Here is a 102,291-nt window from a genome sequence, read left to right on the forward strand (position 1 = left end):
TGCCGACTGGACAACTCCATCGGCTGGGACCGGTCGGTGCTGTTGCCGACGATCGAGGACACCTTCGGCAAGATGGCGGTGATCATGGTGCTGGCCCATGAATACGGGCACGCCATCCAAACGCTGGCCAAAATCGTGCAGACGAAGGATCCGGTGATCGTCAAGGAACAGCAGGCGGACTGTTTCTCGGGTGCGTTCATTCGTCATGTGGCCGAAGGCAAATCGAAACACTTCACCATCAACACCTCCGACGGCCTGAACTCGGTGCTGGCCGCGACGGTCGCGATTCGGGATTCCAATCCCGATGATCCCGAGAGTGTGCACGGTTCGGCATTCGAGCGCGTCACGGCCGTGCAGATCGGCTTCACCGACGGGCCGAAGGCCTGCAAGGCCATTGATATGAACGAGATCTCGCGCCGCCGCGGCAATTTGCCGCAGAGCTTCAGGGACGATCCCGGCCACGGTGAGAATCCGATCGATAAGGACAGCCTGATCGAGCTCAGCAAGGCCCTCGCCGCGATCCTGCCGCTTAAACAAGAGCCGACCTACGACTACTCCGGCGCGAAGATCGACTGCAAGAACGGCATCGCCACCCCGCCGGTTTCCTATTGTCCCGCCAAGAACACCATCGCGACCGATGTGCCCGCACTCGCCCAGCGCGGCACCTCCAATGCCGACGACAAAGATCCGTTGCCGCTCAAGGTAACCGGCGACTACAACGGGTACGTCGTGTTCATCTCGCGCTACACCCTTGCCGTGCAGCAGAGCAACGGCCAGAAGCTCATCGGCGCGAAGACCGGACTGCGCGCGGCCTGTCTGTCGGGTGTGGTCACCGGCAAGCTCGCGCAACCAGGTCGGACCCAGTCGCAGGGCGATATCGTCTTGGCCGCAGGCGATCTCGACGAGGCGGTCTCCGGACTGTTGGCCGACGGGCTCGCGGCCAGCGATGCCGAGGGCAAGACCGTGCCGAGCGGGTTCTCCCGGGTCGACGCGTTCCGCGCCGGGGTGCTCAATGGCGAGCACACCTGCACCTCGCGGTATTCCTAACCGAACGGCGGCGGGGCGGCGGGCTCGTACCGCAGCACCCGGTTGCCGATCATGACCTCGGTGCCCGGCATCAGCACCATCGGCTGGTGGGGTGTCAGGCGGATCCAATCGCGGTAACCGGGCAGTCGGGTGCGGGTGCCGTTGGTGGAACCCCGATCCACCAGGGACACATCCCAATTCACCAGCAGGACCTCGGCGTGCGCGCGGGACATGCCGCCGGAGGAGTCCTCGACCTTCAGCGGCACCATGCCGCGGCGCGCCTGTTCGGAATGCTCCGGATCGCGACCGAGGACCGCATCCGCGGCCAGCATGTAGGTCATGCCGTCATCGAGGACCAGCATGCCGAGCGGCGGGCGAACCACCTCGATCAACTGCTGCGTCTGATCCACCGGCATCCCGCACACCGTGCAGAAGGCCGAGCGCGGATCGCTGGGATGTGCTCGCGCGCACTTGAATCCCATCACCTTGACCGTCAGCGCGGTGGCCTTGGCCGTGGCCTCGAGCCGACGCTGCAGATCCGGATCGGGACGCGGGGCCGGGTTGGTGCCGCCCATCTGGGTCGGCGCCTGATGCGGGTCGACCGATTGCTGGTCCTGGACCGAATCGAGCATCGCGGTCGAGGCCCGGGTCTCGGTCAGCTGCAGTTCGGGTTCCGGGCGCTGGGTCGGGCCGGAATCGATGCGGGCGGTCCGCGGCGGCGGTCGATGCGCGGCCTCGGATGGCGCCGATGCGAACCTGCCGCGCACCGCGTCGGACCAGACGATCGCGCCGCCCGCCTGCGCTATCCCCTCCACCAGCCAGCCGATCCCCCGCTCGGCGGGCAGCTCTGGAATGCGGCCGTTGGGGTCGTCGACGTATAACGCGACCGCCCGCGCGGGCACCGTCGCCACCCGATCCACCGTGAAGGCGGCATCGCTGCCCCGGTAGCGCTCGAGCGCCGAGTCACCGGCCAGCACCGCGGTGATCGCGCCGTGCAGGAAGATCGCCACCCCGCCGGTCTCGGCCGCGGACAGGATGCCGAGATCGATCGGCTCGCCGGGACTGATCTGCTCGGCATGTTTCATGAGCCAGCGGGTTGCAGCGCGCGCGACCAGCGCGCCAGGGCCGTCGGGCTGCTGTTCGGCGGCCTCGCGGACGAGTTCGGCCAGTGATTCCAGTGCGACGACGGCGGGTGAATCCGGAGTCAGTCGCGCCCGCCCGCGATGCGCGACGAGCACCACCGCGCCCGCGACCCGGGCGACGGCGTGATTTCCGGCGACAACCTCAACCTGCCGATCCTTCAACGCTATCGGCCTCCTATGGATAGGCATCGCAGGGTTGTCGTCACACACCCAAGGGTATTGCAATCCACACCTCATAGGCCCCCCTGCCCGGCGTCCGTCCGGTAACTTCAGATGCACAACGGGAGGACAAGGGGTCTGTCATGGTCAGGACTTCGCGTATCGCGTTTGCCGTGGCTTGCATCGCCTTGGCAGGGGTGCTGGCCGGATGCAGCGGCGTCCAGGGCACGCCGCTGGCGGCGGAACAGGACGTGCGCAAACTGGAGGTCGGCACCTATCCGGTCGATCGGCACACCTACGACCAGTCCGCGGGCTCGAACGGGGCACTGCTCGAGGGCATGCGCATGTCCGAGGCCGTGGTCGGGACCACGAAGATCGACCCGTCGCTCAATTACGGACGCGAAGGCAAGGTTCTCAGCAGCATCGACGATGCCGTCGAGCATGTCGCATCCGCGTCCAGGCCGGTGCTGGTGAACCGCAACTTCCTCACCGGATATGCCAGCAGCGGATCGGATAAGCCCGATCCGGCCGGTCAAACCCGGCCGTCGGCCGACACCACCGCGATCACCAATGTCGTATTCCGGTTCCCGGACGAGGCCACCGCGAAAATCGCCGCCCGCGAACTCGAAGATGCCGATATCAACATCTCCCCCGACAACCGCAAATTGCCGTCGAACAAATACCCGGATGCCTATATCCATTGGCGCCCCGGCATCGCCAATATCGGAACCTTCATGGCGCACAAGGAGTTCGTCATCTCGCTGTTCGTCGGACGCCCGCGCGCGGACGGTCCGGACCTGCTGAACTGGGTCGAGAAGACGCTCGACGCCCAGGTGCCCGCGCTGGACAAATTCCAGGCCACACCGAAGGACCAGTTGAACAACCTGAAGGTCGATCCGGAGGGCATGCTCGCGCGCGTGGTGGTCGCCGATCGTCGCGGTCACAGCCCGAATGCCGATAACTTCGCGGTCTACGGACCCAGTTATTTCGTCCAATCGGCCGAGGACCAGACCAAGACCCAGAAGCTGGTGGACGAGGTCGGGGTGGAGCGATTCGCCGTCGTCGACAACGGTTCGGTCACCCGGGTCCGCGACTATCCGGCCGCGCAGAAGTTCATCGAGGGACTGATGGCCGAGGTGCGCGACACCTTCGACCCGCTCGACGCCCCCAAGGATGTGCCGGGCGCGAAATGCTTGCAGCTCAATAGCAAAGGCGATCCGGACCGGCAGTACAAATACCGCTGCTACGTGGCGTACAAGCGGTATGTCGGTGTGGTCACCAGTGATAGGGAGCCGGATGTGCGGCAGAAGGTGAGCGCGCAGTACGCGCTGTTGGCCAACAGCTTCTGACACAGCGCGTCCAACTCGGTCTCGACTTCACCGCGACCGTCATCGACGACCTCAAACCGTTCGTGCCGTTCGCAACTAATTCGCAGGTTCGGAAGCAGTGCTTCTGGAAAAGCTGATACCGGTGCGCGAGGCCAGGTGAAGTAGGATCCGCCCGGAGGAACGCGAACGGACGGGTGGGACGCGTGAGAGCCGACGGGAAATCGAAACTTCGAACAGCATCGATCGCCACGACATTGGCGATGCTCGTTGGGGGCTGCGCCACCGAGGTTTCCGGTCACGCCGGACCCGGCATGACCACGGTGGATCCGAAGAGTCTCAATATCGGGCCGTATCCGTCCGCGCCGCAGGACTACACCATCGACGGCTTCGAAAAGGACGATGTCTTCCGCATCGAATCCCGGCGCATGCTGAGTTATTTGGTGCTGCCCTACGACGTCGACAGCGACGTCGGCCATCTCGTCGACACCCGTCTGGTCGAGGCGACCACCTCGATCTTCGACGACGGGTTGATCGGCGTGCTGCCCGGGCAGTACCTGCCGGTCGTCGAGCGCAACCATTTGATCGCCGGGGTGTACACCCAGCGGTCCAACGACAGTCTGCGCAGCATCAAGAATCTGGCCATCTCGATACTTCGCTTCCCGTCGGATGCCGCGGCACGAACGGCGGCAATGGAACTCGATCAGACAACCGATCAGTTCAAGCCGGGGCGGCACCCGGTATCGATCGACGGCTATCCAGATATCCGGGCCTCGTCGGACAACGATAAGAAGGGCTACGTCTTCCTCGCGCACGGTCCGTTCGTTCTGCTCAGCATGGTCACCATGCCGGAATCGGACCCGAAAGCACTTGGGACGCAATTCAAGAAGATGCTGGACCTGCAGCTCCCCAAGCTGGACAGCCTGGTTCCGACACCGGTGGACGACATCCTCGACCTGCCGCTGAACCCCGACGGGATCATGCGGCGCACGCTGCCGCCGACGCAGGAGACGCGGGAGTACGCGCGGGACAAATACGTCGGCGTCTATGAGGGCATCGGGCAGCTGCACTTCGAGCGCAACGGCCCCGATCTGAAGCGGACGCTGCAGGAAGCCGGTACCGACCTCGTCGCACAGAATCAGTCGATTCTCTATCGCACCCGTGACCTCGCGGCCGCGTTCCGGCTGCAGAACGCGTTGGCGAAGCTGGGCAAGGATGACGAGACGATCAGCAGCCCAACGGGTCTCGCGGACGCGCGCTGCCTGAAGCTGGACGAATCGGAACCGATCTTTCACAGCCGATATCTGTGCATCCTCGTGCACGAACGCTACGTCGCGGTGCTCGGTTCCGGCGGGCAGGGCATCGGGCAATTCGACCCGGCGCTGTACCAGGCAACCGCCGCACAGTATTCGATCCTGGCCGAGACCCAGTGAGCGCACCGATGAACCTTCGATACCGAAACGGCTTGTTCTGCCTCGGAATAGTCGCCGCACTCGCGATGACCGCGGCCTGCGGCGGATCCGACGACCCCGCCCCCACGGTGGATGTGTCGAAGCTGGAGGCCGGAAACTACCCGACCACGCCGCGCGATATCGATAAGCAGCGGAGCACCGAAACCGGTGCGGTACAGGAGTCCATCCGGCTGGCCGAATTCGTGCCGCTGATGATGGACCTGGACAATCGCCTGATCTACAACCACCGCCCCTTCTACTTACATCCGTTCACTCCGCAGAATCCGCCGCGAAACGGCTGGCTCGGCGGATCCGTCGACAACTTCTCCCAGGCGGCACCCGGCCTGGTCGCGGGTTGGACCACGTCCGGACATCGGCGGAAGGACAATTCGCTCGGGCTGAATATCGACCTCACGCTCCTGCGGTTCTCGAACCACGCGCAGGCGAAGACCGCCATGGACGTGTTCTCCAACGAGAAGAACGACAAATACTCCAGAAAAGGGCAATTGGCGATTCCCGGCTACCCGAACGCCAAATCCGCACTGAGCCAATACGATGCCGTCCAAACCTGGCTCGCACAGGACGACTACCTGCTCTACACCTACGTCGGCAACGGTCTCGCGACCCCACCGGATCCGGCCCCGCTGATCGACTTCACCAAGAAGCTCTTCGACAAACAATTCGAACTGCTGAAGGGCTACACCCCGACACCCTCCGACAAGGTCGCACAGGAACCCGCCGACATCGACGGCCTCGTCTCCCGCACCCTGCCGAACCAACCGTCGGCGGGGTACGCCGACATCACCGGCGCCTACACCCCACACGCCGCCCTGCACCTCGAGGAACGTCCCGACATCACCAAGCGCGCATTCGACGACGCCGAGGTCGACCTGATCGCCCACAGCGACTCCTCGATCTACCGCACCGCCGACCCCGCCGCCGCAAGCAGACTCACCGCCAGCTTCCTCGACCAACTCACCGGCCTCTTCGAAACCGCCGACAGCCCACCCGGCCTACCCACCGCCAAATGCTCGAAGAAGCTCGACAACGACGCGACCAAGTCCCGCAGCCTCGTCGAATTCATCTGCTACCTCCCGTATGACCGCTACGTAGCCACCATCACCGCCAACCAGCGCCAAGACCTCGACCAGAAGCTCGCGGCACAGTACAAGCTGCTGGCCTACGGCAGTTAGCCTTCGACCGGCAAACTTGCCCCCGGTGCTGACGGCTTGCGTCGAGTAGGATCCCGCGGGAAGTATGCGAATGGGGAGAGGGAACGGGGGAAGTATGAGGTTCAGAGGCGGATTCGTGGCGCTGCTCGCCACGATGAGCGTGGCGAGCGCGAGTTGTGCTGGGAGTGTGACGGGGCATCCGGGTCCGGGCCTGACGCCTGTGAATCTGGCGACTTTGAAGACCGGGGTATACCCGACCGAACCGACCGAATACGCCCCGGACGTCAGCAGCGCCAGTGATATCCGCGCGCTCGAGGCCCAACGGATGCTCAACTATCTTGTCCATCCGTTCGAGATCGATGGCGATATCACCGATGTCGGCAATCTGAAGTTCATGTATGACGCCGATTCAATGGTCGGCCAGAGCTACATCCCGGAGAAGTACCGTCCCGTCGCGGTCGATAACAACCTCATTGCGGGTGTGTACATTTCGGCGATCAACTCCGATCTCCGAAGCCGGAAGAAGCTGATCGTTTCGGTGCTCCGTTTCCCCACCGACGCGGCGGCTCGACAGGCCGCCGACCAGTTCGATCAGATCACCAATAGCCAACCGGATCGCCATCCCGTTCCGATCGCCGGACACGCAGATGCCCGCGCGTCCTCGGCCGACGATCTGGCCGCCGTCTCGTTCCTGCCCCACGGTCCGTATGTGATTCTGACGAATGCCGGTGTGCCGCAACCGAATCAAGGAACGCTATCCACGGTGCTCGGCAAGACCATCGATCGGCAGATCGAGCAGTTGGACAAACAGCAGCCGACGCCGCTCGATGATGTGCTGGATGTTCCGCTCGACCCGGACGGCATCATGCGACTGGCGATCCCGAAGGCGCCGGATTTCACCGATCCGTTCTACACCGACGACGATTTCGGCGCGTTGCAGCCGGCGGGCGAGTTGCATTTCGAGCGGAATCCGAGCGAGGTCGCGAAGGCGTTCCAAGAAAGCGGAGTCGACTTGGTCGGACGCCGGGGTGGAATCGTCTACCGCGCACGCGATCTGGCCGCCGCATTCCACCTCCAATCGGTGCTGACCAAGACCGGAAAGAACGATGAGGTGCTCGATCCGCCACCCGGCCTTTCCGATGTCCAGTGCATCAAGCTCGACAGCACCGATGACCTCAGGAAGTTCGACCAATTGTGCGCAGTGGTTTACGGACGGTATGTCGCAGTTGTGGTCTCGAAGGCGCCGCTGTCGGCACGTGTCGACAAGTCGCTGTACATACGCGCCGCGGCGCAGTATGCGGTGCTGGCGAAGGGAGCGTGAGCCGACTATGCGAACTCGCTACCTGTGCATAGTGCTCGCCGCAACCATCGGCGCATTGGCCGCGTGCGGCAGCGATGATCACGACGCAAACCCCTCCATCGATGTCGCCACCCTCGATGCCGGCAATTACTCGACTGTGCCACGGGACCTCGAAGCATCTCGGACGAATCTGTCCGGACCGAGGCTCGAAGCCGCCCGACTCGGCAATGTGCTGCCGCTTGCCGCGGACGTCGACGGAAGACTGGCGTTCAAGCCGACCATTTACTGGGAACGACGTTTGACTCCTGCCGATCCGGCAGAGCTGCCCTCGGTGGACAAGAAGGACTTCAACGACCTGACCCCCGGACTTGTCGCGGGCTGGTACACCCGCGGGCAGCGTCGCGATTCCTGGGGTCTCGGTAGCGCTTTGGGTATGTACGCGCTGCGCTTCCAGGACACCGCACAGGCCACCGCGGCAGCCACCCGAATCGCCGACCGACAGCAAGAGAAGGTGCCCGGCGAACCCATCGCGATTCCCGGTTTCCCTGCGGCCCGGGCCAAGTGGGCATCGAGCAGGCGGTATCTCGACGCGCAACTGATCCAGGACTCGATCTTGTTACTCGTTCGCATCGAGGACCCGGTGACCGAACCCGCCGACACCGCAAAGCTCACCGACTTGGCACAGCGGGCCTTCAGTAAGCAGATCGAAGGGCTGAAGGGCTACACCCCGACGCCGATCGACCAACTCCAGTCGCTCCCCCTCGACGTCGACGGCCTACTCAGCAGGACATTGCTGATGGAGAACCCGGACCGCAATGACGGTGATCTGTCGATGGCGCTGTCGAAGCACGCCGCGTTGCACACCGAGTACTACCCGAATCTCGCCAAAGCCGCATTCGAGGACGCCGGTGTCGATCTGGTCACCTTCTCCGACGACCGGGTGTATCGCACCCGCGATAGCAACAGCGCGGAGCGCTTGATCGCGGCCTTCATCGATCAGGAATCCAAGGCATACAAGGCAATCGATCCGCCCCCGCACATGCCCGGCGTGAAATGCTTCGACATCAAAGACCCGAAGGGGAATACCGGCCGCTATCCGCCGGTCTGCTACCTCGCATACGACCGCTACGTGGCGCGGATCGAGAACAAGAATGTGCAGCAGCTCTATCAGGAAGCTGCCGCGCAATACAAGCTGCTGGCGCACGGACGATAGCTAGAGGGTCGGACATGGGTGCAGTACGATCCGCCGCGAGAACCACGCGAACAAAGGGGAGGATATGAAGCTCGCGGTGAAATCTGCGCCTGGTCGAATTGCATGGGTGCTGCTCAGCGCCGCAGCGCTGACGATCGGCGGTTCCGCCTGCGGCACAGAGGTGTCCGGAACACCGGTTCGCGTCGAGTCCGACCTGTCGAAGCTCGATGTCGGCAACTACCAGGCAAAACCGCGCGTGATCGGTAATGCCAAGAGCGACAAGCAAGCTCGCGCGCGCGAGGCGCAGCGGCTGGCGGATTTCGTGGCATTGCCCTACGAGGCCGACCCCACCTACGTCGAGGACGCGTGGACGCTGCGCTCGCATATCGTGCTCAACCGAAAGACTTTGGGAAATCTCGTCATCAACGACACGTTCGATGATGTGGCCAAGGACCTGACCGCAGGTTGGGTGAACGCCTGGTCGACCGGCGGCGGGCAGGAAGACAAGCGGCGGACCATGAATATCGCGGTTCTGTTGTTTCCCGACGCCCAGACCGCAAAAACCGTGGGCCCGACGCTAGAGCACGACGACTTCACCTACAACCGAGACAATCAGCCGGTTCCGATCACCAAGCATCCGAACACAACCGCGCACTGGCGACCGGATATCTCCTCGATCGGCTCGTGGACGGTGCACGACCGGTATGTCATCTTCATCAAGGTCGTCGACGACACTTCGGCGCCCGATCTTCCTGCGTTGACCTCACAGGTAGAGCGGATGCTCGACGCGCAGATCCCCTTGCTCGACAAATTCCACCCGACACCGGCGGGCGAACTCCAGCACATTCCGTTGGATCCTCCTGGGCTCCTGGGGCGGACCCTGCCGAGCAATCCCGAGTCGCCGCTGCGAGGCGAGCCGGACGGCCTCTATGAGGGCCGGGGAGCAGTAAGCCTATTGAAGGCAGCGCCGACTTCGATGACAACACTCGAGAAGGGTGGGGTCGATCTGGTCTCGTTCGGCGACGCGGTGGTATTTCAGAGTAGGTCCGGCAAGGACGCGGACGTCCTGTGGCAGGAGTGGCAGCCGTCCAAGCATCTGGATCCGAACGAGAAAATAGTGAACGCCCCGTCCGGACTGGGTGACCGCATCGAGTGCTACGCGGATACGGCCGGGTCCGGCGAGAATCAGACCGTAGTCATGAATATCTGCGTCTTTCAGGTCGACCGATACGTGGTGCAGGCCTTCGCGAAGCAACTCCAGGACCTCCATCAGAAGGTCTCCGCGCAGTACGCACTACTCACGAGCAGATGAGATGTGAGTCGAATACCCAGTGGCGACTTGCTAGATTTTCCCCGGAGGCTCGCATGTCCGGGCGTTCGACATCGTTGAGGAGGACCGAATGGCGTTGCGGCCCGGCGCAATCGTTGGCGGCTACCGGGTGCTGCAGATTCTCGGCAGCGGCGGCATGGGCACTGTGTACCTGGCGCAGAATCCCATCCTTCCCCGCCGTGACGCCCTGAAGGTCCTCAGCGCCGATCTGTCCACCGACGACGAATTCCGTGCGCGGTTCGAGCGCGAGGCGAATCTCGCTGCCGGACTCGATCATCCGAATATCGTCGCGGTCTACAACCGTGGCGAGGAGGCCGGTCAGCTCTGGATTGCCATGCAGTACGTCGATGGCGTCGATGCCGCAGACGAGGCCAAGAAGGGCCCGACGGTGATGACCCCGCAACGAGCGCTGCGGATCGTCTCCGAGGTCGGCAAGGGCCTCGATTACGCCCATCGGCGCGGGCTGCTGCACCGCGATGTGAAGCCAGCCAACTTCTTGCTCTCCGCTGCCGAAGAGGGTGACGAGGAGCGCGTACTGCTGACCGACTTCGGCGTCGCGAAGTCCGCCGAGGACGGCCAAGACCTCACGGCGACCGGCAATTTCATGGCCACGGTCGCCTATGCACCGCCTGAGCAACTGGTCGGCACCAGCCTGGACAACCGTGCCGACATCTATAGCCTCGGCTGCTCGTTCTTCAAGCTGTTGACCGGGCAGAACCCGTATCCGTCGACCATGCCTGCCGTGGTCATGATGGGGCACCTGCATGAGCCACCGCCGAAGCTGAGCGCGGTCCGGCCCGGTCTGCCCGCCGCACTCGACGCGGTGATCGAGAAGGTGATGGCCAAGGACCCGGCACAGCGCTACAGCACCTGCCGCGAGTTCACCCAGGCGGCAGAGGCCGCACTGTACGGGACCCAGTTCCGGGCTCCCGACACCGGGTATGTGACCGACGCTCGCATGCCCATCTCCGGGTACAGCACAAATCCCAGCACCCCAATCCCCACGCATGGCACGGATCCCCGCACGCCGGTCGCCGCATACAACGCGCATCCGAACACCGGATACTCACAGGGGTACGGGGAAAACACTGATCAGAGCCTGGTGGCAACCATGCGAAATGGCGGCGCGGAGAAACGATCCGGCGCCCGCAGGTTTCTCATTCCCGCGATCATCGCCCTGGTGGTCGCCACCGCTGTCGCCGCAGGCACATTTTTCCTCACCAATCGGGATAGCGGCAGCGGCGCCGGCGACAATCGGGACAAACTGGCCGACGTACGCAGCAGCCATCCGCAATTCGACGGTAAGACCGTCACCGCGTTCAACTTCGGCAATGCGACCCTCTCGGTCGCACTGAATCCCAGCGCCCAGTCAAAGTTCCTGCAGGACATCGGGTTCAGGTACAGCACGAAATACAAGGCCGTCGGGGAGGAGAAGTCCCCACGGCCGCTCTCGGTCAATACCTACTCGACCGACATCGATACCGAGGTCGTCATCATCCTGCGGTCCGACAGCGAGGCAGGCAACGGCGGCCTGCGTGGATTGCCGTACGGCATCTTGAACAGCTCCGCCAAGCTGGTGGTCGTCGATGACCCGGCGACCGTCCAAGCCTTCCAGGTCTGGACAGACCAGTCCACGAATGTGTTGATCGACAAGATGGTCCCAACCATCGCCAAGGTCGTCACGAAGTAGCCCAGTTCGTCTCGCCCACTTCCGATCCGCTGGTAGACGCGACGCAGCGCGGTTCGGTAGGGTGTTCGCAGCCAGCCCACTCGCCAGTTCAGGTGGTAGCGAGCAAAGGGGGAAGGAGGGGACCGCTGGCACAGCGACCGACGCGGCGGCACCGCGGTACGAGACGTCCGGGGGGATCTCATCCAGGCTTCCGTCCACGGTGTAGCCATTCGAGACCGCGCTGGCGACGAGACGCTATGAAGCCCACCAGGTTTTCCCGAACTGGATGGAACCGAACGAGCCCATGACGCGTCCAACCATATGAACAGGTCAGCTGGCACCTGCAACGTTGACCATCAGTAGAAACAGGAGGAGCCGCAATGGCTACAGCAGGGCATCTTGAAGCTAGTCCCGAGTTGATCGCCCAGAAGGCGAAGGAGTTCAAGGAGCAGCACAACAGCCTGATGCAGGCCATTCGTACGCTGAAGGCCGATGAGGACAATGTTACGAATGGTGCCAACTGGCAGGGTCAGGCCCGCGACGCCTTCAACTCGTTCATGGAGCGCTACTACTACCAGGCCGACAAGCTCAACGACAAGCTGATGGAGACCTCGGAGAAGCTGATCAAGGCCGGGTCCTCGTTCGAGAGCCAAGACACCGACTTCGCCCAGCAGGTTCAGGCCCAGGTTTCCAGCCTCGACCTGCCCGCGGTTTAGACCCAGATACGCGCAACTTAAGGAGCCTGAACAATGGCTGGATCGCAGAATATCTCCGCTAACTTCGAAGGTGTAGCGGATGGAGCCCGGCAGATCATCAAGCGTGCCGAAGGCATTCGCGATGAGCTCGAGGCCTTCCACAAGAAGGTCGAGGAGTTCGTCGCCACCAGTTGGAAGGGTGCGACGAACGACTCGTTCGCCGAATTCCAGCGTAGTTGGAATCAGCACGTCACCCAGCTGAACACGACGCTGCACGGCGCGGCTCAGCTTGTCGACAAGGGCAACTCCGAGCTTCAGGGCACGGATACCGCTCTCGCCGGGCTCTTCTGAGAGACCTCAGACCATTCGTGCCCCCGGCAGCTTGTCGGGGGCACGAATGTTTGTGCGGGACAACCGAACAGGTAACGCGTCGCGCGAAACGGCTCGATGTCTTACTGAGAGAACGGTTTACGGCGCGACCTGGATGGACCCCGCGAAGTGTTCGCAGGTCTGGGCGATCGACTGCCAGTCTCCGATGTACTGGCACCCGGTGCTGATCTGAAGTCCGTGCTCCACCAGCACGTGCCAGCGCACGGTTGAACCGTCGCCGGGCTGCTCGGTGTATGCCAGTCCGGACTTTCCGCCGAATACTACGTCGCGCTTCAGATCGCTCAGTGTGCCGTTCGGCCGCTGCTTGATCTGTGTCTCGAGATTCGCGGCGACCTGCTCGTAGCCGGTACCCGATGCGACGGATGTCTGAATCACCGTGATGCGCATCCGGCTTCCATCCTCGGGAACCAGATCAACCCTCGGCTTGTTCGGATCGGGCGTCTGCGAAAAGCGCCATCCGGCTGGTATCTGAAAGCGCAGGCGCCCAACACTTTCCAATGTGCTCTTGGGCGCTGCCGTCACCGACGGCTGCGCATCGGGCGACTTCGGGGCGCTGGTCAGCCGCGTGGATGTGCTCGCGGGCGAAGCGTTGGGGCTGTCATCTGAGCCGCCGAAAGCGAATACTGCCCCGACGACTGCTGCCGCGACTACTGCGACCGCGGCGACAGCACCGAACACATACGCCTTGGTATTGCGGCCGGGCGGCTGCATGGCCGCGGCCCGCTGCCGCAGCGGCTGCATCCATTCCGTCGTCGGCAATGGCGTGATCTCTGGTTGGTATTCCGGCTCCGGTCGCGGTCCACGTACCAGATCAGCTCCGGCGATCGCACGCAGTTCTACGCTCGGTCCGCAGAACTGCTGCACCACCGACCTGATGAGGTCTAGTTTCGTCGGATCCGAAACACCCACCGCCTGAACCATATCGGCGGGCTGACCAGCGAGCAGACGCTCGAAAAGTGCGGACAGCTCGTCGAACCCGTCAGTTTCCTGCTCGATATCGGATATCGCGAGATTCGGTTCATATTCACATGATTCGATATGAATGCCCTGCTGGCTCCGCACGACGGCGGTCGCGGTAGTCGAGAGCGGCCCGAACTCCAACACGACCGTGCGCCTGCTGCGCGCGGCGCCCGCATCCGCGACTACGGCACGTATTGCCATGTCCTCGAACACGATATCGGTGGCGAAGCGACGCACGGCATCGTCGATGACCGCGCGTCGTCGCCCGCCCCATTCGGTCGGGCACACGACGGTGACCTGTTCGCACGGAATCGCGACACCGAGGTTCCGTAGCACCGTGTCGATCACCGCGGTCATCGCCTCGCCGATGGCCGGAACACGCGGCAGCAAGGCAATCCGGTCCGCGCCGACGTACTGGACCGCGGAACTCACCTGCGTCGGTGGTGTAAGGGGCTCGCCGACAACAAGATTCCCGTTGCTGCCAAGTACTACCGAAGGCGGCGCATCCCAATGCGTGGCCGGGCCACGCGCCCAGATGCGGGTATCCGTAACAACCAGATCGACGCTTGGCATCACTCCGCCGGAGGCATCCACGCCAGTTGGATAAGCCCTTCGGTGTTGCGAGTGACATAGGTGCCACGCCCGGGCGGCTTCGGGCCTGGACGGGTACTACCCATCAACACACCTTCATCCTTATTGCAGCTCATGATCAAACCTGCCGACCCGAGGTCCTTCATGCGCGCGAGCGTCGCCTCGTACATCGCGCGGCTCGCACCGCCGGACCGTCGAGCGATGATCACGTGGAAGCCCAGATCCCGAGCGTGTGGCAGGTGGTCGACCAGAGCCGACACCGGATTGCCCGAAGACGACGCGACCAAGTCGTAGTCGTCGACGATGACATACAGCTCCGGGCCGCGCCACCATGAGCGGTCCCGCAATTGCTGCGGAGTCACGTCCGAGCCCGGCGTCCGCTGGGTGACATAAGCCGCAAGATCGTTCATGTTCTGGGTGAACTGCGGTGCGGTCGAACCATATCCGGCGAGGTATCCGTCGGGCACCAGTCCCAGCATCGAGCGCCGGTAGTCACCAAGGATGAAGCGAGCTTCGTTCGGAGAATTCGAGGCCGCGATGCCCTCGATGATCGAACGCAGCAGCGTGGTCTTACCGCTCTCGGTGTCGCCGATGACGATGAAGTGCGGACTCTCGTTGAAGTCGAGGTACACGGGAGCCAGCTCGGCTTCGTTGATACCGAGCGGAATTCGCATGCATTTGGTACCGGGCGTGACCTGCGAAGGCCAATTTCCGGCCAGTTGCAGCAGCTGCTCGCGCGGCAGCATCTCGGGCAGCATCCTGGCCGCGGGCGCGGGGCGGCCCGGTGTCAGGCGGGCAATGGTCGAGACCGCGTCCGCGACGGCTTGGCCGAGGTTTTCCTGGGCGGAGCTGCCGTCGATGCGTGGGAGGCCGGTGAGCATGTGCAGGCATTCCGGCGTCATGCCGCGGCCCGGGCGACCCTGGGGTACCAGGGCGGCGAACTTGCGGCCGAGGTCGGAGTCCATCGGGTCGCCGAGGCGCAGCTCGATGCGGGTACCGATCTGGTCCTTGAGGGCCGGTCGCGCCTCGGCCCACCGGTTGAGCGCGATGACGACGTGCACGCCGTAGGAAAGGCCTTGCACCGCAAGGTTCATGATCGGTTGCTCGAGCGGGTCGAAGTCCTGGCGGATCGAGCTGAAACCGTCGATCACGAGGAACACATCACCGAACGGATCCTCGTGCGCCCCAGCGGCGCCGGGGCTGCTGGCCGGGTCCATGGCGCGCAGGCGGCGGAATTCGGTCATCGACTCGATGCCCAGCTGACGGAATCGTGCCTCGCGCTGACGGACGACGGTGGTCATTTCGGCGATGGTGCGACGGACCTTGTCCTCGTCCAGTCGGCTGGCCACCGAACCCACGTGCGGCAGGCCTTCGAGGCTGGACAGGGTGCCACCACCGAAGTCGAGGCAGTAGAACTGCACCTGTTCGGCGGTGTGGGTGAGCGACAGCGCCATGATCATGGTGCGCAGCGCGGTCGATTTGCCGGACTGCGGGCCGCCGACGATCGCGACGTTGCCGCGCGAGCCGGACAGGTCCACGACGAAGGGGTCGCGCCGCTGGTCGTACGGGCGGTCGACGATTCCCATCGGCGCGCGCAATGTCGCCACCGCGGAGTATTCGCCGGTGAGCACGCTGCGCGGGATGAGCTGGTCGAGGGTGGGGGCCTCGTCCAGGGGCGGGAGCCAGATCTCGTGGGCCGGGCGGCCGTGGCCGCGGATGCGGGAGGCCAGCATGTTGAGGTTGGAGATCTGTTCGCCGTCTTCGGATTGCGGTTCGGGATCGTGCGTCGGTTCCGATGGCAGCGGGACCCGGTCGATGGCGCGGAAGTCGACGTGAGTGGCGGTGAAAGGCCGTGCCTTGACGTCGATTTCGCCGCCCGCGACTCCGGCCTGGGTTACCTCGCGCTGCGAGCCGCCGCCGACATAGGGACCGGAGACATAGGCGGCCTGGAAGCGCTGGATCTCGCCGGAGTCGGATTTGAGGTAACCGCCGCCGGGGATGCCGGGCAGGTTGTAGGCGTCGGGGACACCGAGGACCTGGCGGGATTCGTTGGCGGAGAAGGTCTTCAGGCCGATGCGGTAGGAGAGGTGGCTCTCCAGGCCCTTCAGCTTGCCTTCTTCGAGGCGCTGCGAGGCGAGCAGCAGGTGCACGTGCAGCGAGCGGCCGAGGCGGCCGATCATTACGAACAGTTCGGCGAAATCCGGATGCTGGGTGAGCAATTCGGAGAACTCGTCGAGCACCACGAACAGCGCGGGCAGCGGGTCCAGGTCGGCGCCTGCGGCACGGGCCTTCTCGTATTCGGAGACGTTGGCGAAGTTGCCCGCCTGGCGCAGCACTTCCTGGCGGCGGTTCATTTCACCGGCCAGCGCGTCGCGCATACGGTCGACGAGGTCGGCTTCCTCTTCGAGGTTGGTGATGACGGCCGCGACGTGCGGCACGCCATCCAGACCGAGGAAGGTCGCACCACCCTTGAAGTCGACGAGCACCAGGTTCAGCTGATCCGGAGAGTGCGTGGCCAAGAGGCTGAGCACCAGCGTCCGCAGGAACTCGGACTTACCGGAACCGGTTGCGCCGATGCACAATCCGTGCGGGCCCATGCCGCTCTCGGCGGCTTCCTTGATGTCGAGTTCGATGGGCGCGCCGTCGGCGCCGACGCCGAAGGGGACGCGCAGCCGCTCGCGGCCGTAACGCGGACGCCAGGCGTGTTCGGGGTTGAACGCGCCGATGTCGCCGAGCTTCATCAGCTGGGTCCAGGTCGAGATCACTTCGGCGTCATCGTGTTCGACGTCGCTGCTGCGCTGGGTCGCCGCACGGTACGGGGCCAGGCGGCGCGCGACCTGCTGGGCCTGCTGCGGGCTGATCCGGTCGATGAGTGCGAAACGCTCCTGGTTTCCGGTGGCGCCACGGCCGACGCATTCACCGTTCTCGACAACCATCTTGATGCCACGCGAGACGGCCAAACGCGGTGCGTAACCGCACAAGTCGATAATGGTGACGCCCTCGTAGCCGGATTCACGAAGTTGGTCTTCTTCGGCCTCCAGCAGGCCGCCATCGACGACAATGACGATATGCACCAGGTTGGCGTTGGCGGGCTGGTTACGCGAGTAGCGAACGCGGTTGGCCAGCAACGGATGCAGGCCGGCGGTGGCCTCCCGGATCGAGCCGTAGAACATGCGCTGGGTGCCGATGCCGTCCTGCGCGTCCGGATGCTGGGTGTGCGGCAGCCACTTGGTCCACTCCCATTCGCGGGCGGTGTCCGGGCCGCAGACGATGGCGATGAGCACCTGGTCCGGCGCCTGGAACATGCACAGCTGCAACAGCATTGCGCGGGTCATATCGCGGGCCTCGACGCGATCGCCGTCGAGTGCGATGGTCGCGAAGCCCTTGACCGCGATCGCGGTCGGCAGATCGGGAACCGTCGAATGCGCGCGCACGAAGCGGCGCAGCGAAACCGCCGCGATCGGCTCCAATTCCTCGACCGGGCCGGTCTCCGGCGCGACCAGACGGGTGGCCAGCCGCTGCCCGCCGATGCCGATGCGGGCGTGGCAGAAATCCTTGTCGCCGGCGCGACGTTCCCACATGCGGGAAGTTCCGGCCAGCATCCAGATCAGGGCCGGCTCCGGATGACTCCATTCGACGGAAGCGCGCTGCTGCGTGGCGGTCTGGTCGACATCCTTGCGGACCTGATCGAGATAGCGCAGGTAGTCCTTGCGGTCCTCGTTCGCCTCGGCCGCCTTCTGCCCCTTGCCGCCGCCCTGACCGGTGAACATGCCGACCATGGAGACGACCATCATCATCGGGAACATCATGCTCATCGGGTTCGACGTGATGCTGCTGCTGCCCTGGGTGAACAGCAGCGCCATCATGCCGACCATGCCGACGACCATCACGACCGGCATCAGCTTCGATACCAGGCTGCCCGGTGTCACCCTTGGGATTTCGGGCGGCGGCTGCAGTGTGACCTCGCCCCCGGGCGAGCGCGGCATCTCGCGACGCGCACGCCGCTGGAACCGGACGGTACTCATCGAACGAGATCCCCCTCTTCGCAAGCTGCACTTTTTCGGCCTCAGTGTAGAGGGCACAGCTGACATGTCGTACAGTTCGACCAGCATTCTGCTGCCCGAACGGTGGGTTCGCAAGCTCGGCCCCCTAGCTCCCGGGACGTGGAAATACGAGGTAGAGACCGAGTTGGGGGAAGCTTGACGCACGCGCGACTTGACCACATCGACGAAGAATCCTCGCGCGGGATCGTCCGTGCGCCCGACCTTGCCAGGGTCACGATTCTCGCGAAGCACACCCAGGTGGACATGGCGATTCCGGTCGATGTGCCGGTCGCGCTGGTGATCCCGAGTGTCGTCGATATGGTCGCTCAACACAGCCGTACCAACGACTTCGACAATGAGGGCGAGCGTTTCGAGCCCGCGGAATGGGTGCTGGCCCGGATCGGCCATCCCCCGTTCTCCAATTCGCTGAGTCTCGGCGAGCACGGCGTGCGCGACGGCGAGCTGCTGATGCTGGAGAGCGCCTCGCACACCGCGCCGACGCCGCTGTTCGACGACATCATGTACAACGTCGCGATCGCCGACGCCGACCATTACCGCAGCTGGACACCGAAAGTCGCGCGGATCACCGGTTCGGTGCTCGCCGCGCTCACCATGATCGTCGGCTGCCTCGGCCTGCTGCTGTCCAAGAACGCGCTGCCGGGCTGGGTGAGCGGTTCTCTCGCGCTGACCGTGGGAATTCTGCTCGTGATCGCGGGCATGGTGCTGAGCCGGATGTACGGCGATACCTCGACCGCGCTGGTGCTGGGCGGCTGTGCGCTGCCCGCCGCGTTCACCGCCGGAATGCTGTTCGTGCCAGACGATTACGGCTGGGCGCATCTGCTGCTCGGTTCGGTATTGCTCGGTGCGACAGCGATTCTCGCGTGGCGCGTCACCGGGGTCGGGCTGGCACTGTTCATCGGCGCGGCCACGCTGGCGGTGTATGCCGTTCCGTCCGGGCTGGTCGGCGTGCTCACCGATCAAGAGGAGAAGGCCATCGGCGCGGTCGTCGCGGCGCTCGGACTCGCGGGTCTTTCGCTCGCGCCACGGGTTTCGATGCTGCTGGCGAGCCTGCCGCTGCCGCCGGTGCCCTCCCCCGGCACCCCGATCGACCCGACCGAGGACGATCCGGACGATCACCGGGCGCTGCCGACCATGGATGCGCTGCGGGTGAAGTCGGAGCGGGCCCGGATGTACCTGGCCGGATTGGTTTCGGCGACAACGCTGGTCTCGGTGGCCGGTGCGTTGGCGGCCACCGATCCCGGTGCGGGGGATCCGTACTGGCCGGGTATCGCGCTGGCGCTGGTGACCGCGGTGGTGCTGATGTTCCGCAGCCGCACCTACGCCGGCGCGGAACAGGCCGTCGTGCTGATCGCGGGCGGCGCGGCGATCGTGCTGATCATGATGGTCGGCGTGGCCATCGGCATGGAGCAGCCGCTGGCCGTCTTCGGGGCGGCGATGGTCGTGCTGGTCGCCGCGCTGATTCTCGGCATCATCATTCCGAACCAGTCCGCCACACCGCCGATGCGCCGCGGCGTCGAACTGCTGGAGTACGCGTTCGTGGCCGCCGTGCTGCCGCTGGTGTTCTGGGTGGCCTCGCTCTACTCGCTCGTTCGCGGGCTGTGAGTAGGCATTTGCGCGTCGCGGCCGCGGTCGTGGCGTTGGGCATGAGCGCGTCATTGGGTGTCGGCGTCGCGTCCGCGGATCACCCGCCTACGGTGAACCCGGGTCTGTTGCCTGCTGGTGATCCCGCGGCGCCGCCCGAAAAGACCGAGCGGCCAGCGAATTCCGATTGCTCGAATACCGTTTCCGGCGGTGAGGGCGCGACGATCCCCACGGCACAGCGCTCACTCGATCTGGACAGTGCGTGGCGGTTCTCCAAGGGCGAGGGCCAGACCATCGCGGTCATCGACACCGGTGTCGCTCGGCATCCCCGGTTGCCCGGACTGATCGCCGGTGGCGACTTCGTGGCGAACTCGGGTGACGGCACCGAGGATTGCGACGGGCACGGCACTTTCGTCGCGGGACTGATCGCCGCGTCGAAGGTGGACGGTCAGGGGTTCTCCGGTGTCGCGCCGGAAGCGCGCATCATGACGATCCGCCAGACCAGCAAGATGTATCAGAAGGAGGGCCGGTCCAGGGAGCGCAATCCCGACGACCTGCCCGAGGGCTACGGCAATCTGGCCACCATGGCCTCGGCGATCCGGCGCGCTGCCGACGCGAACGTCAGCGTCATCAATATCTCCGAGGTGTGGTGCGGTTCGTCCAATGACGTCGACGGATCCATCGGCGCCGCAGTGCGATACGCGACGCTGGAGAAGAACGTGGTCGTGGTCGTCGCCGCGGGCAACCAGGACGGCTCCTGCAAGACCGAGCAGCAGATCATCGATCCGCTCAATCCGTCCGCGGATCCGTGGAGCAACGTCAGGGTCAATGTGAGCCCGGCCCGCTGGGACGATTACGTGCTCTCGGTCGGCTCGATCGATTCGAACGGCGCACCGTCGAAGTTCACCGTGCCCGGCCCGTGGGTGAGCGTGGCCGCGCCTGGCGAGAATATGGTCTCGCTGGATCCGCGCGGGACCGGAACCGCCACCGGCACCGTGAATCAGCAAGGGCAGCAACAGGCGATGAGCGGGACCAGCTTCGCGACGCCACTGGTATCCGGTGTCGTCGCGCTCGTGCGTGCTCGTTTTCCGGAGTTGAGCGCGCTGGAAGTGGTGAAGCGGATGCAGGCCACCGCGCATGCGCCCGCCGAGGGGTGGAGTCCGTATATCGGTTACGGCGCGGTCGATCCGGTCGCGGCGCTGACCGATGAGGTGAGCAGCGCACCGCTGCCGCCCAAACGGCCGAGTCCGGCCAAGAGCACCCAGCTCGCGGTGCCCGCACCGGCGCCGCCCGCGGACCATCGGGCCCGCGATATCGCGCTGATCGGAACCGGGGTCATCGGCACCGCACTGGTTCTCGGCTACCTGGCCTCGTTCCCGATCCGGCGCCGGTTCGGCGTCAACTCGGAGGAGTTGTAGCGTCGTCGTGGCAAACGGCGGTACATAGGTGTCGCGCCCGATCGATCCAGGTAGTTCCCATGCACGCAACACAACACGACGGAGGACGACCGAGTCGTAGACAAACCTGGGAACGCACGACCGGTATCCCCATGCTGGTGCTGGCCGTGCTCTTCATCTGCGTCTACGCATGGCATGTGCTGGACACCGGTGCGTCGCCGCGACTCGATGCCTGGCTCGAACGGGTCGACATCCTGATCTGGGCGGTATTCGCCGCGGACTTCGGCGTCCGGACGTGGTTGTCCACCGATCGCTGGCGGTTCGTGCGCACGCACCCGCTGGAATTGCTGATCGTGCTGTTGCCGCCGTTTCGGCCGGTGCGGCTGTTGCGGGCGGCGCTGCTGGTGCTCGACCAACTCAACCGCAATCGGGTCACCCGCGCCCGTCTCGCGATATTCGTCGGCACCAGTTCGGCACTGACGCTGGTGCTGTGCAGTCTGGCGTTCTTCGACGCCGAATACGGTGCGCCCGATAGCAAGATCCACAATTTCGGCGACGCGCTGTGGTGGTCGATGGTGTCGGTCACCACGGTCGGCTACGGCGATGTGTATCCGGTGACGGTGCACGGCCGCCTGATCGCACTGATCCTGATGACCCTCGGCATCGGCCTGATCAGTTTCGCCATCGGCACCACGACCAGCTGGGTGATGGACCAGCTAAAGGCCGTCGAGGTGACCACCGACCGCACCGAAGGCGAGATCACCGTGCTGATCGACGAAATCCGCTCGCTACGAACCGAAGTCGCCGCATTGCGGGCCGCCGCGACTCCGGCCGTCGAGGACTAGACGAGGACTCCTCCGCCCACGTCCGGGCATCACCGAGACCTCGGACTCACTCGTCTGGTCGGGCCATCACGCCGAACGGGTTGTCGATGATGGACCGAATCCGGCCGGACCCAGCGCCCGGACACCGCCTGCCCGGTCGAGGTGGCGCTGTCGGCATCTCCGGCCGCTGGACAACCCTGGTGCTGCGGGAACTCATGCACGGTCCGAGCTCGTTCAGTGAGCTGGCCGAGCGGCTGCCGGAGATCAGCCCGAAGGTACTCACCGACCGCCTGCACGGCCTGCGCGACGACGGGCTGGTCAGCCAGGAAAGGCTGGCCGGATTCCCGATCCGCACCCGGTACGTTCTTACACCTGCCGGGGAAGCTTTGCGGCCCTTGCTGATCGAACTCTATCGGACCGGCGACCGGCTACTGCGTCTCCGATAAGCCACCAACACTGGGCACCGCACTACACAGCCCCTGCCCGACTTGCTCGTCTAGTCGCTCAGTTCGCCGATGCGACAGGCGATTTCGACGGTGACGGGTCCGCGGCGACGCCGTCGTGGGCGACCATGGCATCCGCGCGGGCCAGGCTCGGACCGGAGGCGAGCAGGCCGACGATCGGCCACGGCGCCGGTTCGGCCTTCGTACCCGAATCCGAATCCATGCCCAGCGCCTTCTCCGCATCGGCGTCCTTGACGCCGTAGCGGACACCGGTGTCGGCGATGTAGAACTTGCTGTCCTTGCGGCGGCTGTCCGGCTCGATGCCGGTGGTCTGGACGAATGCGCCCGTGCCCGGCGGAATGTAGACCGAATCGGCATTCGGACCGGAACCGTCCGCCTGGGCCAGCGGCACCAGTTTGGCCTTATCCGGAATCGGCAGTGCCACACCGGTCAGCACCGACAGCTCGGCGCGATTGCCGCCGTCCTTATTGTCCGCGGCGGCCGCCAGTGGCTTCCAGGACAGGCAGCTGATCGGCTGGTTCTTGTAGTCGATGATCGAGGGTGCGTGCTGCGGGTAGTCGTCGACTTTCAGTGTCTTGGAGACCCATGCGTTGGTTCGGTCTGCCTCGTCGATGCGGGTGTTGTCCGATGGGGAGCGGTTTGCGTTGCGGATGATGTCGGCCGTCAACTTCGAAATTTGCTGCAGACCATCCTGCAGCACGACGTAGTAGACGTCAGGCTGTGACGGCACCTGAACCACTTCCGCGATCCGGTGGTTGTTGGCCGGGTAGCTCACCGAACCACCCGGATTGTTGATCGGGGGCGGGACGATCGGCAGCACCTCGGGGATCGCATTGAGCAGACCCTCTCCGACCGGCCGGGGTATAGCGCCGGTGATACCGAGGGCGTCGGTGACGGCACGGTCGTTCATGTTGACCCGAGCGCGCTTGTTGTCATAGACCAGATACACGCTGTCTTTGCCCTTGACCAGCAGCGCCTTATCCCTGCCCATGACCGATGCCTTCTCGCCGAGCGAGAGCTCACCGGCCAGCACCGAGGTGGTGAGATCCTTACTGCCGTCGACCTTCAGCTGATCACAGACGGTCCAGATCCGCCCCTTGCCGTCCTTGTCGAAGCGCAGCGAGGAGGGCGCACCCGGGATGCCGATCAGCTGGCCGCGGGCCTTCTTGCCGATCTCGGATTCCTTGACGATGACGGCCTTGTCCGGCGAACCGGCGGCCAGCCGGGCCGATGCGAGGTTCAGCGTCGGGTGCACCACATCGTTGATCACCACGTAGACGCCGCCGGATTCCTTGCCGATCAGGATCTTATTGCTGCCGATCTTGTCCTGTGGGCGCAGCAGTGCGAGCACGCCGCAACCGGCCAGCACCACGATGGCCATGATCAGTCCGGCCGCGTACGCGCGGGACTGAGAGCGCATCGGATCGTGCAACATTCGCACGTCCCGGCGGACCAGGGCGTGCTCCATCCGGCGGACCAGGAAGCGGTAACCGCTCACCTGCCAACGTGTAGTGGGTTTTGAAGGCATGTTTCCCTCCCCGAACAATGCTCGCGTTCGCGGAACACAGTACAGTTCCCGAGGACTATTGTTCAGCTCGGCCGATGCGAAACGGCCGATACCGGGTACTTGGGGGATGACGATGGCCGAACAAGCCGGGGCGGGACCACGTCCGCTGCTCGGGCGCATCTCGCTGCGAAACCTGTTGATCGCGCAGGTGATCGGACTCGCGGCCGGATTGCTCGCCTTGTTCGCCGGACTGGGCGCGTGGCCCGCGTTGGGCGTCGCGGTGGTCGCGGGACTATTGCCGCTGATCCCGATCGCCAAGCGCACCATCCTGGACTGGATCGCCACCTGGTGGCGCTATCTGACCCGCAGCGATTACGAGATCGGCGACACCGTCGACTTCCGCGGCTCCGACGGGCGCTCACTCGGGCTGTACTGGGACGGCAGCCGGGTCGTCGCGGTCGTCGAGGTGCTGGCGCCCAAGGGCGGGCTGACTAGGATCGCCCGCACCACCGTGCACGCCTCGCACCTGCTGCCGCTGCCGGAACTGGCCAAATGCTTGAACCAGCACGACATTCTGCTCAGCGGCATCGACGTCATCAGCCACGGTCACCGCAGCCGCTCCGGCACGCCCGCGGGCAAGATCTACGAATCGCTGCTCGGGCCGCTGCCCGCCACCGCGCACCGCAATGTCTGGCTCGCCATCAGCTTCGACGCGATCGCCTGCCCGGAGGCCGCGGCCCGGCGCGGCGGCGGTAGTGAGGGCGCGTCGCGCGCGGTAACCATTGCGACGCAACGCATTATGCGCACCCTCGAGGACGCCGACTGCAGCGCCCGGATTCTCACCGCACCGGAGATCCGCAAGGCGGTCCTGCAGATCACCCAGGGCTTCGACCCGCGCACGCTGACCCACCGCTGGCGCTACGCCGAGATCGGCAACAGCGTGAACATCGGCAGCGCAGTGGATCCCAAGCGGCTCGGCTCGGATCTGCTCTCGCAGCTGTGGGTCGCGCCGTCGCGCGGTACCACGGTCGCGGTGCGGCTGCGTCCCGGTAGTTCGGCCGAATCGGTGAGCATCGGCGCGGCCTGGCGATTGACCGCACGGGAGCTGCCGGAACGCGGCAATCTCAAGGGTTTGATCTCGATGAACGGACGGCACCGCGACGGGCTGCTCGCGCATCTGCCGCTGGCCGTTCCGCATCTCGACGACGCCGTCCCGGTGACCGAGTACCCGATCGACGTGATCGGCGCACTCCACCTGCCGTCCTCGGGCTGCGGTCAGCTCATCGGCTCGGACGACGAGGGGCAGGGTGTCGCGGTCCGCATCGTCGGTACCGGCATCTCGACGGTTTATCTGGCCGGTGAGTTGTATCTGGCCCAGCAGTTGGTGTTTCGCGCGCTCGCGGTCGGTGAACGCATTCTCATCCGCACCGACCGGGCGCATGCCTGGGAGAACCTGGTGACCACGATCGGGAATCCGGAGCGGCTACAGATCGCAGTGGAGACGCATCAATCCGATGCCGGCTTCACGGCGACCGTGGTCGATGGTGTGCTCGCTCCCGCACCGCACGCCGGTGTCACGACAATCTACGTGACTGGAGATCCGATGGGCTGGCCCGCAACTCGACCAGATCTGTCGATCCACCAGCCGGGTGCCATCGGCAACCACGTGGTGCTGCGTACGGGGACTGCTCAAGTCGACCTGACGCTGGTGTCGATTCCGCGCGAGGCGACGTACATTGGGCACCCGAGGGGTCGGCGGGCGATGGCTGGGAGTCCGCAGTAACGCGCTTCGTTGCGCGGGATCAGGGCTTAGCGGGCGATTCGAGGGATGCAGAGCTGAGACGGCCGCTCTGAGCCGCGACCTACATCGGACACCGAGGGGTCGGCGGGCGATGGCTGCGAGTCCGCAACAACGCCCTTCGCTGCGCGGGATCAGGGCTTAGCAGGCGGTCCGAGGGATACAGAGCTGAGACGGCCGCTCCGAGCCGCGACCTACATCCGACACCCGAGAGGTCGGCGCGCGATGGCTGCGAGTCCGCAACAACGCCCTTCGTCGCGCGAGATCAGGGCTGAGCAGGCGGCCCGAGGATACAGAGCTGACAGGGCCGCTCTATATCGGACACCCGAGGGGTCGGCGGGCGATGGCCGGGAGTCCGCAACAACGCCCTTCGTTGCGCGCGATCGAGGCTGAGCAGATCCGAGGGATGCAGAGCTGAGAGGGCCGCTCTGAGCGGGCACACGAGGTGAGCGGGTTGGTTGGTCGGGCTGCGGTAGGTCCTGTGGTCGGGCACCGACAGCCCAGGTCCGGGCGGCCCAGGATTGCGGCTGGCCCGTGGTTTTCCCGAAGCCGTGCTGGGCGCGTCGTGTGCCGTACCCGGCTTACCTCCCGCAGTCGCATAGGCAGGCAACAGCTTCCAGCGTGGTCATCTGGCTGTGGTTGCGTTCTAGAGCAATTCATTGTCGAGGGTAGTCAAACGGCGGTTGCGGGTCGGCGGCCCAACCACCGTTTGACTCCCCTCGAAACGCTCGAGAACGCAACCACAGCCAGTCGACCGAGCTGGAAGCCGCGGGCCTGCCAACCCGGCTGCGGGAGGTAAGTCGGGTACGGCACACGACGCGCCCAGCACTGCACCGGCAAAACCACGGAACGCCAAACCATCCGGGTCCAGCACCCCCGAGAAGTCGGTGCAGAACAACAGGACCCACCGCAGCCCACCCAACCCGAACGCCACCACCCACCCCCCTCAGTTGGACATGTGATCACGTGGAATCTGTGGCGGCATCGCCCGAGAAGCCCCCGCCACCAGTGCCACCTGATCTTGATCGGCGGGGGTCAGCCTGGGTAGGGGTCTGTGGTGCGGGCGGTGCGGAGGGTTCTTGCCCACCAGGCTAGTTGGCGGATGAGGCGGTCCGCGGCGTCGATGGCGGCGCCGTCTTGGGTGTTGCCCGATTCGTCGAATTGCTTCTTCGCCTGGTGGAAGCTGACGGTTTCGCGGATCGAGACCATGTGGATTTCGGCGACCACCTGACGCAGTTGTTCAACGGCGCGCAGGCCGCCGGAGAGGCCGCCGTAGGAGACGAATCCTATCGGCTTGGCGCGCCATTCGTGTTTCGCGTTGTCGAAGGCGGTTTTCAGGGAGGCGGGGTAGCCGTGGTTGTACTCGGAGGTGATCGCGACGAAGGCGTCGGCGGCGGCAAGACGCTCGCGGTAGGCCGCTACCTCGGCGGTAGGGACGAGGTCCGTCGGGAGCGGGGTGGTCATGAGATCGATGACGCCGGTATCGAATTCGGGGCTGGCGCGGACCGTACGCAGAAACCAGTCGGCGACCACCGGAGCGAATCGCTCCGGGCGCGTACTGGCCACGATGACCTCTAGCCGTAGCGGAGTTTCCACTGCGCGAGCCTAACTCCGCTCGCCGCATGTACGGTCGAAGCGGGTGCGGCGATCTCGATTCGGTCGACACGGGCCGTTCCGGCAGGTTTACGGCGATTTCGCATCATGTGATGAGCAATTCGTCGACCGAACTCAGTGCGACACTGAAGGAGCGAACATGATCCTGGTAACCGGCGCGACAGGCAACATCGGCACGGAACTGGTTGCGGCGCTGAGCAATTCCGGTACTGCCGTGCGTGCGCTGGTCCGCGATCCCGCTCGCGCGCGGCTACCCGCCGGTGTCGATGCGGTGACGGGCGATCTGAATCGGCCGGAGAGCATGGCCGAGGCCCTGGACGGGGTCACCGGGATGTTCCTGCTGCCGGGCTACGCGGACACCCCCGACCTGCTCGCCCGCGCGAAAAAGGCAGGCGTGCAGCATGTCGTCCTGCTCTCGGGTGGTTCGGCGGCGCTCGAGGATATGAACAACGCGGTCTCCGCCTATATGACGCAAGCCGAGCGGGATGTGCGCGAATCCGGACTGGCATGGACCTTCCTGCGCCCGCGCTCGTTCATGTCGAATGCGCTGCGCTGGTTGCCCCAGCTCGCGCAGGGCGACGTGATCCGCGCCCAGTTCCCCGACGTGCCCGTCGCCGCCATCGACCCCGCCGATATCGCGGCCGTCGCGGCGGTCGCCCTGACCGGCGGCGAACTGGCGGGCCGAATCCTCGAACTGACCGGCGCACGGGCACTGCTGCCCGCCGACCAGATCGCGGTGCTCGCCGATGTGCTCGATCGACCGTTGGTATGTCACGGACTGACCAACGCGCAGACGCGGGCCGAACTCGAAGCCACCATGCCGCAAAAGTACGTCGAGGCCTTCTGGAGCTTCTTCGTCGACGGCACACTGGACGAATCCCAGGTGTACCCCACCGTCCAGGAGGTAACCGGCCGAGAACCGCGCAGCTTCGAACAGTGGGCGCACGCACACGCCGACGCCTTCGCGACCCCGGCGCAGTAGCCCGAACGAGGTCGATGCCCGAAAGTGGCGCGACGCCACGAGCCAGCCGACCATTGCACTAACCAGACGCGTCGAGCCAGCACCTGACCGACCTCGGTACCAACCGGCTACATTCGACGAACGGCACGACACAAGCCGACCAGGCACGGCACTAGCCGGACGCGTCGAGCCAACGCTCAACCGGCCCATGTGCCAATCGGATACGTTGGGCAACGGCACGACACGAACCGACCAAGCACGGCACTGAGCAGACGCGTCGAGCCAACGTCCGACCGGCCTCGGTGCCAAGCGCAATAGACCGAAAGCGGTCGCCGAACGTGGCACCACGCCACGAGCGCACCGACCACTGGGCTGACCAGACGCGTCGAGCCAACGCACGACCCGCCTCGGTACCAACCGGATACGTTGGGCAAACGGCACGACGCGAACCGACCAGGCACGGCACTAACCAGACGCGTCGAGCCAACACCCGACCGACCTCGGCACCAACCGGACCTTGGGCAACAGCACGACACAAGCCGACCAGGCACNGACCGGCCTCGGCGCCAACCGGATACCTTGGGCAACAGCACGACACAAGCCGACCAGGCACGGCACTAACCAGACGCGTCGAGCCAACACCCGACCGACCTCGGCGCCAACCGGATACCTTGGGCAACAGCACGACACGAACCGACCAGGCACGGCACTAACCAGACGCGTCGAGCCAACGCTCGACCAGCCCATGTGCCAACTGGATACGTTGGACTAACCGCACGACGCGAATCGGCCGGGCGCGGCATACGCTGGAGATGTCGGTTTCGATCGAACACGGGGGGACGGCTTACGCGCTGACTGCTGTCGGGTCGTGCACTATATGCACTGGCTATCAGCGGTGACGGTGTCGTAGGTTCGAGGGTGGGAGGGGGACGAAGTGATCGTTGAGCGCTGGATGCTGGTTGAAACGTTGGGGGGCGCCGACAGTTGGTCGGTGCTGGCGGTCGGAACGGCGCCGCGCGAATGGAAGTCGTTTCAGCGGGCCGTGCCCATTCGGCTGCAGTCGCTGGTTGCCGCCGCGCATGCGAGTGGGTCGGTGGTGGATCAGGTGCTGCCGCTGTCTCGGCAGGCATGGTCGGGGCGGCATTTGCGGGCCGTGCCGATAATCGGTCAGGACAAGCAGGTGTACGGAATCCATCTGTGGGTCGGGACCGGTGATCCGCCGCCGCGGCCCGGGGTCGCGCCGTTCCTGGTCGATGCGCGCACCCGTCGCATGGATGCGCTGATGAGTGGCCTCGGGCCGCATTTCGATGTCGACCGCACCCACTGGGTCGGCGCCGAATCCTTCGAGATGGTCGAACGATTCGACGGCGCACTGGATCTCGTCGCCACCCTCACCCGCTCCGAACCCGCCTCCCGCTGGCTCGGCACGGCCACCGTGCATTCGAAGGTTGGCCCGCGTTCGCTGCTGGTGGCAACCCGTAATTCCGACAATGTCGCGGATCGACACCGCTGGCTCGGCCTGGCCGTCGACGTCACCGACAGCGTCGCACCGCAACGAAAGACCTTCGAGGCGACCGCCCTCGATATGCTGCGCCGCGCCCAACCCAACCTCTACCTCGCGATCGTGGACACCGCCCAGATCCGATTGATCCGCTGGGTCACCGAACCCGTCCCCGCGATGCGCTGGGCCAGCATCGACGAACGCACTGTCCCGCATCCGGAAGACCGATCCCGAATCATCGCCGCACGCAACACAATGCTCTCCGGCGCGGCCCGCGAACAACTCCGCGGCGTCCGCCTGGCATCGGAAAACGACGGCTGGATCATCGCCGACCTGGAGATCTCCCCCCTCCCCGCCGGCACCCCCGACTCCCCCTCCCCCGAATTCGTCCTGGTGCAACTCGAAATCGTGGAAAACCCCGGACACCCCTGACCGCTCACACCCGCGGAGCGAACAAGGGCACCAGACCGCGCGGCAGCTTGCCACCGGACATACACCCGCCGGATACCAACGGGCGCAAGGCGGACGAGAATTTCGCGCGCAGTTCATCAGGAACGGTGTGACCGACGAGGTGTCGGCGCAGGCCGCCCACGCCCAAGGGCTACTCGGCACACCGGCGTGATGACCACCGCGACAAGGGATCCGGTGCCATTCAGGCGATCCGCCCCGAAGTACCAAGCCCCTCCGATCCGATCAGTCGCCGAACATCTGCCTCCCATGCACTGGATTTCCGGGCGGCAACGCGGACTAGGGCGGCGCCGCAGCTCCCGGGCTCGACGCAGAGGGTTCCAGCTTGGAGCGCCGATCTCACTCAACTGGCGGCGTCACCCACCGCTGGACTTCAGGCCTCGACGCAGGCACTTCCACCCAGGAGAGCCCTCTTACTCCGCTGGCGGCATCACCGACCACTCGACGACGGCTCCCCACCTCGACACAGCCGCACCACCCAGCAGACCCCCCACTCCGCTGGCGGCATCACCAACCACTCGATGACGGCTCCCGGGCTCGACGCAGAGGGTTCCAGCTTGGAGCGCGACTCACTCAACTGGCGGCGTCGCCGACCTCTGGATGGCGGCTTCCGCCCTCGGCGCAGACGCTCCACCCGGGAGCGCCGACTCGCTCGGCTTTGGTGTCGACGGCCTCGGCATGGCGATCTCCGCTCTCAGGGCAGCCAAATCGGGCGATGGGGCGGCAACGTTCACGTTCGGTGTCGCCGATTCCGGGTTGGGCGCGGCGGTTTTCATGTTCGCTGCTGCAGCGTTCGGTTGCGGGTCTGCAGCCTTCGCGATCGGTGTAGCGGGACGCGACTGACGTTCGGGGGCGGGCGGGTGCGGGTCCGCGGCCTTTGCGATCGACGCGGCGGGATGCGGCTCGGGACGTTGTGGCGCGGGGGCGTTCGGAGCGACCCGTACGTGCAGCGGAGCGGACTCCGGGCGGGGTGTGGTCGTTTCCACTGCGGGTGCCGCGAGTTCGGCCAGGCCTTGGGCGGGTGGGATTCGGGCGGTGAAACCCAGGGCGCGCCTGGCTCGTTCCGGGTCGGCGACGATGTGGCGGACGTCGCCGAGACGGTAGCGGCCGGTCACCATCGGGGCCGGGCCGCCGCGGGCCCTGGACATGATCGAGGCGACCTCCCACATGGTTATCGGGTGGCCGGAGGCGATATTCAGGGGTACGAAGCCGGGCAGGCGGCGGTCTACCGCGGCGACCGTGGCGGCCACGATGTCGTCCACGTGCACGACATCCCTGACCTGACCTCCGTCCTCATCGACCAGTGGCGGCTGTCCGAGATCCAGTGCGTCGAGGAACTTTCCGATGAATCCGGAGCGCGCGCCGCCCTCGCCGTAGCCATTGTGATACCGCAGGGCCGTGACGCCCGCACCGGTGGCCAAACCCCAAGCGAGGGTATAGTTTTCCTGGGCCAGCTTGCTGGCCGCGTAGCTGCCGCGCGGACGCAGCGGGGCATCCTCGGTGACCGGCTCCCAGGTGAGCAGTTCCCCGGTGCGCGGGGCGAGGTGGTCGAACATGCCTCGATCCAGATCAGTGCGCCGCCGCAGACCGGGAAAGAACGGCCCACTGTTCATTCCGCGATAGCGCCCCTCCCCGTACACCACGATGGACGAGGCGAGCACCAGATGACGAACCTTTGCCCGCCCCATCACATCGAGCAATACCGCGGTGCCGAGATCGTTGTGCGCGGCGAACACCGCCGATTCGGGCGCGGAGGTGACGGCCGCGAGATGGCATACGGTGTCGACACCGCGCAGCAATGGCTCGAGCGCATCGGCATCGCGCACATCTACCCGTGAAACCCCGTCCGGCACCCTCGCATCCGGCCCGTGCGCCCCTTCGAAGAGCACATCGACACCTACCACCTCGTGTCCGGCCGCGGCCAACGCTGTCCGCAACCGCGACCCGATGAACCCGACTGCCCCGGTGACCAGCACTTTCATCGCATCCACACCCCGCGTTCGGCTCCGAACCCAATCTGAGTCAGGGTAGTTCGTACATGTCGGTGATCAATGCAGCTGGCTGCACCGAGTCACGGTAGTTCGAACGGGAGCGACACTCCCGCATGGACACGGCAGCGATCGCAGGTGTCGGTTCCGGTGACCGCGGAGACCGACCGCCGGATCAACTCCTTGAACGGACCGAGGTTCTTCTTGAATTCGGCGAAGACATCGACCGCGTGCACGCCGTCGCCCTCCTCCAGGCCCGCATCCAGGTCGGTCACCAAAGCGACTGCGGCATAGCACATTTCGAGCTCACGGGCGAGCACCGCCTCGGGGTGTCCGGTCATATTGACCAGCTCCCAGCCCTGCGCGGCGAACCAGCGGCTCTCGGCCCGGGTCGAGAAGCGCGGACCCTGCACCACGACCATGGTGCCCGAGGCCTTCATCGGCAACGCGTCGGTCGCGGATTTCGTTGCCGCGGAGCGCAGTTCGTCGCAGTACGGGTCGGCGAAGGAGACGTGCACGCCGCCGCCGTCGAAGTAGGTCTGCGCACGGCCGGAGGTCCGGTCGACCAGCTGATCCGGCACCGCGACGGTACCCGGCCCCCAGTCCGCGCGCAGGCTGCCGACCGCGCACGGCGCGAAGATCCGCCGCACCCCGATCGAGCGCAGCGCCCACATATTGGCCCGGTACGGCACCGTATGCGGCGCGAATTCGTGCTGCTTGCCGTGCCGGGGCAGGAAGGCCACCGGGCGACCCTCCACCTCACCGACCGCGATCGGCGCGCTCGGCTTGCCGTAGGGCGTCTCGACCTCGACGGTGGTCGCCTCGTTATCGAAGAAATCGTAGAAGCCACTACCGCCGATCACGGCGAGCGCGGGCCGAACATCCAAACTCATGCACCGATTCTCTCGCCCGGCCCCGTTCCCCGACCACACGGGTCCACATCCGGCCAACTGGACCTTCGTTCATCATGACCTGACTTGGTTGGGTGATGGAGGTGCTGTGAGTTCGTCGCGTGCGCGCGCCGGGGTGTGGCTGACCGTGGGCAGCGGGCTGGCCTTCGCCAGTTCCGGTCCGCTGGCGAAATCGGTGCTTGCGGTCGGCTGGTCCCCGGGGGCCGTATTGGCGATCCGGCTGAGCGGCGCGGCCGCGGTCATGCTCATGGTCGCGGCGCTCAGCGATCCGAGCGGACTGCGCGGCAGCCTGCGCCACCTGCGCACCGTCGGCGCGTTCGGGGTGATAGCGGTGGCCGGGGTGCAGGCCAGCTTCTTCTTGTCACTGCCCTATCTGCAGGTCGGCGTGACGCTGATGATCCAATTCCTGGCGCCGATCGCGGTGATCGCCTGGAACTGGGCCGCGCGCGGGCGACGGCCGTCCGGAGCGACCGTCCTCGGCGCGGCGGTTGCGCTCGGCGGCGCCGCGCTGGTCATCGACATCTTCGGCGCGGACGGGATCAGTCTGATCGGACTGGGCTGGGCCGCGGTATCGATGCTGTGCAACGCGGTGTTCTTCCTGCTGTCCGAGCGCACCTCGGATTCGCTCAGCCCCGTCGTACTGCTCGGCTCCGGCCTGTCGGTAGCCGCCGCGACCGCGTGGACGCTCGGCCTGACCGGGCTGCTGCCGGTGCTGTTCGGCGATGCCGATACCGCGCTCGCCGAACAGCACATTCCGGTCTGGCTGTCGCTGACGCTGCTGGTCACCATCAGCACGGTGGTGGCGTATGCGTGCGGCGTCGCGGGCGCGGCGCGGATCGGTTCCACGCTGATGTCGCTGATACTGCTGAGCGAGGTGCTGTTCGCGGTGGTGTTGTCGTGGCTGCTGCTCGACGAATCGGTCTCGCCGGTGCAGATGATCGGCGGGGTGCTGGTGGTCGGCGGCATCGCGCTGGCCCGCAGCGGCGCCGAACATCGAACCCGCACGCCAGCGCCCGACGCGGCGGAGCACACGCCGACCTGACAATTCCCCGTCGACACTGTACCCTAGGGGGGTATTAAATCCAGGTCCGGCCGGAGATCCGGCAAGCAGCGAGGAGACAGTCGGTGACACCCACTCCGCACAATGACACCGCGGCCGAGGGCGCAACCACCCACGACCATTCCTCCCACGGCTACATCACCGCCAAGGACGACTACCTCAAGCGCCTGCGCCGAATCGAGGGCCAGGCCCGCGGCCTGCAGCGCATGGTCGAGGAAGAGAAATACTGCATCGACATCCTCACCCAGGTCTCCGCGATGACGAAGGCACTGCAAGCCGTGGCGATGGGTCTGCTGGAGGACCACATCAGCCACTGTGTGGTGGACGCGGCGGTCGCCGGTGGTCCGGAGGCCGACGCCAAGATCAAAGAGGCCACCGACGCCATCGCGCGCCTGGTTCGTTCCTGACCGGCGCTCAGCCGTGCCGTCGTCGGTAGACCGCCGCCGCGCCCGGATGCAAAGGGACGGAATCGGTCCCGATGAGTGAGCGAGTATCCAGGAACTGAGTGCCCGCCGCCTCGGCCGGTACCAGTGCGTCCGCGCGGGAGACCAGCAGATCGACGATCGCTCCGGCCGTGGCGTCCGACATGGCCGGAGCGGCGAGCAGCAGGTTCGCCACGCCGATCGTGCGGATCGCGCCGCCGCCGTCATAGGCGTCGGCGGGAATCTCGACCAGGTCGTAGAGATGTCCGAACCGTTCTCGCATCGGCGCGGCCAGCTCACCGAGTTCGACGAGCCGCAGACGCTGCGGCACGTCGAGCACGTCGGTGGGCACGCCACCGGCCCACAGCAATGCGTCCAGCTCACCGGATTCCACGCCCGCCACCGCATCGCGTAGCGGTCGATGCGAGATGTCCACGTCCGCACCGGGATTCATGCCAGCGGCCCACAGCAGCCGCTCCCCGGTCACCGCAGCGCCGGATCCCGCGGCGCCGAGGTTGACTCGGGCTCCCCGCAGATCGGTGACCCGCTGGATCGGACCGTACGCCCGCACCGCCAGCTGCAGATAGTTCTCGTACACCCGGCCGAGCGCCAGGATCGGCTCCCGCTCCCCCTGCACCGAATCCGCGAGCGCCAGTGCGGCATCCACCCGTCCGCTCGTCAGCATCGCCAGATTTTCCTGTGATCCGGTTGTCGTCACCGGTTCGATCCGCACCGTTCCCTCGTCCGCGGCGACGGCCGCGAGCAGACGCGCGAACGCGTGGTAGAAGCCGCCGACCTCACCGGAGGCCAGCCGCACCTTGGCCACGTCTCGACCACATCCGGACGCACCGGCCGCGATACCGAGACCGGTGAGCGCCAAGAACTTCCGCCGCGTGATCACGTCCGCACCGCCTGCGGCAGGCGGATCTCGATGGCGAGTCCGTGCGGTTCGACGGGCAGCACCGTCAGGGTGCCGCCGCGCGCCTGGGCCAGCGCCGCGGCAATCGGGAGGCCGAGACCGGAACCGCCGGAGGAGGCCCCGGAGCCGCGGAAGAAGCGGGTGGTCAGCTTGTCGATCTCCGCGGGTTCGACACCGGCTCCATTGTCGCGGACGGTCACCGTCACCCAACCCGGCTCGGTATCGACCACCATGACGGTCTGCGCGCCGGATCCGGCGTAACTGCACGAATTGCTCAGTGGCACATCGAGAATCTGTGCGAGCACGTCGGCGGAGACCGCGGTGTCGGCCGCGTGCGCGACGGGTGCCGCACGCAATTCCTGCCCGGCGTTCTCGTAGGCGGAGTACCAGGCGTCGACCCGGTCGGCGACCACTTGTACCGCGTCGCAATGGTTTTCGGCATCGGTGGGGGTGCGCGCGGCCTCGAAGGCGGCGGGCGTCTCGGCGACCGCCAAACTCAGCAGGCCATCGAGCAGTGCGGTCAGACGGTCGACCTCGGCACCGGCACTGCGGAAGGTGGCGACCGCGCTATCCGGGATCGAGCCCTCCAGGGAGTCGAGACGAATCGTCAAGGCGGCGAGCGGATTTCGCATGGCATGCGCGGTATCGGCGACCAGCTGACGTTGCGCGTCCGCCGAATCGGCCACGGCCAGCGCCATGGCGTCGAAGGATTCCGCGACCGCCCGCATCTCCGGCGGACCGCCGTGATGTCGGGCGATCGAGACGTGCGCGGCGGCCTCGGCGCGCGGCTTCGGCAGGGTCGCGGTCAGTTCGGCGACCGCCTGTGACAGCGCCGCCAGCGGACGCAGCACCCAGCGGCTCAGGCTCAGCGCCAGCATGGTGAACACGACCATCGCCAGCACCGCTCCGACCGCTATCACCGCCCACCCGCGGGCGATATCGCGGCGAGCGCGCGCGGTGGAGGCCTCGATCACCACCGCGCCGTTGACCTGCACCCCGGTGCCGACGGGCCGGGCGATCAGCACCGTGGGCCCGCTCCACGGGGTCAGCCGATACACCGGCTGGGGCCGCTGGTTGCGGCGGGCGGCGGCGACCGCGGCCTCGACCGGCGCCGAGGCCACATCCACCCCGGCGTTCACCGTTCTGGTGCCGCGGGCATCGACAACCAGCACATTCTCCGCGTACAGATCGTGGTAGCGGCCGACCTCGTCGGCCAGCGCCCGGCTGTCGCCCTCGACGACCGCGACATCGGCGAGGCTGGCGAAGCGGTCGGCGTCGCCGGAGCGATCGGCCACGAATTCCTGGGTCCGGCTGGTCGCGAAGGTCAGCGACAGCGGTACCGCGAAGGCGAAGACCGCGATCGCCGCGAATACCGTCAGCGCGACGAGTAGCCGTCTGCGCATGCTGGCTCCGCTCCTACTAGGTCTCCCGGGCCAGCACGATCACTGACCCCAGCGGTAACCGTAGCCGCGAATCGTGGTGATCAGCCCAGGTCGGTCCAATTTCGCGCGCAGCCCGGTCATGTGTACGTCCAGCGAACGCGATACCGCGACGAACGCGTCGCCCCAGATTCGGTCCATCAGCTGCTGGCGGCTGACCGCGGCGCCCGGCCGCTCCACCAACGCCTCCACCAACTCGAATTCCTTCTGGGTCAACGCGATCGGCCGCCCGGCGACCTCGACCACTCGGGCCGCGAGATCGACCCGCACATCTCCGGTGACCACCTCGGCCCGCTCCGGTTGCGATCCGGCGGCCGCGCGCCGCACGACATTTTCCAGCCGCGCCATCAATTCCGCGATCCGCGGCGGTTTCACCAGATAGTCGTCGGCGCCGCCGCGCAGCCCGCGCACGATCGAGCGTTCGTCGCTGCGCGCGGTCAGGATCAGCACCGGCACCGAACTCACCTCACGCAACTGGCGCAGCACGTGCAGACCATCGCCGTCGGGCAGTCCGAGGTCCAGGATGACCGCGTCGTAACCGCGGTGCGCGGTGAGCAGATCGGCGCCGCGGCGTTTGCGTTCGGCCTGATAACCGCGGGCGTTGAGCGCTTCCACCAGCGCGTCGCCTACCCCGTCATCGTCTTCGACCACCGCCAGCCGCACACGCCGATCCTCCCACAGCGCAGGATCGGCGCGTGCGCTCGGGCGTTCAGGATCGGACCGCTGCGAGATCACGGTCCGGCTCAGCGGCTGGCGCATCTGCCTTGGTGAGCGAAATATCGGCATCGGCGTCGATGGCCGACCCGCTCGAGGTCTCCCGCATGAACCAGTAGGTGATCAGCGAGACTCCGATGCATCCGGCGACGTACCAGAAGTACAGCGATTCGTGATGGGCCTGCTTCAGCGATAGCGCGATGGTCTCGGCGGTGCCGCCGAAGATCGCGACGGTCAGCGCGTAGGGCAGGCCGACGCCCAGTGCGCGGATCCTGGTCGGGAACAGCTCGGCCTTCACGATGGCATTGATCGAGGTGTAGCCGGAGATGATGACGAGCGCACCCATCATCAGTGCCCACGCGGCGATCGGGTTCTTGGTATGCGCGAGCACGGTCATGATCGGCACGGTCAGCAGGCTGCCCGCGACGCCGAAGAAGATCAACAGTTTGCGCCGTCCGACGCGGTCGGAGAGCGCTCCGGCCAGCGGCTGCAGCACGACGAAAACCAACAGCGCGATGAAGTTGATCCACGAGACGGTCGACTTGGAGATGCCCGAGGTATTGATCATGAACTTCTGCATGTAGGTCGTGTAGGTGTAGAACGCGACCGTGCCGCCCAGCGTCAGGCCGATCACCAGCAGGCATTCCCGGGGGTACTGCAACAGCATTCGCAGCGAACCGCGCGCGGGCTGCCGGGCGCCGACCGCTTCCGGAACCCGCTCGGCCTCGACTTCGGCCTGGAAGTGTTCGGATTCGTCCATGCTGCGCCGCAGCCACATCACGATGAGCGCGGCCGCCGCACCGATCACGAACGGAATGCGCCAGCCCCAGTTGGTCATCTGGGCGTTGTTCAAGAACTGCTGCAGGATGATCTGCACGCCGAGCGCGACCAACTGGCCCGCGACCAGCGTGACGTATTGGAAGCTCGAATAGAATCCGCGCTTACCTGTCGAGGCCACTTCGGACAGATACGTTGCGCTGGTGGCGTATTCGCCGCCCACCGAAAGCCCCTGCAACAAGCGGGCCAGCAACAGCAGCACCGGCGCGGCGATCCCGATCGTCTGGTAGCCCGGCGTCACCGCGATCAGCAGCGAACCCGCGGCCATCACCGTCACCGAGAGGGTGAGCGCCGAGCGACGTCCGAACCTGTCCGCATAGCGCCCCAGCGCCCAGCCGCCGAGCGGCCGCATCAGGAACCCGACCGCGAAAACCGCTGCGGTGGAGAGCAATTGCGCGGTGGAATCGCCCTTCGGGAAGAATGATTTCGCGAAGTACACGCTGAACGCGGCGTAGACATACCAGTCGTACCACTCGACAAGATTGCCGATGGAACCACGCAATACGTTCGCGACCACCCGGCGCTCGCCCACGGGCTGTGTCGTAGTCACAGGATCTCCTTCTTCGACGCGGCCTTGCGTCGTTCGGAGACCAGTGTGTTGGCAGTCACAGCGCCGATGGAAGCGCACAGCGACTTTTCTAACGCTTACTTAGGAATGTCGGTGGGCCGTGGCAGACTCCCCGCTAATGGCGCCCTACACCTCGGACCGATCGGCCACCTAGGCCGATCGGCCCGCGGTCTCAGGAATGTTTCGCCAGGAATGGGGCCAGCGTGCGTAGGGTGGCAGGCTCGTCATCGAGGGCCTGGAGCACGACGTGGTCGGCGCCTGCGGTCAGGTGGGCGGTGAGTTGGTCGACGACCGACTCGGGGGTGCCGTGTGCGACGAGGGCGTCGTAGAGGCGGTCGCTGCCGGGCTTGGTCACATCGTCTTCGGTGAAGCCGAGTCTGCGCAGGTTCGCGACGTAGTTCTGCAGGTCGAGGTAGAACTCGACGCGCGGGCGGGCGGTGGCACGGGCCCGGGCCGGATCCTCGTCCAGGACCACCTTGTGTTCGGTCGCGAGCAACGCGCCTTCGCCGAGCACCGCGCGGGCGCGTGCGGTGTGCTCCGGGGTGACGAGGTAGGGCAGCGCGCCCGCGGAACGCTCCGCCGCCAGCTTCAGCACGCGCGGCCCCAGCGCCGCGAGGGCGCGCCGCTCCTTGGGCACCCCAGCGGCGTCCAACTCGTCGAAGTATTCGACCAGCGCGTCATAGGGCTTGCGATATTCGCCCTGGTGTTCGGGATGGCCAGCGCCGAGGCCGAGCAGGAACCGACCCGGGAAGCGCGCGTCGATCCGGTGGAACGACTCCGCGACCTGCTTCGCGGGCGCCGTCCAGATGTTCACGATGCTGGTCGCCACGGTGATCGACTCGGTCGCGTCGAGCAGCGATTCGATCACGGGCAGTTCGGCGGGCGGGGATGAGCCGAGCCACAGCGTGCCGTAGCCGAGCTGCTCCAGTTCCTGCGCGTCCGCCGGGGTGAACCCCAGGTAACCGCGCCATACACCGAACCGTCCGAGATCTTTGATCGCCATGCCCGGAGCCAACGGCCGTGCCGCCGTTACTATTCCGACCGCCCGACCGAAAATCTCGATGATCTGTTAGCACTCTCGGCTTGCGAGTGCTAACTTGGATAGTGCACAGCTATCGGCGCCTGCCGCCGTGGCAGGCGTCACCGCTAGTGAAATGGAGGTGATTGCTGTGCTCCGGTTCGATCCATTCCATGACATCGACACCGTTGCCCGCCAACTGCTCGGCGAATCCGTCGGGTCGTCTCGCGTGCCGCGATTCATGCCGATGGATCTGTTCAAGGCAGGCGACCATTACGTACTCAACGCCGACCTGCCCGGTGTGGACCCCGGCTCGGTGGATGTGAGCGTCGACAACGGCACACTCACCCTGCGCGCGCAGCGCAGCCTGCCGAGCGATGAAGGCGTCCAATGGATTGCGTCCGAGCGCTTCGCCGGCACGTATATGCGGCAACTCAGCCTCGGCGACAATGTCGATGCCGAAAAGATCAGCGCAACCTACAACAACGGCGTGCTCTCGGTGACGATCCCGATCGCCGAAAAGGCCAAGCCGCGCCGTATCGAAATCTCCGGCTCCAACCAGCCACGGACAATCGAGGCGGGTTCGTCCGGCTGATCGGTGCTCATGCTCCCGCACCGCAGTGCGCCCGCCGATACGCGGTGCGGGAGCGCCGGAGTTCAGTCGCCGCAGCAGCCTTCGGTTGGGACAGTACGCATTTCGCGGGTCTCCGCATTGCGGGCGGCGAGGTCGGCGTCGTCCGGATAGTCGACGGCGATGAGACTCAGGCCGTGCGCCGGCGCCACGGTCACCGAGCTGGAGCGCTCGGTTTCGTTCAGTAGGGCGGCTACCCACTCAGCGGTGCGGCGCCCCTCTCCCACCGCGAGTATCGCGCCGACCAGGCTGCGCACCATGGACCAGCAGAAGGCATCCGCGCTGACGTAGGCGGTGAGCAGGTCGCCATCGCGCTCCCAGTCGAAGCGCTGGAGTTCGCGGACGGTGGTCGCACCGTCGCGGCGGCGGCAGAAGGCGGCGAAGTTGTGCAGGCCCAATAACTTTCGCGATGCCGCGCGCATGGCGTCGATATCGACATCGTGGCGACAGGCGACGACGCTGCGGGCCTGCAGCGGCTCGGCGCCATAGGGCGCGGTGGTCAGCCGGTACACGTAGTGACGGCGGATCGCCGAGAAGCGTGCGTCGAATTCGGGCGGTGCGACGCGAATGTCGGTGATCCGCACGTCTTTCGGAAGGAACCGCGCCATGCGGTGGATCAGCTTGGCCGCGTCCGGTTCGGAACCGATATCGAAATGCGCGACCTGTCCCTCGGCGTGCACACCGGCGTCGGTGCGGCCCGCGACGGTCAGCTGGATCGGCTCGCGGAACACCTTGCTCAGCGAGTCCTCCAGCACTCCCTGCACAGTGCGCAGGCCCGGCTGCCGCGCCCAGCCGGTGAAATCGGTGCCGTCGTAACTGATATCGAGCCGCACTCGAACCGAATCCACATCAGACTCCGGCCACACATCAGACTCCGACCGCACATTGGATTCCGACCCCAAATCAGCCCCCAGCCGCGCATCGGCCGCTGCGGCCTGCACAACCCCAGGCGAATCCACCGGCGCAGGCTCGCTCAACGCGCTCGACCGCGCGGTCGAACCCACCGAATCATTCTCGGTCACAGGCGATCTCCTAGTCGATACGAACGCCGGTGGCGCTCCGACCGAAACCACTCACCACGCGAAACCCGATGCCGGCGCGGTTATCTCGGTCGGATGCGGATGAGCCCGCCGGCCCACAGGGGCGGCGGGCTCATCCCGGACTTCCGACGCGAGCGTCAGGCGTCCTTCTTGTCCTCAGCGGCCTCGTCGGCAGCCGGGGCCTCGGCCTCGACAGCCTCGGCGGTCTCGGCGACGGCCTCTTCGGCCTTCTCCTCGACGACGGTCTCGGCGACGGGCGCCTCGGCCTTCTTGGACGCGGCAACGCGGCGGGCGCGGTCGGCCTCGTTGGTCACGGTCTTCTCCCGGACCAGCTCGATGACCGCCATCGGCGCGTTGTCACCCTTGCGGGGCAGCGTCTTGGTGATGCGGGTGTAGCCACCCTCGCGGCCCTCGAACGACGGCCCGATCGAGGCGAAGAGCTCGTGGACGACGTCCTTGTTCCGGATCACCTTGAGCACCTCGCGACGGTCGGCGAGGGTGCCGCCCTTCGCCTTGGTGACCAGCTTCTCGGCGTAGGGGCGCAGCGCCTTGGCCTTGGCCTCGGTGGTCGTGATACGACCGTGCTCGAAGAGCGCCGTGGCCAGATTGGCGAAGATCGCCTTCTGGTGTGACGCCGACCCGCCGAAGCGGGCACCCTTCTTGGGCTTGGGCATTGTTGTTCTCCTTGTGTGAGGCCGAGCCGGGGTGCCTACCCCGGCGGCCTAGAGCTGTTCGGTCTCGGCGTAGTCCTGCTCGCCGCCATCGGTGTCACTGAACGTGCCGCTGTCGCTCCACGTTCCGGTGCTCGCGTCATAACCCACCACGGACGAAGGATCGAACGACGCCGGGCTGTCCTTCAGCGAGAGGCCGAGCGCGTGCAGCTTGACCTTGACCTCGTCGATGGACTTCTGGCCGAAGTTGCGGATGTCCAGCAGGTCCGACTCGGTGCGGGCGACGAGCTCGCCCACCGTGTGCACACCCTCGCGCTTGAGGCAGTTGTAGGACCGGACGGTGAGGTCCAGATCCTCGATCGGCAGACCGAACGAGGCGATGTGATCCGCCTCGGCCGGAGACGGGCCGATCTCGATGCCTTCGGCTTCGACGTTGAGCTCACGGGCCAGGCCGAAGAGCTCGACCAGCGTCTTGCCCGCCGAGGCGAGCGCGTCCCGGGCGCTGATGGAGTTCTTGGTCTCCACGTCCAGGATCAGACGGTCGAAGTCGGTGCGCTGCTCGACACGGGTGGCCTCGACCTTGTAGGTCACCTTGAGCACCGGCGAGTAGATCGAATCCACCGGGATCCGGCCGATTTCCGCGCCGGACGCCTTGTTCTGCACCGCCGGGACGTAACCGCGACCGCGCTCGACGACGAGCTCGATCTCCAGCTTGCCCTTGTCGTTCAGGGTGGCGATGTGCATGTCCGGGTTGTGCACGACAACACCGGCAGGCGGCACGATGTCACCGGCGGTGACGGTGCCCGGGCCCTGCTTGCGCACGTACATCGTGACCGGCTCGTCCTCTTCCGAGGACACGACCAGACCCTTGAGGTTCAGGATGATGTCGGTGACATCCTCCTTCACACCGGGAACGGTGGTGAACTCGTGCAGGACGCCGTCGATGCGGATGCTCGTGACCGCGGCCCCCGGGATCGAGGACAGCAGGGTACGCCGCAGCGAGTTGCCGAGGGTGTAACCGAAGCCCGGCTCGAGCGGCTCGATGGTGAACTTCGAGCGGTTTTCGGCGACGACCTCTTCGGTCAGCGTCGGACGCTGTGAAATCAGCATTTGGATCATCCTCCTGTACGGGCGCCCACTATTTGACGCCCACGTTTTAGGGGTTGTGTGTGATCGCTTCCTTCGAAGCGATCACACACCAGCAGCGTTAGCCGCGCGTGCATGCCGCCCACGGTATCCGGGGACGGCTCGTCGAAGGACTACTTGGAGTAGTACTCGACGATCAGCTGTTCCTGCAGCGGCACATCGATCTGGGCGCGCTCGGGGAGCTGGTGCACCAGGATCCGCAGACGGCCCGGGAGCACCTGCAGCCAGCCCGGAACCGGGCGGTCGCCGACGGTCTCGCGCGCGACCTGGAACGGCAGCGTGCCGAGCGACTTCTCCTTGACATCGATGATGTCGTACTGGGTCACCTGGAAGCTGGGAACGTTCACGGCCCGGTTGTTCACCAGGAAGTGACCGTGGCTGACCAGCTGACGAGCCTGGCGACGGGTGCGCGCCAGACCGGCGCGGTACACGACGTTGTCCAGCCGGGTCTCGAGCAGACGGAGCAGGTTGTCACCGGTCTTGCCCTTGAGACGGTTGGCCTCTTCGTAGTACCGGCGGAACTGCTTCTCCATGACGCCGTAGGAGAAGCGCGCCTTCTGCTTCTCCTGCAGCTGGAGCAGGTACTCGCTCTCCTTGATCCGCGCGCGGCCGTGCTGGCCGGGCGGGTACGGACGACGCTCGAACGCCTGGTCGCCTCCGACGAGGTCGACACGCAGACGACGCGACTTGCGGGTGATGGGGCCTGTGTAACGAGCCATTTTTCGTTATTCCTTTCCCGCTAGACGCGACGCCGCTTGGGCGGACGGCAGCCGTTGTGCGGCTGCGGGGTGACATCGGAGATCGTGCCCACTTCCAGGCCAGCGGCCTGCAGCGAACGGATCGCGGTCTCGCGGCCCGAACCCGGGCCCTTGACGAACACGTCGACCTTCTTGACGCCGTTCTCCTGCGCCTTGCGGGCAGCGTTCTCGGCGGCGAGCTGCGCGGCGAACGGAGTCGACTTGCGCGAACCCTTGAAGCCGACGTGGCCCGAGGACGCCCACGAGATGACGTTGCCGGACGGGTCGGTGATCGACACGATGGTGTTGTTGAACGTGCTCTTGATGTGCGCGTGGCCGTGCGGGACGTTCTTCTTTTCCCGGCGGCGCGACTTCTGGGTCTTCTTGGGGCCGGAGGCCCGACTCTTCGGAGGCATCCTTTATCCCCTACTTCTTCTTGCCGGCGACGGTGCGCTTCGGGCCCTTGCGGGTGCGCGCGTTGGTCTTGGTGCGCTGGCCACGCACGGGCAGGCCACGACGGTGGCGCAGACCCTGGTAGCAGCCGATCTCGATCTTGCGCCGAATGTCGGCCTGCACCTCGCGGCGCAGGTCACCTTCGACCTTGAGGGACGAACCCTCGATGTAGTCACGCAGCTGCGTGACCTGCTCGTCGCTGAGGTCCTTCGAGCGCAGGTCCGGGCTGACGCCCGTCGCGTCGAGGATCTCCTTGGCGCGGGTACGGCCGATGCCGTAGATGTAGGTCAGCGCGATCTCCATGCGCTTTTCACGCGGGAGATCAACGCCCATGAGACGTGCCATGTGGCAGGTTCCTTAATCGTTGCGGAGGTCTGCTCCCTGTCCGTCCCCTCGTCTTGGTGGGGCCCCGGCCTCCGGTCCGGGGGTAGGCGGGCACGGTATGTGCCCGCTGGCGCTGGGAGGTCTTCTTTAGTTGGCCAAGCCGATCAGTGATCGGTGCCCGGCTGGTGCTGCGAACTCAGCCCTGGCGCTGCTTGTGGCGCAGGTTCTCGCAGATCACCATGACCCGACCGTGACGGCGGATCACCTTGCACTTCTCGCAGATCTTCTTGACGCTCGGCTGAACCTTCACGTCCGTCCAATCTTGTTCGGTTCACACGGGTGTGAACACAGTTTTTCCCCAGCCGACGGCTGGGGAAGTCTCTGTGGTGAGCCTTGCGGCTCAATGGTCACGCCTTGCGGGCGCGATCACTTATAGCGGTAAACGATGCGGCCGCGTGAGAGGTCGTAGGGCGAAAGCTCGACGACCACCCGGTCTTCGGGAAGGATGCGAATGTAGTGCTGCCGCATCTTCCCGCTGATGTGCGCGAGAACCTTGTGTCCGTTCTCGAGCTCGATCCGGAACATCGCATTGGGCAGCGGCTCGACAACTCGACCCTCGACCTCGATGGCCCCGTCCTTCTTCGCCATGTCCTCCGCGATCCCGGTTTACGCACAAACCTGGTTTGATTGCCTTGTATCTGGTTGCATGTAACCGGTCAATCGACCGGACCGGCGGCATGCAGACAGTCGGCGCGTAGGTGCACCGCCGACCAAGCTTACCGGTTTATTTGCGGGCAGACCAATTCGCCCTGGTCATTGCAGTCACGACCGCTTATTATCCCGCGTTCGGCGTGCATCGCGCGGTGCGTGGCCTCTGCCAGCGTAATCATAGTTAACAGCGTCGCGGCGATTCACGTCGCAGACCGCGCCGGAGCCGTGATCGTCCATCAGCAGGACGAACTGTGGTGCTCACCTCCGACAGGAGTAGGTCGCGTCCGACGCGGTGCTGCACCCAGAAGGCGGTGCTCGCGAGAGTGATCAAGATCAGGTGGACATGGCGGCGGGGGCTTCACGGGCGATGCCGCCACAGTTTCCACCTGATCTTGATTTCGCGAGGGGGAGGCGGCCGGGGTCAGGATGGGCGGGGTGGCCGAAGGTCGGGCCGACGACGGCGGGGGATCGCCAGGTTTTGTGCTCGACGCGTTTCGATGGCCGGCGGCGGACCGGGTGGATTGAGGTGATGGCCGGGTAGGAGGCCAGCACCGCGAAACCCTTGTGCCGCAAGACCAGGGGCGGCCGGGTGCTGAAATACCTGTAGTAGCCGGAGACGCGCGGGATCATCAAGGCGGCGAATAGTGTGGTGCGGCCGTGGTATTCGCGATGGACGATGGTATGGCTTCCATTCTTCTGTTGTCGTCCGGCCAGCCACCACGGAGACTCTGACATCTAGCCTGTGCGCCACGAACGCCCGGCGTGCGCCAGCACAACCACGTGTATGTCCGCTTACGTCTCGACGAGTTGCCGACGAGGTGCGGAGGAGGCGAACGGAACCCGTTGCGGGAGCGTTTAGAAACCGGTCATTCGGCCCACTCCCCACCCGTGATGGGTGAGACTCGTCGCGTAAACTGACCACAGCCCAGGAACAGGTCGAGCAGATCCAAAGGGGGACGTGTGAGCCGTAATAACGACGGCCTCCCCATGCTGCCTCCGTGGCTTTCGGAAAGTGATGTCACCGGCGGCTATGAGGCGCCCGTTCAGAACCTGCCACACGACGACCTAATCGATGAAGCGCCCTCTCGGCGTGGACGTTCCAAGCGCGCTCCCGAGACCGAGCGACCCGAAGCCGGACGCCGGGACAAGCGCCGCTTCGGTCGGCGCAAGGGCAAGGACGAGCAGCCCGAGGGCCAGGCCGATCCGCAGGGCCGCGGTCCGTCCCCCCGCGAGTTGAGCGGGCCGGGTTTCGAATTGCACCACGGGCCGGACATGCAGCGCGGGCCGGATGGCTTCCGCGGACCGGACCATCAGACCGGACCGAACGCTTATCGCGGACCCGAGCAGCAAAGCGGGGCCGAGGGTTATCGCGGACCCGAACCACACGGTGGGCCCGAACAACACGGCGGACCAGAGACCTATCGCGGACCCGAACCCCATGGCGGACCAGGCGGCTATCGCGGAACCGAACCGCACGGCGGACCAGGCGGCTATCCCGGAACCGAACCGCACGCCGGACCCGAACAACACAGCGGGCCAAGCGGCTATCCCGGAACCGAACCCCACGCCGGACCCGAACAACACAGCGGGCCAAGCGGCTATCCCGGAACCGAACCCCACGCCGGACCCGAACAACACAGCGGGCCAAGCGGCTATCGCGGAACCGAACCGCACGGCGGACCCGAACAGCAGCGCGGGCCGGGCGGCTATCTCGGACCTGACACCCATCGCGGCCCAGGCGGATCCGAGCAGCATCGCGGACCGGGCGGCTATCCCGAACCACATGGTGGCCCCGAATCACAGCACGGCCTCGAATTCGGCGACCCGCGCAGGCAGGGCGCACCCCAGCCCGACGCGCGCCACGACTCCGGCCCGCACGCACGCCAGGACGCCCTCGCGCAGGGTTCACCGCATCCGGACAACGCGTGGCAGGGCGGCCACCCACTGCCGACCCGCAACCCACGCCAACCCTCCACCGCCTTCGCCCCCCTCGGCAGCAGGCCCCCAACACCCCCTTCACAACCCCTGGCACAGCCACCCTCTGCCAACCAGCACTCGGGCGCCACCCAACACCCGAGCACCGCCGACCACCCAGGCGCGCCCCAACAGCCTGGAGCTACCGAGCACTCGGGCACTCCCCAACAGCCGAGCGCTCCTGAATACCCCAGTGCCACCCAACAACCGAGCGCCCCCCAACAACCTTCGCCTCCCCGGCAGCCGGGCGCTGCTGAATACCCGGGTGCCACGCAACAGCCTGGGGCTACCGACCACCCGGGCGCGCCCCAACGGCCTGGGGCTGCCGAGCACGCGGGCACTGCCCAACAGCCGAGCGCTCCTGAATACCCCGGTGCCACCCAACAACCGAGCTCCGGGCAACAACCTTCGCCTCCCCAGCGGCCAGGCTCTGCCGCATATCCGGGTGCCACCCAACAACCTGGAGCTGCCGAGCACTCGGGCTCTACCCAACAGCCGAGCGCTCCTGAATACCCCAGTGCCACCCAACAACCGGGCGCCGCCGAATACCCAGGTGCCACCCAACCGGGCGCCGGCCAACAACCTTCGCCTCCCCGGCAGCCGGGCGCTGCTGAATACCCGGGTGCCACGCAACAGCCTGGAGCTACCGACCACTCAGGCGTGCCCCAACAACCTGGAGCTGCCGAGCACTCGGGCGCTGCCCGACAGCCGGGCGCTGCTGGATACCCCAGTGCCACCCAACAGCCGGGCGCTGGCCAATCGCCCGCCGCCCAACAGCCTTCGGCAACACAACATCCGGGCGCCATGCAGTACGCAGGCGGTACCCAACAGTCGGGTACTACTCAGCGGCCAGGCGTCACCCAGTACTCAGGCCCACAACAGTCGGGCGCTGGCCAACAACCTGCCGCTCCCCAACAGCAGCCGGGTGCTACGCCGCCGACCACTACTACCGAACCGCCCGCGGCCGTCGAGGCAACGGTGCGCCACCAGTCGCGTCCCGACCTGCCGCCACCGCCGAACCAGGCGGCCGCACAACCACATTCGACTGCCACGCCGCCACAGCCGCCGACCGGCGAACGCCCCGGCATTCCGACGACCGGCGAACGCCCCGCGATCCCGACGACCGGCGAACGCCCCGCGATCCCGACAACCGGCGAACGCCCCGCAATGCCGACAACCGGCGAACGCCCCGCGAGCCCGACAACGGGCGGGCGGCCTGCGATGTCGACGACGGAAGATCTCGACGGTCCTCCAGCATGGCTCGATGGCCGAAGCACCGAACAGGCCGGACCGAGCTCCGAAGCCGTCGGCATGGGATCGCGCACCCCTGTGGCTCCCCCGCGACCCGAACCAATGCCTGCTGCCGAACAGCACTCGGGCAGTGGCCATCTCGCTCCGCCACAACGACTCGACGAATCGCAAACAGCCGCCTCGCGCGGAACCGACGGCCCACCCCCGCGACTCGACGACCCGCGCACCGAACAGGCCGGACCGAGCTCCGAAGCCGTCGGCATGGGACCGCGCACCTCTGTGGCTCCCCCGCGACCCGAACCAATGCCTGCTGCCGAACAGCACTCGGGCAGTGGCCATCTCGCTCCGCCACAACGACTCGACGAATCGCATACAGCCGCCTCGCGCGGAACCGACGGCCCACCCCCGCGACTCGACGGCCCACGCCCGCCGGGCGACCGTCGCACCGACGGACCGCCGTCACGGCACGATGAAGCACACCCACCTGGCACCCATCCATCCGACGGCCCGCCGTCGCGGCACGACGAGCCGCGTTCGCCGGGCTCGCACGGACCCGACGACCAGGCTGCACGGCAGCCACACGCACCGGTTTCGCAGAGCGCCGAGGAGCGGCCCGACGAGCCGCATCCATCGGCCTCCCGTGGCAGCGATAGCTCACGACTGGGCGATCCACACCCGCTCGGCTCGGATGGAACCGACAGCCCGCCGTCGCGACTGGACGAGCCTCGTGCACCTAGCTCGCGTGGTGTCGATGGGCCACCGCCGTGGCTTGCGCCGCCGCGGGCGACGGAGGGTCGGGCTGCTTCCGAGCAGGCGGCTGCGCGAGTCGGGCAGCGGCCCGAACTGCCGCCGCCGCCAGCGGAATCCGGTGCACATCCGGGGGTGGGCGCCGATTCGGCGGCGACCGGTGCTGCGACGAGAGGCTCGGCGTCCGAGGCGACGAACGAGCCAGACCAAGTAGGTCGTCCAGACCTGCCGCAGGTCCCCGGCATCGACCACGCAGCCCATGGCACAGCGGCTGCTGCGGCAGAGCCGACGTCCGCAGCGACTGGTGACAGCGCGGAATCGCATAGCGCAACACCGATATTCGATCCTGCGACCGTCGATCCGGCCAGGCGTCCGGGTAGGTCCACGCCGCCGGTTCCCGCCGCACCAGCCTCATCGGAGTACGGACCGGCGCAGCGTGATCGCGCCGGGGATTCGGCATCGATCACCGGGCAGCCATCGACACCTGCCACCGACTTCCGCGGCCCGGCTTCCGCACCACAGGCTCCCGGCGGCGGCTTCGATCACCCCGCATCTGCACCACACGCACCCACCGGCGACCGCGGCCCCGCGTCCGCACCACAGGCACCTGGCGGCGACTTCACCCGGCCGCCCTTCGCACCACAGGCGACCGATTTCCATGAGCCGACCGGCACCGGTGGCGCTGCGGCACAGCCGGAATCCGCACCACCGCAATCGGATCGCGGATCGGCGGGACCGGGGTGGGCCACACATCCCGGCGCTGGATCAGCGAGTGGGTCGATGGGGCCGGGGTCGGACTTCCGGCCGGGAGCGCAGGGGCCGGCCGACGAATTCGGGCGGCCGGGGTCGACATCACAGGGACCTGGGATCGATGGGCCGATCGCGCCCAATGGCGCTATGCAGTCGGAATCCGGTCCGGCGCAGCGGGATCGGGGATTGGCGGCGCCTGGTTGGGCCGCACATCCCGGACCTGGGACCGCGGGTGGATCGGCGGCTGCTGGTGGGCGTCATCGGTTGTCGTCGGAGATCGACGCCGGTGGGGCCGCGGGCGATGCTGCCGGGCGTCCCGAGCAGTCGGGGCCGTATGGGCCGGGCGAGCAAGGGCGCGACGCTGTTGACGCGGGGCAATCCGCCCTCGGTGCGGATGCGCAGGATGACGGGCGCGGCGCGGGCGGATATGTCCAGCCTGCGGCGGGGCAGCAAGCTCCGGGTGGCGATCAGCCGAATGATCAGTGGCGCAATGGAACTGGGTATCAGCAGCCGCCCGTGGGGTCACCGGCGCCGTGGCAGGGTGCGCCCGGATATGGGCAGCCGTCGATCGGGCGGGCGCCCGAGGGTGAGCAGTGGCAGAATCCGGCGGCGCGGGGCGCGTCGGGGCAGCAGTCGCCGTCCGGTGAGCAGCCCGCCGACCAGTGGCAGCAGGGGCAGGGTTATCCGCCGTCGCCGATGGGACAGCAAGTGCCCGTTGGGGATCCGCAGGCCGGATACAGACAGCCGCCCGCCGGTTATGGGCAACCGCCCGCCGGGGCGGGACAGCCGGGTGGGATGCCACCGGGCTACCAGCAGGGTCCGGGCTATCAACAGCAGCATCCCCATGGACCGCAGCCCTCGCTCGATGACGTGCCGTTGCGGCGTGCCAAGAAGTCGCCGGGCAGTGGGTGGCGCAAGGCTGTGCATCACGTGTCCGGCGGTGCGATCAATCCCGGGTTGTCCGCGGAGGAGTTGCGGCTGCAGGAATTGGTCGCGCGGATCAGGCAGCCGGTGCGCGGTGACTATCGGATCGCCGTGCTCTCGCTCAAGGGCGGTGTCGGAAAGACCACCACGACAATGGGTCTCGGGTCGATCTTCGCCTCCATCCGGGGTGACCGGGTGATCGCGGTCGACGCCAATCCGGACTTCGGCACGCTCTCGCAGCGGGTGCCGTTGCAGACCCGCTCGACCGTGCGCGATCTGCTGCTCGATCCCTCGATCCAGCGCTACTCGGATGTGCGCAGGCATACCTCGCAGGGCACCAGCCGATTGGAAGTGCTTGCCAGCGAACGGGATCCGGCGGCGTCGGAGGCGTTCAACGACGAGGAATACCGCGCGGTCGCCCGCATTCTGCAGCGCTTCTACAACATCATCCTGACCGACTGCGGTACCGGACTGATGCATTCGGCGATGGGCGGTGTGCTCGATCTGGCGCATTCGCTGGTGCTGATCTCCTCGGCCGCGATCGACGGCGCGCGCAGTGCCGCTGCGACGCTCGACTGGTTGTCCCTGCACGGCCACGACCACCTGGTCCGCAATGCGGTCGTGGTGATCAACCTGCCGCGCGAGGGCTCACCGAATGTGGGCATCCAGCAACTGCGCGAATACTTCCTGTCGCGTTGCCGCGCGGTGCACATCATCCCGTACGACTCGCACCTGTCCGAGGGCGCCGAAATCGATCTGCACCGCCTGCACAAGACCACCAAGCGCGCCTATGTCGAACTCGCGGCGACGGTCGCCGACGAATTCGGCATCGACCACCGCCGCTACAACCACTGACCTCACCAGGACAACCGGGACGCGCGCACCTCCGCGATGGACCGGCTGCGGCGGCGGCGGAACAGGCCGCGTAGTGTGCCCGCGTTCAGATAGCCGACCTTGACCGCTATCGCGTCGATGGTCAGCGTTGTGGTGCGCAGCAGCTGGGTGGCTCGTTCCAGCCGCACCTCGTGTACGAAATCCCTTGGTGACATGCCGATTTCGGCTTGGGTGGCGCGCTGCAGCGTGCGCTCGGTGACGCCGAGCCGATGCGCCGCGTCGGCGATGCGGAATTGCTCGGCGATATGGTCGCGCACCCAGCGCTCGAATGCGGCGACCAGGGAGTCGTTGCGGGCGATCACCTCGGGAATCGCGCTGTCCTGCTGGGATCGCCGATTACCGACCACCAGATACCGAGCGGTCAATTCGGCCAGCGTGGGACTCTGCGCGGCGATCAACGACAGCGCGAGGTCGATGTGCGACAGCGAGGCCGCCGCGGTCGTGAGCCGATCGGCGCGGCACAGGATCCGGCTCTCGTCCAGATCGATGTGCGGATACCTGCGCCGGAAGGCGGGGCCGAGCCACCAACTCGTCGTCGCCACCGCACCGTCCAGTAATCCGGCCTCGGCCAGGTAGAAGGTCCCGGTGCAGGCCGCGGCCAAATGCGCGCCACTTTCATGGGCCCGCGTCATCAGTTGCAGCACCGGCCGATTCGCGGGTGCGGAGACCAATCCGATCAGACCGTCGGCATCCAGGACACGCGACGCGGGAACGACCATCAGACCGACGTCATCGGGCAGTTCGGTCATCGGTGTCGTCTGCGCGAGAAAGCCGTGCGCCGTGCGCACTTGCCCGCCGTCGGCCACTATGTGCACCCGCCACGGTTCGGGCGCCGTCTCCAGTTCACCGCGTAACCCGTTGGCCGTGGCGAATGTCTCCAGCACGGCGGCGAGTCCGAGATCGGCGACGCCGTCCTGCACGAAGACCGCAACATCCATGTCGCAAACAGTACTGAATATGTCGTATCCGACACTCGGAACCGCGCGACAAGCGCCCTAATCTCGTACTACTTACCCGGCCCTGCCCTGCGGAGTTCCCATGACACTCGTCGAAACCTTCGGCATCCACCACGTCCGCCTGACCGTGACCGACATCGACCGCTCCAAGGCGTTCTACCGGGATGTGCTCGGCTTCCATATCGCCGCCGAATCCGAAGGCAGTCTCGATGACCCGCTGGTCCGCACCGATCCCGCCCAACTCTACGGCGGCGTCGTATTCCAGACGAACGGGATGCTGTTCGGGCTGCGCCCGGTGGCCGATCCGACCGACCGATTCGACTCCGAGCGCGTCGGGCTGGACCATCTCAGCTTCAGCGTGCCGTCGGTGGACGACCTGACTCGGGCCGAAGTTCGGCTGACCGAGGCCGGAATCGAGCACGGGGAGATCATCCGGCTGGAGGCGTTCGGGATCGCGATCCTATCGTTCAGTGATCCCGACGGCATCCACCTCGAACTCACCGCACCGCTGTGAACGCCCCCGCGCACTGTAGTAACCCGATGGTCCGCAGTCGTGCGACCGTGGTCGGCACGACCGCGGACTCGGCACTACCGAGCACCAGCGAATTACTGTGCGCGCTGAGCGGTCAGCAGGTCCGCGGACATGTGTGCCAGTGGTCGCACGATCTGGTCCGGTTGCACCGCGTCCGTCGCGAACGTCCACGGTTCACCGCCGTAATCGACTGTCTCCGCATCGAATTGGTCGCCAATATCAATGCATGGGCGACCGAGCATCTGCCGGGGAGATCCCGCGATCGCCTCGACACGCAACTCGGCGACACCATCGATCGCATCGCGGCCACCGCCGACCGTGCCTTCCACCTGCTGATGACCGACGACCTGTCCGGGGAGGATATGCACGTGGCATGGACCCGATTGGCCGAACTGTCGATCGCCTACAGCGACTTGGTCCGTCAGGCCGAGAACGGGCGGTGGTGCCTGTCACCGCACACCAGACGCCGGTGAGGCGTCGACATCGGTGACGCCGAATCGGCAAGGGGCCGTGGCTACTCTGTGCGGAAGTGCCGCGACCCCTCACCGACCCGGGTCGTCACCACTCCGGGAGTCGCCGCCGTCCTGCGAGTACGTCGCGCACCAAATCGTCATAGGCATCGGCCAATTCGGCGAGATGATGCCATGCGCCGTGCAACTGTTCGTTGTGGGCGTCCAGCGTCATCAACGCGTGGTGGGCCCGCACCGACGATTCCGCGATCCGGTCGATGACCGAGCCGACGGTTTCGGTGTGCAGGGTCGCGCCGAGCCGATGCTGGGGCACACTGCGCGCCACCCAATCGTCGATGGCCATGACCAATTCGATTCTGCGGCGCTCGATTTCGAGAATCGTGCCGGGATCGGTCGATACCGAACCACCGCGGCCGACGAGGCGTCTCTCGTGCAGGACCGCGAGGTCACGGGCGAACCAGAGGAGCGGGCCACCGACAACGCGGTGCCCGCGGCACGCACGAACGAGTAGATCCGACGTGGGAAGTAGTCCGTGAGTAAGGGACTGCACCGTCGAATCGACACACTTCGGTGTGCCTGGAAGAGCCATCACAACCGTTGATGAATCCGAACCTGCCACGTTGCCTCGCCGTCATCGCCGCACAACACCTGGATCAGGACGTTCATTACAATAAACCTCTGAAGGCACCTGTCAAGCGTTACCCGGCCGTAGGGTGCAACGAAGAGTACACTTCGTTACCTGCACGACTGACCGAGGAGCAAGATGGCGGACGGTCCGACGTATCACCGGATCGCAGACCTCCTCCGCGAGGAGATCCGCGCAGGCAAGTGGAATCCGGGCGATCGGCTGCCCAGCCATACCGAGCTGGCCGATCAGATGCAGGTTTCGATCACGACCGCGCGCAATGCCATTCAGGTACTCGTCACCGAAAATCTGGTCTACACAGCTACTTCCCGCGGCACCATCGTCCGAAACCAGGAAGTACTGGAATCGGTTGTCACCGATCATATTCGTCCCGATCGACCGCAGTCCGCCCACGATATCTTCGAAGAGATCGCGCGCGCGGCACATCGCGTGCCGACCAAGGAATTCAGCGCGAAGATGGAACCGGCGACCCCGGAAGTCGCGCACTGGCTCGGCGTGTCGGAGGACTCCTGGGTATTGGCCAGGACCGTTGTCCAGTATCTCGATAACGAGCCGTGGTCGTGGGAGGTCAGCTTCTATCCACGGGACTTGGCCGAGGCAACCGGCATCGACTCACCGCACGATATTACAGAGGGCACGACACGCCGACTCGCCGACCGCGGACACGCCGAGACGGCACACCGCGACACGCTCGTCGCCCGCCCGGCCAGCGCGGAAGAGGCGATCGTATTAGGCGTCGCGGCGGGCACGATCCTGCTGGATCACCTGCGCATCGGCGCCAATCATGAGCGCATCACCCGGGCCACCCGGCACCGCTCGATCGCCACCCGCAACCGGCTCGCCTACGAACTGGGCGACAACGAGGGCACCAACGTCATCCGACATACACTCGGCATCTCCTACGGGCCGGGTATCTCGTTGCCATGAAAACCTTTCGTCATGAATACGGTGTTGCCATGACTACCGTGATCCGCCGGGCATCCCTCAGTGATCTCGGCACCATCTGCCGCCTGCGGATCCAGCGCACCGCCTGGCTGACCGCGCGCGGCTCCGACCAGTGGACCGTGGCCGGTCGCGGCCTGCCGATCGAGATCTTCGCCAGGGCGGTCGGCCATTCCCTGGACGCCAGGGAAACCTGGATCGCCGAGGTGGCCGGCGAACCGGCCGGAACGATCACCGTCAACGACCACGCCGACCCGGGGCTCTGGTCACCGTGGGAGCTGGCCGACGCGGTGGTCGTGCATTACATGATCGTCGACCTCCGCTTCGCCGGTCAGCGCATCGGCCACCGACTATTGGCGCACGCCGCATCCCTTGCGCGCGAACAACAACGGCATTGGGTCCGGCTCGACGCCTGGACCACCAATAACGATCTGCACGACTACTACCGCCGAGAAGGCTTCCACTTGGTCAGGATCGCGGGACCGGCCGCATCCGGCCCGTCCCGCGCACTGTTCCAGCGCCGCTCCGACAGCTGGACTTTCGAGCCGATGACACCGGTGCACACGCGCGTGCCGCAGCCGCAGCCGCTCCCGCTCCCGCTCCCCGGGGCGTGAGGGCTACAGCGGCGGCAGATAGGCGATCTGCACCATCTCCTGACCCCGGTTGCGCGACACCAGAATGCCGCGACCGGGCGGCAGTTTCATCGGGCGGACATCGCCGATCAACTTGCCCTCGTCCTTGGGGCCGCTCATGATCAGCGCGTCGACAGAGAGGTTCTTCATGCCGCCGAGCACATTGTCGTAGAGCGCGCGCGAGACGCCGCCGGTGCGCCGGGTGACGACCAGGTGCAGACCGATATCGCGGGCCTGCGGCAGGTATTCCAGCAGTGGCAGCAGCGGATTGATGCCCGCGGTGATCATGTCGTAATCGTCGACCAGCAGGTAGATCTCGGGCCCGGTCCACCAACTGCGCTCGCGCAGCTGCTGCGGGGTGATATCGGAGCCGGGGATGCGCTTGGACATGTACCTGGCGAGTTCGTTGACCATCGGGCCGCAGGTCTGCGATGAGGTGGAGTAGCCGCCGAGATGGGCCTCGTCGACCACGCCGAGCAGGCTGCGGCGGTAGTCGATGAGGATGATCTTCGCCTGCTCCGGAGTCGCGTGCTCGGTGATGCCCATGGCGATATTGCGCAGCAGCGTGGTCTTGCCGCATTCGACGTCGGCGAAGGCCATGAAGTGCGGCTCCTGGCCGAAATCCAGGACGAACGGGTCCAATTCGTTCTCGCCGAGACCGACGAGGACCTTGGTCGGACCGAGTTCGACCTCATGCTTGCGCGCGATCGCCACGACCTCCTCGCGGCTGATCTGCTGGGGCAGCATGCGCACCTCGGGCGCGCGCCGGCCGGGGTAGAGCTGCTGCATCTGGTCCCTGGCCTGGGCGGCGCCCTCGGCCACGGTCGACGGATCGGAATCGGAATCCAGCCGCGGCAGCGCGATGAGCATGTGCAGTTCATCGGGTGTGAGACCGCGGCCGGGGCGGCCGACGGGGACGAGAGCCGCGGTGCGCCTGCCCATTTCGGAATCCGTCGGGTCGCCGAGGCGCAGCTCGATCCGGGTGCCGATCTGGTCCTTCACATTGGGGCGGATCTCGCCCCAGCGAGCCGCGCCGATGATCAAGTGGATGCCGTACGAAAGGCCTTGAGCCGCGATGGCGGTGATCTGCGGTTCGACGGCGTCGAATTCCTCACGCATGGCCTGCCAGCCGTCGATGACCAGGAAGACGTCGCCGAATTGGTCCGCGGCCAGCGGATCGTTCGGGTCGGCCGCGGTCCCGTTGATGAGCCGCGCCTCCATCTGGGAGTACTTGCGGCGCCGGAACTCCACCATGGATTCGATGCCGAGCGCGGCGAAGCGCTCCTCGCGCTGGCGCATCAGCGTGGTCAGCTCGGCGACGGTGCGGCGCACCCGATCGCCGTCCAGGCGGCCCGCGACCGAACCCACATGCGGCAGACCGGATAGACCCGCGAGGCTACCGCCACCGAAATCGAGGCAGTAGAACTGGACCTGCTCCGGGCTGTGGGTCGCCGCCGCGGCCATGACGATGGTGCGGATGGCCGTCGACTTACCGGACTGCGGACCGCCGACGACCGCGACATTGCCTTGCGCACCGGCCAATTGGATGGTCAGCACGTCGCGGCGCTGTTCGTAGGGTTTGTCGATGATGCCGATCGGCATCCACAGCTGGCCGTGCCGGTTGACCGGGGAACGCCAATCCGGGTCGGGCAGCAGCATATCCACCGTCGGCGACTCGTCCAGCGGCGGCAGCCACACCTCGTGCGCCGGACGGCCGTGTCCGGTAAGGCGTTTCACGACCACCTCGAGCAGCGTCTCGGGGACGCCGCCGCTCTGCGTTTCCGCTTCGGGCTCCGCTCCCGGCGGCGGTGGCAGATCGGGCAGTTCCATGCGCGCCGGCTGCGGGGGTTCCTGGATCTCGACCGGCGCGGCGGTGAAGACCGTCGGCGACTGACCGCCGACCACCCGGCCGTCCACCTGCCTGGTGCCGCTCGGCGAGACGTACGGCCCGGACACATAGGTCGCGTTGAACCGCAACGGGTCATCGGCATCGCTCTTGAGATAGCCGGAGCCGGGGATGCCCGGCAGGTGGTAGGCATCGGTGATGCCGAGCACTGCGCGGGATTCGTTGGCCGAGAAGGTGCGTAGACCGATGCGGTAGGACAGGTGCGAGTCCAGGCCGCGCAGCTTGTTCTCCTCGAGTCGCTGTGAGGCGAGCAGCAGGTGGACGTGCAGCGAGCGGCCCAGGCGGCCGATCATCACGAACAGGTCGGCGAAATCCGGCTTCTGCGAGAGCAATTCGGAGAACTCGTCGACGATCACGAACAGTGCCGGCAGCGGGTCGAGTGCGACACCCGCCGCGCGCGCCTTCTCGTAATCGGTGACATTGGCGAAATTGCCTGCGGCGCGCAGCAATTCCTGGCGGCGGTTCATCTCACCGGCCAGCGCGTCCTTCATGCGGTCCACCATCGAGAGTTCTTCCTCGAGGTTGGTGATGACCGCGGCGACGTGCGGCAGGGAGTCCAGACCGAGGAATGTCGCACCACCCTTGAAGTCGACGAGCACGAGGTTCAGTGCGTCCGGTGAGTGGGTGGTCACCATCGAGAGCACCAGCGTGCGTAGGAATTCGGACTTACCCGAACCCGTTGCGCCGATGCACAATCCGTGCGGACCCATACCGCTCTCGGCGGATTCCTTGATATCGATTTCGACCGGAGTGCCGTCCGGAGTGACGCCGATCGGCACCCGCAGCCGCTCGCGCGCGGTGCGCGGCCGCCACACCTTCGACGGTTCGATCTGCGCGGCGTCCGGAATCTTCAGCAGCGCCATCAATCCCGGATCGGTCCTCGTGTCGTCGCCGAGGCTGACGATCTGTGCGGCCGTCGCGATCCGGAACCGGGCCAGGCTGCGGGCGAAGGCCTCGGATTCGGCCACGCTCACCACATCGGCGGTGGCGAATTTCTCCGTGCCCGCGGCACTTTTCGCGCTCACCTCGCCATCGCCGACGACCAGTTGCAGACCGCGCCGCGCGGCGAGACCGTTCTCGGGGGCGGTCAGGTCGAGCACGGTGACCGAGTCGAGGCCCGATTCGCTGATCAGCCGCTCGGTGCCGTTGACGTAGCCGTCATCGATGATGACGACCAGATGCAATCGGCCCTGTGTCGGTTGCGGATTGCGCATGAACCGGCCGCGTTCGAGCAGTTCCGAGGCCAGCGCGGTTTCGAGTTCGGCCAGCGATCCGTACATCATCCTGGCCGAGCCCATGCCGTCGCGGACGGTCGGATGTTGCAGGTGCGGAAGCCATTTCGCCCATTCCCAGGACGGACCGTCGGGATCGGCGCAGACGATGGCCACCGCGACGTGGTCGGGTCCGTGGAATGCGGTGAGCTCCATCAGCATCGAGCGCGCCAGCATCCGCGCCTGCGCGGTGTCGCCACCGAGATTGATGGCCGGGAAGGCCCGCAACGAGACCGCCGTCGGCAGCTGGTGCACCACGGAATGGGTACGCACGAAACGGCGTAGCGCCACGGTGGAGACCGGCTCCAGATCCTCGAGCGGTCCGGTCTCCGGGCGCGCCAACTTGGTCGCCAGCCGGTGGCTGCCCACCCCCACCCGCACATGCCCGAAGTCCGGATCGTTCGGGCGGCGTTCCCACATCCGGCGGGTGCCGACCACCGACGGCAGATCGATCGGTTCCGGATGACTCCAGGCCAGCGACTCCAGCTGCTTGGTGCCGGTGCGGCGGACGTCCTTGCGCATCTGGTCCAGATACCGGAAGTAGTCCTTGCGTTCCTCGTTGAGCTCGCCCGCGCCCTTGGGGCCATTGCCCCGCATGCCGAGCATCATGCCGCCCATCGACATGAGCATCATCATCGGGAACATCATCATGAACGGGTTGGCGAGCAGGTTGCGCCCCAGCATCACCATCATCGCGATCATGCCGACGACGGCGACCACCATGATCACCGGCATCAACTTCATGATCAGCGGCCCGGGCAGTGCCCGCTGGATCTCCGGCGGCGAATTCAACGCCACCTCACCGCCCGGCGCGCGCGGCGGGGCGATGCGGGGGCGGCGCACGAAACCTTCGGTAACCATGGGTCCCTCTACAGCTCTGTCACTTCGGAGTCGAGATCGGCGGAGCCGCGCGACCGCCGGAACGGAATCGACACGGCCGCACCGAGTCCCAGCACGATCAGACAGGCGACCGAGCCGATGACCGCGACGCGGCGCGGCAGCGGATCGGGCCCGGCCGGATGCACCGGGGCCGCCATGACGCGCGGGGTGTCGGCGCCGGTGCTCACCGGCTTGTCCGGCAACTGCGCGGTGAGCGCGGCCAGTGGGTCGATCAGGCCGTGTCCGACCCGGTCGTCGCGGCCGGGACCGGGCGCGTGCGCGGTGCGGGTGATCCGCTCGATCACTTGTCCGGCGGTGAGTTCCGGGAACCGGGACCGGACGAGTGCGGCCAGTCCGGCGACATATGGCGCGGCGAAGCTGGTGCCCTGAATGGATCCGATGCCCTCCTGGGTGAGCGCGCCGTTGACCAATCCGGTGCCGCCCGGCTTGTTATCGAGCGAGACGATATTGCGCCCGATCGCGGCGGCCCCGACCCACGGACCGTGCAGTGACAATGCCGAGGGCGAGCCGTTCGGATCGATGGAGGCGACCGTCAGGACGTAGGGCTGGAACCAGGCCGGGCTGGCGATGGTCTGCACACTGTCCCAGCCGTCACCATCGTTCTGCTTCTCGCACGCGCCGCCGTTCTCCACATTGCCCGCCGCCGCGACCACCACCACATTGCGGTCGTAGGCGTACTTCACCGCGGCGCCCAGCGGAACGTCGGCGGTATCGGTTCCCGACGCGCTGCACGAGACTTCGGAGATATTGATGACGGTCGCGCCCATGTCGACGGCGCGGACCACCGAGGCGGCCAGGGCCAGCACACTGCCGTAGCCGGAGCGGACCATGGCATCGGGGGGCTGATCGCCGCCCGCGCGATCCTTGCGCTCATAGTGCGTGCTCAGCTGGCGGATGCTGAGGATCTCGGCCTCGGGTGCGACGCCTACGAAACCGTCGTCGGGGCTCGGCCGTGCGGCGATGATGCCCGCGACCAGGGTGCCGTGGCCGTCGCAGTCGGCGGTGCCGTCGGAGTCCGATACGTAGTCGCCACCGGCTTGCAGTGCGGGCAGTCGCGGATGCCGATTCACACCGGTATCGATGACCGCGACCTTTTGTCCAGCACCACGACTGAACTGCCAGGCCGCGGGCAGATCGAGCACACGCTGCGGCAGCGGCGCCTCCGCCGGGGCGCCACCGATGAGCGACAGTTCGGCGCAGACGACCTTCTGTTCGGTCGGTTCCAAGGGCGCGGGCCGACCGCTGAGCGCCTGTGCGGGTCCGAGTGCGCCCGAGTCGATCGTGGGCGGCGGGATCGCGCCGGCCGGAGCGGACCAGCCGCCGACCGCTGCGCCGAGAACCGCGGCGGCGCAGACGATTCCGGTCCCGCGCCGCCAGCCGGGCTTACTCGCCCGAGCAGTCATAGGTTCCTGGCCATCGAATACACCCCCATGATCCACAGCACCAGCGGGATCACCGCGACGATCAGCAGATATTCGATGATCTCCATGGCCCGCCGCGTCACCGGCGTCACCTCCAGGTGCGGACCGATCACGCCGAACACCACCACCGCGGCGGCGAAGGCCAGCAGCAGCACACCCGCCAGCAACAGCAGATCCGAATCGCCAAGGGCAAGACCGGTGATCAGACCGATGACGATGACGCTGCCGCCCGCGACCAGCGCACCCGCCTGCACCAGGTCGGCGAAGGAGCGCCCGCGCAGACTCACGATCACCGCGGCGACCGCGGCGAGCGTAATCCCTTGCCAGCGTGCCGATCCCAGCGGATCGGCGGCGCCGATCGCACCGACCGCCGCCGCGATGGCGCAGGCGATGAGCATGCCGGTCTGGTATTGATTGGCGGCCCTGGCCCGCTCGCCGAGTCCGGCGGCCGAGGGCAGTGCGGTCGCGCCGATCGCGCCGATGCCCTCGATGGTCGGGCGCGGTTCGTGATCGGCCGGATCGATCGCGCCGCCCGCGGTCGGCACCGGCGGAATCGGCAGCCGGGCCAGCACCGCCGCCAGCCGCGGCACCGCGGAGATCAACGTGATCGCCACGACCAGGATCGCGGCGCAGATCTTCGGCAATTCGAAGTCCCAGATCATCCGGACCAGCGCGGCGACACCGCCGAACAGCGCGACGGTCACCGCGGCCGCGGCCAGTGCGGCACCGGTCGCGGTGGCGCGATAGATGACCGCGGCGGCCACCAGCGTGACCGAGCAGCCGAGCAGCAGATGCGGACTGCCGAGGTCGCCGGGCACGAAAAGTGCTGCGCCACCGAAGAACAACAGCAGCGCGCACAGCGACAACCAGGTGGCCGTCAATTGGTCGGCGTACTTGCGTGCCGCGATCGCGGCGGCGACCGCGGTGACGATGGCCACGCCGGTCGCGAGGAACGGCGCGGCCAGCCCGCCACCGTGCGCGCGCCCGGCCGCGAGCAGCAGCAGCGACAGCAGCACCGCCGACGCCGCGGCGACCAGACCGGTCCAGCGCGCCGAATTCGGTGACCAGCCACGGAAATCGGCAGCGGTGAGCCGAGATACGGCATCGATGACATCGTCGAAGAGCGCCGGTGATTCCTTGGCGGTGACCGAGCGCAGCACCAGCAGTTCGCCGTCGAACACCTCGGCCTCGGTGAGGCTGCGGCTCGGCGCGATGGCATCACGACCCAACCGGGCCAGCGTCCAGTGTTCGGTATGCAGTGGCGTGCCGCCGTCGTCGCTCTCCACGATGTCGGGATTGCGAGATTCGATCAGCGCGACCAGATCACCGATAAATGTGGCGATCGGCACTGTCGCGGGGAGCCCCACATCGAGCTGGGTATTTCCGCCGATGACGGAGACTCGGCACAGTTCGGGTTCGGCGGCGCGGGGGCCAGCGCTCAGCGGCTCGGTCAATTGCCCGACGACCCCGGCTCTTTACGGAACGATCCAAACACTTGCGCCCAGTTTCCTGCCTGTCGAACCCTACGCACGTTGCAACCTACTGGTATCAAAACATAATGTATCCGAGCGGTTGTGCACATGCGATCGGTAAGCTGGCCGGAAGGTGAACGCGGGCAATCGCTCAACAAAAAAACTATAGCTCCAACCAAGACTTCGGGGTTTGACAGCAATGACCGGCAACCGCCAAGCACAACGGGCCTTCGACGCCGGAATCCTGTCGCTGGGCCTGACCATCGACGGACAGGAATCGGCTCGCGATCTCGAGTACGCGAAACTGGCTTTCCAGCGTGCCACCGAGTGGGATCCGACCATGTGCGACGCCTGGCTGGGCCGGGCCGCGGCGGGTGAGGTCACCGCCGAGGTGCTCTACAACCTGCACAAGAACAGTGGGACAACGCTTTACCGCGAGCAGCGGCGGCTCGGGCTGCCGCAGCGGGCACTGGCCGGGCGGTTCCTGGCCGGGTTGTACATCGACTACCCGCTGGCCAGCTACACCGAGATCTGGCTGGCCCAAGCGGCACAGCTGATTTCGGAGAAGCAGTACGACGAGGCCGAGCGGGTGCTCGACGAACTCGCCACGCACCGCGCCTCGATGCTCTCGGATACCGATCGCGAGATCGACGATCGGATCTGCGCGTATATCCGTGGCGTACTGCATTTCAACACCCAGCGCTGGCCCGATGTGATGGCGGTGCTCGCCGGATCCGCCGAATGGGACGACCCGTATCTGGGGGCGGGCGCACACGTGATGGTCGGTTCGGCCTGCGCCCAGCTCGGTCTGTTCGGCGAGGCCATCCGACGCATGGAACAGGCCGAGGCGGGCCCGATCCCGGCGGCGCGCACGACCGCCATGTTCTGCCGCGGCCTGTGCCTGCGCGAGACCGGCAAGGAGGCCGAGGCGCAGGCCCTGTTCGAGAAGGTGTATTCGCAGGCACCGGATTTCGCCGCGAATACCGCCGCCATGCGCGATCGCACCTACCGGCTCACGGTGACCACCAAGGAGTCGATCGACGCACGCACCGACCGCTGGGATCCGGCCTCCGCGCCCTCGGTAGAGGCGATGCAGACCGCCGACGCCGAGGACCGCGCCAAGAAGATCCTGGCCGACGCGCGCGCCGAATTGGATAAGCAGATCGGCCTCGAATCGGTGAAAACGCAGGTGGCGAAGCTGCAGGCGACCGCGCAGCTGGCCAAGATCCGGGCCGAGAAGGGCATGGCCAGCATGGCCCGCGGCAACCACCTGGCGTTCACCGGTCCGCCCGGCACCGGTAAGACGACCATTGCTCGTGTGGTGGCCAAAATCTATTGCGGCGTGGGCCTTCTCAAGACCGATAAGGTCGTCGAGGCCAAGCGCGTGGACTTCGTCAGCCAGAATCTCGGCGGCACCGCGATCAAGACCGACAAGCTGATCGATACCGCGATGGACGGCGTGCTGTTCATCGACGAGGCGTACACGCTGATCCAGACCGGTCTGCAGGGCGGCGACGCCTTCGGTCGCGAGGCGGTCGATACCCTGCTGGCCAGGATGGAGAACGACCGCGACCGGCTGGTGGTGATCATCGCGGGCTACGACGGCGAGATCGACCGGCTGCTCGCCGCGAACGACGGTCTGGCTTCACGATTCGCCAAGCGGCTGCAGTTCCCCTCCTACACCCCGACCGAACTCGGTCAGATCGGCAGCCTGATCGCGCAGGCGCGCGATTCCGAGTTGTCCGACGGGGCGATGGAATTGCTGATCGAGGCGTGCGGGCGGCTGTACGAGGCCGAGCGCGTCGATCAGAGCGGGCAGCCGCGCCGCGGCATCGATCTCGCGGGCAACGGCCGATTCGTGCGCAATATCATCGAATCCGCCGAGGAGGAGCGCGAGTTCCGCCTGGCCAATGACGATTCGCTGGATCTGAGCGCGGTGGACGAGACGGTGCTGATGCGCATCGAGGCGCCGGATATGCAGGCGGCGCTCAGCGGTGTGCTTGCGTCGCTGGGCGTTTAGACTCCCGGGCCGAATCAGTTTCCGATGGGCAGAATGTCGTGCTTGACCAGCGCGTCGTTCTTGGACAGCGTCGGCCCGGGCACCAGTTGGCCGATGATCGACCAGGGGGCCAGCCGCGGCTCATCGCCCAAGCCCAGCACCTTGGCGGTGGCGACGTCCGGGATGCCGTAGCGAATTCCATTGTCCGCCACGTAGAACAGGCCGCCCCGGCGCAAACTGCCCGACTCGGTTCCGGTCACCTGGACGAACTCCCCCGATGCCGGTGGGATGTAGACGGAATCGACCCGATCGCCGGTCCCGTCGGAGGTGGCCAAGCTCACCGGTTGGGCCGAACCCGGCAGCGGCACGCGGTTGCCCGCGAGCAGGCTGATGGCGGAACGGTCGGCCGGACTTTCGGTCGCGTCGTTATCGGGCGCGCGGCCCTTCGCCCAGCTCAGACAGGTGACCGGGGCATCCTCGGCGGACAGGATCTTCGGGGTGTTCGCCGGGAAGTGGTCCAGGGCGAGCCGGTGCAGCACCGGCATATTCGTCAGCACGTCCGGCGGTTCCGCCTTGATCTCGCGCATGCCTTGGGAATTCGCGGTGCGAATGACCTGCGCGGCGAAATCGGTGATGGGCTGCACGCCGTCGGCGAGCACCACGTACAGCTGGGCCTGATCGGTGCGGCCCATGCCGCCGACAGCGATGACACCGCCGACCGGCACATCGGAAAGCTTTGCCGGACCGGGCTGTCCGGCCTGCGGGATATCCGGCACGGCCAGCGGCGGAACCGCGATCGCGGCATCCAGCAGGCCGGTGCCGACCGGCCGCGGCTTATGCCCGGCCAGGCTCAGTGAACGGGCCAGCACCGAATTGCCCGGATCGACCTCGGCGCGTTTGCCGTCGTAGATCAGATAGGTCTTGTCGTTGCGTCGCACCAGCAGCGCGTCCGATGGGGCCAGGGCCCGAACGCGTTCGTCCAGTTGGGGTTTGCCCGCGAAGATCGCGGTTTCGACGCCGGTCGCCGCGGCCGCGCTGCCGGTGACCGAGAGCTGCACCGTCTCGCACAGCGACCAGTCGGAGCGACCCCCCTGCTTCGAACCCGGCAGTGCCGCAGGCGCTCCCGGAATGCCGAGCAGCGGGCCGCGCGGCATCGAGGAGAGCTTCGCGTCCTTGACCGACTTCGGTGCTTCGTTGCTGCCGCTGATCAGGCGGGCGGAGGCCAGGTTGAGCACCGGATGCAGGCGCTTATCGCCCTTCTTGTCCTCGGACTCGGCCACCACCACATATAAAGCGCCGCTGTCCTTTCCGATCACGATATTCGCGTCGCCGATCGAGCCCTGCGGACGCAGGAACGCCAGGATGGCCGATCCGGCCACCACGAGCAGACCCAGGACCGCACCGACGACCAGTGAACGCAACTGAGATCGCATGGGATCGTGCAGCATCCGGACATCGCGCCGGACCAGCGCGTGATCGAGCCGCCGCAGCAGAAAACGGTAGCCGTTGACCTGAGCCTTGGTGGTCAGCTGAGCAGGCACATGGTCTCCATCGAACTACGACAAGGAACAGGATAATTACAGTATCGTTCGGCGCGTCCATGTCAATCCAGCGACAATTCAGCAAACCGGTGCTATCCGTGGCTACTACCGGCCGGCCGCTCGAAAAGGATCGGTCACGGACTCGCGTGCGGCACGGTAGTGTTATCGCAATACTGGTCTGATTATCGTGGATGGGGCTGTGAACAAACGCGATACCGACTCCGGAGCGAACTCGGGTAAAGAAACCGGAAACGAAAACTCCGTGAACACGACGCATACAGCGTTACGTGATCCGGAATTCTGGCTGCTGCGCCAAATCCCTTTGCGACTGATGATTCCGCTCGCGCTGTTGGCCGCGACCGCGGCCTGGATCGCCACCGCCTGCCATGCACCGACCCTCGCCGTCATAGCCGTCGGCGCGGTTGTCCTCATTGTCGGCGCTGTCCCGGTGCGGCGGCGTGAACCGCGCAATATCGTCGGAATTCTGGCGCGCGCGATCGCATTCCGGTGGCGCCGCACCCGGCCCGGCCCCGCCGATACCGGCCAGGCCGCCTTCGACGTGCCGCTGCCCGAGGGCGGCAGTTACGGCGTGCGCTGGGACGGCAATCTGCTGCTCACCATGTTGCGCATCGATCCGCCGCCGGACGCGCTGACCCTGTTGCGGCGCGGCTCGCTGTCCACCGACCAGGTGCTTCCACTCACCGAAATCGGCCGCTGCCTCAGTCAATTCGATATCAACCTGGCCTCCATCGATGTGATCAGCACCGGCGCGCGGACCGCGGGCGGCGGCCCGGTGGCCCAGCTCTACGACCGCATCCTGGGCCCGCTGCCCGCCATCGCGCACCGCACGGTGTGGCTGGTGCTGCGACTGGATCCGCTCGCCAATGCCGAGGCCGTGGACAATCGCGGCGGTGGCGGCGCGGGTGCGCTGCGCACCGCGATCATCGCGACCCGTCGGGTGGCCAATCGACTCGCCGCCCGCGACATTTCGGTATCGGTGCTGACCGCGACCGAAATGAACAGCGCGGTGCGCCAGCTCACCCGCGGCATCGCACTGGACGGATTCGTCGAAACCCCGAAGTCGCTTGTGCACCAGGGCATCCACCTGACCAGCTACGAGATCGGCCCGGAGCTGATCGGATCGCGCGGCTTCGCCGATATCTGGGCGACGCCGAGCCTGACCACCACGGTGACCGTGCGCCTGCGGCCGGGTGCGCGACGGCCCGGCGACGGTCGCGAACCCACCTCCCCGCCGATCACGCTGGGTGCGCTGGTTCGGTTCGACACCGCGGCCGAACCCGTCGAGCCGCCCGTGCCCGGCCTGCGCACCCTGCCGGGTGAGCAGTTCCGCGCCCTGCTCGACTGCCTGCCCGCTCGCACCGCTCGGCGCGACGGCGACAGTGCTGGTGATTACCGCGGCCCACTCGCCGCGCTCGACGGTATCGCGGTGCCCACCGCCGGATGCGGTCAGCTGATCGGCGCCGACAATATCGGTCAGGGCATCGCGGTGCCGCTGATCGGCGACGGCACCCGGCATCTCGAGGTCATCGGACGGCTGGATCTGGCCCAGCAGGTCATCCTGCGCGCGATCGCACTCGGGGCGCACACCGTCGTGCACACCGACCGACCCGAGGCCTGGCAGTCCATGGTCGCGAATGTCGGTGCGCCGCATTCGCTTTCGCTCGCGCCGCGATTCGCCGGTGCGGTTCATCATGTCGCGCCGCCGCAGCCGGGCGGGCCCATTCCCGCCGCGACCGTCGTGGTGTTCGACGGCATCGCCCCCACCGCGCTGACCGGTGGCGCGACCATCGTGCACGTCCGCGCGCCCGAACAGCCCGATGGGCAGTTCGACGCCGATATCGTTCTGGTGCAGGATATTTCGGCTCCCAACCTGATCACGGTGCGGACCTCGACGGCAAGTGCGACGGTCAATATGGTCACCACCCCGGACGAAATGCGCTACATCGGCGAATCCCTCGCCGCGGCACGGTAATCCGAACCGAATACGGCCGGTCCGCGAGCGCAGCGCTTGCGGACCGGCCGTATGAGGGCTGACCTTTTCGAGCGACCCGCAAAGCGATCGCTACGGCGAGGCTCAGGCTCCGAAGCCGTCACCGATCTTGCCGTCGGTGCCGAGCGCACGGTGCAGCGAGTTCTCCACGGCCGCCGCGACGTTGTTGAGCGAGGTGAGCGTGTCACCGTACTCGTTGTGCCAGGCGTCGTAGACCTGCTTGAAGCTGGCGTGGGCCACGTTGCCCTCCCACGCCACCTTGAGCACGCCGCCCGCGTCCTCCATATCGCTGCCGTACTTGACCAGGTCGCCGTGCAGGGTGACCAGGTCGTTGTACAGGGCCATCATCGGGCCCTTGGAGTATGCCATCGTCATGGTGATTACCTCCGATTCGAAGACTAATTGTTGTTGCGGCGCAATCGATTACAGGCTGATGTGCTGGAAACCCTCTTGGTTCTCCTGCTCCATCTGGAGGTACTGCTGGGTACCGTGACCGACCTGCTCGGTAATGGCGTTGAGCTTCTTGTGCAGCTCCTGGGAGTGCTGGGCCCAGTTGGTGGAGGCCGCGACGAACGCCGCCTTCGCATCGCCTTCCCAGTGGGTCGCCGCGGCGACCTCGTCGTCGATCTTCTTCAGCGTGCGCTGCATGTTGTCGACCGCCGCGGCCATGAACTCCTCGGCCTTCTTGGCGGTCGCTTCTTCTACGTGTACACCTTCACCACTCATCGTGGATACCTCTCGTGTAGTGATTCCAATGCCCGGAAACGATGTCGGATGACACCGCCGGAAGGTTGGCGGCTTCCCGGTCGCGATCGCTTGCGGGTCGCTCGAAAGGTCAGCACGCCCTCAGGGTCTACTGCGGAAGCCACCTTCCCCCGGGCAATGATTCGATCAGTGCCGAAATCGCCTGCGCGATACGGTGATCGGTGCCCGGTGTCACCGTGGACCAGACCTGCTGATCCGCAGCAATACCGGGCGCGGCCACAATGCGACCGCGTCCGGTGTCATAGACCGCGACCGCGCCGGGCGGCCGGGTGGTCGTGCCGTCGAGATGGGCGTAGGCCACGATCTCGGCGAAGGCATGGCAGGCGGCGAAGGCCAGCCCGTAGGCGGTGGCGTCGCGGTCGGCGACGCCGAGGGCATAGACCGCGTCCGCGTAATCCGCGGAGGTCTGCGCCGCCGCTAGCCGCTCGCTCAATTCGGTCGACAATGCACTGAAATTGACGACCTCCGCAGGTGTTGCCGGGCCGAGCACGTCGAGCAGCGGACGCACCAACGCCTCGCCGGATCCGTCCGCCCAGACCGTGCGCACATCGAAGGTGTCGCCGGTGCGCACCGCGACGGCATGGTGTTCGCCGCGGCGGGCCAGACAGATTCGGGTCACCACGGGCGTCGCATCGGGCGCGGCGTGGTAGATCCGAGCGACCAGCTCGCGATCGGGCTGAGCCAGGATGAACATGGCATCGGCCAGATCCGGTTCGACATCTCCTTCGGCGTCGAGCACGCCCGCGCCGACCAGTTCGGCCACCGCTCGCTGCTGCGCCGCGGCCCATTCGTCGAACGAATCCTGTTGCGGCCCAACCGATAGCACCAGTGGCAGGGTTTGGACGCCGAGCCGTTCGGCGATCGCGAGCAGGCCGTCGTTGGTCATGATGGTCATCCGGCGCCTCCCGATGCCGTCTGGCCTCCCGATGCCGTCTGACCGGTGGTCGTTGCGGCGGGCGCCTCGGGCGCACCGAGTACGGCCGGCGCGGAGACGATGCCGAGATCGGCGCCGATGGCGTCGCCGGTCACCGCACCCGCGCGCGGCGCGTACTCCTCGTCCTCGCTCGCGGCGGCCGTTCCCATCGCACCCGGAACCATCGGCAGCGCACTGGAACTCGCGCTGGAGGTCGAAACCGGTTGCGGTGTGGTCATTTCCACCGGCTGGGGCGCTTCAGCGAAGACCGGTGCGCGGTAGGGCTGCAGCTTGGCGGGCGTCGCAAAGGCACCGATCCCGCCCGGCATGAACATTCCGGGCGTGACACCGGGCAGCGCTGGCATGGCCGATGCCGATGCCGCGGATGCCGTCGCGCCCGCCTCTTCGGCCGCCAGCGCCGCGGGCGTGGCGATCACCGGCGGATCCTGCTGAATCCACGGTGTCGCGAGCGGTTCGGTCGCGGCTTCATAGGTCTGCATCACCCGCGAGGCCGCCGCCTTCGCCATATCGGCGTCGGCATCGGCGTCCGCCGCGACCGCCTTGATCGGTGCGCCGAGCGCGCCGCCGATCGATTCGAGCATCCGCTGCACCGCCTGGATGGCCTGGATCTCGGTGGTGTGCGGCATGGTCAGCCGGGCCAATTCGTATGCCGCGGCCTGCGTTTCGGCGCGCACGGCGTTATCGGCCGCGGCCGTCGCGGCATCGGCGAGCCAGTCGCGCAGCATCGAGATCCGGTCCAGCACCGGACCACTCGTGCTCGACTGCCACGCACCGCGCATCGACGCGACGATCAGTTCGTATTCGGCAACCGCCGTACCGAAACCGGCGGCCAACCGGGCCCACGCGGCACCGGCCTCGGCCATCGGTACCGCGCCGGGACCGGTGGACAGTTCGCGCGCCAACCGATCCGGCTCGCGCGCGCCCCAGACCACACCGGTGAAACCGGGCTGCGGTGGTTCGATCATTGTTGCTCCGTGTCGTTTTCGCTCTGGTCTCAGGCCGCGCCGGAGACGCCGAAGTCGGCCACGCTGTCGTTCTCGGCGCGACCGAATTGCGCGGCCTGCGAGCGCAGCGTCGCCGCCAGCTTCCGCAGTTCCACGATTCCGGCCGCCGCACTCTGGCCGTAGGAGCCGGCGACGTCGTTCATCGTCTGCGCCGCACGCACCGACACCTCGTCGGCACCGGCGGGCGGCACCGTCAGCGCGGGCGCGCCCTCCCGCAACTCCGCCTCCATCCGGGCCGCCAGTCCGTCGAGCCGGGCCGCCGCGTCACGAGCCGCCGCCGGATCGAACAGCACACCATCGAAATCCCCACCGCCGCTTGCCATCGCAACCTCCTGAATTCGAACCGTTAGAGGGTGAGTTCCTTATCGGGTGGTGGCTCCGAAATTTGTTCGGCCGCGCCGACCACCGGCAGCGAGACCCCTTCGATCGGGCCGACGACCTCTTCGCCGTGTTCGGCATTGACCAGGAAGCTCGGCATATCGCCGCCCGCATCCCCCGCCCCGCGCGCACCGGCCGTGCCCGCGGCGCCGCCGTAGGGCATCATGCCGGGACTGCCCGGAGCACCCGTCGAGCCGCGCACCGCGGCGGCGGGTTCCACGGCGGCGGAACCACTTCCGGACGCGCCGAAACCGGTGACACCGCTGAGTCCGGCGGCGCGCGGACCGGTCCACGGGCTCAATGGCGTCGCCACGGGTGCCGCCCCGATCCCGCCGACACCGACACCCCCACCGCCGCCCCCGACACCACCCGCGCCGCCGTGCTCGGCCGCTTCCTTCTCCTTGGCCTCGCGCTCCCGCTGTTCCTTCGCGATGGTGTCGGCCTGCAGTTTCTGGGCCTGCGTGGCCTGGGTGGCGGCCTGGGTGAGCGTCTGCGCGCCGGTCTGCGCCATGGTCATCAGTGGGGTGAGCATCTGCATCACCTGCTGCATCGAGTCGACGCCCTTGGGCGCGTTGGTGACCTTGACCTTCTTGCCGGCGGCGGTCATATTCGCCGAATGCGCGGTCATCTCGATCCGCGTCTTGGTCACCACCGCGACGCCCTCGGTGATCGCCTCCACCGTCGCCGCCGCGATAAACGCCTGTCCGCCACCGGTGGCCAGCCACGGCGAGGCGGCGGTCACCGTGGCCATGTACTTGGCGATGACGGCCGCGAGCAGTGCGCCGCCGGTCGCCACCGAGGTCGCGCCGCCGACCAGCGTCGCCTTCTCCTGCGCGCTCTGGGTGGCCAGTTCCGCGCCGTTCTCCGCGGCCTGCGCGCCCTTGTTCGCCGCCTGCATCGCGGCCAATCCCTGCCACAGCGACATCACGGTCTGCAGCGCCTGGGTGCCGAGCTGGATAGCGGTCTGCGCGGCCTGGGCGGTATCGGAGAGCACCTTGGTCGGGTCGGGTCCACCGCCCGCGCTCGCGCCGAGGGTTCCGGTGCCGAAACCGCTCGCCATATCGGTGAGCGGCCGGGCCAGGGCGGCCAGATCGATCACCGGCAGCGGCGGCAGTTCGGGCAGCGGCGGCAGGCCGGACAGGTCGGGCAGTGGCCCGAGGCCCATGTCCTTCAGTATGTCGTTGACCGGCCGATCCACCAGCGGCGCAAGGGCACTGCCGCGCAGCAGATCGACGATCGACGGGTCTAGCGGCGCGTTCATTATCAGACGCCAGCAGCGCCGAATTCGGTGCCGGATGCCGCCTCGGCCGCCTCATAGGCGGCGGCGCCCTCGTGCGCGGTCAGCGCGGTACCCGCGTGCACACCGGCCAGTTCGAACACCGAACTCACGTGATTGGACTGCGCGTAGGCGAATGCCATCAGGAAATCCTGACCGATCAAACCGAATACCGGCGCGGCCGCCGCCACGGTCGCCACCTGATCGAATGCCCCCGCCGTTGCGACGCCGGTCGCCATCGCCACCGCCGCATCCCCGTACGCGCGAATCGCATCAGGCGTTGCTACGAGTTCGCTCATCGTAATCCCCGATCCAGTAACGCAATTGACCAACTCATAGAACCTATCAATCAAACTGCAAAGCCCGAAAGCAATTTTGCACAAACTTAAGGTTCTTGACATAAGTTCTACGTGGACGGCGTGAACGACAAGTGTCTACTCGGCAACTTCCTCGTTGAACGCGATGACCAGTTCGCTACGCCGTTCGAACGCCGCGCACACCGCCGCGGTCGCGGTCGCCACCAGCGTCGACTCGAACTCCGCCGGCGTCATCGTCGAAATAGCTTGGGAGAACTGCAGATCCAGCAACGTTCCGTTGCCGTCGACCTCCACCGTGATGGATCCGTCCGGCGCCGTCTCGCGGCCGCGCACCCCGGCCATATCGTCGGTCAGATCCCGAATTCGGTACAGCCGCCGCTGCACGCTGGCCATCAGTTCGTCCATGGTCTCGTACATGGTGAAAGCTCCTCTCGCACAACGGTGACTACACCTGGCGCAACCAGCTGTCCGGCTCGGTCTCGTAGTCCTGCTCCTCGGCAAACTCCTGGCGCGCAACCTCTTCCGACGTCGGCAACCCGGTCAGCGCCAGCATGTCGGCGGGAACTCCGGCCGCCGCCAACTCGGCCCTGCGCGCCATTCCGGCCCGGTTGGCTGCCTGCTTGCACAGCCGCAGCACCTCCGCCGCGAGACCATGCGGATCCCGCTTCAGCTCAGCGGGTTCGATCGAAATGCCAAGCGGCAGACCTTGTTCCGTGGTGCGCACCGAGATCGCGCCGCTGCGCGAGGTCGCGGTCCATTCGACCGGCTGTGACTGTCCGTCGCCCATCGTTTCACCTCCGAGTCCGAGTACTGCTCCGGCTCAAGCTCGTTCGTCCTTGATCGCCCGAACCACCTCGGCGATCCGGGTATTGATCACCGTCGTCATGCGCTTGGCATCGACTCCGATTGCTACCGGCGGATTTTGGTCGTCGATGACGTAGCGCCCGTCATCCACCAGATCTCGCCAGGCGAGCTGGTGCCTGGTGATACCCCGTGGTCCGAATCTGGAGTGCCCCTGGATCACGTTGATCAGCCCGATCATCGAAACGGGTTCGTCCAGAAACGCCTTGGCGCGGTGTCCGGCCTCATCCTCGAACGAATCGAAGATCTCGGACCGACCGTAGGAATAGTCCGTATCATCCTCGTCGTCGAGCCCGGCCAGCACCACCTGAGCGCGGCCGCCGGGATCGCTCTTCGGCAGCGCGTCGACAACGGCGTCGGCCAGGGCTACCGCCTCGCATTCGGTGAATACGTAGCCGCCGCTGTGCCTTACGGTTTCGCCGGGCAGCTGGGTCACCAGCACGGCTTGTCCGCCGCGGCGGGCCGCCAGCAGGCGGACACATCCCTGTGGATTCTCGGGATCCCGTGCGTCCCATCCGGCGACCTCGAGTCGAATATCGCAACTCGACAACATCCGCAGCACATCCCACTTCGACTCGTCCAGCTCCGACCGCAGCCGTTGCCGCACTTCCTGCTGCTCGCGCAGGTAGTCGTTCCACAGCGGCGTCCGGCTGGTGAAGATGAAGGGGTACGGCAGGCTGTCCTCCTTCAAATCCGCCCAGGCGGATACGAATTCCAGATCAGTGAGCCGCCAGCTCATTTCTCCACAACCGGTTTGACCACCACCGGCGCATCACCGAGCGCCTCCTCGATGTGCTCGACCGAGTCGAGGTAGGCGGCGCGCTTGTGCTCCTTCTGCCCGTGACCGGCGCCGTGGCCCGCGGGGCCCATACCACCGGGCGAGCCCGGCTGGCCGGTGCTCGCGATGCCCGCGCGGCTCGCGATCGCGGCCCCGGCCGCCTCGGCCCCCACCGCCCGCGGGAACAGCTTCGAATTCTGCAGGCTGTTGGGCGAAAGGCCCGCGCCCGCACCGCCACCCGCGCCGCCGCCCGCGCCACCACCCTTGCCGAGACCGGCGCCGCCGCCGCCCGCCTTGAGCGCGTCCTTGCCCAAGCCCGACAGCGCCGAGGGCAGGCCCGCCAGCCCTGCGGACTGCATATCCTTCGCCGCCGCGGCCTGCGCCTGCTGGGCGGCCTGCGATGCCTGGTCCATCGCCTGCTTCACGCCGTCCATGCCCTGCTGCGCGGCCTGCTTGGCTTGTTCGGCCGCCTGCTGAGCCGCTTGCTGCTGTTGTTCGGCCGCGCGCTGGGCCGCGGCTTGCTGCTCGGCCTGCTGTTGCTGCCGCTCGTAGTCCGCCTGCTGTTGCTTGGCGCGCTGCTCGGCCTCCTGCTGCGCCTTCGCGAGCTCTTGGCGCTGGGCGGCGGCCGCCTGCTGAGCGCGTTGGAGGGCCGCTGTCTGCGCTGCTGTCTGCGCGGCCGTCGGCTGAGTGCCGCTGGGGGACGTGCCGGGGCCGGTCGGGCCGGTGTTCGTCGGGGTTTTGCCGTTGGTCGGACTCGTCGGGAACGGCAGCGTCGGCACGGAACCGTCGGATTCGGGAAGCCCGATCAGGTAGGTGTTCTTGAAGTTCTCCCGATAGATCGGGGTTTGATCCGGGTAGGCGGTATTCGGCGGCGGATTGCCGCCGCCGGGAGCCGTGATAACGGGTCCTTTCGGAGCCGCTGGTGTCTGCCCGGATACATCCGGGCCGGTCGGCATGCTGGTCTTGGTCAGGCGGAGCCAACCAGCCGTGTAGGACAGGTTGTATTCCATGACCTTCATTTGCGTTCGGAGGTTCTGGGTGTCCTTCACGTACGCCTCGGTGGCACTACGCGCACCTGCCGCGCCGGCGCCACCCCACTTATCCCCGTTCGCGACCGCGCCCACCTTATTGTTCAACGTCTGGAAGACGCCTTCGAGCTCGCCCGCCATCCACTTCCAGTTACCGGCTTGGCGACCCGGAGTCTCGTAGTCGATCTCTGTTCCGAGGGTCCGGAAACGTTCATAGCCCCAGCTGTCCGGGTTCTCCCCCTCGGCGGGCACGCCGGCGAATTTGGGGCCGGAATAACTCTTCAGGTCGCCAGGAAGGGCTCCGACGCTGGAGCCGTTGGGATTGCCGTTGGCGTTCTTGATCTTTCCCGCCTTCAGGTTGTCCCAACCGGTGAAACCGGCCTGCACGTACTCCGATTCGATCTTGCTGGGATCGGACTGGAAACTGCCCGGTTTCGTGGTCCGCGGCGGGATCTTGGACAGTCGCTGCAGCTGATCGAATTCCTCTTTGCCCGCCAACTCGGCCTTGATGTAGGCCCGGCGCGCGGCGATCAGGGTGTCGGCCAGGTCGTAGTGAATGTCCAAGTGCGCCTTCAGGATGTCACCGAGGGTGTTCGCACTGGTGACGTACTTCTGCGCGAGAGTATTGCTGGATCCCAGGCTCGGGGCGAACGCCTTGACGTCGTTCATGCGGTCGATATAGGCCTTCAACGCGAGAAGTCGGCCGATCGACGCGTCACACGCGCTGACCAACTCCTCGATCGCCCCCTCCTTCAGAGTGAGGTGCCCATCCGCGGCCTGCCCCTTGAGCGAACTCCAGGACGGAATATCGTTCGGCGCCATTGGTCAACTCCTACCTAGCCAACCCTCGTCCACACACACATCATGCCGATCATCCCATGAGCCGCGTGAACGGTCGGTGTCCTCATCATGAATCATCCTCGCGTGCTTCGGCTTACGTGGCGCTCCGCGGCGCGAACTCCTTAAGGGACGGTAAAGACTTCGCGGCCTGCACTTCGGGCTACCATTTGGTGAACTCCGTGGCGTAGTAGTCGCGAATGGCCTCTAGACGTTCGCGCTGGAATCGGCCGGGTTCCTGGGCGCGCACCGATTGCCCCTCTGGTGAGGTGAAGGCGTCGGCGGGCACCTGGTCCGCGTCCGACGGGATGAACTTCAGCACCTCCTCGACCGCGGCCAGCGCGGTGGCCACCGTGTGCTTGGCCGACCTGCGTTGCCCGGCGTCGAATCCCGAGTCATCGGTCGGGACGCGCCGACCGAGATCGTCGGCGTACCAGAGCCAGATGCCGGGATCGATCAGTTCGGAGGGTTCGCCGCCGCCGAAGCGGACGGTCGACGCGGGCGGCGGCAGAATCTGTTCGGGCAGCCGGAATTCGTAGCTGCGTTCGAGGCCGCAGTGCGGACATTCGCCGGTGTAGCGACTGGCCAGCACACCGTCCAGGCTGACCACCGAACTGCGGAATTTGCAGCGCGGCTCACCGCAATTCGGGCACGGCTGCAGCTCGAGGTACAGGTGCGCCTCGGCATTGGTGCGGGCCAGCGGTAACAGCGTTGGCACGGTTGTCCTTTCGTTTCGGCGAGGTGGCTAGGACCGGTCGCGGAGTTCGGGATACTGGTCGCGCTGCCAATCCTGCAGCCGCGCCGCCTCCAGTTCTCCCGCACCGCGGCAGACCGGGCAGTACTTGGATCCGAGACACTCCACGCACCGCTCCCGACCATCGGCGTCCAAGGTCCAGCCGCGGCCATCGCAGACCGGGCACCAACCGAAGCCGTCGCATTCGTAGCAGAGCAGGTAGCCGCGCCGCACCGTCTCCGGAGTCAGCACCGGGTCGGGGCGCACGAATGGTTCGGGGGTGAACAGTGCCATCGCCGGCGTCTCACCGGAGTACACGACGGTGCCGTAGCCCTCTTCGATGCGCACCGTCAGCCGGTATCCGTCCTGGGACGCGACAACGGTGGTCAGCTGCCCACCCGTCGCCGACTCCGCGACCTCGACGCCGACGTCCCAGCCCGCACCGCCGAGCAGTTCCACTGCCCTGGTGACCACCGTCGGGTCGTGCTGCTCGGCGGGCCGGTCCACCCGGCCGGACATCCGATACTGGTACTTCAGCGGTTCGTGCCAGTCGACGATCATCGGGTCCGATGGCATATACACATCCGGGTCGTGCCCGGGCGTGAGGTGCCCGGCCAGCGTGCGGATCTGCGCACCCAGCCACGTCGCTGCCTCGTCGAGCTGTTCTCGTGCTCCTGCGATCTCGGCCATCACCGCCTCCTTACCTCGGCACCGATGCCTGCCGTGTCGGATTGGTCTGTTCGACCGTATCCCCTGCCGGCCGGGTCGTAGACGATCACCATGCGGTGATCCGGCTGCGGCGGGTTGAATTTGGCGAGGCTGGCGCGGCCCACGTGACTCCTGGAACCCGCGTCGATGGAGTAGTAGTAGTTACGGTTGCCCGGATACGGGAACTCCTTTTCTTCCACCACAGTGAAATGCGCACCCTGACCTCCCTCCAACTCCGTGATCGCATTCCACAACTCGGTGCCGAGGATGTGGTTGCGATCGCCGGGCTTACCGCCATCGGCCTCCGGCTTCATATCCCACTGCACCTCGATGCGGCCGCCGGGCGCCAGCACCGCGGGTAGCCGAGCGGCCAGCGCTCGGTAATCGGCTGGCTTCAACTCGGCACTGACGTTATTGATATAGATCCGCGCCACGGTGCCGGTTTCGTCGGCGGCCAGCGCGTCGCCGTGAAAGAGCATGTTGCCGAAGACCATTACGGCGCCGGGTGCGGTCAACGGTCCCGGATCCAGGATGCCGAATTCGCGGCGACGCTGGCCCTTGATAACAAAGTCGTCCGTGAGTTCGGTCTTGATGATCAGACCGCCACCGGAACGATCGGCCGCCGGTGTCATCTCGACCCCGAAGGCACTGCGGCCGACACCGACATCGATGGTGTGCGCACCGGCCACCGCTTCGGGCAGCGACGGCCGCGGCTCCGGGGGGATCGTGTGGTTGTCCGCACCGAATACCAACTCAGACATCGGCAATCGATGGTGCGGGCGCGGGCGCGGCAATACCTCGACGGCGGAGTGACCGTCCACCGGATCGTGGACGACCACGGCATACTCCAGGTTCAGGCCGTCCTCGTCCGCACCGCGATTGGCCCGGTCGATGTCGTGCAGAAATTCGTTGAACGACAATCGGTTATCACCGACCAGCACCGCACCTCGGGCATGGTCCAAGACTCCGGTGATCCGATCCGGGCCCGAGGTCAGAGCATCGGCCGCCCGATGCATGCGGTCGAATCCATTATCGCCCAGGGCTTCCCGGAAAGCCTCGGGCATGGAGGCGCGCAATCCCTCGATCGCCTGGTGCACGGCGGAGGCGCTCGCTCCTGGCCGATTGATCGCCGCGTTGATCGGATCCAGGGCCTTGAACAGCTGATCTATCGGCACCGTTCTGCGGATTTCGGCCCAGCCCTGCGGGTCGGCGAAGATCGGGTCGAAGATCCGGCGCACCTGTTCCTCGCGCATCCGGCCGTCCAGCGCCATCGCTTCGGCCCGCACCACTTCTGGCGCATGGGCGCCAGTGAGCTGCTGCTCCAGCCGATCGAGATGTGCGGCGCGGGCGGCGTCGAAGTCCGCCTCGGTCAGGGTTCGGTCGAACCGCGGACGCTCCGAGAGCAATCCGTCCGCGCCGAGACCGAGCGCGAGCCGGTGCGCGAGCACGCCATCGTGTTCGCGCAACAACGTCCAAGGATCTGCGGGGCGCGCACCGTTTTCGACCGGTGGCCGCTCACTCATGCCGAGATGGTTCAGCAGATCCGCCAGATCTCGGCGCAACTCGGGCAGCTCATCTGCCCGAGTCGGATCGAAGGTGGCCCGATCGATGTGCGCGGCGAGCACTTTCAACTCGGCGAAGCGGCCGCCGAGATGCGATGTCAGGGTCGGCGGACGCTCACTTATCGGATCGGTGACAACCTCGGGTTGCTCTGCCAGCTGGATCTCGGCCAGCTCGTGCCCAACCGCCCGTGCCGCGTCCTCGGTGCGTGCCCCCGAGGAGACCTCTATCCGGTAGGAACCATCGGGCTGCGCGTGGAATTCGGAGACGACACCCGCGCGCGGTGGCACCACGTCGAGGTGAATCTCCTTACCCCGCACCACAAAGTGTTCTTGCTCTGGATTCCATGAGATGCCCTCGGGCGTGATGAGCTGGACGTTCGCGACCACCTCGTCCAGCAGATCATTGCGGGTCAGGCTGTCCTCGGGCCGGGCGTCGCCGCGGAATTCGCCGACATTGCCCGCGGTGCCGTGCTCGCCCTCGACCACTTCGGTCTGGTGCGGTTCGTAGGCGATCACCATGCGGTGATCGGGGCGCGGCGGCACGAATTGCGCCATCTTGTTCGCATCCAGCTTGTTGCTGGCGCCCGCGTCGATGGTGTAGTCGTAGTTCTCGTTTCCTGGATGCGGGAACTCCCGCGCCTCGACAATGTGGAACCGGCTCGCCAGCTCCTCGGGCAACCGCTGAATCGCATCCCACAGGTGGTCACCGCGAATATGCCCGCGATCGCCGGGCGTGCCGCCGAGCTCGACGGCCTTCTCCGGCTTCATATCCCACTGCAGTTCGATCCGGCCGCCCGGGGCCAGGACCGCGGAGAGGCGCTGCGCGAGGGCGTCGTAAACCGCGGGCTCGAAATGCGCGCTGACATTGTTGACGAAGATCCGCGCCACCGCGCCGTCGCGGCCGTCACCGAGCGCATCGCCGTGGAACAGCAAGTCGCCGAAGACTGTGACGGTGCCCGGTTCGGTCAACGGACCGGGATCGAGGATGCCGAGATTGCGACGCCGCTGACCGGCAACCGCGAAGTCATCGGCCAACTCGGTCTTGATAACCAACCCCCCACCAGCACGATCGGCGGCAGGGGTCATCTCCACCCCGAACGCACTGCGACCGACACCGACATCGACGGTGTGCCCACCCCGCTCGGCCGCCGGCAACGACGGCCTGGGCTGCAGCGGAATCCGATGATTCTCCTCGCCGAACCTGTTCTGCTCCAACGGCAACCGATGCTGCGGACGCGGACGCGGCAACACCTCCACCGCCGACCGCCCCTCAACCGGATCATGAACGACGACGGCGTATTCCAGATTCACACCATGCTCGGCCGCACCACGATTCGCACGATCGACACCATGCAGGAAATCACTGAGCGACATCCGCTCTGTACCCACCGACACCTCGCCGTGCGCGTGGTCCAGCACACCCGCGATATGGTCCACACTGGTCGACAAGCCATCGGCTGCGAGATGCATCCGTTCGAAACCGGCAGTGCCCAAGGCGTTGCGGAATTCCTCCGGCATCGCGTCGCGGAATCCATCGATGGCACGATGCACCGCGTCGGCCCGTTCCACACCGTGCAGCCCCGGACGGTTGATCGCCTCGTTGATCGGATCGAGCGCCCGCAGCAGCTGCCCGGTCCGCACCGTGCGGCGAGCCTCGCCCGCACCGGGATCGGTGAAGATCGGATCGAAGACTCTGCGCGCCAGTTCTTCTCGCATCCGACCGTGCAATGCCATGGATTCGGCCCGAACGACATCGGAAGCGAAGTCGCCGGTGAGCGCGCCCGCCATGCGATCCAGATGCGCTGCGCTCGCTTCCTCGAAGGCCGGTGCCGTCAGGTCGCGGTTGAATACCGGGCGTTCCGACAGCAGCCCGTCGGTACCGAAGCCCAGTGCGAGCCGGTGCGCGAGCGCCGGATCGTGTGCGGCCAGCAGAGCCCATGGATCCGACGAGTCGGGGTGCGGCGAGCGTTCGGGCGTCGCATCCTCGCGCAGACCGAGATGGTCCATCAGATCCGCCATATCCTGACGCAAACCGGGCAACTCACCCGCCCGCGCCGGATCGAACGCCGCCCGATCAATATGCGCGGCAAGCACCTTCAACTCCGCGAACCGACCACCCAGATGCGAAGTCAACTCCGCCGGACGCTCACTGACCGGATCGGTAAGAACCGCCGGATCCTCCGCCAACCGAATCTCGGCCAACTCATGCGCCACCGCCCGAGCGACATCCTGCGACCGCGCCCGCGACGACACGATCACGTCATAACCGGAACCATCCGAACGCTCACGGAATTCGGCAACCGCACCGTCACGGGTCTCGCCCACCTCGAGATGAACCTCGCGACCATCGGGCAACACGAAATGCTGCCCATCACGATTCCACGCCACCTCATCAGGGGTGATCAGCCCGAGGTTGTTGCCGACCTCCCCCATCAGCTCGGCGTGCGTCAGCGAATCCTGTTCCGCCGGACGGGCGGCACCGTGGAACTCACCCACCGGGGCGGCGGTACCGTGCCGGCCGTCGACCGGTGTCGCCTCATGCGGCTCGTAGGTGATGATCATGCGGTGGTCGGGCCGTGGCGGGACGAACTCCGCCATCTTGTCGGTGTTGAGCTTATTGCTGGCACCGGCGTCGATGGTGTAGTCGTAGTTCTCGTTCCCCGGATATGGGAACTCGATGTCCTCCGCGATGCGGAATCGACCCGCGACATCCGGCGGCAGTCGCCGGATCGCTGCCCACAGATGGTCACCACGGATATGACCGCGATCGCCGGTCGTACCGCCCTCCTCGAAGGGCTTCTCCGGCTTCATATCCCACTGCAGCTCGATCCGACCGCCGGGCGCCAGGCCCTCGGCGAGCCCTTTCGCGATTCCGTCGTAGATCCGATCCTCGAACTCCGGCGGGAATTTCGCGCTGACATTGTTGATGAATACCCGGGCCACCGCTCCGGTCTCACCGTCGCCCAGTGCGCCGCCGTGGGACAGCAGGTCGCCGAAGACCATGACGGTGCCCGGTTCGGTCAACGGACCGGGATCGAGGATGCCGAGATTGCGACGCCGCTGACCGGCAACGGCGAAGTCATCGGCCAGTTCGGTCTTGATGACAAGTCCACCACCGGCACGATCGGCAGCAGGGGTCATCTCCACCGCGAACGCACTACGACCGACACCTACATCGATAGTGTGCCTACCTTGCTCGGCGGCAGGCACAGACGGCCTGGGCTGCAACACAATCTGATGGTTGTCCTCGCCGAACCTGTTCTGCTCCAACGGCAACCGATGCTGCGGACGCGGACGCGGCAACACCTCCACCGCCGACCGCCCCTCAACCGGATCATGAACGACGACGGCGTATTCCAGATTCACACCATGCTCGGCCGCACCACGATTCGCACGATCGACACCATGCAGGAAATCACTGAGCGACATCCGCTCTGTACCCACCGACACCTCGCCGTGCGCGTGGTCCAGCACACCGGCGATGCGGTCGGGTCCGTTCGCCAATGCATCGGCGGCACTGTGCATCCGCTCGAAACCCTCCGGTCCCAAGGCATTCCGGAATTCCTGCGGCATCGCGTCGCGGAATCCCTCGATGGCACTGTGTAGCTCATGGGCCCGCTCGGACGCGCTCAGGCCCGGACTGTTGATCGCCTCGTTGATCGGATCGAGCGCCCGCAGCAGTTGCTTCGTCGGGATGGTCTTGCGCGCCGCACCGCCTTCACGCCCGGCGAAGATCGGGTCGAAGATCCGCCGCGCCTGCTCCTCGCGCATCCGGCCGTCCAACGCCATCGATTCGGCCCGCACCACATCCGGGGCGAACTCACCCGCCAACTGCTGCTCCAGCCGGTCCAGATGGGTGGCGTGGGCGTCGTCGAACGCCGAATCGGTGAGCGTTCGGTCGAAGACGGGTCGCGCACCGAACAGGCCGTCCGTACCGAGGCCGAGTTGCAATCGTCGCGCGAGTCCGGGGTCATGCTCGTCCAGCAGCGCCCATCGGTCGGCGGCCTCGGGTCCCTCCCGCAGACCGAGATGGTCCATCAGATCCGCCATATCCTGACGCAAACCGGGCAACTCACCCGCCCGCGCCGGATCGAACGCCGCCCGATCAATATGCGCGGCAAGCACCTTCAACTCCGCGAACCGACCACCCAGATGCGAAGTCAACTCCGCCGGACGCTCACTGACCGGATCGGTAAGAACCGCCGGATCCTCCGCCAACCGAATCTCGGCCAACTCATGCGCCACCGCCCGAGCGACATCCTGCGACCGCGCCCGCGACGACACGATCACGTCATAACCGGAACCATCCGAACGCTCACGGAATTCGGCAACCGCACCGTCACGGGTCTCGCCCACCTCGAGATGAACCTCGCGACCATCGGGCAACACGAAATGCTGCCCATCACGATTCCACGCCACCTCATCAGGGGTGATCAGCCCGAGGTTGTCGCGTATCGCGTCGACCAGTTCATTGCGCGTGAGTGGATCCGCACCCGGCGCACGGGCATCACCGCGGAATTCGCCGACCGGGGCGGCGGTTCCGCGCTTGCCGGGCGGCAGTTCGCCGCGGTCGGACTGGTCGAGGCGGTAGCTGGTCGGGTCCTTGGGGCGGCCGCCGCCCTCGTGTTCGACCGTTACGCTCAGTCGCTGGTGACCGGCCTCACCCGTCACCCGCGCCGAGATGTGGACCCCGCCCTTGGCCAGTCCGTGGTCGCCGCGATAGTCGCGGGTCGCCTCCCTGGCCATCCGGGTCACCTCGGCCTGCGCCTCGGCGATCTTGGCCTCCGGCCAGCCGCGCATGATGTCCCGGATCTGGCCGTTGACCTGGTCGAAGCCCTGTCTGCCGTAGTACGCGGTGGTGCCGAAACGACGGGTGCGCGCGGCATCGGGTGCGTTCGGATCCAGTTCGACCGTGAAGCCGACGGTGGTCGCGCGGCGGCCGGTCAGCTTTCCCCACAGGCTGCGGTCGGCGCGATCGCCGGTCAGATGCGGTCGGTTGGCGTCCCAGTCGTAACCGAGCTCCTTGGCCCTGCGATGCGCCTGTTCGGTGGTGGCATCGGGATCCAGCGCCAGATGTTCGGCGCCCGCGAGTGCGGCCTCTAGGCCGATCACGTCTTCCCGCAAGGGTTTTCCGTCGATCAGCCGGTCCCACATCTCGGCGACGTCGGCGATCCGGTTCAGTTCCGGATTGCGCATCAGATAGTCGCGGGCCCGCCGCAGATTCGCCTCGATCTCCGCGCGCGGGCGGACATTGCCATCGCCGTCGCGCAGCCAGGTCGAGCCGTCGGGATGTTTGGCCAGCGTGGCGCCGTCGGGATCGCGGATCCACTCCTGCCGACTGCCGCGCACCCAGCGCTTGGCATCGCCGCCGGAGTAGCGGTCCGGATTCTTGGCGGCCTCGTCGGCGATACGGTGGATATTGCTGTCGCCCTCATGGACGCGATTGTGTTCGTAGGCGTCGTATCGGTGTTCGGTCCATTCCTGGATCCGTTCTCGGACAGCATCGTTCGCGTGCGAGCGCGCCCTGAACGATTCCGAGATATGGACGCTCTCGCCGGAATAGGGGCGCACCGCGCTGCCGTCGAGATGTGGTGATCCCGGCGTGGTCGGCTCGTGGGTCAGTTCGCGGCGGACCAGTGGCTGCGGATCGGCTTGGGCATGGTCGAACCAGGCGTGCGTGCGCGTGCCGCGCACACCGGGCAGCAGTTGGATCCAGCGCCCCTCGGTGACGCTGGGGATCCACTTCGCCACGCCGCCGAGCGCCCAGGCCACGCGCGGATGCTTGTTCACGAATTCCACCGACAGCGGCAGGTGGATTCCCCGGCCGTGTTCGACGTTGGCGGGCAGCCACTTGGTGGCGCTGAGCACCGCTTTGCCGATCCACGGGCGATTCTGCACGAAATCGCGCACCCACGGATGATTCGGCACCCGGTCGATGATGCCGAGGCTGAGGATGCGCAGATGGAACGCGTACATGCCGACATCGGAGTGGTAGGCGTGGACGCCGTCGGGAACATCGAAGACGCTCTTGGAGAATGGCAGGTTCTCCGGATAGATGAACTCCGGCACCTCCCCCGCCGAAAAGTGGTGCAGCGGCGACATGATTTCGTCGAAGACCGGCACCATCGACACCTTGAACAGGAACGGCGGCTGCGGTTCGGTCCACTTCGTCTTCTCCCACGGCCGCGGATGTTTCGCGGGATCCGGTCGCGCGCCCGCCTTTTCGGTCGCGACCGGATCCGTGGTGGTCTGCTCGGGTCGAACCTGTTCGTCCAGCACGACGCGCATGAACTCGATATCCATCGGAATCTTGTCCGACTTCGCCAGGCGCATCAGCAGTTCCACATCGGTGCCGGTGCGCAGCGCTCGCTGCAATGCCTGCCGGTAGGCCGCCGGATCGGTTTCGGAGCCGACCACGACGATCCGCTCGTACGGGAAGACCCGCGACGGCTCCGCCGCCGGCACCACCCCGACCCGGTCCGAAATCGGCAGCAGCCCAGCCTCATCGAGCGCCCGCAGCCCGGCGCGACGCTCGGTGATCCGGTCGGTCTCGGCCTCCGCCTGCCGCACCCGATCGATGGTGTCGCGCAATTCGTGCACCTGCTCGGCACCCGGTGACAGTTCGCCGCGATAGCGCGCGCTCAGCTCCACCGGATCGTGCACGTCGAAGCTCGCGGCCAGTCGATCGCGGGCCCGCGTCGCCTCGCTGATCTCCTGGGTCAGTGCGTCCCGCCGCTCGATCAGCTCATCGGAAGTGCCGACCAGGTCGGTCAGTCTGGTGTGCGCCCGCTCCAACTGCTCGAGGCCGTGTTCGGCCCTGACGAGTTCGAGGCGGGCCGCGCGCACGGCCGCCTTCCGTTCCGCTTCGGCGGCCGGCGTATCGGCGGATTTCGCCTCGGCGGCCTGTAGCGCCTGCTCGAGTTCGCGCACGGCGGTGCGGCCGTGCTCGACTCGCTGCTCGAGGTTGTGCACTTCCCGCTGCGCGATCTGCACCCGGTCGCGCTGCTGCAGCGCCGCGTCGAGGTTGTCGACCTTTTCCAGGTCGGCGCGGAACTGCTGCACCTCCTCCGGGGAACCGAGCGTATCGGTCAGCTGCTGGTGCAGTTCATCGATGCGCGCTTGCTGTGCTTCGTATTCCTCTGTCAGCGTCGCGTTTTCGAGTTCGACCACCCGATCGCGGGCGCGCTGCGCGTGCTCATGTGCCGCATCCGCCTGCTCGTCCGAAAGTCGCACCTGCTCGTCGAGTCGGTTCGCGCGCTGGTCGAGACCGTCCGCCCTGGCCTGCTGGGCCTGCTCGCGCAGTCGGGTCGCCTCGCCGCGCGCACGCGCTTCCTCGGTGATCGCGGCGCGGACTTCGGAATGCAGCTGAGTGAGCTCGGCGCGCCGGGAAGGCTTGGCGCCGACCATCAGATCCCCGTCCAGGCGAGCCGCATCCGGATGACCGAGCCCGCTGACGACCTCGCCGTCGCGCATGATCACGGCCTCGGTGGCGACCGCGTCCGCGCGGCGCGCGCCACCGGCCAGTTCGGCCAGCGACTTGCGCTTGCCGGTGGCGTCGCGGAACCACTCCTTGCCGCGATCGGTTCCGGTGTAGCGCGCGCGTTCACCGTTCACCTCGAAGGTGTGGAAGCCGTTGATTTCGCCCAGGTAGGTGACGGCGTAGGCGTGCGCGCCGGCACCGCCCTCGTTCGCGCGGGCGCGTTGCTCGACCACCAGCGCGCTCGAGCCCCTACCGGAATCCATGAGCGCCTTGACGATCTGCGCGTGCCCCGGCCGCGACGATCCCCTGGGGACGAATCCTTCGAACTCCCCGCGCACCGCGGTACGCAACTCGCTCAGCGGCACGCCCGCCAGGCTTCGCGGCTCCGGCATCGGGCCATCCAGCACCGGGCGCTGCTGCGCCTGTTCGAACCACTGCAGGGCATCGGCGACACAGGTGTTGACAGTGGCGGCCGGTTCGGATGCGCGTGCCGGTTCCGGGTGGGGGGCAGGTCGCTCCTCGACGTAGGTGCTGGATCCATCGCCCGATCGTCTTTCCGCACCGGATGTTTCGGTTTCGGTGACACCTGTGCGTTCCGACGCCGCCGCCCGCGGTTCGACGACGACGGCACCCGGATCCGATGGCACCGCATCTGCCGCGCGGGCACGTGGACCCGTCTCGCCCTCTCGCCCCGATTCGCCTGCGGCTCGGCCGGATTCGCTCTCGCCGACGGAACCACGCTGCTCCGAGCGGGTTTCGTCGCGGCCTGGTTCCGGTGCCGAGCCGCGCTGGTCCGGCTGTGATTCGGGCTTGCGGCCGTGCTCTGTCTCGTTATCGGGGCGCGGCTCCTTCGGCGTACTCCCGGATTCGTCACCGGGGCGCGGCTCCTTCCGCGTGCTCGCGGACTCGTCACCGGGGCGCGGCTCCTTCCGCGTGCTCGCGGACTCGTCACCGGGGCGCGGCTCCTTCGGCGTACTCCCGGACTCGTCACCGGGGCGCGGCTCCTTCGGCGTACTCCCGGACTCGTCACCGGGGCGCGGCTCCTTCGGCGTACTCCCGGACTCGCCATCGGGGCGCGGGTCCTTGGACCTACTCGCGGATTCGCCATCGGGATGCGATTCCCTTGGTTCGCTTGCCGATTCGCTCTCCGCCCGCCGCTCGTCGACGGCGCTGCGGATCTCCTCGCGCAGGTCGGCGGCCGATGCGCGAATCTCGTTGCGCGTCTCGGTGGCGGAAGTGCGGATCTCCTCTCGCGCCTCGGCCGCGGTGGCGCGGATCTCCTCGCGTGCCTCGGCGGCCGATGCGCGCAACTCCTCCCGCGTCATCGGCGCGGATTCCTGCTTCCCCGCATCGAGATTCGCGGCGTGATCGCGGTTTTCGGATGCGGCGGCACCCGCGCGCGAGGTATTCCGCTCGCCCGTTGTCGGTGGCCGCGCACCAGTGCGCTCCGGGGAACCGGCACCGCGCTCCGGCGTACCGGCCGCGGTTCGCGGCTCCGCGGTACCCGAGGACGATCCGCTCGAATTCGCCCCCGCGGCGCTCGCTCCCGCTTGACCCGAGCCGGTTGCGCCCGCGCTCGCACCGGCGGAAGCGTTCGTGGCACTCGGACTGGTCGATGCCTCCAATCGCTGCAGCGCGGACAACCGCTCCATCTCGCTGACCGGCCGACCATTGACGCTCTCGGTGCCGTAGATCTCCTTGGCCGTTTGATAGGCCTGCGCTTGGCGCTCGCGCTGTTCGGGCGTCCCGGCGGTATCGACGGTCTTGCCGATCCGATCGACGACCTTCGCCGACTCCGAGCGCGCGGTCGCCTCCACCATGGGCGGTGCGGGCCGGGCCGCCGAACCGTCGGCGCGCGCGGTGGCCATGTTCTCGCTGGCCGCCAGCACCTGAACCCGTTGTTCCGAACCACCTGCCACACCGTGCAGTGCGCCCATGCCCGCGCCGGCCGCGATCAGGCCCGGATGGAAGGTCCAGTCGATGCCCTTGTAGTTCGGGTCGTTGGGGTTGGCCAGGTGTTCGCCGACCTGCCAGGCGATCCCGGCGCCGTACATGCCCACCGAACCACCGAGTGCGCCGCCGAACACCCCGCTGGTCATCGACCTGACCTCCGGCCGCAATAACGCACGCGCCCAAGGGTTGTCGTGGCCCATGGTCCGCACGGCGTCCGAGAGCGCGGCCTTGGCCATCGCATTGCCGACGGCCATCCCCACCGGTGCGCCGAGGAGTCCGCCCGCACCCCATTCCAGTCCGGTGCGCAGGGTCTGCTTCAGGTCGAAACCGTCGTCGCGGTGACCGGTCACGATCTGCAGGCCCTGGATGCCCGCATCGATCGCGGCGCCCTGCAGGCCCGCCTTGCCCGCGGCCAGCGCCAACTGCTCGAGGCCCTGTTTGGTCGCCAATTCCTTCAGCGTTTGGATGGCGATCTGCTTGACGTACTTCTCCAGAATGTTCTTGAGCGTGGTCTCGGCCGCTGCCGCCGCCAGTTTTCCCAGCGCCTCCCGGCTGAACGCGCCGAGCACCGCGCGCCCGATGCCGATCACCACCGGGATCAGCGCATCGCCCCACGGCCATTCCGGGAGCAGCGCGATCACCGCTCGGGTGGTGATGCCCGCGAAGACCGCGTCCATCATCTTGGTGAATTCGATCTCGGTGCCGCCGTGCCGGGTGTACTTGCCGAGATCGTGCAGCCCCTCGGCGGTCTTGTCCACCGATGCCGGCCCGGTGAACAGCGAGTCGAATTCCTTCTTGATCTGCTCGGCGCCCTCGCCGTCCTCGTACCATTTGTAGGTTTCGTCGGTGACGTCCTTCAGCAGCTCTTTGAGGTCCTTCAGCGCATCGCCGGCCCAATGCCAATCATCGCCGAGATCGAACAGGTCACCCTGGTGCCCGTCCGGATAGCCCTGAAAGAAGTTGAGGGCGGACAGAATCCAGTGCGGAATCCAATCCCATAGTTCGGTAATGCCGTCATTCGACATCTAGCAGCTCCCCGCCGCGCCGAAATTCACCAGCCGGATTCGGCGACGCCCGGCCGCGAACCCGCCTGCACGTCCCGATCCAACTGCACGACATCGGTGAATTTCATTCCCCCGTCGAGGTTTTCGGGCTCGGGAGCGGCCGCACGCGCGGTCGGCGGCGCGGTCGAAACCTCGGGCGGCGGCGGCACCAGATTCTCCAAATCGGGTAGTCCGGGCAGGAATTCCGACAGCTTCGGCAGCCGCGCCTGATCCTTTTTCAATTCGGTGATCATCGCGCGGGTTCGGCGCTGGATCTGCGCGGCCGCGTCCTGGGCGGCCTTGGTGATCGCGGTCGCGATTTCGGCGTAGGTCAGATCGGCGATATCGGCGGAGAACTTGGTCTGGATGACGACGCCGTTGGCGTTGACGACCACGGTGACCCGCTTGCCGGCCGCGGTGGCGGTCGCGGTGATCAGCGCGTGCTCGCGCTGCGCCCGCTGCACCGATTCGACGCTGGCCTTCAGATCCTCCATCAGATCGGCGAAATGCGCCCTCGTCAGCTCGTCCACCCGGAACCCCTTTTCTAACTCACCCCGCTACACCGGAACATCGCCCCCGAACCGGTCCCGATCAGGACTGGAAGCCCGACTCGTTATCGAGTTCCATCGAGTCGAGATGATCCGCGCTCTGCCGCAGGCCGCTCGAATAGCTCTGCAGCAGTTCGATCTTCCCGTCGAGGTTGTCCATCAGATTGTCGTGCGAGGGTTTGTAGCCCTTATCTCCGGCGAATGTCTTGCCGAAATCGTCGGTGCCCCACTTCCCCCAGTGTTCGGTATTCGACGCCACCAGTCGATCACGGATCTTTTCGATCTTTCCGGCGACGTCGTCGAGGTGTCCCGCGGTGGTGCGCAGACCCTTCGAGGTCACCCTCACCTTGTCCGACATCTCAGCCTCCCTGGAGTCCTCCGCTGCAACGCAATTCGATCATTACACGAATACTGATTGTCCTATACGTGAAGTGCGCGCGAACTCCACTGTACGGTGCGGAGATTGGCATCCGGTAAGCAATCCCGCCGTCGAAAACTGGCGCAGCGCACCGTCGATGTCGTGATCGGCACCGATGCCGTCGATCAGCACCTCGCGGGTGATCTCACCACGCGGCCCCATGGAACGCTCGGCCTTGGCCAGCAACCTCGCGACCGCCGCCCGCTGGCGAGCGTCCGGTTGATGCGAGAACAGCCTGGCCACGGTCTCGATCACGGTGCCCGCGGTCCAAACGCCCGGCATCGCCGCGCCGCACTCCGATACCGACGGCGATTCGCCGCGGAACCATCCGGTGCCGTCCCACCAGAAGCAGAACGAGAGCAATCCCACGGCCGCGCGCGGGCTCAGCACCGCGTTCGTCACCCAATCCGGTGCACCCGCATAGAGATTCGGCAAATCGATGCCGCCGTTATAGGCGGCGTTGAGTGCGGGCGCGTTCCACACGCCGCCCGAAAGCACGGCCCGGCCGCCCGGCAAGAGGTACAGGGTGGAGCCGCTGCTGCCATTCCTGGCACTCTCGTACCAGCCGTTGGCGGCGACCATCCGCGGGCCCAGATCGGACGAGACCGCGACGTGCGCCGCCGAAATCGTTGCCCACCTGGCCCACAGCTGCGGAAATGGCGGCAGTTCGTCCTCGACGGGCTGTGCGTTCACCCCGGCCGCGCGGTCGGCGCGGGCCGCGATCGCGGCGCGCCGGGGCGGGCGGGCCTGCCGACCCGCATGACCGGCATAGGCCGCCAGCCATACCGGCAGTCGTGGCCGCCGGTAGACCGCCAGATCGGCGCGGTACGCCTCGGGCCGGAACAGCTGATCTGCCGGGAACGGTTCATCGCCGTAGTCGTATTCGACCTCGATATCGCCGGATGCGTTGGCCCACAGCAACAGACGCCACCAAGCACCCGCTCCCGCGGCGGCCGCCTCGGCGCGCTGTTGCCGTACCAGCTCCATCACGGTCTCTGGCACCTCGGCCCGCAGCACCCGATCGACATCGGTGAACTCCACCCGCGCCCATTCGGTCGTCACGGTCAGCGCGAAAACCGCGTGCAGTTGCCGCCAGCCGGACGGCCCCCGTTCGCCGAGGCGGTCGGCGATGCGATGGACCAAGGCCTCGGCACGCTGCCCGGGCGTCCCGGCGTCGAGTGCGTCCGCGCCACCGATCTGCTCGTCGCTCATCGCTGTGGTCCCATTCCTCTTGTCGATCAGTCCGGCCGCGGCCTTTTCCGATAGTGACACGGGAATCCACGCCCGCATCCGATTACCGGATGCGACTGACTAAAGGGACTGTTAAGAATTCGATCCGAGCTCCGACCAGCGGATCTGTCGTCGCGGCTGCCGAATTACCGACGCCGGAAAACCGGCCGCACATTTTTCCTAAGGGACGGTTAGAAGATCGGCGCAGCGCTGGCAATGTGCTGTGACTGCGCTCACAGTCGCCTGTACGTCGGTATGTGCGGCGCCAGAAGGAGATTCACATGACTACGACACGACTCGCGGGCGAACGCAGGGTCATCGCCAATGTGCTGCGCGGCTCGCTCGGCAACCTCGCCGAGTGGTACGACTGGTACGTCTACGCCGCATTCAGCGTGTACTTCGCGCAGAGCTTCTTCCCCAAGGGCGATTCCACCGCACAGCTGCTCAATTCCGCAGCGGTCTTCGCGGTCGGCTTCCTGATGCGCCCGATCGGCGGCTGGATGCTCGGTCGCTACGCCGACCGATTCGGGCGCCGCGCCGCACTGACGCTGTCGGTGACGGTGATGGCCGCGGGTTCGCTGTTGATCGCGTGCACGCCCGGATATCAGACGATCGGGATCGCGGCGCCGGTCATGCTGGTGCTGGCGCGGCTGTTGCAGGGCCTTTCGCTCGGCGGCGAATACGCGACCAGCGCAACGTATCTGTCCGAAGTTGCCTCGCCGGGCAAGCGCGGGTTCTACTCCAGCTTCCAGTACGTCACGCTGGTCGCGGGTCAGCTGGTCGCGCTGGGTGTGCAGATCATCCTGCAGCATGTGCTGACCGATGCGCAGATGCACAACTGGGGCTGGCGGATTCCATTCCTGATCGGCGCGGGCGGGGCGCTGCTGATCATGTGGCTGCGGCGCGGGATGGACGAATCGGAGCAGTTCGAGGCCGATCTCGTGCACACCGACGCCGTCGCGGCCGACGTGCCGCGCAGGCGCGAAGCACGCGGATCGCTGCGCGTGCTGATGCAGTACCCGCGCGAATGCCTGATCGTATGCGGTCTGACGCTCGGCGGCACCGTCGCGTTCTACACCTACACGACCTACATGCAGAAGTTCATGATCAATACCGCGCACATCTCCAAGCCGACCGCGGCGTGGATCAACTTCATCGCGCTGCTGGTCTTCGTGGTGCTGCAACCGCTGGCCGGAGCGCTCTCCGATCGCATCGGGCGGCGCAAGCTGCTCATCTTCTTCGGGATCGCCGGAACGTTGCTGACCGTGCCGATCATGACCGTGCTCGCGCACACCCGCAATCCGATCGGCGCGTTCGCGTTGATGATGCTCGCCTTGGTGATCATCACCGGCTACACCTCGATCAACGCCATCGTGAAGGCGGAACTGTTCCCGACCAGGATCCGCGCACTCGGCGTCGGCCTGCCCTACGCGCTAACCGTCGCGATCTTCGGCGGGACCGCGGAGACCATCGCGCTGGCGTTGAAGAAGGCCCATCACGAATCGCTGTATTTCTGGTATGTCGCGGCGTGTATCGCGATCTCGCTGACGATCTACTACTTCATGCGCGAGACCTCGAAGGACTCCGCGATCGAGGCCGAGGCCGACGCCGAGGCGGCGCTGCACTGACGACTGCTCGCAGGTCGCTGCCCCAGCTGAACATGGCGACACGCAAACGGCTGCGCGTCGAACCTTCGCTTTGCAAGGATCAGCGCGTGCGGCTTGTGCTGGTAGAAGACGATGACGGAGTGGGTGACGCGCTGCAGGCCGCGCTCACCGCCCGCGGTTACCTCGTCGACCGCAAGCGACGCGGCGCGGACCTGCTACGCACGCACCGCGATTACGACGCAGTGATCCTGGATCTCGGGCTGCCCGATATGGACGGTTTGGAGGTTTTGCGCCGACTGCGCGAGGTCAGCTCGGTGCCCGTGCTGATCCTCACCGCTCGTGCCGGGGAACGCACCATCGTGCTCGCGCTGCGCTCCGGCGCCGACGACTATCTGGTGAAACCGCCGCGCATCGCGGAGCTCGTCGCGCGACTGGAGACGGTCACCCGGCGCGTGGTCATCCACTCCTCGCCCATGGAGGCGGTCGTTTCCCAGGATGTGCGGGTGGATCTGACGGCCCGGCAGGTCGAGGTTGCCGGGGTGCCGATCATGTTGACCCACAAGGAATTCCAGCTCGTCCGCATTCTGGCCGAGCGACCGGGCACCGCGGTCAGTCGCCAGGAGTTGATGGATCGCATCTGGGGCGACTCGTCCGCGTCGGTGTCGCGGGCATTGGACGTGCACATGGCGGGGTTGCGCGCCAAGCTCGACCGCCCCGGATTGATCACCACCATCCGGGGCTTCGGCTACCGGTGGGGCACCGATGGGGCCGACCGCTAGTGCCCCGTCCAGAGGGTCCGGGTTCCGTCGAACGTAGTCGAATGGTGGCCGCCCAGGCCGTATTCGACCGCCCTATGACTACGCTCGGCGAGCAGACTGGCGCTCAGGCCTGGACGGATCCGTGCCGCTGCTGGAAGCGTTGTTCGAACTCGGCCGCGTAGACCGACGGCGCGACCGACGACGAAGATTGTTCCAGCACACCGTCATCGGCGACGTAGAAGATCGCGCGGCCGATCGAGATCTCGCCCGGCGCGGTCGGCACGTACACCATCCAACCCACGCTGATCCGGTCCGCGCGCAGATCCGCGAGCGGGTAGCCGGTGGTGTCCATGTCCTGGTCCAGGATGTGCTGGCGGACCTGGGCGATGGCGGCTTCCTGCGGCATCGGCTCCGGCAGCGTTATCGTCACACCGGCCAGGGTGAGTTGATAGAGGGCGCTGTCGATATCGAAGGCGCCGTCATCGCCGAAGACATCGACGAGCGTTTCGCGGGTGACGACACCGATCTCCGCGGCCGAGACCAGGTTGGCGACCGCCGCCCGCTGCCGCTCGGTCGGCTGTTCGGCGACCAATGCCGCGACCACGCCGGCCACCGTGTCGGAGGTCCAGATGCCGGGGACGGCATCGCTGAGCAGATCCGCCGTCGGCGACTGGCCCCGATACCACCGGCCGCCGTCCCACCAATAACAAAACGACAGCAAACCGCTTGCGGCACGGGGATTCAGCACCGGATTGGCGATCCACTCCGGCGCACCCTCGTACAGCCGCGGCAATGGTTCGCCCTGGTTGTAGGCGGCATTGAGTGCCGGAGCATTCCACACGCCGCCCGACAACACGGCCCGACCGCCCGGCAGCGCATAGAGCGTCGAGCCACTGCGCTTCGCGCCTTCGAACCAACCCAGGGCAGGCAAAACCCTTGGGCCCCATTGTGATCCAGCGGCGACGAAGGCGGCGGAGATCACTGCCCAGCGGGCCGAGAGTACCGGGAAGGCCGGAAAGTCCCGCTCGGACAGCACGGGCCGCACGCCCGCTGCCCGATCCGCGCGGGCCTGGGCGGCCGCGATCTGGGCCGGGCGCGATTGCCGGTCACCGTGGCCGATATAGGCCGCCAGCCAGACCGGCAGTGCGTTGCGCGGATACGCCTGCAGGTCAGCGAGATAGACCTCCGGCGGGAACAAATGCTCGTCGGGGAAGGGCTCGTCACCGTAGTCGTAATCGACCTCGATCGCTCCGGTATTGGCCAAGCTGATCAGCAGCCGCCACCAAGGGCCGTCGCTGAGCTGGGCCGAGACATGCCGCTGTTCGCGGACCAGCCCGACCACCTCATCGGTCGGCTGGATCCGGACCGCGCGCTGCTCGTCATCGGCGAAGATCACCGATGCCAATTCGGCGGTGGTGGTCAGCCCGAAGACGGCTTCCAGCCGAGTCCAGCCCTGCGGGCCCTGAGCGGCGAGAGTTCGGGCGACCTGGTGGATTAGCTGTTTGGCGTGCTCGGCGACGTCGACGGTGGGTGGTTGCGCGTCCAGTGTGAAGCCGACGTCGGGGGCGTCCTCTTCATCTTCATCGGCTTCATCCGCGGCGGTTTTGTCGTCCGCTTCGAAGGCCTTCATGAACTCGGCCATGAACTCCGAGTCGCCGTCGGGTTCGGCGGCCGACGCCTCGGATACCGCCGATGCGGGCTGCTCGGGATCTTCGTTCGCCCGTCCGTTATCGGGAGTCTCGCCGTCAGATGTGCTCACGTCGCCGCAATCTCCCTCATCCGCGCACGCCTGCCCACCTATCGGCGGCGCGATGCGCTATGCCCGAGCCATTACCGTTCCTATCCTGACACAGCGCCACGATAGGCGATTCCCGAAACCCCAGCGCTTAACCGACCCTGAAGGAAGGGCTTTGGAGACCCCCTCGCCATAGGCCGCCCGCGCAACGTCGTCTCCTCTCGATGCGGCCTGCCGTGCCCCGGAGCCTGCGATGTTAGGCATCGGAGACGTCCGCCTCGTGGACGCCGCGATGCAACTACGCGATAGCAATTCCGACTGGTTCCACGATATCGAGTTGGCGCGTAAGCAGATGCGTGAGTATCGCGCCTGTCGGATCGGGCGGTGCGTGTGGAAGGCGGCGGCGTATTACACGCTGGTCGATGCGGCTCGGCTCGCGCCGCAGTCGTTGACGCCGCGTGAGCGTGCGCGGCGCGGGGGCTGGAGTTTCCGCCGCTGGAGCGCGAGGTATGCGCGGAGGGCGGGCAGACAGCGCCGCTGCGTGAGGTGCTGGACAAACTCACCGAGTTGGGGCTACCCAGTGCAGGTGCTGACAGCGGCGGCCGCGTCTAGGCGACCCGGGATGAGCGAGCATCGTACCGAGGTGGACGGCTGGCGAGCGATCCGGCGGCTCGATGGTCAACGCATTCGAATTATACTGGTACACAACATATTTGAATCGAGTCAAAAGGCAGGCCCTCACTACAGCGGAAGCAACCATTTGACTCCCCTCGGCGAACAGAGGCCGCGGCACACATTCCGTGATCCGCGGCCGCTGCGTTCCATCCGAGATGCGCTACTGGACAGGTGATCACGTGGAACTGGTGGCGGAGCCTTCTCGGCCGACGCCGCCACCAGTTCCACCTGATCGGTGGACCAACAGCGCGTGGATGCTGGGGGGTGTAGGTGTTCGGCGATGTCGGAGCTGATCTGCTGCGGGAGCGAATCGGGTTGAGGGAGGGGGCGATCTCATGGGTCGAAGCACGCGATGTGTGTCTGAGCCCGGGCAGACGTCACCCAGGGAGTCAAAAGGCGGGTCCTCACCACAGCGGAGGCAACTATTTGACTGCTGGCGGCGAACGGTAGTTGAAAGGCGGGGTCTCACAGTAGCGGGGGATCGGGCGGGCGAGGTCGAGTGTCGAACGTGCTCGCCGGCTTATCGATCTACGCTGGCGGGCCGTCGGCGAATTTGCTCGCGGGGGTGATTCGGTGCCGTGATTTCCCAGGTCAGGCGAGTACGTTGGCGATCATGCGTACCGAGGGAGATAGCTGGGATATCAATACCAGCGTCGGTTCGACGGCGATGTTCGTGGCCGCGGCCCGGGCACTGGCCGGGCGGCGGGCGGGCGCGCTGGCTGTCGACCCGCTCGCCGAGGTCTTCGTGCGCGCCGCTGGCGGGGAGTGGGCGGCGCTGCTGGACGGCGAGCTGCCGGACCATCCGCTGTCACAACCCGGATTCGGCCAGGATTTCCTGCAGCATCAGCTCGCAAGGACGAAGTACTTCGACGACTATTTCCGGGCCGCGACGGCCGCTGGGTTGCGGCAGGTGGTGATCCTGGCCGCGGGTCTGGACGCCCGCGCGTACCGGCTGTCCTGGCCCGAGGGCACCGTGCTGTTCGAACTCGACCGCCCGCAGGTGCTGGAGTTCAAGCGCGAAACGCTCTCCGCCCACGGCGAACAGCCGCGCGTCGACCGCCGCGAGGTGCCGGTGGATCTGCGCGCGGACTGGCCGGCAGGCCTGCGCGAGCACGGCTTCGATCCGGCGACGCCGACCGCCTGGCTGGCCGAGGGCCTGCTGATCTACCTGTCGCCGGATGCCCAGGATCGGCTGTTCGAGACCATCGACTCACTCAGTGCCCCGGGCAGTCGGGTGGCCGTCGAGCAGATGGAGCCGCTGCCGGCCGAGGCCGTGGCGGCGATGGCGGAGCACTCCGACAGCAAGGCCCGCGCAGAGTGGTTCAGCCTGATCTACAACGATCCACGCACCGACACCGCCGAGTGGTTCACCGACCACGGCTGGACCGCCGACCGCATCGGACTGCGCGACTATCTGCGTGCCCAAGGACTGCCGGAATTGAGTACGGAACCGAGCGCGGGCCCGTCCGGTCTGATCAGCCTGGTCACCGCGGTTCGCCCCTAGCCGAGCGCCACTACTTCCCGTCGGGATGGCCGACGGTGGACAGGGCGGTGCTCCAGTCGGCGACGATGGCGTTCTGGACGTCGGTCAGTGCCACCTTGCCCGAGCACACCAGCGAATGCAGCTGGTTCTCGACGGCGTCCTTGGGGTTGTTGACGCCGGAACCGGGCTTGTGGTCGGGGGAAGGCGGCTCCACCCACAGGTTGCGCGGATCGTTGGGGTCGCCGCCGAGTTCCAGCGAGACCAGGTGGTCGTATTCGGCATCGTGCAGAGAGCCGCTGTAACCGTAGGCCTGGGCGTTGGCGTCCTTCTCCCGGTTGGTGATGTTGGCCGGCGGGCGGATCGAGGATGTGTAGCCGCCGGTGCAGATGGTGCTGCCCAAGGTATCCGCGGTGACCTTGGGGTTGGTCGCGCCCGGGGTGCACGCCGGATCCGGTAGCGGCTGCCCGCTGGCGGACTTGCCGAAATGGCAACTGCCCGGGGCAGGTTGGGGTTGCACCGTATACGTCCCCGACGGGCCCGGACCGACCGGCACCCGTGCGGCCTCGTGCGCGGCGGGCGGATGCGGTACGGCCTGGGAGATCGATTTCGAATTCTGATGTGAGCAACCGGCTGTCAATAGCGGCACGGACACCAGTGACACCAGCAGGAGCTTGCGCGTATTCATGACTTCCTTCAGCCGACCTTCATCGGTACCAATTGTGCGGTACGGCAGCCGAGTTAGCAGGATGACCTGCGCAAATGCCTAATCGGTCCGGACAGCGCCGAGTCGGGCTGCACAGTGCCGCTTGACGTTTCGGCTTAGAACGGCAATGTCGACTGCGCGTTCTTTTCGGTTGACAGGTAGCGCAGAGTGGATTGTCGTGGGACGCAACGACGATACGGACTCGATCCGTCGCATGGCTGGGCTGGCCACGCCGATGGCGCTGCGGGTCGCGGTGACCCTTGGACTGCCGGATCGGCTTCTCGCAGACGGCGCTTGCGTCGATGAACTCGCGCTCGAGCTCACCGTTGCTCCGGTCGCGCTCGATCTTCTGCTGTGCCACCTCGTGACCCTCGGAGTCGTCGAACGGACCGCCACCGGTTACCGGACGACCGAGTACGGAGCGAACCTGTGTGCCGATGCCGGCAATGGCCTGACCGACCTGCTGCATCTGGACGCCGCGGGTGGCCGCGCCGAGCTGGCGTTCGTCGAACTCGCCCACAGCATCACCACCGGCCGGGCGGCCTACGCACGCCGCTACGGGCAGGACTTCTGGGCCGACCTGAGCGAATATCCGTGCCTGCGTGAGTCGTTCGACCGGCAGATGACACATCGGATCCGCGAGCAGATACCGCGGATCGTCGACGGTTTCGATTGGTCCCGGTTTGCCACTGTCGTCGACGTGGGTGGTGGCCGGGGCAGCGTACTCGCCGCGATCTTGGCCGCCCACCCTCGGATGCACGGCCACCTGGTCGATCTCGAACCGACCGCCGCCGAAGCCCGGCGCACCTTCAGCGCTCATGATCTCGACGGGCGGACGCGGGTCACGGCGGGCAGCTTCTTCGACCCGCTCCCGGCAGGAGCGGACGCCTATTTGCTGGTCGACATCCTCCACGACTGGGACGACGAGCACGCCCACCACATCCTGAGCCGCTGCGTCGAGGCCGCCCACCCGGCCGGGCGCGTGCTGGTCATCGAACCGGTCGGCGGGTTGCGGGCCACCAGCGAATTCAACCTGGCCATGCTCGTGATGTTCGGCGGCCGCGAGCGCCGGATCGACGAGTTCCGTGCGCTCGCCGCGCCGCACGGCCTGGTTCTGGACGCGGTGACCGACCTGACCGATCAACGCTGTCTTCTCGAATTCCACCTCGCCTCATCGAGGGCAACCTCTGGAAAGAAGTCAGCCGCGCGACCATGAACCGAGCGGCCCAAAACTTGACGCCAATGCGTATGAACCCCAATGGGGGTGCCGGGTCGTGCTGGCGAAGCGGAAGAATTCGTGCCGCCCAAGGACCGTGAAAAGTACCTCCCCAACCCGAACTCTGGATGGTGGAAGAGTGTGGTCCCGACCGGCCCACGCCGGAATACTGCCCACCACCCGCGAATCCGGGCAGGCACCTGTGCTCGATCGGTGCAGGGCGTCAGCGGGTGAAGATTTGGGTGCGGCGGGTGGGGGTGGCGCAGACGTCATGGATCAGGCGGCCGAGGTCGAGTTCGGGTGGGAGCGATCGGTACCGCAGTTGACAGATCACGGTGCCGGAGGCGGTGACGGCGAAGCGGGTTTGTCGGTTCTCGACGGGTTCCCATTCGATGGCGACCAAGGCGTCGTCGAGGTTGATTGTGTAGTCGCCGATACGTAGGGCGAGGCCGGAGGGGGCGCGGTAAAAGACGACCGGAGTGTCACCGAGATCGCCGTATACGCCGAGTTGCGGGCCGATTCCGCCGCCAACGGCTTGGAGTGCGCCGGTTTCCGGGTCGAAGTGTGCGGGGACGCCGAAGCCGGAGAAGGGTTGGACGAAAAGAGTTGTGCTGTTTCCGTTCTGGGATGGACGGTTGCGGTGGCCGTTGGAGCCTTGGCGGTTTCGGGTGGGTGATGGTGGTGCGCCGGCCGGTGGGGGCGTCATCGGCGGGGGTGTTGTTTGTGGCGTCGGGTCTTGTTGCGGTGCAACGGGGGTGACCGGTTGGTGCGATGCGTCGGGCCAGCCGGATAGTGGCGCACCTGGTTGGTGCTGGTCGGATGGTGACGGGTGCAGGGGGGTGCCCGGGCGGG

77 protein-coding genes and 2 pseudogenes (1 of these 79 cut by a window edge) are annotated in these 102,291 nt (G+C 66.6%); 31 read left to right on the forward strand and 48 right to left on the reverse strand.

The window, feature by feature from the left end:
• On the forward strand, positions 1-1,047 hold the 3' portion of the coding sequence (locus ACHQ4I_RS38885; protein WP_420776918.1) for a neutral zinc metallopeptidase. Its footprint begins 345 nt before the window's first position; 1,047 of the gene's 1,392 nt are visible here — the last part of the coding sequence; its start codon lies beyond the left edge, outside the window; its stop codon occupies positions 1,045-1,047.
• Here ACHQ4I_RS38885 and ACHQ4I_RS38890 read toward each other — a convergent pair.
• A complete protein-coding gene (locus tag ACHQ4I_RS38890; RefSeq protein WP_420776919.1) occupies positions 1,044-2,330 on the reverse strand; it encodes an FHA domain-containing protein in 1,287 nt (428 codons plus the stop codon). The two genes, ACHQ4I_RS38885 and ACHQ4I_RS38890, sit on opposite strands and share 4 nt — an antisense overlap.
• A gap of 140 nt (positions 2,331-2,470) precedes the next feature.
• On the opposite strand from ACHQ4I_RS38890, the gene ACHQ4I_RS38895 reads away from it, so the two are divergent.
• The 9 genes from ACHQ4I_RS38895 to ACHQ4I_RS38935 all read left to right on the forward strand — a co-directional run bounded on the left by ACHQ4I_RS38895 (position 2,471) and on the right by ACHQ4I_RS38935 (position 12,812).
• Complete coding sequence (locus ACHQ4I_RS38895) at positions 2,471-3,676, forward strand: DUF7373 family lipoprotein (RefSeq protein ID WP_420776920.1); 1,206 nt, start codon at positions 2,471-2,473, stop codon at positions 3,674-3,676.
• A 239-nt stretch (positions 3,677-3,915) separates the two neighbouring features.
• A complete protein-coding gene (locus tag ACHQ4I_RS38900) occupies positions 3,916-5,085 on the forward strand; it encodes a DUF7373 family lipoprotein (RefSeq protein ID WP_420776921.1) in 1,170 nt (389 codons plus the stop codon).
• Between the two features lie 8 nt (positions 5,086-5,093).
• Entirely contained in the window at positions 5,094-6,296 is a 1,203-nt protein-coding gene (locus tag ACHQ4I_RS38905) for a DUF7373 family lipoprotein (RefSeq protein ID WP_420776922.1), read from the forward strand.
• Positions 6,297-6,390: 94 nt separating this feature from the next.
• Positions 6,391-7,596 carry a DUF7373 family lipoprotein gene (locus ACHQ4I_RS38910; protein WP_420776923.1) on the forward strand — a complete coding sequence of 402 codons (1,206 nt, stop codon included), beginning with the start codon at positions 6,391-6,393 and terminating at the stop codon, positions 7,594-7,596.
• A gap of 7 nt (positions 7,597-7,603) precedes the next feature.
• Positions 7,604-8,788: a DUF7373 family lipoprotein gene (locus ACHQ4I_RS38915; protein ID WP_420776924.1), complete on the forward strand. Its 1,185-nt coding sequence runs from the start codon at positions 7,604-7,606 to the stop codon at positions 8,786-8,788.
• A gap of 76 nt (positions 8,789-8,864) precedes the next feature.
• A complete protein-coding gene (locus ACHQ4I_RS38920; protein ID WP_420776925.1) occupies positions 8,865-10,079 on the forward strand; it encodes a DUF7373 family lipoprotein in 1,215 nt (404 codons plus the stop codon).
• An 88-nt stretch (positions 10,080-10,167) separates the two neighbouring features.
• Complete coding sequence (locus ACHQ4I_RS38925) at positions 10,168-11,787, forward strand: serine/threonine-protein kinase (protein ID WP_420776926.1); 1,620 nt, start codon at positions 10,168-10,170, stop codon at positions 11,785-11,787.
• Between the two features lie 359 nt (positions 11,788-12,146).
• Positions 12,147-12,482, forward strand: a complete 336-nt coding sequence (locus ACHQ4I_RS38930) for a WXG100 family type VII secretion target (protein WP_420776927.1) — start codon at positions 12,147-12,149, stop codon at positions 12,480-12,482.
• A gap of 33 nt (positions 12,483-12,515) precedes the next feature.
• Positions 12,516-12,812: a WXG100 family type VII secretion target gene (locus ACHQ4I_RS38935; protein WP_420776928.1), complete on the forward strand. Its 297-nt coding sequence runs from the start codon at positions 12,516-12,518 to the stop codon at positions 12,810-12,812.
• A gap of 117 nt (positions 12,813-12,929) precedes the next feature.
• Here ACHQ4I_RS38935 and ACHQ4I_RS38940 read toward each other — a convergent pair whose 3' ends face one another.
• The gene (locus ACHQ4I_RS38940; RefSeq protein WP_420776929.1) at positions 12,930-14,243 is read right to left on the reverse strand and encodes a type VII secretion-associated protein; all 1,314 of its coding nucleotides are present in this window, start codon (positions 14,241-14,243) and stop codon (positions 12,930-12,932) included.
• Between the two features lie 140 nt (positions 14,244-14,383).
• Complete coding sequence (eccCa, locus tag ACHQ4I_RS38945; protein ID WP_420776930.1) at positions 14,384-18,427, reverse strand: type VII secretion protein EccCa; 4,044 nt, start codon at positions 18,425-18,427, stop codon at positions 14,384-14,386.
• 174 nt (positions 18,428-18,601) lie between these two features.
• On the opposite strand from eccCa (ACHQ4I_RS38945), the gene eccD (ACHQ4I_RS38950) reads away from it, so the two are divergent.
• From eccD (ACHQ4I_RS38950) to ACHQ4I_RS38965, 4 genes are all read left to right on the forward strand, one after another.
• The gene (gene eccD, locus ACHQ4I_RS38950) at positions 18,602-20,068 is read left to right on the forward strand and encodes a type VII secretion integral membrane protein EccD (RefSeq protein WP_420776931.1); all 1,467 of its coding nucleotides are present in this window, start codon (positions 18,602-18,604) and stop codon (positions 20,066-20,068) included.
• A 41-nt stretch (positions 20,069-20,109) separates the two neighbouring features.
• Positions 20,110-21,465 (forward strand): type VII secretion-associated serine protease mycosin, encoded by a 1,356-nt coding sequence (gene mycP / locus ACHQ4I_RS38955; protein ID WP_420776932.1) that lies wholly within the window; start codon positions 20,110-20,112, stop codon positions 21,463-21,465.
• Between the two features lie 59 nt (positions 21,466-21,524).
• Positions 21,525-22,289 carry a potassium channel family protein gene (locus ACHQ4I_RS38960; RefSeq protein ID WP_420776933.1) on the forward strand — a complete coding sequence of 255 codons (765 nt, stop codon included), beginning with the start codon at positions 21,525-21,527 and terminating at the stop codon, positions 22,287-22,289.
• A gap of 86 nt (positions 22,290-22,375) precedes the next feature.
• Entirely contained in the window at positions 22,376-22,714 is a 339-nt protein-coding gene (locus ACHQ4I_RS38965) for a winged helix-turn-helix transcriptional regulator (protein WP_420776934.1), read from the forward strand.
• Positions 22,715-22,772: 58 nt separating this feature from the next.
• On the opposite strand, the gene eccB (ACHQ4I_RS38970) is transcribed toward ACHQ4I_RS38965, so the two are convergent.
• Positions 22,773-24,260 (reverse strand): type VII secretion protein EccB, encoded by a 1,488-nt coding sequence (gene eccB, locus ACHQ4I_RS38970; protein ID WP_420776935.1) that lies wholly within the window; start codon positions 24,258-24,260, stop codon positions 22,773-22,775.
• Between the two features lie 112 nt (positions 24,261-24,372).
• Here eccB (ACHQ4I_RS38970) and eccE (ACHQ4I_RS38975) point away from each other — a divergent pair, with 112 nt between their 5' ends.
• Positions 24,373-26,022, forward strand: a complete 1,650-nt coding sequence (eccE, locus tag ACHQ4I_RS38975; protein WP_420776936.1) for a type VII secretion protein EccE — start codon at positions 24,373-24,375, stop codon at positions 26,020-26,022.
• 1,050 nt (positions 26,023-27,072) lie between these two features.
• Here eccE (ACHQ4I_RS38975) and ACHQ4I_RS38980 read toward each other — a convergent pair.
• On the reverse strand, positions 27,073-27,633 hold the full coding sequence (locus ACHQ4I_RS38980) for an NADPH-dependent FMN reductase (protein WP_420776937.1): 561 nt from the start codon (positions 27,631-27,633) through the stop codon (positions 27,073-27,075).
• Between the two features lie 157 nt (positions 27,634-27,790).
• Between ACHQ4I_RS38980 and ACHQ4I_RS38985 the strand changes: the two genes are divergently transcribed.
• The gene (locus ACHQ4I_RS38985; protein ID WP_420776938.1) at positions 27,791-28,633 is read left to right on the forward strand and encodes an NAD(P)H-binding protein; all 843 of its coding nucleotides are present in this window, start codon (positions 27,791-27,793) and stop codon (positions 28,631-28,633) included.
• A gap of 931 nt (positions 28,634-29,564) precedes the next feature.
• Positions 29,565-30,545 (forward strand): GAF domain-containing protein, encoded by a 981-nt coding sequence (locus ACHQ4I_RS38990; protein WP_420776939.1) that lies wholly within the window; start codon positions 29,565-29,567, stop codon positions 30,543-30,545.
• A 1,031-nt stretch (positions 30,546-31,576) separates the two neighbouring features.
• Here the strand turns inward: ACHQ4I_RS38990 and ACHQ4I_RS38995 are convergent.
• Together ACHQ4I_RS38995 and ACHQ4I_RS39000 are read right to left on the reverse strand one after the other, a co-directional pair.
• Positions 31,577-32,563 (reverse strand): annotated as a pseudogene (locus tag ACHQ4I_RS38995) (NAD-dependent epimerase/dehydratase family protein); the annotation flags it as partial.
• Positions 32,564-32,652: 89 nt separating this feature from the next.
• Complete coding sequence (locus ACHQ4I_RS39000; protein WP_420776940.1) at positions 32,653-33,462, reverse strand: S-methyl-5'-thioadenosine phosphorylase; 810 nt, start codon at positions 33,460-33,462, stop codon at positions 32,653-32,655.
• A gap of 106 nt (positions 33,463-33,568) precedes the next feature.
• On the opposite strand from ACHQ4I_RS39000, the gene ACHQ4I_RS39005 reads away from it, so the two are divergent.
• On the forward strand, positions 33,569-34,522 hold the full coding sequence (locus ACHQ4I_RS39005) for an EamA family transporter (protein WP_420776941.1): 954 nt from the start codon (positions 33,569-33,571) through the stop codon (positions 34,520-34,522).
• 83 nt (positions 34,523-34,605) lie between these two features.
• Positions 34,606-34,947: a metal-sensitive transcriptional regulator gene (locus ACHQ4I_RS39010; protein ID WP_420776942.1), complete on the forward strand. Its 342-nt coding sequence runs from the start codon at positions 34,606-34,608 to the stop codon at positions 34,945-34,947.
• A gap of 7 nt (positions 34,948-34,954) precedes the next feature.
• Here ACHQ4I_RS39010 and ACHQ4I_RS39015 read toward each other — a convergent pair whose 3' ends face one another.
• The 5 genes from ACHQ4I_RS39015 to ACHQ4I_RS39035 all read right to left on the reverse strand — a co-directional run bounded on the left by ACHQ4I_RS39015 (position 34,955) and on the right by ACHQ4I_RS39035 (position 40,442).
• The gene (locus tag ACHQ4I_RS39015; protein WP_420776943.1) at positions 34,955-35,863 is read right to left on the reverse strand and encodes a TAXI family TRAP transporter solute-binding subunit; all 909 of its coding nucleotides are present in this window, start codon (positions 35,861-35,863) and stop codon (positions 34,955-34,957) included.
• Positions 35,860-37,284 (reverse strand): sensor histidine kinase, encoded by a 1,425-nt coding sequence (locus ACHQ4I_RS39020; protein WP_420776944.1) that lies wholly within the window; start codon positions 37,282-37,284, stop codon positions 35,860-35,862. The genes ACHQ4I_RS39015 and ACHQ4I_RS39020 overlap by 4 nt, the downstream gene beginning before the upstream one ends.
• Before the next feature lie 39 nt (positions 37,285-37,323).
• Entirely contained in the window at positions 37,324-37,983 is a 660-nt protein-coding gene (locus tag ACHQ4I_RS39025; protein ID WP_420776945.1) for a response regulator transcription factor, read from the reverse strand.
• A gap of 46 nt (positions 37,984-38,029) precedes the next feature.
• Entirely contained in the window at positions 38,030-39,421 is a 1,392-nt protein-coding gene (locus ACHQ4I_RS39030; protein WP_420776946.1) for an MFS transporter, read from the reverse strand.
• Positions 39,422-39,611: 190 nt separating this feature from the next.
• Positions 39,612-40,442 (reverse strand): LLM class F420-dependent oxidoreductase, encoded by an 831-nt coding sequence (locus ACHQ4I_RS39035; RefSeq protein WP_420776947.1) that lies wholly within the window; start codon positions 40,440-40,442, stop codon positions 39,612-39,614.
• Positions 40,443-40,608: 166 nt separating this feature from the next.
• On the opposite strand from ACHQ4I_RS39035, the gene ACHQ4I_RS39040 reads away from it, so the two are divergent.
• On the forward strand, positions 40,609-41,052 hold the full coding sequence (locus tag ACHQ4I_RS39040; RefSeq protein WP_420777085.1) for an Hsp20/alpha crystallin family protein: 444 nt from the start codon (positions 40,609-40,611) through the stop codon (positions 41,050-41,052).
• 62 nt (positions 41,053-41,114) lie between these two features.
• On the opposite strand, the gene truA is transcribed toward ACHQ4I_RS39040, so the two are convergent.
• From truA to ACHQ4I_RS39090, 10 genes are all read right to left on the reverse strand, one after another.
• Positions 41,115-41,972, reverse strand: coding sequence for a tRNA pseudouridine(38-40) synthase TruA (truA, locus tag ACHQ4I_RS39045; RefSeq protein WP_420777086.1), 858 nt, complete (start codon positions 41,970-41,972; stop codon positions 41,115-41,117).
• A gap of 293 nt (positions 41,973-42,265) precedes the next feature.
• Complete coding sequence (gene rplQ, locus ACHQ4I_RS39050; RefSeq protein ID WP_420776948.1) at positions 42,266-42,802, reverse strand: 50S ribosomal protein L17; 537 nt, start codon at positions 42,800-42,802, stop codon at positions 42,266-42,268.
• 48 nt (positions 42,803-42,850) lie between these two features.
• Positions 42,851-43,909, reverse strand: coding sequence for a DNA-directed RNA polymerase subunit alpha (locus ACHQ4I_RS39055; protein WP_067785162.1), 1,059 nt, complete (start codon positions 43,907-43,909; stop codon positions 42,851-42,853).
• 149 nt (positions 43,910-44,058) lie between these two features.
• Positions 44,059-44,664 carry a 30S ribosomal protein S4 gene (rpsD, locus tag ACHQ4I_RS39060; protein WP_063039138.1) on the reverse strand — a complete coding sequence of 202 codons (606 nt, stop codon included), beginning with the start codon at positions 44,662-44,664 and terminating at the stop codon, positions 44,059-44,061.
• 20 nt (positions 44,665-44,684) lie between these two features.
• Positions 44,685-45,098 (reverse strand): 30S ribosomal protein S11, encoded by a 414-nt coding sequence (gene rpsK, locus ACHQ4I_RS39065; RefSeq protein WP_014349147.1) that lies wholly within the window; start codon positions 45,096-45,098, stop codon positions 44,685-44,687.
• Positions 45,099-45,108: 10 nt separating this feature from the next.
• Positions 45,109-45,480 (reverse strand): 30S ribosomal protein S13, encoded by a 372-nt coding sequence (rpsM, locus tag ACHQ4I_RS39070; protein WP_420776949.1) that lies wholly within the window; start codon positions 45,478-45,480, stop codon positions 45,109-45,111.
• 175 nt (positions 45,481-45,655) lie between these two features.
• Positions 45,656-45,769 (reverse strand): 50S ribosomal protein L36, encoded by a 114-nt coding sequence (rpmJ, locus tag ACHQ4I_RS39075; RefSeq protein ID WP_040686659.1) that lies wholly within the window; start codon positions 45,767-45,769, stop codon positions 45,656-45,658.
• 116 nt (positions 45,770-45,885) lie between these two features.
• Complete coding sequence (infA, locus tag ACHQ4I_RS39080) at positions 45,886-46,107, reverse strand: translation initiation factor IF-1 (RefSeq protein ID WP_003418601.1); 222 nt, start codon at positions 46,105-46,107, stop codon at positions 45,886-45,888.
• Positions 46,108-46,503: 396 nt separating this feature from the next.
• Positions 46,504-46,905 (reverse strand): hypothetical protein, encoded by a 402-nt coding sequence (locus tag ACHQ4I_RS39085; protein WP_420776950.1) that lies wholly within the window; start codon positions 46,903-46,905, stop codon positions 46,504-46,506.
• Between the two features lie 330 nt (positions 46,906-47,235).
• Positions 47,236-47,955: a hypothetical protein gene (locus ACHQ4I_RS39090; RefSeq protein WP_420776951.1), complete on the reverse strand. Its 720-nt coding sequence runs from the start codon at positions 47,953-47,955 to the stop codon at positions 47,236-47,238.
• A 3,084-nt stretch (positions 47,956-51,039) separates the two neighbouring features.
• Here ACHQ4I_RS39090 and ACHQ4I_RS39095 point away from each other — a divergent pair.
• A complete protein-coding gene (locus tag ACHQ4I_RS39095) occupies positions 51,040-52,671 on the forward strand; it encodes a nucleotide-binding protein (RefSeq protein ID WP_420776952.1) in 1,632 nt (543 codons plus the stop codon).
• A 2-nt stretch (positions 52,672-52,673) separates the two neighbouring features.
• On the opposite strand, the gene ACHQ4I_RS39100 is transcribed toward ACHQ4I_RS39095, so the two are convergent.
• Positions 52,674-53,648 (reverse strand): GlxA family transcriptional regulator, encoded by a 975-nt coding sequence (locus ACHQ4I_RS39100; RefSeq protein WP_420776953.1) that lies wholly within the window; start codon positions 53,646-53,648, stop codon positions 52,674-52,676.
• Between the two features lie 100 nt (positions 53,649-53,748).
• Between ACHQ4I_RS39100 and ACHQ4I_RS39105 the strand changes: the two genes are divergently transcribed.
• Together ACHQ4I_RS39105 and ACHQ4I_RS39110 are read left to right on the forward strand one after the other, a co-directional pair.
• The gene (locus tag ACHQ4I_RS39105; protein ID WP_420776954.1) at positions 53,749-54,180 is read left to right on the forward strand and encodes a VOC family protein; all 432 of its coding nucleotides are present in this window, start codon (positions 53,749-53,751) and stop codon (positions 54,178-54,180) included.
• A gap of 26 nt (positions 54,181-54,206) precedes the next feature.
• Positions 54,207-54,671, forward strand: coding sequence for a hypothetical protein (locus ACHQ4I_RS39110; RefSeq protein WP_420776955.1), 465 nt, complete (start codon positions 54,207-54,209; stop codon positions 54,669-54,671).
• Positions 54,672-54,756: 85 nt separating this feature from the next.
• Here ACHQ4I_RS39110 and ACHQ4I_RS39115 read toward each other — a convergent pair whose 3' ends face one another.
• Positions 54,757-55,218: a DUF4254 domain-containing protein gene (locus ACHQ4I_RS39115; RefSeq protein ID WP_420776956.1), complete on the reverse strand. Its 462-nt coding sequence runs from the start codon at positions 55,216-55,218 to the stop codon at positions 54,757-54,759.
• 213 nt (positions 55,219-55,431) lie between these two features.
• Between ACHQ4I_RS39115 and ACHQ4I_RS39120 the strand changes: the two genes are divergently transcribed.
• Both ACHQ4I_RS39120 and ACHQ4I_RS39125 read left to right on the forward strand, forming a co-directional pair.
• On the forward strand, positions 55,432-56,241 hold the full coding sequence (locus ACHQ4I_RS39120; protein ID WP_420776957.1) for a GntR family transcriptional regulator: 810 nt from the start codon (positions 55,432-55,434) through the stop codon (positions 56,239-56,241).
• Between the two features lie 29 nt (positions 56,242-56,270).
• A complete protein-coding gene (locus tag ACHQ4I_RS39125) occupies positions 56,271-56,870 on the forward strand; it encodes a GNAT family N-acetyltransferase (protein ID WP_420776958.1) in 600 nt (199 codons plus the stop codon).
• A 3-nt stretch (positions 56,871-56,873) separates the two neighbouring features.
• Here the strand turns inward: ACHQ4I_RS39125 and eccCa (ACHQ4I_RS39130) are convergent, their stop codons facing one another.
• Genes eccCa (ACHQ4I_RS39130) through eccD (ACHQ4I_RS39140) form a run of 3 tightly spaced genes read right to left on the reverse strand, consistent with a single transcriptional unit; the run spans position 56,874 to position 63,840 of the window.
• Entirely contained in the window at positions 56,874-60,926 is a 4,053-nt protein-coding gene (gene eccCa / locus ACHQ4I_RS39130; protein WP_420776959.1) for a type VII secretion protein EccCa, read from the reverse strand.
• Between the two features lie 8 nt (positions 60,927-60,934).
• Complete coding sequence (gene mycP / locus ACHQ4I_RS39135) at positions 60,935-62,368, reverse strand: type VII secretion-associated serine protease mycosin (RefSeq protein WP_420776960.1); 1,434 nt, start codon at positions 62,366-62,368, stop codon at positions 60,935-60,937.
• Entirely contained in the window at positions 62,365-63,840 is a 1,476-nt protein-coding gene (gene eccD, locus ACHQ4I_RS39140) for a type VII secretion integral membrane protein EccD (RefSeq protein WP_420776961.1), read from the reverse strand. The genes mycP (ACHQ4I_RS39135) and eccD (ACHQ4I_RS39140) overlap by 4 nt, the downstream gene beginning before the upstream one ends.
• Positions 63,841-64,057: 217 nt before the next feature.
• On the opposite strand from eccD (ACHQ4I_RS39140), the gene eccA reads away from it, so the two are divergent.
• Entirely contained in the window at positions 64,058-65,878 is a 1,821-nt protein-coding gene (gene eccA, locus ACHQ4I_RS39145) for a type VII secretion AAA-ATPase EccA (protein ID WP_420777087.1), read from the forward strand.
• A gap of 14 nt (positions 65,879-65,892) precedes the next feature.
• Here the strand turns inward: eccA and eccB (ACHQ4I_RS39150) are convergent, their stop codons facing one another.
• Positions 65,893-67,398: a type VII secretion protein EccB gene (eccB, locus tag ACHQ4I_RS39150; RefSeq protein ID WP_420776962.1), complete on the reverse strand. Its 1,506-nt coding sequence runs from the start codon at positions 67,396-67,398 to the stop codon at positions 65,893-65,895.
• A 262-nt stretch (positions 67,399-67,660) separates the two neighbouring features.
• Between eccB (ACHQ4I_RS39150) and eccE (ACHQ4I_RS39155) the strand changes: the two genes are divergently transcribed.
• Positions 67,661-69,391: a type VII secretion protein EccE gene (gene eccE, locus ACHQ4I_RS39155; protein ID WP_420776963.1), complete on the forward strand. Its 1,731-nt coding sequence runs from the start codon at positions 67,661-67,663 to the stop codon at positions 69,389-69,391.
• 102 nt (positions 69,392-69,493) lie between these two features.
• On the opposite strand, the gene ACHQ4I_RS39160 is transcribed toward eccE (ACHQ4I_RS39155), so the two are convergent.
• From ACHQ4I_RS39160 to ACHQ4I_RS39240, 17 genes are all read right to left on the reverse strand, one after another.
• Positions 69,494-69,784 (reverse strand): hypothetical protein, encoded by a 291-nt coding sequence (locus ACHQ4I_RS39160; RefSeq protein WP_420776964.1) that lies wholly within the window; start codon positions 69,782-69,784, stop codon positions 69,494-69,496.
• 48 nt (positions 69,785-69,832) lie between these two features.
• Complete coding sequence (locus ACHQ4I_RS39165; protein ID WP_420776965.1) at positions 69,833-70,135, reverse strand: WXG100 family type VII secretion target; 303 nt, start codon at positions 70,133-70,135, stop codon at positions 69,833-69,835.
• Positions 70,136-70,262: 127 nt separating this feature from the next.
• Complete coding sequence (locus ACHQ4I_RS39170; protein WP_420776966.1) at positions 70,263-71,069, reverse strand: ESX secretion-associated protein EspG; 807 nt, start codon at positions 71,067-71,069, stop codon at positions 70,263-70,265.
• Positions 71,066-72,073, reverse strand: a complete 1,008-nt coding sequence (locus ACHQ4I_RS39175) for a PPE domain-containing protein (protein WP_420776967.1) — start codon at positions 72,071-72,073, stop codon at positions 71,066-71,068. Before ACHQ4I_RS39175 ends, ACHQ4I_RS39170 begins: the two co-directional genes overlap by 4 nt.
• A 29-nt stretch (positions 72,074-72,102) precedes the next feature.
• Entirely contained in the window at positions 72,103-72,435 is a 333-nt protein-coding gene (locus ACHQ4I_RS39180; protein WP_420776968.1) for a PE family protein, read from the reverse strand.
• Between the two features lie 23 nt (positions 72,436-72,458).
• Positions 72,459-73,751, reverse strand: a complete 1,293-nt coding sequence (locus ACHQ4I_RS39185) for a hypothetical protein (protein ID WP_420776969.1) — start codon at positions 73,749-73,751, stop codon at positions 72,459-72,461.
• A gap of 2 nt (positions 73,752-73,753) precedes the next feature.
• Positions 73,754-74,065 (reverse strand): type VII secretion target, encoded by a 312-nt coding sequence (locus ACHQ4I_RS39190; RefSeq protein WP_420776970.1) that lies wholly within the window; start codon positions 74,063-74,065, stop codon positions 73,754-73,756.
• Between the two features lie 135 nt (positions 74,066-74,200).
• The gene (locus ACHQ4I_RS39195) at positions 74,201-74,500 is read right to left on the reverse strand and encodes a YbaB/EbfC family nucleoid-associated protein (RefSeq protein WP_420776971.1); all 300 of its coding nucleotides are present in this window, start codon (positions 74,498-74,500) and stop codon (positions 74,201-74,203) included.
• A gap of 28 nt (positions 74,501-74,528) precedes the next feature.
• On the reverse strand, positions 74,529-74,870 hold the full coding sequence (locus ACHQ4I_RS39200; RefSeq protein ID WP_420776972.1) for a hypothetical protein: 342 nt from the start codon (positions 74,868-74,870) through the stop codon (positions 74,529-74,531).
• Positions 74,871-74,903: 33 nt separating this feature from the next.
• Positions 74,904-75,683, reverse strand: a complete 780-nt coding sequence (locus ACHQ4I_RS39205) for an ESX secretion-associated protein EspG (protein WP_420776973.1) — start codon at positions 75,681-75,683, stop codon at positions 74,904-74,906.
• Entirely contained in the window at positions 75,680-77,572 is a 1,893-nt protein-coding gene (locus tag ACHQ4I_RS39210) for a hypothetical protein (RefSeq protein ID WP_420776974.1), read from the reverse strand. Before ACHQ4I_RS39210 ends, ACHQ4I_RS39205 begins: the two co-directional genes overlap by 4 nt.
• A 178-nt stretch (positions 77,573-77,750) precedes the next feature.
• Entirely contained in the window at positions 77,751-78,305 is a 555-nt protein-coding gene (locus ACHQ4I_RS39215; RefSeq protein ID WP_420776975.1) for a hypothetical protein, read from the reverse strand.
• A 27-nt stretch (positions 78,306-78,332) separates the two neighbouring features.
• Positions 78,333-79,010 (reverse strand): hypothetical protein, encoded by a 678-nt coding sequence (locus tag ACHQ4I_RS39220; protein WP_420776976.1) that lies wholly within the window; start codon positions 79,008-79,010, stop codon positions 78,333-78,335.
• Entirely contained in the window at positions 79,010-91,048 is a 12,039-nt protein-coding gene (locus ACHQ4I_RS39225) for a WXG100-like domain-containing protein (RefSeq protein ID WP_420776977.1), read from the reverse strand. The genes ACHQ4I_RS39220 and ACHQ4I_RS39225 overlap by 1 nt, the downstream gene beginning before the upstream one ends.
• 26 nt (positions 91,049-91,074) lie before the next feature.
• Positions 91,075-91,596, reverse strand: a complete 522-nt coding sequence (locus ACHQ4I_RS39230) for a YbaB/EbfC family nucleoid-associated protein (protein WP_420776978.1) — start codon at positions 91,594-91,596, stop codon at positions 91,075-91,077.
• Positions 91,597-91,657: 61 nt separating this feature from the next.
• Positions 91,658-91,972 (reverse strand): hypothetical protein, encoded by a 315-nt coding sequence (locus ACHQ4I_RS39235; protein ID WP_420776979.1) that lies wholly within the window; start codon positions 91,970-91,972, stop codon positions 91,658-91,660.
• A gap of 42 nt (positions 91,973-92,014) precedes the next feature.
• The gene (locus tag ACHQ4I_RS39240) at positions 92,015-93,244 is read right to left on the reverse strand and encodes a hypothetical protein (protein WP_420776980.1); all 1,230 of its coding nucleotides are present in this window, start codon (positions 93,242-93,244) and stop codon (positions 92,015-92,017) included.
• Positions 93,245-93,543: 299 nt separating this feature from the next.
• Here ACHQ4I_RS39240 and ACHQ4I_RS39245 point away from each other — a divergent pair, with 299 nt between their 5' ends.
• Positions 93,544-94,890 (forward strand): MFS transporter, encoded by a 1,347-nt coding sequence (locus ACHQ4I_RS39245; protein ID WP_420776981.1) that lies wholly within the window; start codon positions 93,544-93,546, stop codon positions 94,888-94,890.
• Positions 94,891-94,976: 86 nt separating this feature from the next.
• The gene (locus ACHQ4I_RS39250; RefSeq protein WP_420776982.1) at positions 94,977-95,648 is read left to right on the forward strand and encodes a response regulator transcription factor; all 672 of its coding nucleotides are present in this window, start codon (positions 94,977-94,979) and stop codon (positions 95,646-95,648) included.
• Positions 95,649-95,751: 103 nt separating this feature from the next.
• On the opposite strand, the gene ACHQ4I_RS39255 is transcribed toward ACHQ4I_RS39250, so the two are convergent.
• Positions 95,752-97,386 (reverse strand): hypothetical protein, encoded by a 1,635-nt coding sequence (locus ACHQ4I_RS39255; RefSeq protein WP_420776983.1) that lies wholly within the window; start codon positions 97,384-97,386, stop codon positions 95,752-95,754.
• Positions 97,387-98,650: 1,264 nt separating this feature from the next.
• Between ACHQ4I_RS39255 and ACHQ4I_RS39260 the strand changes: the two genes are divergently transcribed.
• Positions 98,651-99,541 carry an SAM-dependent methyltransferase gene (locus tag ACHQ4I_RS39260; protein ID WP_420776984.1) on the forward strand — a complete coding sequence of 297 codons (891 nt, stop codon included), beginning with the start codon at positions 98,651-98,653 and terminating at the stop codon, positions 99,539-99,541.
• A 10-nt stretch (positions 99,542-99,551) separates the two neighbouring features.
• Here ACHQ4I_RS39260 and ACHQ4I_RS39265 read toward each other — a convergent pair whose 3' ends face one another.
• The gene (locus ACHQ4I_RS39265; RefSeq protein ID WP_420776985.1) at positions 99,552-100,205 is read right to left on the reverse strand and encodes a hypothetical protein; all 654 of its coding nucleotides are present in this window, start codon (positions 100,203-100,205) and stop codon (positions 99,552-99,554) included.
• 196 nt (positions 100,206-100,401) lie between these two features.
• On the opposite strand from ACHQ4I_RS39265, the gene ACHQ4I_RS39270 reads away from it, so the two are divergent.
• Complete coding sequence (locus ACHQ4I_RS39270; RefSeq protein ID WP_420776986.1) at positions 100,402-101,439, forward strand: methyltransferase; 1,038 nt, start codon at positions 100,402-100,404, stop codon at positions 101,437-101,439.
• A gap of 223 nt (positions 101,440-101,662) precedes the next feature.
• Here the strand turns inward: ACHQ4I_RS39270 and ACHQ4I_RS39275 are convergent.
• A pseudogene (locus ACHQ4I_RS39275) lies at positions 101,663-102,291 on the reverse strand (hypothetical protein); the annotation flags it as partial.

The organism is Nocardia nepalensis (assembly GCF_048910785.1).
GTDB lineage: Bacteria > Actinomycetota > Actinomycetes > Mycobacteriales > Mycobacteriaceae > Nocardia > Nocardia nepalensis.

Excerpts from the sequence above, each read along its gene's own strand:
- ACHQ4I_RS38895 (WP_420776920.1), top strand. The coding sequence starts at position 2,471 with ATGGTCAGGACTTCGCGTATCGCGTTTGCCGTGGCTTGCATCGCCTTG.
- ACHQ4I_RS38900 (WP_420776921.1), top strand. The coding sequence starts at position 3,916 with ATGCTCGTTGGGGGCTGCGCCACCGAGGTTTCCGGTCACGCCGGACCC.
- ACHQ4I_RS38905 (WP_420776922.1), top strand. The coding sequence starts at position 5,094 with ATGAACCTTCGATACCGAAACGGCTTGTTCTGCCTCGGAATAGTCGCC.
- ACHQ4I_RS38910 (WP_420776923.1), top strand. The coding sequence starts at position 6,391 with ATGAGGTTCAGAGGCGGATTCGTGGCGCTGCTCGCCACGATGAGCGTG.
- ACHQ4I_RS38915 (WP_420776924.1), top strand. The coding sequence starts at position 7,604 with ATGCGAACTCGCTACCTGTGCATAGTGCTCGCCGCAACCATCGGCGCA.
- ACHQ4I_RS38925 (WP_420776926.1), top strand. The coding sequence starts at position 10,168 with ATGGCGTTGCGGCCCGGCGCAATCGTTGGCGGCTACCGGGTGCTGCAG.
- ACHQ4I_RS38930 (WP_420776927.1), top strand. The coding sequence starts at position 12,147 with ATGGCTACAGCAGGGCATCTTGAAGCTAGTCCCGAGTTGATCGCCCAG.
- ACHQ4I_RS38935 (WP_420776928.1), top strand. The coding sequence starts at position 12,516 with ATGGCTGGATCGCAGAATATCTCCGCTAACTTCGAAGGTGTAGCGGAT.
- eccCa (WP_420776930.1), bottom strand. The coding sequence starts at position 18,427 with ATGAGTACCGTCCGGTTCCAGCGGCGTGCGCGTCGCGAGATGCCGCGC.
- mycP (WP_420776932.1), top strand. The coding sequence starts at position 20,110 with ATGAGCGCGTCATTGGGTGTCGGCGTCGCGTCCGCGGATCACCCGCCT.
- ACHQ4I_RS38960 (WP_420776933.1), top strand. The coding sequence starts at position 21,525 with ATGCACGCAACACAACACGACGGAGGACGACCGAGTCGTAGACAAACC.
- ACHQ4I_RS38965 (WP_420776934.1), top strand. The coding sequence starts at position 22,376 with ATGATGGACCGAATCCGGCCGGACCCAGCGCCCGGACACCGCCTGCCC.
- eccB (WP_420776935.1), bottom strand. The coding sequence starts at position 24,260 with ATGCCTTCAAAACCCACTACACGTTGGCAGGTGAGCGGTTACCGCTTC.
- eccE (WP_420776936.1), top strand. The coding sequence starts at position 24,373 with ATGGCCGAACAAGCCGGGGCGGGACCACGTCCGCTGCTCGGGCGCATC.
- ACHQ4I_RS38985 (WP_420776938.1), top strand. The coding sequence starts at position 27,791 with ATGATCCTGGTAACCGGCGCGACAGGCAACATCGGCACGGAACTGGTT.
- ACHQ4I_RS38990 (WP_420776939.1), top strand. The coding sequence starts at position 29,565 with ATGCTGGTTGAAACGTTGGGGGGCGCCGACAGTTGGTCGGTGCTGGCG.
- ACHQ4I_RS39000 (WP_420776940.1), bottom strand. The coding sequence starts at position 33,462 with ATGAGTTTGGATGTTCGGCCCGCGCTCGCCGTGATCGGCGGTAGTGGC.
- ACHQ4I_RS39020 (WP_420776944.1), bottom strand. The coding sequence starts at position 37,284 with ATGCGCAGACGGCTACTCGTCGCGCTGACGGTATTCGCGGCGATCGCG.
- ACHQ4I_RS39035 (WP_420776947.1), bottom strand. The coding sequence starts at position 40,442 with ATGGCGATCAAAGATCTCGGACGGTTCGGTGTATGGCGCGGTTACCTG.
- rplQ (WP_420776948.1), bottom strand. The coding sequence starts at position 42,802 with ATGCCCAAGCCCAAGAAGGGTGCCCGCTTCGGCGGGTCGGCGTCACAC.
- ACHQ4I_RS39055 (WP_067785162.1), bottom strand. The coding sequence starts at position 43,909 with ATGCTGATTTCACAGCGTCCGACGCTGACCGAAGAGGTCGTCGCCGAA.
- rpsD (WP_063039138.1), bottom strand. The coding sequence starts at position 44,664 with ATGGCTCGTTACACAGGCCCCATCACCCGCAAGTCGCGTCGTCTGCGT.
- rpsK (WP_014349147.1), bottom strand. The coding sequence starts at position 45,098 with ATGCCTCCGAAGAGTCGGGCCTCCGGCCCCAAGAAGACCCAGAAGTCG.
- rpsM (WP_420776949.1), bottom strand. The coding sequence starts at position 45,480 with ATGGCACGTCTCATGGGCGTTGATCTCCCGCGTGAAAAGCGCATGGAG.
- infA (WP_003418601.1), bottom strand. The coding sequence starts at position 46,107 with ATGGCGAAGAAGGACGGGGCCATCGAGGTCGAGGGTCGAGTTGTCGAG.
- ACHQ4I_RS39085 (WP_420776950.1), bottom strand. The coding sequence starts at position 46,905 with ATGTCAGAGTCTCCGTGGTGGCTGGCCGGACGACAACAGAAGAATGGA.
- ACHQ4I_RS39090 (WP_420776951.1), bottom strand. The coding sequence starts at position 47,955 with ATGTGGTTCGGGATAGCCGCCCGGTCCGCGATGCTGCTCGGATCCGCC.
- ACHQ4I_RS39095 (WP_420776952.1), top strand. The coding sequence starts at position 51,040 with ATGCAGTCGGAATCCGGTCCGGCGCAGCGGGATCGGGGATTGGCGGCG.
- ACHQ4I_RS39100 (WP_420776953.1), bottom strand. The coding sequence starts at position 53,648 with ATGGATGTTGCGGTCTTCGTGCAGGACGGCGTCGCCGATCTCGGACTC.
- ACHQ4I_RS39105 (WP_420776954.1), top strand. The coding sequence starts at position 53,749 with ATGACACTCGTCGAAACCTTCGGCATCCACCACGTCCGCCTGACCGTG.
- ACHQ4I_RS39110 (WP_420776955.1), top strand. The coding sequence starts at position 54,207 with ATGGTCCGCAGTCGTGCGACCGTGGTCGGCACGACCGCGGACTCGGCA.
- ACHQ4I_RS39120 (WP_420776957.1), top strand. The coding sequence starts at position 55,432 with ATGGCGGACGGTCCGACGTATCACCGGATCGCAGACCTCCTCCGCGAG.
- ACHQ4I_RS39125 (WP_420776958.1), top strand. The coding sequence starts at position 56,271 with ATGACTACCGTGATCCGCCGGGCATCCCTCAGTGATCTCGGCACCATC.
- eccCa (WP_420776959.1), bottom strand. The coding sequence starts at position 60,926 with ATGGTTACCGAAGGTTTCGTGCGCCGCCCCCGCATCGCCCCGCCGCGC.
- mycP (WP_420776960.1), bottom strand. The coding sequence starts at position 62,368 with ATGACTGCTCGGGCGAGTAAGCCCGGCTGGCGGCGCGGGACCGGAATC.
- eccA (WP_420777087.1), top strand. The coding sequence starts at position 64,058 with ATGACCGGCAACCGCCAAGCACAACGGGCCTTCGACGCCGGAATCCTG.
- ACHQ4I_RS39160 (WP_420776964.1), bottom strand. The coding sequence starts at position 69,784 with ATGACGATGGCATACTCCAAGGGCCCGATGATGGCCCTGTACAACGAC.
- ACHQ4I_RS39165 (WP_420776965.1), bottom strand. The coding sequence starts at position 70,135 with ATGAGTGGTGAAGGTGTACACGTAGAAGAAGCGACCGCCAAGAAGGCC.
- ACHQ4I_RS39170 (WP_420776966.1), bottom strand. The coding sequence starts at position 71,069 with ATGACCATCATGACCAACGACGGCCTGCTCGCGATCGCCGAACGGCTC.
- ACHQ4I_RS39175 (WP_420776967.1), bottom strand. The coding sequence starts at position 72,073 with ATGATCGAACCACCGCAGCCCGGTTTCACCGGTGTGGTCTGGGGCGCG.
- ACHQ4I_RS39180 (WP_420776968.1), bottom strand. The coding sequence starts at position 72,435 with ATGGCAAGCGGCGGTGGGGATTTCGATGGTGTGCTGTTCGATCCGGCG.
- ACHQ4I_RS39185 (WP_420776969.1), bottom strand. The coding sequence starts at position 73,751 with ATGAACGCGCCGCTAGACCCGTCGATCGTCGATCTGCTGCGCGGCAGT.
- ACHQ4I_RS39190 (WP_420776970.1), bottom strand. The coding sequence starts at position 74,065 with ATGAGCGAACTCGTAGCAACGCCTGATGCGATTCGCGCGTACGGGGAT.
- ACHQ4I_RS39195 (WP_420776971.1), bottom strand. The coding sequence starts at position 74,500 with ATGTACGAGACCATGGACGAACTGATGGCCAGCGTGCAGCGGCGGCTG.
- ACHQ4I_RS39200 (WP_420776972.1), bottom strand. The coding sequence starts at position 74,870 with ATGGGCGACGGACAGTCACAGCCGGTCGAATGGACCGCGACCTCGCGC.
- ACHQ4I_RS39205 (WP_420776973.1), bottom strand. The coding sequence starts at position 75,683 with ATGAGCTGGCGGCTCACTGATCTGGAATTCGTATCCGCCTGGGCGGAT.
- ACHQ4I_RS39210 (WP_420776974.1), bottom strand. The coding sequence starts at position 77,572 with ATGGCGCCGAACGATATTCCGTCCTGGAGTTCGCTCAAGGGGCAGGCC.
- ACHQ4I_RS39220 (WP_420776976.1), bottom strand. The coding sequence starts at position 79,010 with ATGGCCGAGATCGCAGGAGCACGAGAACAGCTCGACGAGGCAGCGACG.
- ACHQ4I_RS39225 (WP_420776977.1), bottom strand. The coding sequence starts at position 91,048 with ATGTCGAATGACGGCATTACCGAACTATGGGATTGGATTCCGCACTGG.
- ACHQ4I_RS39235 (WP_420776979.1), bottom strand. The coding sequence starts at position 91,972 with ATGTCGGACAAGGTGAGGGTGACCTCGAAGGGTCTGCGCACCACCGCG.
- ACHQ4I_RS39240 (WP_420776980.1), bottom strand. The coding sequence starts at position 93,244 with ATGAGCGACGAGCAGATCGGTGGCGCGGACGCACTCGACGCCGGGACG.
- ACHQ4I_RS39245 (WP_420776981.1), top strand. The coding sequence starts at position 93,544 with ATGACTACGACACGACTCGCGGGCGAACGCAGGGTCATCGCCAATGTG.
- ACHQ4I_RS39260 (WP_420776984.1), top strand. The coding sequence starts at position 98,651 with ATGCGTACCGAGGGAGATAGCTGGGATATCAATACCAGCGTCGGTTCG.
- ACHQ4I_RS39265 (WP_420776985.1), bottom strand. The coding sequence starts at position 100,205 with ATGAATACGCGCAAGCTCCTGCTGGTGTCACTGGTGTCCGTGCCGCTA.